A 115,343-nucleotide genomic window follows, 5' to 3' on the forward strand; every position below is an offset into this window, starting at 1 on the left:
GACCTGACCCTGATGTATGCCGCCGGGCAGGGCGACGGCGGTGAGCGGGGCCTGAACCACCTGGCCCACGAGGGGCTGCTGCGGCGCACCATCGGCGGCCACTGGGGCCTGGCCCCCAAGCTCGGTCGGCTTGCGACCGGCAACCGGATCGAGGCGTACAACCTGCCCCAGGGGGTGATCTCGCACTGGTTTCGAGACGTGGCGGCCGGGCGCCCGGGGGTCTTCTCGCGCATCGGGCTCGGTACCTTCGTGGACCCCCGCCACGGGGGCGGCAGGCTCAACGCCCGGACCACCGAGGAGATCGTGGAAGTGGTGACCCTCCAGGGCCAGGAGTATCTGTTCTACCCCAGCCGGCCGGTCGACGTGGCCCTGCTGCGCGGGACGACCGGGGACTCGGACGGCAACATCACGATGGAGAAGGAGGCCCTGTTCCTGGAGGCCCTGGCCATCGCCACCGCCGCCCACAATTCGGGGGGGCTGGTGATCGTGCAGGTGGAGCGCATCGCCGAGCGCGGCACCCTGCCGGCCAAGGCGGTGAAGATCCCCGGCGTGCTGGTGGACTGCGTGGTGGTTGCCGAGGCCCCGGAGCACCACTGGCAGACCTTCGCCACGCCCTACGATGCGGCCTTCAGCAGCGAGATGCGCGCGCCGATGCGCTCGGTCGCCCCCATGCCGCTCGACCCGCGCAAGATCATCGCGCGCCGCGCGGCCTGTGAGCTCAAGCCCAACAGCGTGGTGAATCTGGGGATCGGGATGCCGGAGGGGGTGGCCAACGTGGCCCATGAGGAGCGCATCCTGGAACTCCTGACGCTGACCACCGAGCCCGGGACCATCGGCGGACTGCCCGCCGGGGGGCTCAATTTCGGTGCCGCCCGCAACGCCCAGGCGATCATCGACCAGCCGGCCCAGTTCGATTTCTACGATGGCGGGGGCCTGGACCTGGCCTGCCTGGGGATGGCCCAGACGGACCGCGAGGGCAACGTCAATGTCAGCAAGTTCGGCAGCAAGCTGGCCGGGGCCGGGGGCTTCATCAATATCAGTCAGAGTGCCAAGACCCTGGTCTTCGTCGGTACCTTCACCGCCGGCAAGTGTCGGCTCGCGGTGGCGGACGGGCGCCTGGAGATCCATGAGGACGGGCCCGCGGCCAAGTTCGTGGAGGCGGTCGAACATCGGACCTACAGCGGCCGCTATGCCGTCGCCAAGGGTCAGCCGGTGCTCTATGTGACCGAGCGCTGTGTCTTTCGCCTGCGCCCGGACGGCCTGGAACTGATCGAGATCGCCCCCGGGGTGGACTTGGAGCGCGACATCCTGGCGCGCATGGCCTTCCGGCCGATCATGGACCGGCCCCCGCGCCTGATGGACGCGCGTATCTTCCGCCACCCCTCAATGGGACTGCGGGCGGATCTCTTGGAGATCCCGTTGGACGAACGCCTGACTTACGACCCGCGCTCGCAACGGTTCTTCGTCAACTTCGAGCGCCTGACCATCAAGACCGAGGAGGATATCGCCGCGGTGCGGGCGGCGGTCAGCGCCAAGCTTGGACCCCTGGGCCGCAAGGTGGACGTGATCCTCAATTATGACCACTTCAGCATTCGCCCGGACCTGGAGGAGGCCTACATCGCCATGGTGAAGGACCTGGCCGGGCGCTACTATGCGGGGGTAACCCGCTACACCACCAGCACCTTCCTACGCATGAAGCTCGGCCGCGCCCTGGCGGCACGACCCTTGGCCCCCCACATCTACGAAAGCGAGGAGGAGGCGCGCGCACCGCTGCACGAGGACGGGGCCGCAAATCCTCTCACGTGAGAGAATCTCTTGATCTTCGGGTGCCGGGCGGGTCGGGAAACCCGCCCGGCAAGGCCTCAGGTCTTGGTGACCTTTTTCACCATATCCTGGATCTCGGCGAGCCCCTCGTTCATCCGCGACTGGATGATTTCCAGCGAGTCGGTGTTGGATTTGGTCATGACCTCGGCCAGTTCCTTCACGTTGGCGAAGGCCTTCTCGAACGCCTGCTTGGCGAGATCCGCCTGCTTTTCAGTCAGTTCCTTGGGGTCCTTGACGGAGGACAGCTCGGAGGTCGCCACGCGCATCTGCTCCAAGGCGTCCTTGACGATCTCGGTCTGGCGCTTGATCAGGGCCTGAGCGCCATCGCTGGCCGCCTTGGTGGCCGCGGTGACCGCCTCGATGTTCTTGCGGTAGGCCGCCATCATCGCGTCCATGTCCAGGCCCGGGATCTGCATCTGCTTGAACATGGACTCGAAATCGGTAAAGGGGTTCTTGGTTTCGCTCATTTTCAGGTTCTCCTCTGGTCGTTTGACGGGCCGCGTACAATGGCGGCGAACCCGCACTTTATGTGAGCGGCGGGATCAGGGTCAAATCGGAATCGCCGGACGGCCGTCCCGGGACCCGCCCGTCACCCGTCCAGGGGGCGGGGGACGCCGCGGCGCTTGGCGGTTTCGGCCGCAGGCTTTACGATCGCCACCCCAGACAACAAACCCGGTCCCCCCGACCCGGGGCGGACTCACCACCACCACCAGTATCCAACACGAAACGAGGAGATATCCGCATGAGTAGAGATGTTGTCGTTCTGAGCGCCGTGCGCTCGCCCATTGGCGCCTTCGGTGGTTCCCTGGCCGATTTCGAGGCCAGCGAACTGGCCGGCATCGTGATGAAGGAGGCGGTCGCCCGCTCCGGGGTCGACCCCAAGCTGATCAGCTACGTGACCGTCGGCAATATCATCCCGACCGATTCGCGCTACGCCTATGTCTCGCGCGTGTCGGCCATCCAGGCCGGGCTGCCGATCGAGTCGGTCGCGATGGGCGTGTCGCGCCTGTGCGGCTCCGGCCTTCAGGGGATCGTGACCACCGCGCAGAACATCATGCTGGGCGATGCCGACTACGGCATCGGCGGCGGCGTGGAGGTCATGTCGAAGGGCACCTATATGCTCGGCGCCCTGCGCTCCGGCGCGCGCATGGGCGACACCGCGGCCGTCGATGCGATGGTCGCGGTTCTGACCGACCCCTTCGGCGTCGGCCACATGGGCATCACCGCCGAGAACCTCGCCATCAAATACGGCATCACCCGGGAGGCGCAGGACGCCTTCGCCGTGGAGTCGCAGCGCCGTGCCGCCGCCGCCATCGCCGGTGGTCATTTCAAGTCGCAGATCATGCCGATCGTCAAGCAGACCCGTAAGGGCGAGGTGGTGTTCGACACCGACGAGCATCCGCGGGCCGGCGTCACGCTGGAGGCCCTGGCCAAGATGAAGCCGGCCTTCAAGAAGGACGGCACCGTCACCGCCGGCAATGCCTCCGGCATCAACGACGGCGCCGCCTTCTTCGTCCTGGCCGCCGCCGATGTCGCCGCCAAGGCCGGCTACAAGCCCATGGCCCGGCTGGTCTCCTATGCCGTGGCCGGTGTACCGCATGAGACCATGGGCGAGGGTCCGATCCCGTCGACCCGCCTGGCCCTGAAGAAGGCCGGCCTGACGCTGGGTCAGATGGACGTCATCGAGTCCAACGAGGCCTTCGCCGCCCAGGCCCTCTCCGTCGCCAAGGAACTCGAGCTCGACCCGGCCAAGACCAACCCGAACGGCGGTGCCATCGCCCTGGGCCACCCGGTGAGCTGCACCGGCGCCTTTATCGCCACCAAGGCCATCTACGAGTTGCATCGCACCGGCGGCAAGTACGCCCTGGTGACCATGTGCATCGGCGGCGGTCAGGGTATCGCGGCGATCTTTGAGCGGATGGGCTGATTGTAGCCCCGCCGCGACCGGGGCCGGACGGGGCATTCGCCCCGTCCGATGCGTTTATTTCGGACTCGCAGGTCCACGGCAGGGATCAGTGACGGAATAAAGGTTCGGGACGGGGCGAATGCCCCGTCCCGCCCGGGGGGGACGACCGTGATGGAGGGATCAGCGCTTCATGAGTAGTTGCGCGGCGCGTTCTCTGATCATCCGCTCGATGGGGCGGCAGAGTTCGGGCCGGTCCGCGAGGAGCGCTTGCGCGATCGGCCACTCGGCAAGGACGCGATTCACCAGGGTGCGTGCGACGTCGGCGAGTTCGGCCTTGGCGCCCAGCCTGCGGTCGAGTGCGGCGAAGGTCCCGAGCCGAACGTCCTCGAACCGGTGCGAGCGTCCAAACCGCAGCCCCATATCCTCAGGGCCCTGTCCATCAGGGCGGTAGACGAAGGTGGCTACCAGGTCGTAGGCCGGCGCAAGGGTTGGGGTGCGCGGATCACGGTAGATCAGTGACCAGTGCCGCACATCCGGTACCTCGATGCCGACCGCCCCCGCAAGCACCATCATCGCTTGCTCATTGTGCGGACGATCTCCATCAGGCGTTGTTGCCGGGTGTTGAGGAAGGCGGTCTTGTCACCCTGGGCAAGGTTAGATACCAAGGCGTCGTCCAGGGCATGAGAGGCCAGGAATTCGGCCGCATTGTTTTCTCGCTCCAACGGCGGGGAGACCAGCAGGTCGGCCGGCGTCCCCGGCAGTTCTTGATCGAGGACCAAGATGCGATTCGCTGCCCAGGCGAGTTGGTCGTTTGGTGCGCGGTTCAGGATGCGCCGCGCGATGCCGGCGGGCGTCCCTTCGGGTCGCATGGATTCGGCAAGGTCGCTGCGATCGTAGGGCCGACCGGACAACAGGGAGCGGGGCCGCAGCGCCCACAGGGCGGATAGAACGATCCGGCTCGCAGCCGCACTAGTGCGAAATCCCGTAAGCGGTGGAAGCCGAAGCGTTGAGTCGAAAGGAGAGGCCAGGAGTCGCTGGACAGACCCGCTTTCGTCGTCCCTGCTGATGCGTGTCGCAAGGGTCCGCATGGCGTTGGTCCAACTTGAAGTGAATGGACCCGGACCAACCATGGCCGCACGCCAGAACCAGCGGCGCAGGAGAATGCGATTGCGTGGCTCGGGCTCCGGGAAGTGGGCAAAGAAGCGAGTCAGCACCACCAGGAGATAGCGATAGGGCAGGAAAGCGAAGTGCGGGACGCCCGCGTCCTCCTGCAGGAAGGCCACCGCTCGCGAGAGGGCTATTGCCCCTTCCCAATAGGTTGTTTCAGCCTGTTCCCGGCCGAAATCGCGTGCCGCCTGGGTACTTTCCAAGAATTCGACCCGGATATCGCGGGTCACATCGCCGCCACGTCTGGCGAGCACGGATCGCAACACCGTGTCATCGTCCACGAGCCCAAAACCACGCTCGGCGTCAATCGATTCGGCGATCTGCTGAAAGCGCGATGTAGGCTCCAGGCCGCTTCCCTGCGCGGGATGCAGGGCCGCGAATACCTCAGCGCGGCTCAGGCGCTTGCCGTAGTTGTTCATGCGATCGAAGATATCGCGCAGGACCGATTCCTCCTCCTGACTCACCAGGTAGGCCGGAACCTGGTACTCACGGATCGCCCGCGTGACCCGTGATGCCTCGTCCAAACGCTCACCGGCCTCCGGATGCTCCTTGGTGAACCAGCGAATCAGCCGCTGGAGGTCGAAGAGGACAGGCAGGGGGATGATGTGCCCGAGGTCCTCTCGGCTCGGATGGCAGAAGGTCTGCTGCTCCAAGTCATAGGCGAGGGCGAATCGATCATCGCGCGAGCCTTCCTCGGAGAGCGCGTTGGCGAGGCTGGTCAAACGCTGCTGGCCATCGACGACCCACCAGCCGTCGTCGAACTGCCGCGCGGGGATGCGCAGCCCGCCCAGGCGAATAGCCGCCTCCGGCGCCGGCCGAATCCACAACAGCACGCTGCCGATGGGATAACCCTTGACGATGCTGTCGAACAATCGGCGCACATCTTCCCACTGCCACCGCAGCGGTCTTTGAAACTCGGGGATGCGGATACGTCCTTTGAGTGTCTCCCCGACCAGATCGACGACGCTGAGGGTCTTGGCGACCGGCTGCGAGATGGACGTGCTTGCCATGGTTGCTGCTCATTCCCATCTGAATCGGCCTAGCGTAGCACGCGCGGCGTTCAGATCAGAAGGTTCGGATGGCCTGCATCGTCATCGGCCACCCTACACGCAGCGCAAGCGCTGCCGGCCAGGCAGCGGTGGGGGCGCCCCTTTGGCGCGCCGGGCGGACCGCCGCACGCGGTTGGGCCATTGCGCCAGTGGGCAAGATGTCGGATCGCCCTCGCGGGCATCCGCCGTACGGGCTCGATTGACCAACGCAAACCCGCCGCGGGCCTTGATCATAATTCCGGTCGTAGGGTGGACAGGCGATAGTGCAGTCCACCGAATCCCGCTGGTGGACTGCGCTGCGCTTGTCCACCCTACGCTCGCAATGGCTTCATCAGGTCGAAATCGCCACCGCTGCGCAGACCCCGGATCACGGGCCGGCCCCCGCGCTTGCCGGGTTCGATCGCGATTCTGTCAGACCAGTTCATCGGTTGTTGCCCTCCGGTCCAAACCACCATGATCCCCGGACTATCGGCCGTTTTGCCGGGACTGTCTGCCCAGCCGCGCGGGCTGGCGGGCGATCCTCAAGTGATGGCGGAACCGCTGCGCGTTCCGCCATCCCTTGAGGACCTACGGCCTGCCGGTCAGCACATAGCGCAGATCGAGCCGTTGCGGCAGGGCCGCGGTGAGGGCCGCCGGGGACCCGTCGAAAATGAGCCGCCCGCGCTCCAGCACCGCGACCTGGTCGCAGCCGTCGCCTAAGGCGTCCGCCCGGTTGTCGGTGGCGATCAGGGTCAGGGGGCGATTGCCCCGCTGCGCCCGCAGGACTTCCAGGGTGTCGCGCACGGCGGCCGGGTCCAGCCCGTCGCTGAGTCCGTCCCACACCAGCAGGTCCGGCCGGTGGATCAGGGCCCGGGCCAGTTCGACCTGGCGGCGTTGTCCCAATGAGAGCGAGCGGGGCGGGTGATTCTCCAGCCCGTCCAGGCGCAGCGTGGCGACGACCAGTCGGGCCGCCCGCGCCAGTTGCGCCCGCCCGCCGGGCCGGGCGCGCAGCGGCAGGACCAGGTTCTCGATGACGCTCAGCCCCTCCAGCAGCGCGCCGCCTTGCAGCACGGCACCCAGGCGCCCGCGCAGTGCTGTCAGGGCGCCCCGCGGCAGGCCCTGCAGGTCCTGGCCCAGGACGCGGACCCGGCCGGCGGACGGCGCGTCGAGTCCCAGGACGAGGCGCGCCAACAGGCTCTTGCCGGCCCCGTTGCGGCCGACGAGCAGCAGCCAGGACCCCTGCGGAACCACCAGATCGATGGCCTCCAGGGCGCAACGCCCCCCGACGTGCTGGAAGACCCCGGACAGTTCCAAGGCATTGGTCATGGTCACCGGCCCGTCAGTACAATGACCGCGAGATCCGCGAGCAGGATCGCGGCCACGGCCCCGATCATGGTGCGCGTGGCCGCCGCCCCGACCCCCTGCGGGTCACGCCCGGCGGCGGTGCCGTTGACCGTCGCGATCAGGCCGATCAGGAGCGCGAAGAGCAGCGGCTTGCCGATCGCCTCCAGCAGGTCCGCGGGCGCGATGACACTGGTGAAGGCATCCAGGAACAGGGCCGGCGGCACCGTCGTCTCCAGCGATAGCCACAGGAAGGCGGCGATGAAGGTCATGAGGCCCCCCCATACGGCAAAGGCGAAGCTCATGATCAGCATCGCCAGCAGGGTCGGACCCAGGGTATATGCGATGGGATCGATGCCGATGGCCAGGAGTCCATCCACCTCGCCGCTGACCGACAGGTTCGCCTGCCGTACCGCGAGATCCACCCCGGCGCGCCCGGCCACCAGGATGCCGACCAGGAGCGGCACCAGTTCCATCACCACCGCATAGGTGGTGGACAGCAGCAGCAACTCCGGCACGTCGAAGCGCCGCAGGAAGGAGCCGGCCTGCTGACCCAGGATGGCACCCACCGCCAGCGTGACCAGGGTGATGGCGGGCAGGATCGACAGCCCCGATTGGCGCAGCGCCGCGGCGAAGGCCGGCACGTCGAGCCGCGCCCGGCCGGCCAGGATGCGCAGATACAGCCCCAGCAGGCGCACCAGGGTGAGGGCCGCAAGACCAAGCCCTTCGACGGCGCCGACGAGTCCGGTAAAGGGCCGCCGCGGCGGCGGCGCCACGGCCAGCGGGCGGGGGTCGCTCACTGCAAGGACCGCCGGGCAATCAGTGCCAGGGCCGGACGGCGGGGGAGCAGCGGCAGCCCGGGGGCGGTCTCAATGCGAGGCATCAGGGTCTCCGTCTCGAGGTTGATTTGGCGCGATCTTACCAGCCGGGCGCGGGTTTCATGCGGCGGCAGTACCGGGGGGCAATTTCGCCTGCCGGTCCGGCCCGGGCCCGACCGGGGTTCCATAAGAAAATCAGTATATTTGGTTATTCATGGTGCAGTGGTGCCGCCGCTGCACCGAAAACGCCCGGACCCCTCACGTCACACCTGCACTGGCCTCGGATATCGGGTAACATCCGCCCGCCCCGCCAGCGCGCGGGGCCCTCATCTTCCTCTTTTCGCACTTGGGCATGACACAATGGCAGAACAAAAACTCGGTAACCCGGCGGTGGTTGGCCTCGCCGGCTTCGGTCTAACCACGCTGGTGCTGCAATTCCACAACGTGGGTTGGATGCCCAGCATCGGGCCGGTGGTCTGGCTTGGGCTGATCTTCGGCGGCCTGGCGCAACTCATCGCCGGGCTTCAGGAGCAGAAGACCGGCAACAACTTCGGTTATTGCGCCTTTACCTCGTACGGCGCCTTCTGGATCGCGCTGGCAGTGATGCTGATCGCGAACAAGTTCGATCTCTTCAAGGCGGGCACGGAAGATGTGGGTTGGTTTCTGGTCGCCTGGACCCTGTTCACCGCGATCCTCTGGGTCGGTTCGCTGCGCATCCACGGTGCCATGGCCCTGACCTTCACCTTGCTGTTGGCCGGCTTCATCCTGCTGGACCTGGCGCACTTCGGCTATCCGCAACTGACCGTGGTGGCGGGCTACACCCTGATCGCCTGTGCCCTGATGGCCTGGTACATGATGGCCCGCATCATCCTGAATGAGATCTACGGGCGCGAACTCCTGCCCGCGGGCAAGCCCTGGGCTTGAGTCCGGCGTCGCGCCGCTCCCGCCTGCCGTAACCCCGATCAAGAACATTCGACTCGAGAGGACTAGAAAATGGGAAAAACGCCGTTTGCACTGGCCGGTTTGGTACTGACCTTGGGGTTCGCCCCCGCCGCCGGCTGGGCCCAAGACTCCGCCGGTTCCGTCTCCACCGCCATCGCCGCCTCCGCCACTGAGGTCATGGCCAAGGTGCGCGAGGCCGCCCAGTACCTGAAGGAAAAGGGCCTGGCCGGCTTTGCCGATTTCAACAACAACAAGGACGCCCGCTGGGTGTGGAAAGACAGCTATGTGTTCGTCTATAGCTGCCGCGACGACGTGATGATCGCCCATCCCCTGCGCCCCGACCTGGTGGGCAAGCCCATCCTGCAGATGCGCGACGACAAGGGAACGGCACTGTTCCAGGAGATGTGCAAGGCGAGCGACAATCCGAACGGCGGCTGGGTCGAGTATTGGTGGCCCAAGCCGGGCGAGGCGAAGGCCTCACGCAAGATCTCCTATGTCCACAGCGCCCCGGTCTCCTTCAAGTCGGACATCCAGGTCGGCGCGGGGATCTATGACGAGAAGCTGACCGCGTCCGATCTGAGCAAGATCGTCGAGGATACCGCCAAGCCGCAGAAGGCCGTGCCCTAGCGAATCGGCGCGCCGCCCCTCCCGGGGCGGCGCGCCGCTTCGCTTCTGTTTTTTCCAGGGGAGCCCGCCGCGGCCGCCCCCGCTGGACGGCAGGTCGCTGGTCCGCACAGCGGACCCTACGGGAGCGGGGCCGTAGGGTCCGCTGTGCGGACCACAGACCTCGCAGTCGGCCGATTGGCCAGGATGACGATCAAGGCCAGGCTTTAGTATTCAAACCCCCACTCGGCGCGCCCGGTCTTGGGGTCGAGCCGCACCTGTTTGGCGGTGCCCGGCCGGTCGGCGCCAGGCTGGGTTTCCACTTCGGCCGGTCCGTCCCTCACGTACAGCCTGATCCCCGCCCGCTGCCGGACCCAGCGCTCCAGTTCACCGGGGCGCGGCAGCGCGATGCGCCGCTCGGCGCGGGTCGCGAGCCCCAGCAAGTCCAGTCGGGCGGCGGCGTCCGGTTGGTCGGCCAGGGTCTCGGTGAGGGGGCGTTCACAGAGCAGGAAGAGCCCGGCCCCGGCGCGGTCCAGGGCGAGGCGCGCGACCAGTCGGGAGGCCGGCTCGGCCAGCGTGGCGGCGATTACCAGCGAGCGGTCAGGGTAGCGCGCCACCAGACGCTCCAGCACCTGCACGGCGAGGCGGGCCAGGCGGGCGTCGGCGGGACAGTCTGCGGCGGGAGGGGGTATTGCGACGATCAGGATGCGGACCACCCCGAGCCCCGAGCGGGCGAGCAGGGTGGGTACGCCGCGCACGGCGAAGCGGTCCAGGTCCTTCATCGGCTCGCTCAGGTCCGGATAGGGGATGAGTTGGGGGTGATGGCGGCGTGCGTTGTCCCGCACCGGGGCATAGCGCCAGCCGTCCAGGTGGCGGTCGGCGGCCCAGCGCAGGTGCTCGATGATGGCCAGTTGTTCCGCCTCCAGCGGGGCGAAGGTGAAGGACTCCACCCGCTCCTCCTGGATCGCCCGGCAGTCCATCACCGCGAGTTTGGCCCACAGGTGGTCCGCCTGGTGCCGGTTGGCGTCGCGATAGGAGGCCGTGAGCCGCGACCAGGGGCGCCCGGCCGGCTCCCGGTCCGGGTCGCGGCCCTGGGCGGCGATGCTGTCGGTGTAATGCTCATGGATGGTGCGGGCTAGTTGGTCGCCCAGGCCGTCGAACAGGACCGCCGGCCGGCACGCCTCGTCCAGATAGGAGAAGGGGAAGGTCTGGCCGTCCCAGTCCGCCAGGGTGCCGCCCGGGGTCTCATCCCCGACCTCCAGCAGGATCGGCGGGGAAACGCCCTGGTCCGCGGCCAACCGCTGCGCCAGCGTGCGCGCCGTCGCGACGGCGTCGGCGACCGCGGGCTCGGGACAGACCAGGACCAGGGTGACGGGGGGCAACTGGGCCAGTCCGGCCAACTGCGGTCCGATCCAAGCGACCTCGGCGACCTGTCCCGCCTGCGGATAGGCCAGCGCGAAGTCGGCCGACACCCGCGCCTCGGCGCCGACGATGCTGACGCGGGGGCGCCCCTCGCCGTAGGCCATCAGGCGCAGGGCCTGGACCAACAGGGCGCGGGCCGGGGGGGCGAAACCGGCGACCAGCAGGTGCGGGACCTGACCGAACACCGGGTCCAGGCCGCAGTGCAGGGGCCAGCGCCCGAGCAGGGCGCGCGCGGCACGGTCCTCCAGCGCAAAGGTCTCCAGGCTGATCGGACCCTCCGGGTCCAGGTCCGGCAGGGGCGGCGCCGGGTCCGCCTGGTGCATCAGGATCAGCCGCAGCGGTGCGCCGCGCGGCGCGCGCAGTCCCGGCTGAGCGAGCAGGCTGGTGACCAACTCCATGGGCGCGGGCGGGTCGGCCAGGACCAGGGTCCGGCAGGCCCCCGGCCACCGCCCGGCGAGTTCAGCAAGGGTGACCACCTGGACCCGCTGGCGGCGTTGCTCAAGGCCCGCGACCACCCGCCGCACCAGTGGTGCTCTGCCTGCGACCCACAGCGGCGGCTGACCGAAGAATCCTGACACGGCGAATCTGATGGGCAGGCGTCGGTCAGGACGACTGATGCAGGACGGTGCCGGCCTGATCCAGGACCGTGACCTGCATCGGGATGCCCGCACGGATGCTGGCCGAGACCACGCAGAAGTCCTCGAACAGGTCCTTGCAGCGGTGGAAGCGCGGCGCCTCCTTCACCACATCGGCGACGATCAGCCGGATCTGGAGCCCGCTGACCCGCATGCGCTTCTTTTCGTTGCGCGCCACGATGCAGGTCGCCTCCACCCGCAGACAGTGGTCCGGGGGCTCCTCCTTGAAGACACAGTACAGCAGGCTGGCGGCGAGACAGTCGGCCGCCGCCGCCGTCAGCATCCGGGAGGGGTTGGGCCCGGCCTGCTCACCCAGGGGCGGGGGTTCGTCCATCAGCAGGTCGGGGACGCGCTTGACGCCGAACTGCGCGTTGATCTGGAACCCTTCGCGCTGCTCCAGGTGGATGGTGAAGCGGCCTTCTTCGGACATGATGATTCCCCTCTAAAATCAGTTTCTTGAACGCGGGCGGTTCTTGGGGTCGCGGGTGTGGCGCACCCCGGCCGCACGGCAGGAGTCCGGATCGGCGACCAGGGCGCGCCAGTCCCCGCCCGGGAGCACCGGGCGGTCACGCAGGCACCCGCGGTAGAGATAGATCCAGGCGCGGCCATAGGGAGAGGGGAGCGGTCGGCGGGCATAGAGCCTGGGATATTCCTCCAACCGGTCCAGCCGTTGGAGCCCAGCCGTGTCGAGCCGAAAGACCTCCCCGACGAGCGCCGCCGTACCCGTCCGCACCGCCCCCGGGTAGGCGCCCAGGAGGAACAGCGTGAAGCAGGGTGCCGTCCGGTGGGGGCCCAGCAAGCGCGCCCCGGACAGCAGGTGGTGGTTCACTTCACCCCGCAACAGGGTGCCATAGACGAAGACCTGGTGATACATGGGCGCGGAGTCGGCGGTGCGGCGAGGATGCGGTCGGTTCAGGAGGCGGACTATAGCATCGGCGGGCGGAATAATTCGGCGCCGTGCGGCCTGAGTTGGCGGAGTTGTCCGGGTATACTTGGCACCACCGCAAGCCGTGCGGTACAGCCCGGGCCTTAAGGTCCATCCCTGCCCATCGTCCAGAGCACAGTGATGTCAAGTTCCGACAGTTTCGAAGACCTCTTGCAGCAGTTCAATCAGTCCCAGCCCGTCAAGCAGGCCGAGCCCAAGGTGGGGGAGAAGGTGCGCGGCACCGTCATCTCCATCGGCGAGGACTGTGCCTTCATCGACTTAGGCGGCAAGACCGAGGGGCGGATGGAGTTGGCGGCCCTGCGCGACCCGGAGGGCGGGCTCAAGGTGGCGGTCGGCGACCCGATCGAGGCGGCGGTCACGGGCAAGGATATCGAGGGCGGCTTTCTCATGCTGGGCAGCCAGCATGGTCACAAGTATCACGGGCTGGAGGAGGTGCGCCAGGCCTACAGCCAGGGCCTGCCGGTCCAGGGCCAGGTCACCGGTGCCGTCAAGGGCGGGGTCGAGGTCCTGATCGCGGGGCTGCGGGCCTTCTGCCCGGCCTCCCAGGTCGATACCCGCTTCGTCGAGGACCTCTCGGAGTACGTCGGCCAGCGGCTCGACTTTCGCGTCACCAAGATCGAGGGCGGGCGGCGGCCCAACCTGGTGGTCTCGCGTCGCGTCATCCTGGAGGAGGAACAACGCCAACGCGCCGCCGAGACCCGCGCCCAACTCAAGGAGGGGGCCATCCTCCCCGGCGTCGTCACCAGCCTCAAGGACTACGGCGCCTTCGTCGACATCGGCGGCTGCGAGGGCATGATCCACATCAGCGAACTCGCCTTCGGCCATATCAAGCACCCGAGCGAGATCCTGCGCGCCGGTCAGGCGGTGGAGGTGGCGATCCTGCGCATCGAGCCGTCCAAGGACGGCAAGGGGCGCGACAAGATCGCACTCTCGATCCGCGCCCTGTCGCGCGACCCCTGGGCCGACGCGGTGGAGAGCTTCCCGGTGGGCGCGCGGGTCACGGGGACCGTGAGCCGTCTCCAGCCCTTCGGTGCCTTCGTGGAACTGGCCCCCGGGCTCGACGGCCTGGTCCATATCAGCGAGTTGGGCGTCGAGCGGCGGATCAACCACCCAAGCGAGGTGCTGACCATCGGCGACACGGTGGAGGCGACGGTACTGGGGGTCGACCTGGAGCGGCGCCGCATCGCCCTGACGCTCGATTCCTCCAAGCAGCCGTCGGATATCCCGGACGTGCGCAACTATGCCCCGCCCAAGCCGGCCGCCAAGGGCGCGGGTGCCGCCGCGGCCAAGGCCGCCGAACCGGTGCCGGAGAAGACCATGGGGAGCTTTGGCGCCTTGTTGCAGGAGAGTCTGAACAAAAAGCGGTAAGCAAGGTTTGAATGCAGCAATTGCTGGACGCGCAGTTCTATCCCGGCACCCAAGTCCCTTGAGGGCGCAAGCCGCAAGCGCCCCTATGATCAAGCATGCCCCTCTACTGCTCACCTTGCTGCGCGCGGGCCTGGCGCCGGTCGTGGTCCTGCTGGCGCTCTTTGCCCCGCTACCCGTGGCCTTCGCCGCCTGTCTGAGCCTCGCCGCCGTGTCCGACTATTTCGACGGGGCCATTGCGCGGCACCTGAAGATCGTCACGCCGGGCTTGCGGCGGCTCGATTCGCTGGCCGATCTGTTGTTCTTTCTGGCCGCCCTGTTCGCGCTCTGGTGGCTGTATCCGGGGGTGCTCGCCGACCATGCGGGGGCGCTGGCGGTGCTGATCGGGCTGGGCTTGATCCGCTATGCCGCAAGCTACGCCAAATTCGGCCGCGAGGCCAGCTATCACCTCTGGTCGTCGAAGCTCTGGGGGTTCGCACTCTTCCTCGGGTTCTATTCGCTGTTGGTACTTCAATCCGACGGGGTCTGGATCACGCTCCTCATTTACTCAGGCATCCTGGCGGCCCTCGAAGACCTGGCCGTCACGGTGGTCCTGCGCGAGTGGCGCACCGATGTGCCGACGCTCGTGCACGCCTGGCGGTGGAGACAGGCGGGTGCTGCGCCGGGTGCGATACCGCGCCGTTCGGCGAAACGGACAGATGGCACCTCTAAACCCTCCTCGCTGCGGTAGACATCATCAAGTTGTCCGTTCGCCGCCACGCACCCTAACCCGTGGCGTGCCGCCAGGAACTTTTTCAACTGAAAGGGCGCGCCGCACGGCCCCGCCGGCCGGCACTGACCCCGCGCGCGCCCTTTCAGAACTCAGCCGAGTTCGTCCGCCCCAATGATCTGCATCAGCCCGAAGCTCTTGACGAAGGGGTTGGCCATGCGCGGGTCCTTGAGGATGGCCTTGTAGTCGCCGACCTTGAACTTGAGCTTGCCGGTGGCGAAGGCGATGCCCATGCCGGCCATGCCGATGCCGTTCTCGACCCACTTGAGCCAGTCCTTGAGATCCGCACGCATGTCCCAGTTGGCGGGCGGCTCGGTGTTGGACCAGGAGCCCGCGCGTACGCACACGCCGTTTTCCACCACGAACAGGCCGCGGGGGTCCTCCTCGTTCTTGAATCCGCAGTAGATCACCGAGTTGAAGCCGATCTCGGCCAGTTTGTCGCGCACCTCCGGCTCATCGTTCCAGGCGTCTTTGAGTTCGTTCATCCAGTCGGCGGAAAAGAGTTCGGCCATGTTCGTTGTCCTCAAGTGTGGTGGTCGAGGCGACCGGGACCCTGCCGGCCCCGGTCGCAGTGCGCTGCTCGCGGCCTTCGGGAGGCACGGCCGCGATGGTGCGGATTCTATCAGGATGGGACAAAAAGGGTACGCGCCCAACGGTTGCTGCTGCGCCCGCGGGCCGGGGCGCCGGTGCGTCGCGGCGCCTGCCCGCACCACGAACCCTTTCAGCCAGCCGCGCCGCCGGTCTTCTCGACTTTCGGGGTCGCGGGAGGGGTCTGGTTGGCCTTGGGGGCCGGGGCGGGGGTCTTCTCGAGCTTCGGTGTGGGGGTCGGCGCGAGCATGGGCGGCGGCGCGGGGGTGATGGCGATCTCCGGGGGCGGTGCGGGCGCCGCGGCCGGGGTACCGGTCCCGACGTAAAGCGGCTGGGCGCCGCGTGCGCCGCAGGCGCTCAGGCACGGCTCGAATTCCTGTTGGCAGATCCCCAGGTCAGCCCCCAGGCAGGTGTAGGGCGCCCGGCAGTTGCGGTTACCGGCCTTGAGGCACAGACCATAGTCGGCCTTGGCGCTGGTGTAGTGCTGCGCGCACCCCTGTTCGCGGGTCTGCTGACGCTGTTGGCACTGGGTTTTCTGGAGGTCGCAGCGCGCGCGGCAGTCTTTGCTTGCGGGTCGGGCGGGGCCCGGCGACTGCTGCTCGAAGGGCCAGTGGCCGCAACCGACGAGGAGTGCGATCAGCGCGATCGCCCCCATCTTCTGGGCAACGGCCAAGGCGAGCGGTCGGGCCTGTCGGTGAGGGGCCAGGGCGGTCTGCGGCAAGGGCATCGGGATTCTCCGTTGGTGGACAGTCGAGGGCGGATCGGGGCGGACGGACTCAATGCCGGGCCGCGGGGCGACGGCCCCGACGCGCCGGGAGACCACTGGTGCCGGGGGTGCCGGCACCGGCCGGTTCGGCAACGGCGCCGGCCGCATATCAATCCGCGCCCGCGGACTTTACCATAGCCCGGACCGCGTTCAGACTGCCCGCTTGCGCCTTGGTACGGTGTGGGCGCGGCACCGCGTCCGGTCTCGACCTTTTACAGCGTGTGACAGCAATCCGAATGAAGCACTGGTGGCTCGCCCTCTTGATCGTCCTCTGGCCCGGGAGTGTCGGCGCCGCCCCCGCGGGGGTCCTGCGGCTACAGACACCGCTCCAGGCCGATGCAGTCTATGACCGGATTTACAAGGCTCTGGAGGCCGCGCGGTTCTGGGTGGTGCATGAGGCCAACCTGGGCGAGCGGATGGCCGGCAATGCCGATCAATGGGGAGCGGATTACAACCGCAGTCGGCTCGGCACGGTGCGCGCCCTGGCCTTCGGCAATCTGGAGTGGACCAACGCCATCGCCAACGCGGACCCGGACCTGTTGGCCCTGTACCCCCTGCATCTGACCGTGTTCGAGCGCGACGGGACCAGCTATATCGTGCTTCCACGTCTTTCGGTCATGGTCAAGGGCAGCCCCGGCGAGGGCCGTGCCATGGAACTGGAGGCCGAGGTCCGCCGCATCCTGGAACGGGCCTTGACGGACTAGCCCTGACGGAGTAGGGGTGGACGAGGCGATGCCGCGTCGTTACGGGTGTTGAAACCTGGCGAGCGAGTCGTATATTGAAAACCTAGTGAACTGCTGAGAAATTGGCACCTGATAAAGACGGAGCCCAAGTGTGATAGCCGCAAGTCCAGCCGTTGAAGCGCTCGTCGCCTCCGAGTACGAGCACGGGTTTGTCACCGAGATCGAGTCCGACACCCTCCCGCCCGGTCTGGACGAGGGGGTGGTGCGTGCCATCTCCGCGCGCAAGGGTGAGCCCGACTTTATGCTGGAGTACCGGCTGCGGGCCTTCCGGCACTGGCAGACCATGGCGACTCCCGCGTGGGCGCAGGTCCACTACCCGGCGATCGACTTCCAGGCGATATCGTACTTTTCGGCCCCCAAGTCGAACGACGGACCCAAGAGCCTGGACGAGATCGATCCGGCCTTGCTTGAGACCTACAACAAGCTCGGCATCCCGATCGAGGAGCAGATGGCCCTGTCCGGGATCGCCGTGGACGCCGTCTTCGACAGCGTCTCGGTGGCCACGACCTTCCGTGTCAAGCTCGCGGAGGCGGGTGTGATCTTCTGCGCCATCTCCGAGGCGGTCCACGACTACCCCGATCTGGTGCGGCAGTACCTGGGCTCGGTCGTCCCCCACACGGACAACTTCTATGCTGCGCTCAATGCCGCGGTCTTCAGCGACGGCACCTTTGTTTATATCCCCAAGGGGGTGCGCTGCCCCATGGAGCTCAGCACCTATTTCCGTATCAATGCCCGCAACACCGGGCAGTTCGAGCGCACCCTGATCATTGCGGAGGCCGGGAGCTACGTCAGCTACCTGGAGGGCTGCACCGCCCCGATGCGCGACGAGAACCAACTGCACGCGGCGGTGGTGGAGCTGATCGCCATGGATGACGCGCAGATCAAGTATTCCACGGTCCAGAACTGGTACCCGGGCGACGCGGCGGGCCGCGGCGGCATCTACAACTTCGTGACCAAGCGCGGGGACTGCCGCGGCGCCCGCTCCAAGATCTCCTGGACCCAGGTGGAGACCGGCTCCGCCATCACCTGGAAGTATCCCAGTTGCCTCCTGCGCGGGGACGACTCGGTGGGGGAGTTCTACTCGGTGGCCGTCACCAAGGGCCGCCAGCAGGCCGACACCGGCACCAAGATGATCCATCTCGGGCGCAACACCAGCTCCACCATCGTCTCCAAGGGGATCGCGGCCGGGGAGGGCGAGCAGACCTATCGCGGCCTGGTGCGCATCGCCGCCAGGGCGGCGGGGGCGCGTAACCATACCCAGTGCGATTCGCTCCTGATCGGGGCGCGCTGCGCGGCCCACACGGTCCCCTATATCGAGGTCAAGAACCCGACGGCGCAATTGGAGCACGAGGCGACGACCTCCAAGATCAGCGATGACCAGCTCTTCTACTGCCGCTCCCGGGGACTGACCGCGGAGGATGCCGTGGCGATGATCGTCAACGGTTTCTGCAAAGAGGTCTTCAAGCAACTGCCGATGGAATTCGCGGTCGAGGCGCAGAAGCTCCTGAGCATCAGCCTCGAGGGGGCGGTCGGTTAGCAGGAAAGAAGCAGAGGCCGCAAATGAAGGCAAATAAACGCAAATGAGGGGCTCGCGGTGCAGTTCGCGCCGCGGCCCGCTTTAAGGTTGATTCGGAGTATATTTGCGTCCATTTGCGTCATTTGCGGCTGAATTTATTCTGAGGCGGACCCTGGCGGCCGCTCTACGTGCAGGAGATTCCAGATGTTGTCTGTCAAGGGCCTGAGGGCCAAGGTCGGCGAGAAGGAGATCCTGAAGGGTCTCGACCTGGAGGTCGGCCGCGGGGAGGTGCACGCCATCATGGGCCCCAACGGCTCCGGCAAGAGCACCTTCGCCCATGTCCTGTCCGGTCGCGAAGGTTATACGGTCACCGGCGGCAGCGTGACCTTCGAGGACCAGGACCTGCTGGCCTTGACGCCCGAGGAGCGGGCCCACCTGGGCCTGTTCCTCGCCTTCCAATATCCGGTCGAACTGCCCGGGGTGAATAATACCTACTTCCTCAAGGCGGCCCTGAATGCCATTCGCAGCGCCCGCGGGCAGCCGGAGTTGGACGCGGTGGCCTTTATGCGTCTGATGAAGGAGCGGCTCAAGGTCCTGCACCTGGACGACTCACTGCTCAAGCGCCCGGTCAACTTCGGCTTCTCGGGCGGTGAGAAGAAGCGCAACGAGATCTTCCAGATGGCGCTCCTGGAACCCAAGCTCGCCATTCTCGACGAGACCGACTCGGGGCTGGATATCGATGCCCTGCGCATCGTCGCCGATGGGGTCAATACCCTGCGCAGCCCCGAGCGTTCGGTGATTCTGGTCACCCACTACCAACGCCTCCTGGACTATATCGAGCCGGACTATGTGCATGTGTTGGCACATGGCCGGATCATCCGCTCCGGCGGCAAGGAACTGGCCCTGGAACTGGAGGAAAAGGGTTACGGCTGGCTCGGTGAGGAGGCGGCATGAGTGCGGTACTCGACAAGGGCCTGCTCCCCTGGCTCGCGGCGGCCCCGGCCGCCGAAACAATCCCCTTGGGCTGGCTGGAGGCCCAGCGCGCCCAGGCGCGCGCCCGGGTAGAGACCCAGGGCATCCCCGGCAACAAGGCCGAGAACTGGCGCTATACCAGCCTGACGCGACTCCTGGCGCAGGGCTTCGTCCCCACCGCCGAGTCGCTCACCGCGGTGCAGCGCGAGGACCTCGAAGACCTGCTGATCCCGGGGCTTGAGAGCTACCGGGTGCTGATCGTCAACGGCCGCTTCATGCCGGGACTGTCCGAGTTGCACGACCTGCCGGCCGGGGTGCGGATCGCGGGACTGGCCGCGCTGCTCAAGTCGGACCCGGACGCATTGCGGGGGCGGCTCAACGGCGTGGTCGGGGAGGCGCAGCCACTCTTCGCGGCGCTCAATACCGCTGGCCTCGACGATGGCCTGGTCGTCCTCCTGGAGCGCGGCGCCCGCCTGGAGCGGCCGATTGAACTCATTCACCTGTCGGTCGGGATGGACGAGCCGCGGGTCGCCCAGCCCCGCCATCTCATCGCCCTGGGGGACGGTGCCCAGGCCAACCTGATCGAGCGCTATCTGAGCCTCGGTGACTCGCTTTACTGCACCAATGCGGTGGTGGAGATCGCGCTGGGCCGGGATGCAGTCCTCACCCACCAGCGCATCCAGGCGGAGAGTGCGCGCGCCTTCCACTTGAGTGGGCTTTATCTGCGTCTCGGCACCGCGAGCCGCTATCAGGGCATCAATGTGGGCCTGGGTGCCACCTGGGCGCGGACTGATTTGAGCGTGCGCTTTGCCGGGGAGCACGCCGAGTGTGACCTGCAGGGGCTCTATCTCGCCGGTGACGGCCAGTTGATGGACTTCCACCTGGACGTCGAGCATCAGTTGCCCCAGTGCACGAGCCGCGAGAACTTCAAGGGCATCCTCTACGGCAAGGGGCGGGCGGTGTTCGACGGTCTGGTGCGGGTCGCCCGGGACGCCCAACAGACCGATGCGGCCATGACCAACCGCAACCTGCTCCTGTGCGAGGGGGCGGAGGTCGACACCAAGCCCCAGCTTCAGATCAACGCCGACGATGTGAAATGCAGCCACGGCACCACGGTCGGCCAGATCGACCCGGAGCAGTTGTTTTATCTGCGCTCCCGCGGGATCAGTCGCGCGCGCGCCCGGCGCCTGCTGTGCCTGGGATTCGCCGGCGAGATCCTGGACGCGTTGGTGCCCGAGGCACTGCGCGAGCAGGTCACGGAGCAGGTCGGGCGGCTGCTTGAGCAGGCCCCGTTGGATTGAACCGCAATTGGCTAGGCACGCCGCAGCAGTAGCAGAAGAGGTCTCCCTATGAACCGTTTGGCTCGCTTCGCGGGTTTCGGGCGACACGAGGCACCGCCGGAAGAAGCCCCGCATCCCGTGGATGTGGTGGTCGAGCGGATGGACGCGCAGGAGTTGCGCGAACCCATCATCGCGGCCATCCGCGGCGTCTATGACCCCGAGATCCCGATCAACATCTATGACCTGGGTCTGATCTATACCATCGACATCAGCGATAACGGCGACGTGGCCATCGACATGACCCTCACCGCGCCGTCCTGCCCGGTGGCCGGCATGATGCCGCTGATGGTCAAGGACGCGGTGGCCGCCGTCGAAGGCGTCGGCGAGGTTGCGGTCGAACTGGTCTGGGACCCACCCTGGGGCCAGGATCAGATGAGCGACGAGGCCAAGCTCCAGCTCGGGATGCTGTGATGGGCTAATGGGCCTCGATCATAAGTCCGGCCAGCCCGTGAGCAGCGAGGTCGCCGGTCCGCACAGCGGACCCTCCGGGTTGGCTCCGCGCCCGTAGGGTCCGCTGTGCGGACCGCGGACCGCGGACCGCTCGCCGAGCGCCGGAACTGGCATGGTCAAGGCCCCATCATGCCATCGGCTGCCTGATGATGGTCTTCCATTCATAGTCAATGGCCGCGGGCCCCTTCTTGATCATGAACTTCACGGCATAGGAAACCATGAATAAGACTTCGACCGCAGCGGCGTAGGCCGGTGAGGTATTGGGATCGCCCGTGCCGTCCACCATCAGGTAGTTCATCTTTGGCACCTCAACCTCGACAACCTCTTTGGCCGATGGTTGATACAAGTGCTTCAAGTCCTTCTTGAAATCGACTTTCTCCATGGCTGCTCCCGATGATTGCTGAGGGTATGCCTGGAACGGCGCGTGCTCGCTTTCCAAGACGTGATCATAACTCCGGCCACGCGCCCTTGCGGCAACCCGTCGCGGCCGGGGGGCCGCTCCTACGGCGTAGGAGCGGCCCCCCGGCCGCGACGGCTATCACCCTCGAGGTAGCCGAAATAATGATCAAGGTCCGCCGCGGCTCCTGGCCGACTGGTCCTCGGCACTCCGTCGGCTCAAACCTCCCCGCGGTTATAGTCCGGCTGCGCGGTAATCTTATGGATGCTCAGATCCGCGCCCAGGTATTCGTCCTCCTGGCTCAGGCGCAGGCCCATCACGGACTTGACGGCGCCATAGATCAGGAAGCCGCCGCCGAAGGCGATCACGACACCGGTCAGGCTGCCGGCCAGTTGGCCGCCGAAGGTGACACCGCCGACCCCGCCCAGGGCCTGGAGGCCGAAGATGCCGGCCGCGATCCCGCCCCAGAGGCCGCAGAGACCGTGCAGGGGCCACACGCCCAGCACGTCGTCGATGCGCCATTTGTTCTGGGTCAGGGTGAAGGCATAGACGAAGAGGGCGCCGGCCACGGCGCCGGTCACCAGGGCACCGATCGGGTGCATCAGGTCGGAGCCCGCGCAGACCGCGACCAGGCCGGCCAGGGGGCCGTTGTGCAGGAAGCCCGGGTCGTTCTTGCCGACGACGAGCGCCGCCAGGATGCCGCCGACCATGGCCATCAATGAGTTCACCGCGACCAGCCCGCTGATCGCATCGAGCGTCTGGGCGGACATGACGTTGAAGCCGAACCAGCCCACGGTCAGGGTCCAGGCCCCGATGGAGAGGAAGGGGATGGAGGACGGCGGGTGCGCCGTCATGCCGCCGTCGGTACGATAACGCCCTTGCCGGGGGCCGAGCAGGAGCACGGCGGCGAGCCCGATCCAGCCGCCGACCGCATGGACCACGACGGAGCCGGCGAAGTCGTGGAAGGGCTTGCCGAAGATGCCCTCGATGAGCGCTTGCAGGCCGAAGTTGCCGTTCCAGACCATGCCCTCGAAGAAGGGGTAGAGCAGGCCGACGATGAGGAAGGATGCCAGCAATTGCGGGTTGAAGCGCGCGCGCTCGGCGATGCCGCCCGAGACGATGGCCGGGATCGCGGCGGCAAAGGTCAGGAGAAAGAAAAACTTGACCAGGGCGTAGCCGTGTTGGGCCTGGAGCGCCGCGGCGTCGGAGAAGAAGTGGACCCCGTAGGCGATCCAGTAGCCGACGAAGAAGTAGGCGATGGTCGAGACGGCAAAGTCGCTCATGATCTTCGCCAGGGCATTGACCTGATTCTTGGCCCGGACCGTCCCCAACTCCAGAAAGGCGAACCCCGCGTGCATGGCCAGGACCATGACGGCGCCGATCAGGATGAAGAGGACGTCGCTGCCGGTCTTCACTATCTCCATCGAAACTTACCTCTGTGCTGTTGGGTCGTGTCGCTCGTGCAAATTTGGTGCGAGGGCAAGCAGGAACCGTGCCGACCGGAGACGGTCAGGTTCGTGCGGGTGAGGACGGCGGCGGTACGGGGCAGTTCCACATCGGCGGGCGCGCATCCGGCGCGGTGAGTGCCGACGATGCACCAGCACAGCGCAGCGGGTCCGGGCTGACGCACCGGCTTGGATCGTTCCCCGGTGCTTGTCCCCACGCAAGGCATTCCTCTGCCCGAGTCGCCAGGCTTGGTTTCATGGGCTTGGTCCGGCGCTCGCGACCCGCGCGATCAGGGCCTGGTGCAGCTCCGCGGGTAATCCGGCATCCTCTTGACTGACCAGGCAATGGACGGTACGCGCTCGGGCGCAGGTGTGTCCCCGATCATCCAGAAAGCGATAGTCCAGCGCGAAGGAGCGCCGTCGCACCGCGGCGACCCGCAGTTCCACCCGGACCCGGTCGCCGAGCCGCAGCGGGCGCTCGTAGCGTGCCTGCGCCTGGGTGATGGGCAGTGGGAGCGCGCTGGCCCCGGTTCCGATCAGGTCCTTGAGCGGGAACCCCAGGTGCTCCATAAATGCCTCGTAGGCGTCGTGGGCGTGTCTGAAGAGGTGCCCGTAGAACAGCACCCCGGCCGCGTCGGTGTCGTGCAGCCGGATGCGCAGGGCGTAGGCGTAGGGTTCAAGCGGCATGGGCTGGTCCTGCGGATAATTTGAGCAATCCGGGTGACGGGGCTTCGCCAAGCACCGGTCTCCCGCGTTACAGTAGTCGCCTGTCGAGCGGCGTGCGGCGCTCTGTCGCGCGTCGGCGCCTGCCATGAGACCGGGTCCTGACCTCGGAGTCACAGCATGAACGCGGATGTCATCGTCATCGGTGCCGGGCTGTCCGGCTTGGCCTGCGCCCTGACCCTGCGGGAGAACGGGCTCGAACCCCTGGTGCTGGAGGCGGCCGAGGGGGTCGGCGGGCGCGTGCGTACCGATCAGCGCCAGGGGTTTCTGCTCGATCGCGGCTTTCAGGTGTTGCAGACCTGGTATCCGGAGGCCCGGCGCTGGCTCGATTACGGTCGCCTCGACCTGCGCCCATTCTATCCGGGCGCCCTGGTGCGGACCGGCGGGCGTTTCCACCGGGTCAGCGACGTGTGGCGCCGCCCGGCGCGGTTGCCGGAGATGCTGGCCTCCCCCATCGGCATCCTGGCGGACAAGCTGCGCCTCCTGGGGCTGCGCCGCCGCTGCCTGCGCGGGACCCTGGAAGACCTCTATGGGCGCCCCGAGACCCAGGCCCTGGGGCGCCTGCGGCAGTTGGGCTTTTCCGAGCAAATGATCGAGCGCTTCTTCAAGCCCTTCTTCAGCGGCGTCTTCTTCGAGCCGGAGTTGGCGGTCTCATCGCGCACCTTCGAGTTCATCTTCCGCGCCTTCGCCTTGGGCGACACGGCCCTGCCTGCCCGCGGTATGGGCGAGATCCCGGCGCAACTGGCCGCCCGTCTGCCCGCCGAGCAGATCCGCACCGGTTGCCGGGTGGAGCGGCTGGGCGACGGTGCGGTGCTGCTCGACTCCGGCGAGCGCCTGCGCGCCCGCACCCTGGTGATCGCCACCGCGCAGGCACAGACCGCGCGGCTGCTGGGGGTGCCGCTCGCGCCCGCGTTGGCGGCCGGGCGCGGCACCACCTGCGTCTATTTCGCGACGGGGCGGGCGCCCTACCGTGGTCCCTATCTGCTGCTCAATGGCGAGGGCCAGGGGCGGGTCAACAGCCTGCTGTGCCCAAGCAACCTGTCGGACCTCTATGCCCCGGCGGGCCAGTCCCTGATCGCGGTCAATTGTCACGGCGCCCAGCACAACCCGGATGCACTGGAGACGGCCCTGCGGCGTGAACTCGCCGCCTGGTTCGGCGATCGGGTACGGGGCTGGGAGCGGCTGGCTGTCTATCGGCTGCCCCAGGCGCTGCCGGTGCAGGCGCCGCCCGTCCCCTATCCGGGCGGGGGGGAGCAGCGGGTGGCCGACCGGCTCTGGGTCTGCGGCGACTACCAGTGCGCCCCGTCCATCCAGTGGGCGCTGCACTCCGGGCGCCGCGCCGGGGCTGGGGTCGCCCGCGCCCTGCTCGGGCGCGTGGCCGAGCACAGCGCGGCGGGGCTGCGATGGCCCGATGACCGGCCGGCGCTCGGTCCGATCGCCGGGGAGCGCTGAGGCGCAGACGGATGAACCGCTGTCCCCTGTCCCCGCGGGCGTCGTCGTCGGCACCTCGACCCGGGTGCCGCGGTTTCATCATTGCCGCGCTGGTCCTGGCGGGCGCCGCGACGGCCTTGGGCGCGGTCGCTGCCGATGCGATCTACAAGTCGGTGGACGCGCAGGGCCGCGTGAGCTATTCAACCACGGCCCCGGTCCCGGACAGCGCGGGCACTGTCGAGGCGATGCGGATTCGCATCGGCGCCGAGGCACCGCCGCCCGGGGGGGTGGGTCAGGGCGCAAACGCGGGCGCCGCTACGCTCCCTTCGCCCCAGCAGGCCCAGCAGGCCCTGATCCAGGCTAAGGCGGCGCTGGAACAGGCAAAGATCCACGGTGAGGACGATTGGCAGACCACGCCCGGCGGACAACAGGTTTCCACGCTGGAGTATGACCAGCGGGTCACGGCGGCCCAGGAGAAGGTGCGGGAACTGGAGGCGGCGCTGGGGCGTGCGCGCAAGCGCTGAATCGATGAGTCCAGTACCTCCGGCAAAAAAAGGGCAAAAAAAAGCCCGGCGGGGAGCCGGGCTTGAACGTCTCATGTTGAGAGAGACGAGGAGGACTCGGTTGAGACCTTCAGGCGACTTGGTTGTTGTTATCGGTCGCCCGACTCAATTGGTGACTAAACGGCGGGGACGGTCTTGCGAAGATCGGCGCTGACCTCGGCCAGGCTCTTCTCGAACCAGACGCGGTAGTCGTCGCGGGTCTGGCCAGCGAGCTGCAGGTTGAGCTTGGACTCACCCATCACGCGCTCACTGAAGTCCTTGACGGCCTCGGCCTGACCCTTGACGAACTCGTTCACACCCTTGGCCTCGGTGGCGAGCTTCGTCAGGCGCACGCTGTGCTCAACGGCGAGATTCATCGCATCGACCTGACGGGCGGCCAGACGCTCGAAGATGCGCAGATTGAGCTCGCCCAGGCTGGACATGCGCTCCACGCCCTTGGTGGTGATTTCGTTGACGGTATTGAAGGTGTCGTTTGCGTTCATTAGTCTGTCTCCAGAACTTTGTTGCGTTGCAACATTTGTTGCAGTGCACAATAGTCGGCGTTTTGGCCCCTGTCAAGGAAGAAAAACGAAATACTATGGATTAATTTTCTTTAGGTGCGCCGATCTTGGGGCTGGGGCCCGCTCACTGGTCGTCGTCGTCGTTGTCGTCCGGGCGCTCGCCGCCGACGGGGATCCCGGCCGCGCGCATGAACTCGTCCTGCAGCTCCGACCACAGGTCCATGTTGCGCTTGGTCATGCGGGTTACCGCGTCCAGGGGGCTGTCGCCCCAGGCGTCGGTCAGTTGTTTTTGCTGCTGGGCGAAGAGGTCGAGCGAACTCTCCAGGTAACGGGCAAAGACCCCCTGGACGGTGCCGCCGTAGAACCGGATGATCTGGGCCAGCATGGTCGCGCTGAACAGGGGCTCGCCCCCGGTTTCCTCCTCCAGCATGATCTGGAGCAGGATCGAACGGGTGATATCGGCGTCGTTGGCGGCATCGACGACCCGAAACCGGGCGCTGCCCATCACCAGGTTACGTACGTCGGCCAGGGTGATATAGCGGCTGACCTCGGTATCATACAGACGCCGGTTCGGGTATTTCTTGATGATGCGTTCGCTGCTCATGGCCATCGCCTGATTGGGGACCCTCGCGACCAAGTGTACCGCGCCGCCGCGCCGCGACGGTGCGCCCCCAGGGGGAGGCAAGGCCCCGGGCGCGGTCCCGCCGGGTGTTCCGGCGGCCGACGGCGCGCCGTTGCGGGCCGCGCCGACTGGTTTTCCTTTGCGCTCGGCGATGCCGCCCGGTAGGATCGCGTCGGCGGGGCGCCTGGAGCGACCGGTAACCACCGCCTTGGCGATCCGCACCGCGGCGCGGATCATGCTGGTGTCGCTCATTGCCCCTGGTGTGCTCCGTAACTATATCAGGTAGCGGACCGCCGGCCGGGGACGGCCGTCTCCGCGCCAGGCGCAGCAAAAAGGCGCCGGCGCGGCTGTCGGTTCACCGCCGCTGCTGCCCGCACGACTGCCGAAACGCTCACGGGGCTGCGCGCTTGGGGGCGTCTGGTGCCCCTCGTCAACATCCCCATGCCTGGTTCACCGACGGATCATAGCGGAGTTTGTTGCAGCGCACAATTTTCCGTGCTAGCTTTTTCCGACTTTACACCGAGGAGGTCACAACGTGAACGAAGATAGCTTCTTTTCAAACGACTGGATGGAAACCCAGCGTAAATACTGGGAGAGTTGGATCGCGATGAATCGCAAGGCCATGGGCCTGGAGGGGGGCAGTCAGACCGCGCCCTGGGAGTCCGCCCTGGAGCACTGGTGGAGTGCCGTGTCCCCGGCCGCGCCCGCTGCCTCCAAGCAGTTCATGGAGCGGATGATGGAGCAGGGTAAGTCCTTTTTCAAAATGGCCGAGACCTTCCTGCCCACCGCGGGCGGCGGCGGCGACGGTTGGAGCGCCTTCAGCAAGGCCCTGGAGGACATGCAGAAGGGCTTCATGGGCGGGCTCGGCGGGGGCGGTGACGACAAGAACGCCATGCACCGCATGCTGGCCTTCTGGGAGCTGCCGCTGGACAACTGGCAGCGCATGACGTCCTCCATGTCGCCGTTGATCCCCGGTGACGTCCTGCGCAACATGCCCCACGACGGCATGCAGGAGCATGTGGACCGGCTGCTGTCGGCCCCCGGGCTAGGTTACACCCGTGAGGAGCAGGGCGCCTACCAGGACCTGATCCGCCGCAGTATCGACTACCAGAAGGCCCTCCAGGAGTACTCGGCCTTCTACTCCAAGCTCGGGGTCAAGGCGGTCGAGCGCATGCGCGCCTACATGCAGGACCTGATCAGCAGCGGCAAGACCATCGACTCGGCCCGCGCCATCTATGACGACTGGGTCAACTGCTGCGAGGCGGTCTACGCCGAAGAGGTCAGCACCCCGGCCTATGCGCAACTGCACGGCAAGCTGATCAACTCCCAGATGGCGCTCAAGGCGCGCATGTCGGAGATGGTCGACGGGCAACTGGGCGCGCTGAACATGCCCACGCGCTCCGAAATCCGCACCCTCCAGGACCGTCTCCAGGAGACCCGGCGCGAAAACAAGAAGCTCAGCCATGGCCTGAAGGTCCTGCAGGCCCAGGTCGAGGCCCTGGCCAGCGGCCAGCCGCTCGCCCCGGGTGCCCGCGTCAAGACCCATAACGTCCCCCGCGCTGCCCTGATCGCCGGCCCGGCCGATAGCAAGGCCGCTGCACCCAAGAAGCCCGCCGTCAAGCCAACCACCAAATAACTGCCGCCCCCCCATAAGAAGGCGCGGCAGACACACCTAAAACGAGGAGAGATCACGTGATCCCAATCGACATTCGGCCCGACAAACTGACCCAGGAGATGCTCGACTACACCCGCAAGCTGGGCAAGGGCATGGAAAACCTGCTCAACGCGGACAAGATCGATACCGGCGTCAGCCCCAAGCAGGCGGTCTACAAGGAAGACAAGCTGGTCCTGTACCGCTACGACACCCCCGCGGGCGTCACCCCCCGGCCGGTGCCGGTGCTGGTCATCTACGCCCTGGTCAATCGGCCCTACATGACCGACATCCAGGAGGACCGCTCGACCATCAAGGGCCTGCTCGCCACCGGTCAGGACGTCTACCTGATCGACTGGGGCTACCCGGACGGCGCCGACCGCTGCCTGACCCTGGACGACTATCTCAACGGCTATGTGGACCGTTGCGTGGACTTCATCTGCGAGTCCCACGGGCTGGAGCAGATCAACATCCTGGGGATCTGCCAGGGTGGCGTCTTCAGCCTGATGTACACCTCCATGCACCAGGACAAGGTCAAGAACCTGGTCACCATGGTTACCCCGGTAGACTTCCAGACCCCCGGCAACCTGCTCTCCAGTTGGGTGCAGGCCATGGACATCGACCTGGCCGTCGACACCATGGGCAATGTCCCGGGTGAGCTGCTGAACTGGACCTTCCTGTCGCTCAAGCCCTTCGCCCTGGCCGGCCAGAAATACGTCAACATGGTCGACGTGCTGGAGGATGCCGACAAGGTCAAGAACTTCCTGCGCATGGAGAAGTGGATCTTCGACAGCCCCGACCAGGCGGGCGAGACCTTCCGGCAATTTTCCAAGGACTTCTACCAGAAGAACGGACTCATCAACGGCGGCGTCGTCATCGGCGACTACGAGATCGACCTGAAGAATCTCACCTGCCCGCTGCTCAACGTCTTCGCCCTGCAGGACCACCTGGTGCCCCCGGCCGCCTCCCAGGCGATGAAGGGCCTGGTCGGCAGCACGGACTATACCGAAAACCCCTTCCCCGGCGGCCATATCGGTATCTATGTCAGCGGCAAGGCCCAGAAGGAGGTCACCCCCGCCATCGGCAAGTGGCTGAACGATCGGTCCTAGGCCTGCCGACGGCCTAGCCCTCTAAGGCGCGGGCGCGGCCTGCGGGCCGCGACCCGACGCCGATCGGTCGGAAGGACCCGTCCGGGGGCACAGGCAAGGGGTGGCGCCGTCGGCGGCACCCCTGATGGAAAAAAAAGCCCGTGCGGCGGTAACGCCACACGGGCTTTTCATTGCCGTCAGTGATTGGCCTCCCAGACTAGAGGCGCGCCTCGCGCAGCAGGCCGATCTCGACCATCTTGGGCAACAGGACCAGTTCCTCACGATCGAGGCGCTGCGCGACGGAGGCGACGACGGCTTGGGTCTCGGCGAGAAATTCATCAGTGAAGTTGAAGTCGCAGTGCTTCAGCCAGCGCTGGTGGTAGTCCTCGAGGGTCTGGCGCATGGGCCGCTCCCCGATGATGAATCCCCAGGCCATGGACTTGACCTTCGGGTCTTCATGAATTAGCAGGGTGGGGTACAGGTCGTGATCCTCCAGGTCCAAATGCCTGCTCACCCGCTCGCCCAGGTCGCACAACAGATCATAGGCCGTCCTGGCGTTGCTGCGTAGACTCGGTTGCTGATCGGCGAGGATCGAGCGCAGGTCGCCGATGATCTGGCGCAGGTCCGAGTGAGTGCTGCGGTAGCCGTCTAAGGTTCGCATTGATTGTCTCTCCCGTTGTGAGTTTGGCGGGCCCGCCGGCAGGACCGAATCCTCCGGCAATGCCCCACGGCCGACCCGCTTGTGGCACCGCGACATCAGTCTTCGCGTGCCAAAGCCTCCGGGCAGCGGCCTCATCCAAAGCCGATCCGGCGTCACAACCCCTTTTTTTGTCTTATGATGACCCGCTGGCCCTGAGCACAAAGCGCCCCTGGCGCTAAACACACCGCGGCTGACGATACGCCTGTCCCCCCCGCCTGATCTGTTCGCCAACCCACATAGGTCCGATCGACATGGTCACGCGCCCATGCAGGCGAGCGCGTTAGAGCAGGCGCTGACCGGGTTGTTCGACCGGACGGCGGACTATGCCGCGTTGTCCCAGGCGATGGCGGGCTTAGCCGGTGAAATCCCCGGGCTCGATGAGGCCGGGGCGCGGCGCCGACAGCGCCAACTCGATCGATCGCTGGCCGAGATCGAGCGCCAGGATTGCTTTCCCGGCGTCGCCCAAGACCGGTGGGGGTCACGGGGCCTCGGGCCGGACCTATGGACCGGCCCTGATCGACGACCACAGCCCGCCGCCGGTCCACGCCGGCCTCTCCTGGCCACGCACCCTGGTCTACTGCCTGGTGGGTGTTGGGACTTGGGGCCGAGTGGAAGGGGCCTTGTTCTTAAGCTTCGGCTGGGCCGGACCGCTGACCCAGATGGGCTGGTTCTTCACCGCCCCTCTGACCGGCATCACCGCCGTGGTGGTCGGGGTGATCGTCAACCTGGCGGTCTTCTTTGCATGGCATGTGCTCTGGCCCCAAGCGACGCACGCGGCGCCCTTCGCGGGGCGCTTCGAGTGGTTCTCGCTCCTGGTCATGGGGCCGCGTTCCTCGCCCTGTGGCGCTATAAGATCGGCGTCATCTCGGTCATCGGGGCCTGCGCGCTGGCCGGGCTTGGCTACTCGATCAGTTGGTGATCACCGGCAGGCCAGCCCGCCGCCACTCCGGCCAGCCGTCGCGCAGACGACGAGCAGAGAATCCCGCCGCGCGTAGTCGGGTCACCGCCTCGAACGAGAGCACGCACCAAGGGCCGCGGCAGTAGGCGATCACTTCCCGGTCCGGCGTGAAGCGATCCAGATACTCCTGCAATCGCTCTAGCGGGATATTCAGCGCCCCGGCGACATGGCCCTGGGCAAATTCATCGGGGGGCCGCACGTCGATGACGGTCGCCAACCCGTCGCGCACCCGGACGAGCAGTTCATCGGCCGGGACCGGCTCCAGATCGTCGCGGCTCCCGAGATACTCGGCCAACAGTTCACCCACCGCCCTGCTGCGTGCCTGCGCGAGCGCGCGCAGCACCATGACCGCATCCAGCACCCGATCGTCCGCCAGCGTGTAGCGGATGTGTTTGCCGTCGCGCCGGGCCAGCACCAGGCCCGCGGCCTTGAGCTGTTGCAGATGCTTAGAGGTGTTGGCGATGGAGAGTCCGGCGACCCGAGCGAGATCCTCGACGGCTCGCTCGCCCTGGGCCAGAAAGTCCAGCAACTCCAACCGCGCCCCATGGCCGAGCGCACGGGCGATCACGGCCAAGTGCGCGAACAGTGCTTGCTTGTGATCCGGAGGTTCGGACATGGTTGGGGCTCGCAGTGGTTCGGCAACAGTCACCAACAGCCCTGAACGACGGCCGGGACTGTCAGTATAAGGGCTTCCCCGACTGGCAGGCAGGCGCTCGTCGACCTCGCTGGTCGGCTGCCCGGCCAGCGGGTGGCCGGCGTCCGAGGGACACCGCGGGCGGGCGCTCCGGCGACGCCGGAGCGCCCGAGAACATTCAACTGAAACGTTGATCGATGATTCCGGATCTGTCAGGATGGGTCGCACCGTCCCGACTGGATAACGCCCATGAAGATTCTGATCGTGCTGAACCGTGAGCCTTACGACAGCACCGATGTCACCTGGAACGCACTGCGCCTGGCCAACACCCTGGTCGACGGCGGACAGGAGGTGCGCTGCTTCTTGATGAACGATGCCGTCGATCTGGCCCGCGAGGTCTGCCGTCCGCCCGAGGGCTATGACCAGGATCTGTCGCAGATGCTCAAGTCTTTGATCGGGCGCGGCGTCGTGGTGAAGGTCTGCGGCACCTGCATGGCGCGCTGCGGCATTTACAAGAACCACCCCTATTTCGACGGCGCCGAGCATTCGACGATGAAAGCGCTAGCCGAGTGGGTCATCGACAGTGACCAGGTGCTGACGTTCTGACCCCATGACCCCGCCCATCTATCTCGACTACAACGCCACCACCCCCATCGCCCCCGAGGTGCGCGATGCCATGCTGCCCTGGCTGCGCGGTGCGGGTTACGGCAATCCGTCCTCCGACCACTGGTACGGTCGCCAGGCCCGGGCGGCGGTGGCCCAGGCGCGCTCCCAGGTGGCGGCCCTGATCGGCGCCGATCCTGGCGAGGTCCTGTTTACCGGTTCGGCCACCGAGGCGAACAACCTGGCCGTGCTCGGCGTCGCGGCGGCACTGCAGGGGCGGGGACGCCACCTCGTCACCAGCGCCATCGAGCACCCGGCGGTGAGCGCGCCCATGGCGCACCTGTACGCCCAAGGATGGGAGGTAACAACGCTGCCGGTGGACCCGACCGGTCAGGTCGCACCCGCGGACCTGTTCGCCGCCCTGCGCCCCGACACGGTGCTGGTCTCGATCATGCATTCCAACAACGAGGTCGGCACCCTGCAACCCGTTGCCGAGTTGGCGGCGCTGGCCCGTGCTCGTGGGGTCCTGTTTCACACCGACGCGGCCCAGTCGGTGGGCAAGGTGGCGGTGGATATGGTGACCCTCGGGGTCGATCTGCTGACGATCGCGGGCCATAAGTTCTATGCCCCCAAGGGCGTCGGGGCCCTGTTCGTCCGTGCCGGCACACCGCTCGCCCCCATTCTCTTCGGGGCCGGGCATGAAGGCGGCCTGCGGCCGGGAACGGAGAATGTCGCACACCTCGTTGGCCTCGGCGCCGCAGCAATCCTGGCCCAAGGGCGTTTGGCCGTCGGCGCGGCGCGCCAGCGCAACCTGCGCGACGCGCTGCATGAGCGGCTGGTCGCGGCGGTCCCCGGGCTTACCCTGAATGGCCACCCCGATGAGCGCCTGCCCAACACCCTGAATGTGTCCTTCCCGAGCGTGGGCGGCCGGGACCTGCTGGCCCGCACCACCACGGTTGCGGTCTCGCTCGGCGCCGCCTGCCATGGGTCCGGCGCGGCGGTCAGCGGCGTGCTCGGTGCCATGGGCATCCCGCGGGAGCGGGCACTGGGAGCGGTGCGGCTGAGCCTGGGCGAGCCGACCACCGAAGGGGAGATTGAGCGCGCTGCGGACGCCTTAGCGACTGCCTGGTGCGCACTGGCGGGGCGGTAAACGGCGCAGACCTGGCGAACCGGGCTAAACAGCCCGGGCCCGAACGACCGCGCCGACTGGTCCGGTTAAGGTTTTTCTCAACCGGACGCTGCGGCTGTTTCGTCATATGCAATCATCGGCGCCGGCCCGGATTAACTGCCAACATCCGCCCGGTCCCAGACGCCTTCGGACCGGCACCCTCGTCTGCCACTGGGCATACCGCGGCCAAGCCGCATCATGAACCGAGAACCAGGATGCAGATAACGACGAATTGGAAACACGGGTTGCGCCAACCCGGCGTACTGGCCGCCTTGGGTGCCGCGCTGTTGTTCGGCGGCAGCACCCCGCTCGCCAAGTGGCTGCTGGCGAGCGTCGACCCCTGGCTGCTGGCGGGTCTGCTCTACCTCGGGTCGGGCGGCGGGCTGTCGCTGTATCGCCTGGTAAGGCGCGCGCCCAAGGGGCGGCTGGCGCCCGGCGAATGGCCTTGGCTCGCGGGCGCCATTCTGGCCGGCGGGGTGGTCGCTCCGGTGCTGCTGATGTTCGGGCTGACCGGCATGCCGGCGGCCGGTGCCTCGCTGTTGCTCAACGCCGAAGGCGTGTTCACCGCCTTGTTGGCCTGGTTTGCGTTCCGCGAGAACTTCGACCGGCGCATCGCCTTGGGAATGGCCGCCATTGTGGCCGGTGCGCTGGTGCTCAGTTGGCCGCAGGAGGCCCGGCTCGGCAGTGTCTGGCCCGCGCTGGCGGTGCTGGGGGCCTGTTTCGCCTGGGGGATCGACAACAACCTGACCCGCAAGGTCGCGCTGGCGGATGCGACCTGGATTGCGGCAATCAAAGGCGTGGCGGCCGGCGGTGCGAACCTGGCGCTGGCACTCTGGCTTGGTGCAACCTGGCCGGCGGTACCGAATCTGGCCGCCGCCTTGTCGATCGGCGCGCTGGCCTATGGCGTCAGTCTGGCCCTGTTCGTCGTCGGGTTGCGTCACCTGGGAACGGCCAGGACTGGCGCCTATTTTTCCGTGGCCCCCTTCTTCGGCGCCCTGCTGGCGATCCCCCTCCTGGGCGAAGCGCTCGACCAACGGCTGCTGATCGCGGGCGCATTGATGGCGGTGGGCGTCTGGCTGCACCTGACCGAGCAGCATCGTCATGAACACACGCACGCAGCGCTAGAGCACGAGCACGCGCACGGCCACGACCCCCATCACCAGCACCAGCACCCGCACGATGAACCGATACCGTCCGGCCAGCCACATCGTCATAAGCATCGACATGCGCCTTTGTCCCATGCGCATGCCCATTTCCCCGACGCGCATCATCGTCACGATCATTGAGCCGACGGGTGCGCTCTATTCACCTGCACGAATCTGGAGTAAAGCGATGAGCAACGACTATTCCCGGCGCGACTTTCTGGCCACCGCGACCGCCGGCGCGATGCTGGCCGCCCTGTCACCCGAGGCCCTGGCGGCCCCGCCATCAGCAGAGCCGGCCCCGACCGCACCCATCCCGACGGCCTTCGCCCCGGGGCATGAGCCCAAACCCCTGCCGTTCGATCCCGCCAAGCTCGATGGCATTTCGGAGAAGCTGATCCGCTCCCACTGGGAGAACAAGTATGGTGGCCCTGCAATCTGAATGATAATTGCGAGGTAAGCTCATGATCCAGTAAGAAGAACGCCCCTCAGTTTGCAGCACTGCCGGCTGGATGCTCTCCAGGCACCTGAGGTGGATCAGCGGGGCTGGGCATGGATGTTCTCCTTTACCGGGGCCGCGTCGCGGGCATAGACCTCGAACTGCTCCGCCGGGAGCGGTCGGCTGAACAGGTAGCCCTGGGCGATCCGACACCCTTCGGCCTGGAGAAAGTCCGCCTGGGCCTGGGTCTCGACCCCCTCGGCGACCACGCGCAATCCCAGTGCCCGGCCCAGGGCGATCATCGCGCGGGCGATGGCGCGGTCGTCCGGGTCCTGCGCCAATCCGGCGACGAAGGACCGGTCGATCTTGATCTCGCTGACCCCCAGGCGCTTGAGCGCGGCCAGGGAGGAGTAACCGGTGCCGAAGTCGTCGATCCCGACCGCGATCCCCAGGGCTTGGAGGCGCCGGATATTCGTGGCCGCGAGGTCCGGGTTGCTCATGATCCAGGTCTCGGTGATCTCCACCGCCAGGCCGCCCGGGTGTACCCCGACCTCACCGCACAGGCCCGCAATGGTCGCGGCCAGATTCGGGTCTTGGGTGTCGCGGCCTGACAGGTTGACCCAGACCGCCGCATCGGTCAGCAGCGCCCGCTCCTGCCAGGCCTTCATCTGAGTGGCGGCGGTGCGCACGACCCAGGCGCCGATCGGGACTATGAGCCCGGTGGACTCCGCCAAGGGGATGAAGCGCCCCGGTTCGACCAGGCCGAACTCCGGGTGCTGCCAGCGGATCAGGGCCTCGCAGCCGACGATGAGCCCGGTCGCAAGCTCGATCTGGGGCTGGTAGTGGAGCACGAACTGCGCGCGCGCCAGGGCCAGGCGCAGGTCGGTCGCAAGCGTCACCTGGGCCAGGGCCTGCGCCGTCATGTCCTCGGTATAGAAGCAAAAGGTGTCGCGGCCCTGGTCCTTGGCGCGATACATGGCGGAATCGGCGTTGCGCAACAGGGTATCGAGCTCGATGCCGTCATCGGGGTAGAGGCTGACGCCGATGCTGGCGGTCACATAGAGTGGTCGGTCGGCGACCGCGAAGGGCTCCTGGAAGGCCGCGACCAGCTTGTTGGCGATCAGCCCGGCGTCGCTGCCCTGCGTCAAGCCTCCCAGGATCACGGTGAACTCATCGCCCCCCAGGCGGGCAACCGTATCGCCCTCCCGCACCAGGGTGCTCATGCGCCGGGCGGCCTGCTGCAGGATCAGGTCCCCGGTCGGGTGTCCCAGGCTGTCATTGATGGCCTTGAAGCGGTCGAGATCCAGGAACAGCAGTGCGACCTTGCGTTGTTCGCGATGGGCGTGGCGCATGGCCTGGTGCAGCCGGTCGGCGAACAGGAGCCGGTTGGGGAGCCCGGTCAGCGGGTCGTGCTGGGCCAGGTGCTCCAGTTGCAGTTCCCGCTCCTGGAGCCGTGCGGTCAGGTCCAGATGCTCGGTGATGTCGCGCAGGGACTCGACCACGCCCAGGATCTCGCCGCCGGGACCCAGCAGCGGCGCGCCGATTACCTCGATCCACTGGGTCTGTCCGTTCGCGCATCGCTTGCGATGGACCACCTTGACCGCGGTCCCGCCCGCCAGGACTTGCGGTACCGGGCAGGGATGCTCGGGGCTGTCACAGGGGGCGTCACGGCCATGGATTGCGCCGTAGCAGCTCAGCCCGCAGCGGCCCTCGGGCGGCACCCCCGTCGCCAGCCGTGCCGCCCGATTCATCAGCAGGAGCCGGTAATCGGTGCCGATGACGACGACGGGGTCGCCGATCCCGTCGATGACCGACTGGAGGAAGTGCCTCTGGGCGGCAATTTCGGCGCGTGCCCGCGTGATCTCGGTGATGTCGAACAGGATCACGCGGCAGGTGGGGGCCTCCCCGGTCGCGGGCCGATCATCGCGCCGGATCATCAGGTGCAGGTTGCGCCGGTTTGCCGTTGGGCGCCCCAGCCCGACCTCAATGGACTCCTGCTCGCCGCTCGCCAGGACCCGCCCGAGGCTGCTGAGCAGGTTGCGCCCGTCCCCAGGGGCCAGCCGCGTGCCCAGGAACAGTTCCAGCCCCCGCGCCCGCTCCACCCCCAACAAAGCGGCGGCGGCCAGGTTCATCCGGGTGATCCGACCCTCGCCGGTGAGCGTGGCGTAGGCGACCGGGGCGAAGTCGTAGAGGTCCACATAGTCGTCGCGCGCGTCCTCCAGCAGTTGCCGGGCCTCGAGCAACTCCCGGTTCTGGAGTTCCAGTTCGATCTGGTGAATCTGCAGCTCCAGCACCAGACGCTCGGGATCGGCGGCATCGACCCGCTCGCGCCGCAGCGCGGCGAGCAGATCGGTCAGGACAGGGTCAGGTTGGTTCCTGAAGGACGGCATCGTGGGTCCGGGGGGGCGGCATGGCTTGGGACGGCCAGCAACAGCGAACCGGGCAGGGGTATCAGGGATGGTTGCTACGGCGCCCGCAGAGGGAGCCGTCACTGTTACTGAATCTTAACGCTACGCCCGTCGTTTCCCGCTGTCTATCCGCTTTCCGCAGCCGAGTCGTCGCCCGCCGAAGCGCGTGCGGGGTCTATCCCTCAACCCAGCAGGCTGGCCCCGGTAAAGGTGCCGCGCCGCGTCAGGGTGACGGAGGGCAACTCGCCGAACAGCGCCCGGTACTGCGCCGCGAAGCGGCCGAGTTGGTAGAAGCCGAAGGTCATGGCGATCGACGCCACCGTGTCGTCCCCGCGGCTTGCCGCCAGCAGCGCACGGCGCACCCCATGCAGGCGCAGCCGCCGGATGAACTCCATGGGCGAGGTCCCCAGCCGTTCCCGGAAGGCGTACTCCAGGGTGCGCTGACTGACGCCGGCCTGGGTGCACAGGTCCGCGAAGTTGAGCTCGTCGAGGTCGGCGCAACGCATGATATCGATGGCCAGATCGAAGCCCCGTTGACGCCGGTGTGCCGCCTCCAGGGTGGCCCCGGGGCCGCCCAGGCACAGGGTGCGCAGCAGCCCGTCCAGCAGGTCCTGTTCCAGCGCGGTCACGACGCCGCGATGCTCCAAGAGCCGCGGCTCGGCGTGAACCCGGTTCAGCAGGTGCCGCAGCCATGTCCCCAGCGCACTCCGCTGCCGGGCGGCGGCCGGCAGCACCCGGCTCTCCGCGTTCCGCTCGATGGTCTGGGCCGTGACCGGATCGAGCTGGGCGCGCAGCCAGTCCAGCCGCGTCAGGGCGACCATGTGCTCCTGTCCGGCATCCAGCACGACATCCAGGGACCCCGGCAAGGAGGTGCGAAGCCCGTGCTCAGCAAGTGCGGCCCCCCAGTAGCGCGACCGCGCGCCCAGACGGATCGGCACCGTGAAGGCGAGCATCCCGGCCGGGGTCCAGCCCTGAACATGCAGGGCGCAGGCGAAGGACTCCCGATAGATGAGCCAGTTGGGGGTAACGAGGATCCGCTTGATGTTCCGGAAAGGGCCGCGCCCGATCGGTGAGGCGAGCACCTCCCACGGGGGTGATGCCGCCTCCCAGACGCAGGGGTCGTCGATGTCCTGAAGGACGACGAAGGAGCTTGGGGCCGCGGCCGTGCGCGCGGCGGCAGGCGTTTGTCTCGATGTCTGCAAGGGTTCTCCCCCGGTTGCGGAAAATGCATAGACCGCGCGTGACAGTTGGTCTAATTTCACGTCGAAGTTAGACAACCCTCGCCGCGGCGATACCGGTTCATCCACCGGCCCGCGCTGCGACGGGCCAGCCACAGCCGATCCCAACATTTTAGCCCTTCAGCAAATGACGGGGGCCCGAAAAGCGTGCCTGAGGATTGCTCGCGGTCGTCTCATCACAACGCTGCGGGTAACAAGTTTTCACCATTTCAAAATAAGCGCCAATCAATAGCTTGAGTGGTGCGACCGGTCAACCCAACCACCACGGCGGAGCGCAGAAAGCGATGGCGAACCTAAGCTCAAAGAGGCTGGGATGAGCGGGGATACGGAGGCCTGGATCATGAAGGAACTGCGGCAACCCCTGGACCTGGACGCCTTCGCCGCCGCCATCCCGAACCAGGAGGTGGCGGCCCAGGTCTATGCCGCCTCGCTCCTTGCAATCGAGGTCGACACCCCTCACGAACGGGCTTACCTGGCTGAGCTGGCCCAGAAGACGGGCCTCACTGCGACGGTCGTCCAGAACATCCAGCAGACCTTGGGGGTTAAGGTCTGACTTCGTCGCTGCCAGGTCGGCACATCGCGCGCCGAGCCGCGGCTCAGCGCGGTGGTTTCCATCGATTGCCGGCACCCCTGCCGTCCGCGGCAGGCCGTGCTGTGCAGCCGACGCGCCAGTCCTGCCGCCTGGTTCTCAGGAGGCGTTCGGTGCGCAGTCCGTAACAATTAAGCCCCGGGGGGGTTCATCATGGCGTTCAATCTCTTCAGCCTGCTGCAAAACGAGTTCTCCAGCGACGTGATCGACAAGATTGCGTCCTTCGTCGGCGAGACGCCGGCCAAGACACAGACCGCAATCACCGCCGCGGTCCCGGCCGTCATGTGCGCAGTCCACCAGAAGGTCGCAACCACGGGCGGGGCGGCCGACCTGCACGAGATGCTCCAGCACGGCGGATTCGACGGCAAGACGATCGGGACCCCGGCCGATGTGGCCGGCAGCCCGAGCGGGCTCGCGGATCTCGTCAAGCGCGGTGAGCCGTTCGTCGCGTCGCTCTTCGGATCGCGGGTTTCGGGTCTGGTCGACTGGTTGGCGGGCGCCGCCGGCATCGGTAAGTCGGCCTCGTCCTCGCTGTTCGGCCTCGTCGTGCCCTTCGCCCTCAACCTGATCGGTCGGCAGGCGGGCAGCACCGGCGGCCTCAACGCCGCGTCCATCGCCGAACTGACCACGGGACCGGGGTCCTTCCTGGACAGTGCCGCGCCGCAGGGTCGCGCGGCGGCGCTCGGTGTCGGCCAGTTTGGTGAGGCACCGGCACGGGCCTATGGTGCGGCAGCCCCGGCCGCCCCGGCGGCCCACGGCGCGGCGGCTCCGGCGGCCTATGGTGCGGCGGCCCCGGCGGCCTCCGGCGCGGCGGCCCCGGGTGCCTATGGTGCGGCGGCCCCGGCGGCCCGCGGCGTGGCGGCCCCGGGGGCCTATGGTGCCGCGGCGGCCGGCGGCGCGGCGGACGCGGACGGGGGTGCGTGGAAGTGGGTAGCCCCGGTGCTGGGGATGATCGCGCTCGGCGTCGGGTCCGTCTGGTGGCTCGCGCACCAGGCCAAGTCGGCTCCCGGGACGAGCGTTCCGCCGGTCGCGGCCACGACAGCGCCGCCGGCGGCGGCCGCCCGGGCTCCAGCACCCGCGCCGACACCCGCGCCGACACCCGGTCCCGCCGGGGCGGTGCTGGTCAAACAGACCATCTGTTCCGGCCAACTGCTCGAGGTCGGCGTGAACGGCGTCGAGTCGATGCTGATCGCGTTCCTCGACGACAAGACCTCGGTCATCGGCCCGAACACCAGTTTCTCCTTCGATCGGATGGAATTTGAAACCGATTCGGCCGCACTCAAACCGTCCTCGCGCGCCCAGCTCAAGAACATCGCCGAGATCATGAAGTGCTACCCGACCCTGGAGATGAAGATCGCCGGTCATACCGACAGCAAGGCCGACGACGCCTACAACCTGAAACTGTCGCAAGAGCGTGCTGACAGCGCCAAGGGCGAGCTCGTCGCGCTCGGCGTCGCCCCGTCGCGCCTGGCGGCGGAGGGCTACGGGGAGCAGTTCCCCATCGCCACTAACGATACCGAGGAAGGGCGCGCGCGCAATCGGCGCACCGTCGTCGTCGTCACGAAGAAATAGTCGCGCCGGGATCAGCGGCGGCCAGCGGCTGGCCCGCCTCGTCCGAGGCGGGCCGGCGCGGGGGTGACGGGGTTCCCCTGGTTGCGGAAAGTGCATAGACGCCGGAGGAGGATTGCCCTAGAGTGACTGTCAAGTTCTAACACTATTCGCCCAAGCGCGGGTGCTCCTCCGTCTACGTCTAAGTGTTGTGCTTGGATGACAGACCGCGGCTGCGAAGACCAGCCCCAACCGAATGCGAATCCGAGCAGGCTGATTTTCATGTGCAATCCGTCGATTCCGCCGCGTACTGCCATGGGTCTTCTTATCTTGACTACCGTGGCGGGGGCGGGCGCCGCCGCCACCGTCCCCACCAACCAGGCCCTGGACCAGGCCGCCAACGACCCCACCGCCTCGCTGATCGCGGTACAGATCCAGAACATCTACTCGGGCAACTACTACAACCTGCACGACGAGAGTGGCAACATGGTGCTGCTGCGCCCGGTGGTGCCGTTCACGACCGGGGCGCTGAGCCACATTGCCCGCGCCACCATCCCCTACGCCACCCTGAGCCCATCGGGCAAGACCGGCCTCGGCGATTCGGTGCTGTTCGACCTGATCGTGTTCAATCAGTCCTCCTCAACTATTCACTCCCGCACAAGTGGTCCATCGGCGCGTCCGAGATGAACATCACCTACGACTGGAATAAGGGCGTCTGGAGCAACCTCCCGCTGGGAGTCAAGGTCTCCAAGCTGCATAAGTTCAATGCATTGCCGGTGCAGTTCAGCGGTAGCTATGAGTACAATTTTGCGAACGCCGCGGTGGTTCCCGAGTGGTCCGTGAACCTGACCGTCAAGCTCCTATTCCCAATGTAACGACCCAATCCGGAGTCCAACCCATGAAGCGATCCCTGCTCGGCCTGCTCGCCGCCGCGGCGCTGCTGATCCACCTGCCCAGCCTTGCCGCGACACCGGCCGCAGCGGCGGCATCCGCATCGACACCGGCCAAGCCCAACATCCTCGTCATCATGGGCGACGACATCGGCTGGATGAATGTCTCATCCTACGGCGCCGACATCATGGGCGTGGCCACACCCAACATCGACCGCATCGGGCGCGAGGGGCTGCGGCTGGGCGCCTTCTACGCGCAGCCGAGCTGCACGGCAGGGCGGGCGGCCTTCATTACCGGTCAGTTGCCGGTGCGTACCGGGTTGACGACGGTCGGCACCCCGGGCTCCCCCGCCGGGCTCAAGGCCGAGGACATCACACTGGCCGAGATCCTCAAGACCCGCGGCTATGCGACGGCCCAGTTCGGCAAGAACCACCTGGGCGACCTGGACGAGCACCTGCCCTGCCGCCATGGCTTCGATGAGTTCTGGGGCAACCTCTATCACCTGAACGCCAACGAAGACCTGGAGGACCCGGATCGGCCCACCAATCCCGAGTTCGTGGCCAAGTTCAATCCGCGCGGCATCGTCTCCTGCACCGCCGGCGGGCCGGCCGCGGATGAGGGGCCGCTCACCATCGAGCGCATGAAGACCTTCGACGACGAGGTGGCCGCCAAGTCGGTCGCCTTTCTGGAGCATCGCGCCCAGGACGGCAAGCCATTCTTCCTGTGGCACAACAGCACCCGCCAGCACGTTTTCATTCACTTGAAGCCCGAATCCCAGGGGCAGTCCCGCGCCGGTCGCGAGGATGTCTACGGTCAAGGACTCAAAGAACACGACGGGCATGTAGGTCTATTGCTCGCCAAGCTCGACGAGACGGGACTCGCGAAGAACACCATCGTCATCTACACCAGCGACAACGGTGCCTACCAGTATATGTGGCCCGAGGGCGGTACCTCACCGTTCCGCGGCGACAAGGGCACCACCTGGGAGGGCGGCGTGCGCGTGCCCTTCCTGATGCGCTGGCCGGGGGCGCCGGCCGGGCGGGTGAGCGGCGAGATCGTCGACATGACCGACCTGCTGCCGACGCTTGCCGCCGCCGCGGGCGAGCCCGGCGCGGTGGATCGGCTCAAGGATGGCGCGACCTACGGGGAGCGCAGCTACAAGGTGCATCTGGACGGCTTCGACCAGAGCGCTTTGTTCACCGGCCAGAGCGACAAGTCGGCGCGCAACTTCGTCTTCTATTATGACGAGAGCACGCTGACCGCGATCCGTTACAACCAGTTCAAGGTCAGCTTCTCGGCTAAGCTCAACGGCCACTGGGACGACCCGCTCCAGAACCTGGGGCGCCCGGTGATCGACAACCTGCTGATGGACCCCTTTGAGCGTCAATGGGGCGATCTGAATCGCCAATACGCCGAGCACAAGGCCTGGGTGTTGACACCCATGGTCGGCGTCGTCGAGCAGCACTTCGCGAGCTTCAAGGACTTCCCCATCCGGCAGGTCGGTCTCTCCGCCCAGTTCGGCAAGACCATCGAGGGCATCCAATCGCAACTGCTGAAGATGCAGCAGGCAAACTAGGCAGGACCGGAGATACTTCAAGATGGCGAATCACCCGCCGCACGTCCGACCAAGCATCGCCCCGCCGTGGGCGCTCGCCCTGATACTCGCCCTGGGATGCCCGGGGGCGGCGCTCGCCGCGGAGGGCGGGGTCGGCCATTATCTGCCGGGCGGCATGGCGACCCTGATCGACCGGCCGCCGACCAAGCCCGGTTGGGTCGTGGAGCCGATTTACCTGCATTATGAGGGCAGTGCCGCGGCGTCCCGGGCAATCCCCATCGCCGGGACCCTGGCCGCCGGGCTGACCGCCGACAGTGACGCCCTCCTGCTCGGCGGGCTCTACACCTTTGCGCAGACCCCGCTCGGCGCCCACTACAGCCTCGGCGCCTATCTGCCCTATGTTTGGGCCACCGTCGAGGCCCAACTCGACACCCCGCTGGGCGCAGTGCGGCGCCGCGACCGCGCCGCCGGGGTCGGCGACCTGACACTGATCCCCGTCATGCTGGCCTGGGAGACGGGGTTCTGGCAGGTCAGCGCCACGCTCCCGGTCTATGCCCCCACCGGCGAGTACCGCAAGGGACGGCTGGCCAACCCGGGACTGAACTACTGGACCTTTGACCCAACGTTGGGCGTCTCCTACAACAACGACAAGAATGGGTTCAATGCCGCGCTCTACCTGGGGCTCGGCATGAATACCGAGAATCCCGATACCCGTTATCGCAGCGGTTCCACCCTGCACCTGGACGGCAGTATCCAGCAATTGCTGCCGGTCGGGACCGGCTTCCTTGGGATCGGTGCCGAGGCCTTCTACCTGGATCAGGTGACCGCGGACAGCGGGCAGGGCGCGCGGCTCGGCGATTTCCAGGGCCGCACCGCCGGTATCGGCCCGGTGCTCAGCTACGTCCTGCCGCGCGGCACCAAGACCTTCGTCGCGGAACTGCGCTGGCTGCCGGAATTGGACGTGAGCAATCGGCTGAAGGGCGATTACGTCTGGCTGAAGTTGGTCATGCAGTTCTGATCACTTCAATTCTGCATTGGCGACGGCGGGTTGCGGCCCGAACCGCCACCACGGGCAGCCGACCGACGACCCGCTATCAATAACCCGAGGACCAAGCCATGAGCATTCAGAAACCCGCTTCGACCACTGCACTGGTGTTGACACTGTTGGGCGCCGCCGCAATCGCTGGTGCCGGTGTACTGGACCCCGATTGCACCGCCCAAAAGGCCGCCAAGGGCGCCGCGGCCAAGGCGACCGTCGGGGTCGGCGGTCGCTGCTCGCCCGCCGAGGCCGCCAAGGACACCGCCAAGCGCGCGGCCGGCGGCGTGGGCAAGGGGGCGGTCAAACAGCCATCCTACAGTGCCCAAGGGGCGGCGAAAAAGGCCGTGAAATAGAGGGCTTAGGCCCTGTCGGGGCTCGACCTATCGACCCCGGGCAAGACCCTGGGGAACCGTTCGTAAAGATCATGAGCCCTTGACGCGCCTGACATCGGCGCACGGCATAAATTGGCCGACGCTCGCTACCCATCACCTTGCCCAATCTTCTGTATCACCGGAGCAACCCGCCCATGACGCCGCGTTCATTTGCCTTCTTATCTTTTTTCTGGCTCGGCCTGAGCGCGTTGCCGATCGGCCAGGCCGCCCCGCCCGAGTCGCCGGGCGCCGCCGCGGCCAAACCGAATATCATCGTCATCCTGGCCGATGACCTGGGCAATGCCGACCTGGGCTATCGCGGCAGCGATATCAAGACGCCGAACATCGACGCGCTCGCCCGCGACGGGGTGCGGCTGGAAAATTTCCACGGTATGCCGGTCTGTACCCCGGCGCGCGCCGCCTTGATGACCGGCCGCTATCCGATGCGCCAGGGCCTCCAGACGCTGGTGATCTTTCCCAACCACCGCTATGGCCTGCCCACCGACGAGCGGACCCTGCCGCAGGCGCTCAAGGCGGCCGGCTATGCGACCTATATGGTCGGCAAGTGGCACCTGGGCCATGCGGATAAGAAATTCTGGCCGCAGAACCGCGGCTTCGATCACTTCTACGGCAATACGGTCGGCGAGGTCGACTACTTCACCCACCAGCGCTCCGGCATCATCGACTGGCAGCGCGACGGCCAATTCATCGACGAGGAGGGCTATTACCTGGACCTCATCGGCAATGAGGCGGTCAAGATCATCGAGCAGCAGTCGAAGGACCAGCCGTTCTTCCTGTATTTCGCCTCGCTCGCCCCGCACGCGCCCTATCAGGCACCCAAGGCCGGGGAGGCCCGCTATGCCGACAGCATCGCGGACCCGACGCGCCGTACCTATGCTGCCATGATCTCCTCGCTGGACGAACAGGTGGGGCGGATCATCAAGGCATTGGATGACCGCGGGATGCGCGACAACACCCTGATCATTTTCTCCAGCGATAACGGCGGACCCCGCAGCGCGGTGGTTGCCAGCGGCGCGCATTCCCCGGCCGAGCGCGCGGCGAGCGGTGTCACCCAGGATGTGCTGCCGGCCAGCAACGGCGCACTGCGCGGCGGCAAGGGCAGCCTATATGAAGGCGGGGTGCGCGTTCCGACCATCTTCAACTGGCCGGCCCGGCTCCAGCCGCGGGTCGTTGATGCGCCGCTGCACATGGTCGATGTGATGCCCACCGCCCTGGCCCTGGCCGGCGCCCCCGCCAACCCAGCCGACAAGCCGCTCGACGGCAAGGACATCTGGGCGACCGTCGCCACCGGCCAGGCCTCGCCCCACGACGATATCCTGGTGAACGTCGAAGCCTTCCGCGGCGCCGTCATCAAGGGCCAGTGGAAGTTGGTAAAGGTCGCGCTGCTGCCGGGCAAGACTGAATTGTTTGACCTCAGCGCCGACCCGGGCGAGAAGACCAATCTGGCCGAGCAGAACCCGGAGGTCGTGCGCGACCTGGAGGCCCGGCTGCTCGCCTATGCCAAAGAGCAGAAGATGAGCGAGTGGCTCAAGGCGCAGCCTGACTACCTGGGCGCCCAGGGCCAGACCCTGTTCGACCCGGACTTCGACATCGACGACGGCGGGATGCCGCATCTGAAACCGGTTCTGCCGCAACCCTGAACGTGCCCTTTGCCACTGCCGGACGGGGCATTCGCCCCGTCCGAAACGATTTTTCCGGACCTGCCGGCTCGTATCAGCGGTCCGCAAGGCAATAGACGTTCGGGGCGAGGCGAATGCCCCGTCCCGCCCGAGCGGCGTAGGGTGCGCCGTGCGCACCGAGTGCGCGCAGCGACCTTGAGTCCGGGTCGCTGTGCCGTGGGGTCGATCGCTGGGCGGGGTGCCCGCCGCGCCCGCGATGTGCTAGCCTAGGCCACGGCACAGGTCAAACAGAGTGCAACATCATGCAGATCGAGCGCCGCGTCAGATTGTTCACCAAGGACCCGGTACCTGCCGAGGTCGACCTGTAGCGCCGACGTCATGACTGACTGGGTCTATCTGCTACCGTGTTGACCGACACTGACATCCGCGAAGCCGCCCGGCGCGTAACCGCCGCCGCTCACGCGCCCGTGAAGGTGATCCTCTTCGGTTCCTATGCCCGCGGCGATGCCGATGAAGGCTCCGACCTGGACCTGCTGTTGGTAGAGCGGGAGATCCCTGATTACGCGCAAGAATACCTACGCGTCCACAGAGCATTGGGCCAACTCGACATTGGAGTCGACCTGTTGCTCTTGTGCGAGGCCGACTTCGAGAGGCAGCGGGACTGGTGGACCACGCCGGTGTATTGGGCGACACGGGAAGGCAAGGTGCTCTATGAGTATGCATAGTGCGCAGGCGCAGTCGATGATGGCCGCGGGCTTACGTGATCGCCTCACATTACGCCTATTGCGCGACTCCGGTGAGGCACCTGTAGAAGTCATGGGCTTTCATGCCCAGCAGGCGTGCGAAAAGTTCATCAAAGCGGTGTTGGTGTTGCATGGCGTCATATTCGAGCGCACGCACGACCTGGCGCTGCTGTCATCGCTATGTGCCACCCATCGGATACTGGTCCCCGCCGATCTGGATGCATTGCGCATCCTCAATAGCTTCGCCGTCCGGTTCCGCTACGAGACCTGTTCCGTGCCGCTGTTTGACCAGTTACAGGCGACGGCCATGGTGGAAGAACTCAGAGAGTGGGCAGAACGGGAGCTTGCCGCTGCGCTGGACTAAGACCAGAAAGGCATATCAAGCCCGTGCGGGACGGGGGATTCCCCCCGTTCCAAACGCTTATTCCGTCGCGGACGGCCTTGATCAAGACCCCGGCCAAGCCGCACCGGCGAGCGCACGCGCGTAAGCCCGCTCCGGACGCTGGCAGCGCCGCACCCCAGTGTGGCGCGGCCTCGCGAGCGACCGCAGCGTGGCGTTCGGCGGATAGGCTGCGCCGCACTGGGGTGCGGCCCTCCCAGCGGCCGGAAATATGGTCAAGGCCGTCGCGGACCCTCGGCACGAGCCGGCGGGTCTGGGGAAAATGTTTCGGACGGGGCGAATGCCCCGTCCGGCCACAGAACAAAGAAGAATTTCACCATGTCAGATTCCCAGCATGAATGTGGCGGCGCTTAATCCTCACTGCCAACATCAAGCCCGGGGCGGACCAGTGAAGCCAGCCCGGGGTCAACTTAGAGAACGGAGAGACAAGCATGAAACTGAGCATACTGGCATTGATGTCGCTGCTGTCGGTCGTGGCGGGCGGGGCCATGGCGGCGGATGTGGGGCCGTCCGCGAAGGTGCCGGGCGTGGCGCCTCCCCCGCACGGCATGCCCGGCGCTGACCGCGATGCGCATGGGTGCATCGGTTCGGCGGGCTATTCGTGGTGCGCGCGCGAGAACAAGTGTGTCCGGCCATGGGAGCTGGCGAAAGACAAGGGGTTGGCCTCGACTGAGGCGGCCTTCGACGCCTACTGTACCGGGACCAGGTAGTAGCCCGCGTGAGGTGGAACGCGCAGCGGTACCGCCATCTTTGGCGTCGGCGCCATGGCGGATCGCCCTGCGGGCATCCGCCCTACCACCTTGTGGTTTGCGAGGCTTGCGCCAAGTGCATAGACAGATCCACGGGCACTGGGCTAGGTTGACCGTTACCCTGGGCCAAACGTGGCCGACCCCTCAGTTGCCGGAGATGCGCGAGTGTTGAAGATCAAGCCCCTGCTGTTGGCCGCCCTGTGCGGCCTCGTGCCCCCTGCGAGCCAGGCGGCAACCGCGACCCCGGACGACGGCTCGGTGCTGCCCTTCCCGCCGACCCCTTCGGCGAGCATCGCCGCCCCAACCCTTCAGGAATCGACGATGGTCCGTCGGGCGGCGCCGAACCACCTGCCCGCGGATGCGCCCAATATCCTGATCATCCTGCTCGATGACGTGGGTTTCGGCCTGCCTGATACCTACGGCGGCCCCATCCATACGCCGACCCTCTCGCGCATCGCCAATGCGGGTATCAGTTACAACGCCTTCCATACCACCGCGATCTGCTCACCAACCCGGGCGGCGCTGCTGACCGGACGCAACCACCAGCGGGTGGGCTCGGGGACCATTGCCGAACGCGCGGTGGATTGGGACGGCTATACGGGCGAGATCCCGCGGACCTCGGCCACGCTCGCCAAGGTGCTCGGCGACTATGGCTATGCGACCGCCGCCTTCGGCAAGTGGCACAACACCCCCGCCACCCAGACCACGGCCATGGGTCCCTTCACCCTCTGGCCGACCGGTGAGGGGATCGGCTTCGACTATTTCTATGGCTTCCTGGCCGGCGAGACCTCACAATGGGAGCCGCGGCTGGTCGAGAACCTCAATACGGTCGAGCCGCCCCACGATGTGCGCTATCACCTGAGCGAAGACCTGGCCGATCAGACGATCACGTGGCTGCGCAAGCACCGCGCCTTTGCCCCCGACAAGCCGTTCTTTGTGTATTGGGCGCCCGGTGCCGGACACGGCCCGCACCATATCTTCAAGGAGTGGGCGGACAAGTATAGGGGCCAATTCGACGCCGGCTGGGATCAACTGCGTGAGCGGACCTTCGCGCAACAAAAGGCGCTGGGCTGGATTCCCGCGGCAACGCAACTCACGCCGCGGACGGATAGCATGGCCGCCTGGGCAGACATTCCGGAGTCCGAGCGTCCATTCCAGCGGCGATTGATGGAGGTCTTCGCCGGGTTTGTGCAGCACGTCGACACCCAGGCGGGCCGGGTCATCGACGAGTTGGAGCGCCTGGGCCTGCGTGACAATACCATCGTCTTCTATGTCTTCGGTGACAACGGAGCGAGCGCGGAGGGCCAGCAGGGGAGCATCAGCGAGCTGTTGGCGCAGAACCAGATCCCCAATACTATTGCACAGCAGCTCGCCGCGCTGGATCAACTCGGCGGCCTGGACGCACTAGGCGGCCCCAAGGTGGACAACATCTATCACGCCGGCTGGGCCTGGGCGGGCGATACGCCGTTTCAGTACACCAAACTGATCGCCTCGCACTTCGGCGGCACCCGCAATCCGCTAGCCGTCTCCTGGCCGGCGCGCATCCAGCCCGATCGGACGCCGCGCCCTCAATTCCATCACGTCAATGACATAGTACCGACGATCTATGACCTCCTGCAGATAGTGCCGCCGCGGGTGGTCGACGGCTTCACGCAGGACCCGATCGACGGTACCAGCATGGTCTACACCTTCGCCGACCCCCAGGCCCCCGGCCGCAAGCTCACCCAGTATTTCGACAACAACGGCAGCCGCGGCCTCTATCAGGACGGCTGGTTTGCCTGTACCTTTGGTCCGCTCACACCCTGGCTCACCCTCAGTCCGGGGCTTGCGACCTGGGACGCGAACCAGGATCGCTGGGAGCTTTACAACCTCAAGACCGACTTTTCACAGGCCGCGAACCTGGCAGCGCAGGAGCCCGAGCGGCTGGGGGAGATGAAGGCGCTGTTCCTTGAGCAAGCGCGCGAGAACAAAGTATTTCCCATCGGCGCCGGTATCTGGTTGCGCCTGCATCCCGAGGACCGCATCACGACGCCCTATACCAGGTGGCAATTCGACGCGACCACGACCCGTATGCCGGAATTCACGGCGCCGGGCCTCGGCCGTGAGAGTAATCAGGTCAGCATCGAGGCCGTGCTGGGGCCGAACGCAACGGGTGTACTCTATGCCCTTGGCGGCGCCTCCGGCGGCTTGACGCTCTATATGGACCGGGGCCATTTGGTCTATGAGTACAACATGATGATCATCGAGCGCTATACGGCGCGTTCGGCGCAGAAGCTGGCGGCGGGCAGACACCGGATCGAGGTGGACACGACGATTGCCAAGCCCGGCGCCCCGGCGGAGGTGGTACTCAGCGTCGATGGCCAGGAGGTCGGTCGTACCACGGTCAAGCGCACAGTCCCGGCCGCCTTCACGGCGAGCGAAACCTTCGATGTGGGTACTGATCTGGGTTCACCGGTGTCGCTCGACTATTTCGATCGACGGCCCTTCGCCTTCGACGGGACCATCGACGCGGTCAAGGTCACCCTGAAGTAGCGAGCGTTGCTTCACCGTCTGCCGGAGCGGGATTGAACAGGTGCTCGCGGCGCGGCTGCCGTTGACCGTCCAGGAAGGCGTCGAAGACCTGGTCGAACTCACCGCGGGCCTGCTGCTGCCGGCTCAACAGGTTGCCGACCACCGCGCCGACCGCGAGCAGGGTGTTGCTCGCGGCCTGGTCCTCGTCGCGCATACGCTGCGCCAGGTCACGCAGGTGGGCGGCCTGCACCGCCCGGTCCTGAAAGCCGCCGAGGTTGTCGAGCAGGACCTTCAGTTGCTCGATCATGGTGCGCAGGGGTTCCAGGTCCGGGCGCAGGGCCGGGGGCAGCGCCCGTTGATAGGCATCGAATTCGAGCAGGTAGACATCCAGGTCACGGACGGGCCCGGTCACCTCCTGGAGCCAGGCGAATTCGGCCTTGAAGTGTGCCGCCAGCGGCGCCGGAAAGACCCCGCGGATCTGGCCCAGGGCGGAGCGGGTGCGGCGGGTCGCGACCCGCAGATCGTGCAGGAATTCGCAGTCCAGGTCGCCGTCGCCGCCGCGCGGGTCATGAAAGCGCGATTGCGCAAGTCGCAGCCGCGCGACCGTCTGGTGGTCCGCGTCTTGCATCAGGAGGCTGTGCGTCCGGGTCTCGATGCGCATCACGGGTAACAGGCGGCGGTGCTGCGTGATCCGCAGCAGCCGCTTGCGCACGGGTCCGGGCGGCAGGTCGGCCGCAAAGCCCGGCGCGGTGGGCGCGCGCTGCGCGAGGTCCCCATCCGGCGCGCTGAGGCCGTTCCAGATCAGCCGCGCGTGGCGCGGGGTGTGGCGCCATTGCAGGGTTGCGCCGGCGCGGTAGACGGCCCAGTCGAAGGTGTCGATGAAGGTCCGGCGCAGGTCCAGGACCGGCCCCGCCGCGAGGTGCCAACGGCCCTCTGCCAGGGAACTCAGGGCGATGGTTCGGGCCGGATCGGTAACCAGGTAGTCCAAGGTGGCGGTGCTCTTAAGCGCCTTTGGTTGCCCCGCGGTCGCGGGGGGCTTGCGGTGGCCCTGCGTTCGCGCGGGGTCAGGGTGCCTCGTCGGTCAGGGGCGCGGCGCCCATGGCGAACCGCTGGGCGTGCCGGTGCGGCCTGGCTGTCGAGGGCGGCATTATTACAAAAGCGCGGCGGCGGAGTAACCGCTGGCGAGGCGCCTCGTCTTGTTGGTACTCTCACTACTTTATTTGCGTACCTTGTCTGCGCAACCTGGGTTTGATCGGCCGCCTGGTCCCTGGCGCGGCCGGGCGCGCTGTCCCTGCGGTCAGGCTGAACCTGTCGGCGGGGTTGTGTTCTAACGCCGCCGTAGCCGCGGGCCCTGCCGGGCCGGGCTGATCGCCGCGCCGCGGTGGTCAGCCGCACGAACCTGGCGTGCGGCCCGGCGGCAGTGCGTCCCGTCGGCGGTCCGCGTTGCGGCTCGGCCAGTGCCGTCCCCCGCGGCCCCCGTAGTTCTGGCTTGGTTATTGCTTATTTTCCGGCAAGCCTTGTCTTTTCGCGGTGTGCCCCGAACAATTGAACAATCATGCCCCCGGTTGTCGGTGCGCCGGTCCGGTGGGCGAGAGCAGCATTCGAGAGAGGTTAAGCGTATGTCGATCTTCGAGCGTTACCAGGCCCGGTACGAGGCGTCCCGCGAGGAGGTCATGAGCCTGGATGACTATCTGCAACTGTGCAAATCCGATCGCAGCGCCTATGCCGGGGCGGCGGAGCGGCTGCTGCTGGCGATCGGTGAGCCGCGCCTGGTGGATACGCGCGACGACCCGCGTCTGAGCCGCATCTTTCAGAATAAGGTGCTGCGGCGCTATCCGGCCTTTCCGGAATTCTATGGGATGGAGGAGTCCATCGAGCAGCTCGTCTCCTATCTGCGGCATTCGGCCCAGGGGCTGGAGGAAAAGAAACAGATACTGTACCTGCTCGGTCCGGTGGGCGGCGGCAAGTCGTCGCTGGCGGAGAAGCTCAAGGAGTTGATGCAGGAGGTGCCTTTCTATGCCATCCAGGGCTCCCCGGTGTTCGAGTCGCCGTTGGGCCTGTTTTCGGCGGAAGAGGACGGCCCGATTCTGGAAGAGGACTACGGCATCCCCGCCCGCTATGTGCGCGGCATCATGTCCCCTTGGGCGGTGAAGCGTCTCCAGGAATACAAGGGCGACATCACCCAGTTCAAGGTGGTCAAGCTCTACCCCTCGATCCTGGAGCAGGTCGCCATCGCCAAGACCGAGCCGGGCGACGAGAACAACCAGGATATCTCATCCTTGGTGGGCAAGGTCGATATCCGTCAGTTGGAGCGCTTCGCCCAGCACGACGCGGATGCCTACAGCTATTCCGGGGCACTGTGCCGTTCCAACCAGGGCATTATGGAATTCGTGGAGATGTTCAAGGCGCCGATCAAGGTGCTGCATCCCTTGCTGACCGCCACCCAGGAGGGCAATTACAACGGCACCGAGGGCCTCTCGGCCCTGCCGTTTCAGGGCATCATCCTCGCCCATTCCAATGAATCGGAGTGGCAGACCTTTCGTAACAACAAGAACAACGAGGCCTTCCTCGACCGCGTCTTCATCGTCAAGGTGCCTTACTGCCTGCGGGTCAGCGATGAGGTGCAGATCTACGCCAAGCTGCTGCGCAACAGCTCGCTCGCCGCCGCCCCCTGCGCCCCCGGGACCCTGGAGATGATGGCCCAGTTCTCGACGCTGACCCGCATCAAGGAGCCCGAGAATTCAAATATCTTTTCCAAGATGCGGGTCTATGACGGCGAGAACCTCAAGGACACCGATCCCAAGGCCAAGTCGGTGCATGAGTATCGCGACTACGCGGGCGTGGACGAGGGCATGACCGGGATCTCGACCCGCTTCGCCTTCAAGATCCTGTCCCAGGTATTCAACTTCGACCACACCGAGGTGGCGGCCAACCCGGTCCATCTGCTGTATGTGCTGGAGAAGCAGATCGCCCGTGAGCAACTGCCCCCCGAGACCCAGGAGCGCTACTTCAGCTATCTCAAGCAGTACCTGGCACCGCGCTACGCGGAATTCATCGGCAAGGAGTTGCAGACCGCCTATCTGGAGTCCTACGCCGAGTATGGTCAGAACATCTTCGACCGCTACGTGACCTATGCCGACTACTGGATCCAGGATCAGGAATATCGCGATCCCGACACCGGCGAGATGATGAATCGCGGCGGCCTGAATGAGGAGCTGGAGAAGATCGAAAAGCCGGCCGGCATTTCCAACCCCAAGGACTTTCGCAACGAGATCGTCAACTTCGTGCTGCGGGCGCGCGCCAACAACGGTGGCGCCAATCCCCGCTGGACCAGCTACGAGAAACTGCGCGTGGTGATCGAAAAGAAGATGTTCTCCAATACCGAGGAACTGCTGCCGGTGATTTCCTTCAATGCCAAGGCCTCGGTGGATGACCAAAAGAAGCATGATCAGTTCGTCGACCGCATGACCGACAAGGGCTACACCGCCAAGCAGGTGCGTCTGCTGTCGGAGTGGTACCTGCGGGTGCGCAAGGCGCAATAGGTGCGGCGCGGTCGGCGGGCGGTCCGGGAGCGGCGCAGCCGGCGTCCCGGCCCCCGCCCCGCGCGGCGGTGCGGATGACGCGCCCGACCTCGTCGGGCCAGCAGGTGGCGGAGCGGAATCACCCCATGTCCCATTTCATCGACAGGCGTCTGAACGGCAAGAACAAGAGTGCGGTCAACCGCGCGCGCTTCATCAAGCGCTATAAGACGCAACTCAAACGCGCGGTGGCCGACGCGGTGAACAAGCGCAGCATCACCGACATCGACTCCGGTGAGCAGGTGGGGATCCCCTCACGCGACATCTCCGAGCCGGTCTTTCACCACGGCCCCGGCGGTACCCGGGATATGGTCCACCCCGGTAACCGTGATTTCATGAGCGGGGACCAGATCGAGCGGCCGCCGGGCGGGGCGGGCGGCGGGTCCGGCCAGGGCAAGGCCGGGAAGGGCGGCAAGGGGGAGGACGAGTTCATCTTCGACCTCTCCCGTGAGGAGTTCATGGATCTGCTCTTCGACGACCTGGAACTGCCCAATCTGGTGCGAAATCAATTGCTGGGCAGCACCGAGTTCAAGACCATCCGCGCCGGTTACCGCACCGATGGGGCGCCCGCCAACATCGACGTGGTCCGCTCGCTGAAGGGCGCCATTGCACGGCGCACGGCCCTGGGCGGTCCCTACCGCGCCCGCATCCGCGAGTTGGAAGAGGAACTGGCGGCGCTGCTCGCCGCGGGAGCGGCGTTGGATGACATTCGCGTCCTGGCCTTGGGCGAGGAGATCGAGCGGCAGCGCGCGCGCATCGCGGCACTGCCGTTCATCGATACCTTCGACCTGCGCTATCAGGGCTTCGTCAAGCAGCCCGAGCCGACCAGCAAGGCGGTGATGGTCTGCATCATGGACGTGTCCGGGTCCATGGACCAGGTGCGCAAGAACCTGGCCAAGCGGTTTTTCATCCTGCTGTACCTGTTCCTCAAGCGCAACTACGATCGCATCGAGGTGGTCTTCATCCGCCACCACACCGTGGCCCAGGAGGTCGACGAACAGGAGTTCTTCTACTCCCGCGAGACCGGCGGCACCGTGGTTTCGAGCGCCCTCGATCTGACCTATGAGGTACTGCGCGAGCGTTATGATTCCAGCGTCTGGAATATCTATGCCGCCCAGGCCTCGGACGGCGACAACTGGGACTCCGACTCCGCGGTGTGCCGTGACCTGCTGGGCGCCAAGCTCCTGCCGTTGATGCGCTACTTCGCCTATGTGGAGATCACCCCACGCCAGCACCAGAGCCTCTGGTATGCCTATCAGGAGGTGGCCGCGGCCCACCCGCATTTTGCGATGCGCGAGATCGCCGGGGCCGACGATATCTTTCCCGTGTTCCGGGATCTGTTCAAGAGGCAGGCGGCATGACCAGTCGAATCATCTCGGACTCCTCCGAATGGACCTTTGCGCTGTTGGAGCGCTTTGATCGCGAGCTGGGCACGCTCGCCCACAACGTCTACGGGCTCGACACCTACGCCAACCAGATCGAGGTGATCGGCTCCGAGCAGATGATCGACGCCTATTCCTCGGTCGGACTCCCCATCAACTACAATCACTGGTCGTTCGGCAAGCAGTTCGTCAGTACCGAGCAGACCTATCGCCGCGGCCAGATGGGGCTTGCCTATGAGATCGTGATCAACTCCGACCCCTGCATTGCCTATCTCATGGAAGAGAATACCCTGCCGATGCAGGCCCTGGTCATCGCGCACGCCTGTTACGGCCACAACAGTTTCTTCAAGGGCAACTACCTGTTCCGTGCCTGGACCAGCGCCGACGCGATCATCGATTACCTGGTGTTTGCCCGCAAGTATATCGCCAGTTGCGAGGAGCGTTATGGCGAGGCCGAGGTGGAGCTGCTGCTCGATTCCTGCCACGCCCTTATGAATCATGGAGTTGATCGCTACAAGCGGCCGGCCCCGCTCTCGCTCGCGGAGGAGCAGCGGCGCCAGGGCGAGCGCGCGGACTATCTCCAGTCCCAGGTCAACGACCTGTGGCGTACCATCCCGACCCATGACGCCGACGGGGTGACGCAGGGTGACTCCCGGTGGCCCCCGGAGCCGCAGGAGAATCTGCTCTATTTCATTGAAAAGAACGCCCCGCTGCTGGAACCCTGGCAGCGCGAGATCGTGCGGATCGTGCGCAAGGTTAGCCAGTATTTTTATCCGCAGCGCCAGACCCAGGTGATGAACGAGGGGTGGGCGACCTTCTGGCATTTCACCCTGATCAATCGTCTCTACGATGAGGGCTTCGTCAGCGACGGGTTCATGCTGGAGTTTCTCCAATCGCATACCGGGGTGGTGTTTCAGCCGCCGTTCGACGCCCCCTACTACAACGGCATCAATCCCTATGCCCTGGGCTTCGCGATGATGCGCGACCTCCGGCGCATCTGTGAGTCGCCGACCGCGGAGGACCGCGAGTGGTTTCCGGACATCGCCGGCGGGGATTGGCTCAAGGTGCTGGATTTCGCGATGCGCAACTTCAAGGACGAGAGCTTCATCGCCCAATACCTGTCCCCGCACCTGATCAGGGAATTGCACCTGTTTGCGGTCCGTGACGACGACCGGGAGGAGACCATCGCGGTCACCGCGATCCACGAGGAGCGCGGCTACCGGGCACTGCGTCAGTCGCTGGCGGAGCAGTACAATCTCGGCACCCGGGAGCCGAACATCCAGGTCTACAGTGTCGATCGGCGCGGTGATCGGTCGCTGCTGTTGCGCCATTTCCGGCACAACCGGCGTCCCCTGGCCGCGTCCGCCGACGAGGTGCTGCGCCATGTCCGGCGGCTGTGGGGGTTCACGGTGCGGATGGAGGCCGTCGACGAGCAGGGGCGCGTCCAATTGGTCGGCGAGGTATGACTTCACGGACCGGCCGAGATCCGGTTAGAATTGGGCGTTGGCGGACGCCAGAAATCGTGCTGCCTTTTTTGAGTCTGAAGTCTTTGCGGGAGACGGAGATGGCTTGGTTTCGCTTCTTCGGGCACCTGTTGCTCCCCCTGGCCCTGCTGTCCCTCGGCCTCCCCCTGCGGTCGGCGGCGGGCGAGGCGGCGGGCAGCGCTGCGGCCGCGGACCCCCTGCTGCGGGCGACGCTCGAGTCCATTCGCGAGCAGGGGCCCGTGACCATTGGCGGCGTGCCGCTTGAATCCGGACGCTTCTTGGCGGAATTCTATGGTGCCCGCGGCTTCCGTCCGGCCTGGGACAGCGCCCAGCGGGTCGGGGCCCTGCTGAGCGCGGTCGAGGAGTGCCCGGCCGATGGTCTCGACCCCGCCGATTACCACCTCGCCGTGCTGCGCCGACTCAGCAAGCCGGACGCGCTGCTGTCCTTGACGCCGGCGCAGCGCCTGGGTGCGGACCTCCAGTTGAGCGACGCCCTGCTGCGCTACAGTTTTCATATCCGCTTCGGACGCCTGGACCCGGTCGCCGTCAATCGCGCCTGGAATCACCGCGGGGCCGTCCCCGCGCAGACCCTGATCGACTCCATGGAGCGCGTGGTGGCGGCCGAAGATACGCGGTCCGCACTGGGTGAACTCGCCCATCAGCCCTTTTTCTACAACAATCTGAAGCGGGCACTACGCGAGCACGGAGGGTCCGCCGATCCGTTGCGCACCCTGGTGCCGATCCCCGCGGGGCGCAGACTGGTGCAGGGCAACCGCGATCCGCGGGTGGTTTCAGTGCGTGAGCACCTGCGTGCCCACGGCGAGTACGGGCCGACGGCGCCGGATGCCCCGGACCTGTTCGACGCGGAACTGCGTGAGGCCCTGATGAGGTTCCAGCGGCGCTTTGCCCTGCCCGCGGATGGGGCCCTGGGCGCGCGCACGGTGGCCGCGCTCAACCAACCACTCGGCGGCGGCAAGGTCGAGCAGATCCGGATGAACCTGGAGCGGATGCGTTGGCTCTACGACGAACTGCCCGGCGACTATGTGTTCGTGGACGTCGGGGGCTTCATGGCCCATGTGGTGCGCGCCGGTCAAGTTGATTGGAGTACGCGCGTCGTCGTCGGTACCCGGGAGGCGCAGACGCCGAGCTTTCGGGACGAGATGGAACATGTGGTGTTCAATCCGACCTGGACCGTGCCCCCGTCGATCCAGAAAAAGATGCGTGGCGTTTCATCGAAATTCAGGGTCTTGGACCGGCGCACCGGGCGGGCGGCGGGCGGCGCCAATGTCGCCGATTACCGGCGGGTCAGCATCGTCCAGCCGCCCGGTCCGAGCAACGCCCTGGGACGCGTCAAGTTCATCTTTCCGAACGACCAGGCGGTCTATCTGCACGACACCCAAAGCAAGGGACTCTTCAGCCAGTCGGTACGCGCCTACAGCCACGGTTGCGTGCGGGTGCAGAATCCCCTGAAACTGGCCGAGGTGATCCTGAATCTGAAGCGCCCGGCGTGGGACCAGCACGAAATCGGCCGCGTGGTGGCCTCCAACAAGACCCGCTACGTTCCGCTCGAGGATCGGCTCCCCGTGCTGCTTTATTATCTGACCGCCAAGGCGGATGAGAACGGCAGGCTCGAGTTCCGTCCCGACATCTATGGGCGGGACCCGGCCCTGCGTCGCGCCCTCAACGGCCCGCCGAGTGAACTGCGGATCGGCTTCGCCGCGCCATCGCCCCTGGTGGACCCGGAGGCGGTGCAGACCGCTGGTCCGCAGCAGCCCGCCGGGACCCAAGTGCCCGCGCCGGTCACCGGGAACCCGCCGGCACCGCCCGCGGGTCCTGGCCCGGGTGTCACCCTGACCCAGGGCGCGCCCGCCGCACGGGGCCTGTCCCTCGACCTGCCCCCCGCGCCCGTGTCGAGCATCCCTGAGATCGGTGCGCCGCCCACCCGCCTTTAGTACCGCGTGATGCAAGTGCCCGGACCATTGGCCGCGCCGCTGCCGTCGGGGGCACCCTGGCGCCCTCCGCGACCCTGACTGCACCGCTCGGGCGCACCCCCTCTCTCAAGGTGCGCGCGGCGCACCCTACGCCAATCTTCTGAGTCATTGCACCTGCTGTCCGGCCTCATCGGCGGCGGCCCGCGGCGCCGAGGCTTCTGCCTTCAGCCTCCTGACGGTATGGTGAAAACCTGATCCCGCTCACGGATCGCCCATCACTCCTGCCTTGACAATGCCTGGGCATCGATCCCGTCACACTGTCCGGCTGGCCGCCCTGGTATAGGTCTAGCGGTTCGTGTCGATTTCTTAACATCCCTCTGTGCCCGCGCTCCCCCGGGCTGGCGACACGACCCCGGGGTATGTCAAGCGCGGTTCGTCTCCGACCCGCGAAGGGGGCAAGACCATGAATCGGAACCGTACCATGACGCGCAAATTCGGCCATTTCTTCCTGCTGTTGTTACTGAAGCTCCTGATGCCCTTCGGCTGCGCCCAGGCCGACGACACCAATTCCAAGACCAGCGGTCCGCTTAAACAGGTGGTCCAGCCGGACCAGGACTTCGGCTTCAGCGCCGAACAGGACCTCTGGGTCGAGGTCAGCGTGAACGATCTGGAAGGGGCTCCCGCGGGGATGCGCACCGTCGAGGTCCTGGAGCCGGTTGAGGGCGTGGACGGCGAGTACCGGGTGATCGACCGCGGCCTGACCGACGACTGGGGCAATTTCGACCGCAAGATCCAGGTCCCAAGCTCGGTGAAGAACCTCATGATCCGGGTCGGCGTATTGGGGATCGACAATGCCGCCCTGGTGCCGGTCGACGCCACCCACACCCTTCACCACGAGTTCGGTTGATCGGCAGGTAACGAGTCAAGAACAAGTTAAACACGACACAATCGTTGTCGTTGTCGTAGTCGTAGTCGGGGAAGCGCTGCAATTTGGCGTGCGGGACAATCCGGGGCGCTACGATAACCTCGATTACGACAACGACAACGACAACGACAACGACGCGACAAGCAGTCCCTAATGGACGTGTTTGACTTATCAGTGAGCCATTCCTAAGCGGCAACGGTACACACCAAATGAAGAGCCTCTATCACGCACCTGCCCGCCCCGCCGTCCTCGCGGCGGTCTGCGCCGCGACCCTGGCCGCCGCCGCCCCGGCGGGGGCGGTCCAGTATCGCTTCCTGTTCGGCAACGGTGGCCCGGCCGCCTTTCAGGCCAATTACGATGGTCAGGGGATCCCGAAGAAAATGGACCTGACCCAACAGCCGGTCCGGGCCGAGTTGATGGATCGTATCAACCTGACGCTGCCCGAGCGCAAAGACGTCCGGGTCAGCGGGGCCACTGCCCTGATCGCCGACAGCGAGTCCTCCACCCTGAACCTCCTGAAGGACGCGGACATCTGGGTGACCTTCCTGCATGAGGGTGCCGGATACCGCAACGCCTTCGGCTTTTACCAGTACCCCGCCGCCGGCCCGCCCAGCGACCGCGATGCCGTCGACTATGTGGTGGTGTGGCCCAACGCCTCCTATTCCACCAGCGGCGGCAATGCCCGCGGGCTCAAGACGGGCCAGCAGGTTTTCCTCGGACGCTTCACGGCCGGGACCAAGATCGGGTTCTTCCTGATGGCCGACGGCTTCGATGGGACCAACGGGGTGTTCGAGCGTTATCCAGGCTGGGTCTGGCACAGTCTGCAGAACCTCAACATGGAAACCGACCCCCTGTTACGGCCTCACGTCATCATGCTGCGTGACGAGACCAATCAGCAGTTGATCCTGGGTTTCGAGGACATCAACCGGCAGAGCACCGGTTGCGATCAGGACTTCAACGACGTGCTGTTCAGTATCCAGGCCAATCCCTATGAGGCGATTGCCACGGAGAAGATCGGCGAGTTGGTCGACCCCAACGACAGCGACAAGGACGGGGTGATGAACTCGGACGACGACTACCCGCAGGACCCCTTGCGTGCTCTGCGGGTGACCTACCCCAGCGACAAGACCCGCGCCCAGTTGGCCTTCGAGGACCTCTGGCCCATGGAGGGCGACTACGATATGAATGACCTGGTGTTTGCCTACACCCTCACCGAAGTGCGCGATGCCGCCGGCAATATCAAGGATGTGGAGGGTAACTTCCAGGTCAAGGCGCGCGGGTCAGCCTATTCCCACGGTTTTGGGATCAACTTCCCCAAGCTACTGCCCGCGGACCTGGAGAGCGCCGCCTTGTGGGTCGATGGTCAGCCCAGCGTGCCGCTGGTGAGCGAGCCGGGCCAGCACGGCCTGACCCTGGTGCTGCTCGACGACAGCAAGAAGATCGCCAACAGCAACCCGGGCAGCCGTACCTGTTACACGGTCAAGTTCAACGCGGACCGCAACTGTCCCGAGGTCAAGGGGCCGACTATTCACTTCCGCGCCACCTTCAAGAACGCACTCACCCGCGAAACGCTCGGCTCCGCCCCCTACAACCCCTTCATCTACATCACTGGCGACCGGTTGCGGGAGACCCATCTGGCCGATCACCCGCCGACCGATAAGTACAAGGGCTGGCTCTTCGGCTGGGGGCAGGAGGGCAGCGACCCGGCCATCGGCCGCTTTTACAAGACCAAAGGCGGGCTGCCCTGGGCGATCAACCTGCCGTTGGAGTGGCAGCAACCCCTGGAGAAGCGCCCGGTCAATGCGTGTTATCCGGCCTTCGTGAGCTGGGTCAACAGCAGTGGCGCCGAGGATGCGGACTGGTACCGGCATCCGGTGGCTGGTTGCGTCTTCCCCGATCCTGCGCCGCAGTGACCTGGGCCCGTGCACAACCCCCGGCTGGTGCCCGGGGGTGAAGGATCGGGACCCGGCGGGGTTCGTCCACAAGCCTGTGGGCCTTTGCGCCTCCGGCCTCAGGGTTTAGGATGCAGGATTGCGCGCGGGGCCGGGCCACCGGTTCCGTCCGCCAATCCGGCGAGCCGAGTAACCCAATGACAGCGATACACCGCTGGCCCCGCGCGTCCCGCTGGGCCGCCTACGCTCTGGCACTGGCCGCGACCTTAGCGGTCCTGCTGGTGCGGGCGCAGTTGACCTCGTTGATGGCCCACCGTCCGCTCATCATCCTGTTCGTCCTGCCTATTACACTGAGTGCCGTCTTGGGGGGGGTCGGTCCCGGCCTCGTGGCGACCCTGGTGGCCGCCGTCGGGGCTGACCTGCTGATCTTTGAACCCATCGGCTTTGGGATCAGCGCCCCCATCGATACGGTCCAGTTGGGGCTGCTGGTCGCCGTCGGGGTGCTGATCAGCGTGCTGACCGAGGGTCTGCATCGCGCCCGGCGGCGGGCGGAGGACGCGCGAGCGCTGGCCGCCTACGGGTTACTGCTGCGCGTGCTGAGCGAACGACTGGAGCGCGCGCAGCGCCAGGTGCAGGAGGGGCAGGCACTCCAATCGGCGATCCTGACCAGCGTCGGCGACGCTGTCATCGCCACCGACCAGCAGGGCCGGGTGACCTCGCTCAACGCCCGGGCTGAACAATTGACGGGCTGGTGCGACGCGGAGGCGGTGGGACGCCCGCTCCCTGACGTCCTCCGGATTCTGCATGGGCAGACCCGTGCGCCTGTTCTTGACCCCGCACGGCAGGTGCTTGCCACCAGCGAGCGCGTGGGGCTTCCCGCGGATGCCGTCTTGATCGCAAGGGATTATCGGAAATTGCCTATCCAGGGCAGCGGCGCACCCGTGCGCTTGGGGGATGGCAGCCCCGTGGGCGTGGTGCTCGTGTTTCGTGACGATCCGGCGGCGAACCCGCGTTGAGCGCGCCGCGCGGCGAGCGCTCCCGTCCCCTCGGCCCACTGAGCCCGGGCGGCGGCTTGCTGCAACTGCGCCTGGGCGGTGGTGCCTTGAGGGTGTCGGCGAGCCGGGTCGCGGCGGGCCAGCGCGTGGCCGCCACGGCGGCGGTCATAGGTCGGGAACATCACGCTTGGACCGCTGCGGCCGATGTGGCGGCCACGGCGGCGCGCAGGGTCAGGAGTGCCCGTTCGTAGTCGAAGGTTTCGATCGCCTGCGCGAGGGTGGCCGTTGGGGCACCGAGCGCGGCCGCGAGCAGGGCGCGATGCTCATCAAGGACGGCCGCGCTGTCCAGGTCGTCGTTCGCCAGCAGGGTCTCGAGTCGCGTGGTGACCCGGCGCACGTGCACCCAGTCGAGCCCTGCGGTGCGCGTCGGCGGCGTCGCGGCGGTTTCTGACTCGGGTAGTGCGGCCCGCAGGCCCTCGCGCAGGGCCTTCAGGTCCGCCTCCAGGAGCGTGGCCCGGGCCGCCAATTCCTCCATCGGGATGCGCGGCGCGGTGCCGGTCAAGTCGGCCTCCAGGGCCGCGGCCAGGGCCCGTATCCGGGCGGCGCCGAAGGTGGCTGCCAGCCCTTTGAGTGTATGGGCGCAGCGGTGCGCCGTGGCAAAGTCAGCGGCGGCCAAGGCGCAACGCAGTTGCGCCGGCAGTTCGCTGTCGGCGAATTTGCCGAGCAGGCGGACGTGATGGTCCGGGCGCCCCCCTGTGGCGGCGGTGTCGGCAGTGGGGTCGAGGCCGTCGCTGGTCGCCGGACGCACCCGCGGGGTCTCCGCGACGGCCTCCCGGCTCCCCCCGTCGGGCGCGGCCGGTGCGGCTGTGGGTGCCGGGCCGGTGGCTACCCCAGGGGCGCGCGGCGGCGGTAGCCAGTCCAGCAAGGCGCGGTAGAGCGCTTCCGGTGCCACCGGCTTGGCGATGTGGCCGTTCATACCGGCCCGCAGACAGCGCTCGCGGTCCTCGTCGAAGGCATTGGCGGTCATTGCCAGGATCGGGGTCAGGGCCCGGCCCGGCAGTGCGCGGATCAGCCGCGTGGCCGTGAGGCCGTCCATCACCGGCATTTGAATATCCATCAGGATCAGGTCGTAGGGCGCGTCGGCGGCCTCGGCTGCGGCGACCCGGTCCAGCCCGGCCGCGCCGTCGGCGGCGGCGGTGACCTCGATACCGAACCCGGTCAGCATTGCGACCAGCGACTCGCGCGCCTCCGGGAGGTCATCGACCACCAGTGCGCGCAGGCCGCGCGTGGCTACTGCCGCGGCGCGCCGGGGCGGGGCTGCGGCCGTGCTGTAAGCGAGCGGTATCTCGATCCAGAAGGTGCTGCCGTGCTCCGGTGCGCTCTGTACACCGATATGCCCGCTCATCAACTCGGTCAGCCGCCGGGCAATGGCCAGTCCCAGACCGGTGCCGCCGTACTTGCGCGTGGTGGAATTATTTTCCTGCGCAAAGGGTTGGAACAGGCGCCCTTGCTGCTGCGACGTGAGACCGATGCCGCTGTCGCTGACCGCGAAGCGCACCAGCAGGCTGTCCGGCGTCTCGCCGACCCTGTCAGCGCTGAAGGTGATACGGCCCTGTTGCGTGAACTTGACGGCGTTACTCGCAAAGTTGAGCAGGATCTGCCCCAGGCGCAGGCCATCGCCGTGCAGCAGCGGCGGCAGGCCGCGCAGTTCGAGGTCGGGGCGCTCGGTGATCCGGAACACGTCGTAAAGGCAGGCCATCTCCTTCATGCGCTCGCCCAGGTCGTATTGGGCGGCCTCACGGGCGAGGATCGTCTGCCGGAAGGCGAGTACCGATTGCGCGATGTCTCGCAAGACGCTGCCCGCGTTGCGGCTGATGGTCTGGACCTCGGACAGTGCCATATAGCGGTTTGCGGCCTGGTCGGCCGACCGCGCTGCGCCTGCCGGATCGATGGCGGCGAGGTCGGTCGCCTGGGTGATGAGTTGGCGATATAGGCGTCAAAGTCCTCCGTGGCATCGGCAGTCGTGTCGCCGCGCTCCGGCTCAGTGTGCCGCAGGGTCGCCAAGCGTGGTTCGAGCGCCGCGAGCCGCTCGACCACCTCCGTATGGAGGCGGTAAATGCGACCAGCGCCGAGTTGGCCCGCGCCCGCCTGTTCCAGGGTTGTGCCGACCAGGTGCTGGATCTCGGTGAGGTCACGGTGGAACCGGGTGCCGGCCTCGATCCGCGTGAGATCGCGGTCCTCTTCCCGGCTGGCGGCATCTTGACTGGCGCTCAGACGGTAAAGGGACACACCGTTGATAGCGCCCACCGCCAATGCCACCAGAGCGACCGGCAGAAAATACAGCACCAGGAGGGGGGAGAGCTTGGATGGGCGCAGGCGCATGGCGGCGATGGGGTCAGTCCAGGAGGTCTGGCCAGCCGGTGGGCAGGATGCTGGCGACGTAGGTGAAGCCGGCGCTGCCCTGCGGGCGGAAGACCACGAGCGTTGCCTCCGGGGGGAAGTAGCCGATCAAATCCATGAGGTTGGGCGCGTGTCCGATCAGCAGACGGTTGGTCCCCGCGGCGACCGGCGCGGACAGCAGGCGCCGGGTGTGGGCGATGATCGGCGCCTTTTGCGCGGCGGTCAGGTTGGCGGTATACATCAGGTCGTTGTCGATGACGTAGGGTTGCCCCGTGCCAAGGGCCGCCGCCGCGCTGTCCTTGGCGCGGCACAGCGGGCTGACGTGGACCTCGCCGATGGGGATGCGCGCCTGGCGCAGCGCCGCGCCGATCCGGGCGGAGTCCGCGCGGCCCTGGGCGGTGAGGGGGCGCTGGGTGGTACAGTCGTTGAAGTCGACATGTGGCACCCGGTCCGGGCGGGAGTTGTCGGTCCTGCCATGGCGCAGGTAGAGCACGAAACCGCCGGCCCGCAATTGTTCGAGGGTGGCCCGGGTGGCGGTAATCTCGCTGAAGCTGGGTGTGGCGGCAGCGGCGGGCGCGGTGTTCGCGTCAGCGGCAAGTGTCGACGCCGGTGCCGCGGCGACTGCCGCGAGTATCAGGAACGCGGTGCAGACGCTCGGCTTGCTCATCTGGCCGGTTCCGGTCCCGGTTCGGGGTCGACATAGCGTGCGGCGATCTCGCTGAACTGCTCGCGACACGCCAGGAAGGCGTCGACCACCTCCGGGTCGAAATGGGTGCCGCGTCCGTCGCGGATGATCCGCGTGGTCTGCTCAAGGGTCAGCGGCGCCTTGTAGACGCGGCGTGTCAGCAATGCGTCAAAGACGTCGGCGAGCGCCATCAGCCGCGCCGACACCGGGATGGCGTCCCCGGCGAGTCCCGCCGGGTAGCCGCTGCCGTCCCATTTTTCGTGGCGGTTGAGTGAAATTTCGCGGGCGACCTCCATAAAGGCAAAGGCGCCGGACGCCAGTGCGGCGGCGTCATCATCCGCCGCGGCAAGCGCCTGGCACATCGCCTTGTCGATTGCGTTGGCGCCGATGCTCGGGTGCAGCTTCATGATCTCGAATTCCGCGCTGGTGAGGCGGCCTGGTTTCAGCAGCGTGGCGTCGGGTACCCCGACCTTGCCGATGTCGTGCAGCGGCGCGGCCTTTACGATCATCCCCCGCGCGCCCGAGTTGGCCGCGCGTACGCGGTACAGCGGCAGCAGTAACTCACCGAGCAGCGTCAGGTTTTGCGGTGTGTCATCAACGATCAGGATGGTCTGCCTCAGGGCCGGGACCGGCGCCGTCTCATCTGCATCGCGTGCGTTCATGGCCTGCCTGCTATGCTGGCGGGCACCGCCCGGGAGGCCTCGGCGTCCGGTGGATCGGTGGTCGATGGGGGCAGCGTGGCCCGGGATCTGTTCGGGTCCCGTGTGCGCCCGGAAATTTTTGGTGCAAGGTCGGTGCGACTGTTACATAGTGCCCGGCATACTTGCGTACCACAAACAAGACTAGAGGGGACACGATCATGATGTTTCAGGTCCGCATCCACGGCCGCGGGGGCCAAGGCTGCGTTACAGGCGCGGAGATGCTGTCCATCGCCGCCTTTCTCGAAGGTAAGCACGCCCAGGCGTTTCCGAGCTTCGGCTCCGAGCGCACCGGCGCGCCCGTGGTGGCATTCTGCCGCATCTCCGATCGGGAAATCCGGCTGCGTGAGCCCATCATGCAGCCCGACGGGCTCATCATCCAGGACCCCACCCTGCTCCACCAGGTGGATGTGTTCAGCGGGTTGCGCCCGGACGGCTTCGTCCTCATCAACTCCAAGAAAAATTTCGACGACCTCGACATCAGCGAGCGCTTTCCGGGCTGGCACCACGCGCACCTGTGCACGGTCCCGGCCACCGAGATCGCCATGGAGCACATCGGGCGCCCGCTGCCCAATGCCATCCTGCTCGCCGGCTTCGCGGCCATGAGCGGGGCCGTCTCGCTGGACTCCGTCCACGCGGCGATCAGGGACAAGTTCTCCGGCAAGGTGGCGTCCGGCAACATCTCCGCCGCCAGTGCGGCCTACGACTTCGTGAAAAAAGAGAAGGAGGATTACGACCGTGCTGACGCAATGTGAAGGCTCCCACGCGGTCGCCGCGACCGTGGCCCTGTGCCGCCCCGAGGTGATCTGCGCCTACCCGATCTCACCCCAGACCCACATTGTCGAGGGCCTGAGCGAGATGGTGCGTGACGGGACCCTGCAACACTGCGAGTTCATCAACGTCGAGTCGGAGTTCGCCGCCATGTCGGTCGCCATCGGCTCCTCGGCCACCGGCGCCCGCTCCTACACCGCCACCGCGAGCCAGGGCCTGCTGTTCATGGCCGAGGCGGTGTGGAATGCCTCCGGGCTCGGCCTGCCGATCGTGATGACGCTCGCCAACCGCGCCATCGGCGCCCCGATCAACATCTGGAACGACCACACCGACGCGATGTCCATGCGCGATGCGGGCTGGCTCCAGCTCTTTGCCGAGAACAACCAGGAGGCGGCCGACCTGCACATCCAGGCCTTCCGCCTGGCCGAGGAGCTCTCGCTGCCGATCATGGTGTGTATGGATGGCTTCATCCTCACCCATGCCTACGAGGGCGTGGATATCCCCACCCAGGCGCAGGTGGACGCCTATCTGCCGCCTTACGAGCCGCGGCAGGTGCTCGACCCGCGTGATCCGGTGTCCATCGGCGCCATGGTCGGCCCGGAGGCCTTCACCGAGGTGCGCTATCTGGCGCACGCCAAGCAGATGCAGGCCCTGGAACTGATCCCGCAGTTGGCCGAGGAGTTCCAGGCGCAGTTCGGGCGCGCTTCGGGCGGGCTCATCCGCACCTATCGCACCGAGGACGCGCAGACCGTGGTGGTGGCCCTGGGCTCGGTCCTGGGCACCATCAAGGACACCATCGACGACCTGCGCGAGGAGGGACACAAGATCGGCGTGCTCGGCATCACCTCCTTCCGCCCCTTCCCGACCGCCGCGATCGGTGAGGCGGTGAGGTACTGCGAGCGCGTGGTGGTCGTGGAGAAGAGCTTTGCGGTAGGCGTCGGCGGCATCGTCTCGCGCGACGTGCGCACCGCTATGCGCGAGCATCCGCATCCGATCTATGCGGTGATCGCCGGGCTCGGCGGGCGGGCCATCACCAAGGACTCGCTGCACCAGCTCTTCCTCACGGCGATGGACGACAAGCTCGAGGCACTGACCTTCCTCGATCTGGACTGGAACGCGGTGAACCGTGAGCTCGAGCGCGAGCGCACCACCCGCCGCTCCGGCCCGATCGCCGAAAACCTGCTGCGCGACCTGGGTGTCGTGGCAGCCCGCGTCGGTTGAGTGAGGCACCCATCATGACAGCGACCACCGTCAAGTTTTACCAGACCGGCACCCACACCGTCGGCAACCGTCTGCTCGACCCCGAACACCGCTCCGTGCAGGCGGACATGCGGCGCACCAACTCGCTCAACTCCGGCCATCGCGCCTGTCAGGGGTGCGGCGAGGCGCTCGGGGCGCGCTACGCGATCGACGCCGCCATGCAGGCGACCGACAACCAGTTGATCGCGGCCAACGCGACCGGCTGTCTGGAGGTCTTCTCGACCCCCTATCCCGAGACCTCCTGGCAGATCCCCTGGATCCACTCACTGTTCGGCAATACCGCGGCGGTCGCCACCGGGATCGCCGCGGCCCTGCGCGTGAAGGGGCGCACCGAGGTGCGCGTGGTCGCCCAGGGCGGCGACGGCGGCACCACCGACATCGGCTTCGGCTGTCTGTCCGGCATGTTCGAGCGCAACGACGACGTGCTCTACATCTGCTACGACAACGAGGCCTACATGAACACCGGGGTGCAGCGCTCCTCGGCCACGCCCGGTGCCGCACGGACCGCCACCACGCCCGCGGTCGGCGAGGCCCCCGGTAACGTCTTCGGCCAAGGCAAGAGCCTGCCGCTGATCGCCATGGCCCATGAGATCCCCTATGTGGCTACCGCCATCGTGTCCGAACTGCGCGACCTGGAGGCCAAGGTCAAGCGCGCCATGGAGATCCGCGGCGCCCGCTACATCCACATCTTCGTGCCCTGCCCGCTGGGCTGGGGCACCGCCTCCAATCAGACCATCCACATCGCGCGTCTGGCCAAGGAGACCGGCATCTTCCCGGTGATCGCGGCCGAGCACGGCGAACTGACCAAGGTGTCGAAGATCCGCAAGCAGTTGCCGGTCGAGGACTATCTGAAGCCGCAGCGGCGCTTTGCGCATCTGTTCTCCCCGACGCCCAATCTCGCGGCCATCGCGCACATTCAGGCGCTCGCGGACCGCAACATCCGGCGCTTCGGTCTCATCGATGCCGCCCCGGTCGGCGCCGTTGCCAGTGCCCCCACCGGCGCAGGAGACAATTGATGGAAAAGCCCTTTGCCATAACCCTCGACGTCGGGTCTTCGCTCGCCAACAAGACCGGGAGTTGGCGCACCTACCGCCCGCTCTACGTCGACCGGCTGCCCCCCTGCAACAACGCCTGCCCCGCCGGCGAGAACATCCAGGGCTGGCTCTATCACGCCGAGTCCGGCGACTACGAGCAGGCGTGGCGCGTCCTCACCCAGGACAACCCCATGCCCGCCGTGATGGGCCGGGTCTGCTATCACCCCTGCGAGACCTCCTGCAACCGCGGCCAGCTCGACGAGTCGGTCGGCATCAACTCGGTCGAGCGCTTCCTGGGCGACCAGGCGATCAAGCTGGGCTGGAAGTTCAACCCGCCGGAAACCGTGAGCGGCAAGCACGTCCTGGTGGTCGGCGCCGGCCCCTCCGGCCTCTCCGCCGCCTATCACCTGGCGCGCCTGGGGCACCGGGTGACCATCCACGAGGCCGGGCCCTTTGCCGGCGGCATGATGCGCTTCGGCATCCCCAAATACCGGCTGCCGCGCGACGTGCTGGAGGCCGAGGTCCAGCGGATTCTGGACCTGGGCGTCACGCTCGAGCTCAACACCAAGGTCGAGAACATCGAAGCGACGATGCAGGCCGGCAAGTTCGACGCCGCCTTCCTCGCCGTCGGTGCCCATATCGCCAAGCGCGCCTATATCCCGGCCGGCGAGGCGGCGCGCCTGCTCGACGCCATGCAGGTGCTGCGCGGCATGGAGGGCGAGGAAAAGCCCATGCTGGGGCGCCGCGTGGTGGTCTACGGCGGCGGCAATACCGCGCTCGACGTGGCCCGCACCGCCAAGCGCCTGGGCGCCACCGATGCCATCATCGTGTACCGGCGCACCCGCGAGAAGATGCCCGCCCACGACTTCGAGGTCGAGGAGGCGCTGCAGGAAGGCATCATGATCAAGTGGCTCTCCACCATCAAGAACATGTCCGACGAGGGCACCTTGACGGTCGAGAAGATGGAACTCGACGAGAAGGGCTTCCCGCAGCCCACCGGTGAACTGGAGACCCTGGAGACCGACTCGCTGGTCCTGGCCCTCGGGCAGGACGTGGATCTGTCACTCTTGGACGGCGTGCCGGGGCTGGAGATCAAGGACGGCGTGGTCCAGGTCAGCCCCAACATGATGACGGGGCGCGCCGGCATCTTCGCAGGCGGCGACATGGTGCCCTCGGAGCGCACCGTGACCATCGGCATCGGCCACGGCAAGAAGGCGGCGCGCAACATCGACGCCTGGCTGCGCGGGGAGGTCTACGAGCCCGCCCCCAAGCACGCCCTGGCCGAATTCAGGAAGATCAATCCCTGGTACTACGAGGACGCGCCCAAGACGGTGCAGCCGACGCTGGACCAGGCCCGGCGCCAATCCACGTTCGAGGAGGTGGTCGGCGGGCTCAACGAGACCAACGCACTGTTCGAGGCGCGGCGTTGTCTGTCCTGCGGCAACTGCTTCGAGTGCGACAACTGCTATGGCGTCTGCCCCGACAACGCAGTGATCAAACTCGGCCCCGGGATGCGCTTCGAGTTCAACTTCGACTACTGCAAGGGGTGCGGGATCTGCAGTGTGGAGTGTCCCTGCGGGGCCATTACCATGGTGCCTGAGAACGCCTGACCGGACTCCGGGCGGCCAGGGAGGGCCGCACCTGGGCCGCCGCAACAGTGCGTCAGGTCCCACCCGTTTCAGATGAACCGCGGGGTGAATCCCATGCCGAAGACGGTTCCGGCTTTCCAGGCCCCTGGTCCGTTCCGGGCCGACCAGATCAGACCCGGCGACCCCTACGAGTTGTCCAATGGTCACCCGATTCACTGCATGCCGACGGGCGGGCGCGGCTCGCGGGCCAACCTCGTGGGCGCCGCGCTGATCGACAGCGATCCCGCGGTCGAGTCGGCCGGTGTCGATACCGGTTTTGCCCTGACGCCGAACACCCTGAGGGCGCCGGACGTGGCGGTGGGTAATGTCACCGACGCGCCTGGCTGGGTGAAGGGCCAGGCCCCCCCGTTGGCGGTCGAGTATGCAGATTCGGGCCAGGACGAGGCCGAACTCAGGGCCCGGATTGCCGACCTGCTGGCCGGTGGGACACGCGTGCTCTGGGTCGTGCGGCTGGTCTGTCCCCCACGCGTCGAGATCCACACCCCGGGCCTGCCGCTGCGGGTCTGCCGCCCCGGTGAACTGCTCGAGGCCCCCGGTATCCTGCGCAACCCGGTCCCCGTGGCCGCCCTGTTCGACCGCACGGCCGCCCACGAGGCCACGCTGCGGAACCTGCTGCAGCGCAAGGGCTACGGCGATCTCGACGCCGTGCGTGAGGAGGGACAGGTGCAGGGGAGGGAAGAAGGCCAGACGCAAGGCGCACTCATTGCCCTGCGTGAGGCCCTGCTCCTGGTCCTGGCCCAGCGGGGACTGGACCCCGATCCCGCCCGGCGCGCGGCCGTCGCTGACTGCACCGACCCCGAGCGGCTGCGACGGTGGCTGGGCCAGGCGGCGGTCGCGGCGAGTCTGTCCGAGGTCTTTGTGTGATGTCCGCGCACTGCTGCAACAGGCCCCCACCGGAGATCCCACCATCCAAGCCTACATCGACCGCTACATCGAGCAAGGCAGACAACAGGGTGTCACGCAGGGTGTCGAGCAGGGCAGGCGGCAGGGCGAGGCCGCGATGCTGCTGCGTTTGATCGACCCCCCAGCCGGACGGGGCATTCGCCCCGTCCGAAACGTTTTCCTTTGACCTGCCGATTGGTGCCACCGTCCGGCGCAGCGTCAAACGTTTGGGGCAGGGCGAAGGCCCCGTCCGGCCTTGAAGGATCGCTTCCCTGACGGACCCCCGAGCAAAGCCGGATCGCAATGAAGACCGACAAACAGATCTACACCCTGTTGGGCGCTGACCCCGACTTCCTGCGCGTACTCACCGACGGCATCGCCGTGCGCGGGCCCTACCTGTTCGAGGCGCTCGACGTCAAAGGACTGGAGCGGCGCACCGACGGCGTCCTGATCCCGCGGGCGCAAGACGAAGACATCTGGGTCATGGAATTTCAGGCGCAGTCGGACCCGCTCATCTATCACCGCCTGTTGCTGGAAATGGCCCTGGTGGGGGAGCGCCATCCCCAGCGGGTGGTGCGCGGCTTCGTCCTATTCGCCGAGGCCGCCCTGGACCCCTGCACCGAGCCCTGGCACGGGCTGATGACGCGCGATCACCAGCCGCCGCTGCGCCGCGCCTATCTGCCCGAGGTGCTCAAGCGCCTGGCGCGCGAGGTTCCGGACCACCCGCTGCTCGGGGTCTTCCTGCCCTACCTGGAGGCCGACCTGGAGCGCTTGCGTCGGCAAGCCCCAACGGTCTATCGTCAATTGCAAGCAACCGCCCTGCCGGAAGCCTCGCGTCGCCACTGTGTCGCGGTGTTTCAATCCTGGCTGATGGCGCGGTTCAAATCGCTGAGCCTGGAGGAGATCCTGAAGATGTTAGGCGAACTCACCCCACTCGAAGAGACCCGGGCCTACAAGGAACTGGTGGCCAAGGGCGTGACCATTGGCCACCAAGAGGGCCGCCGACGCGAAGCACGCCGACTGGTGCTGCTGCAACTCCAACGGCGCATCGGCGTGGTGCCCGCTGCCCAGCAGCGGCGCATCGCCGCCTTATCGGTCGAGCAACTGGAGTCCCTGGGCACCGCCCTGCTGGACTTTCGCGACCTGTCGGAACTCAACGCCTGGTTGGCAGACCACTGAGCGACCCGAATGACGCGGCCGGGGCCTCGTCGCGGCTGAAGCCGCTGTCACTCGACCTTCGGTGGGGGGCGATGTCGTTGGCTGACATGGGCCTGCGACCGCCAAACGACCGGAGGTCGAGGCTTCAGCCGGTCGGCGCCCGGGTCGGGCACGGCGTCGGCTGGGGCCTTGGACCCTGGGGGCGCCGCACCCCAGTGCGGCGCGGTCTCGCGCAAGATAATGATTCTTGATCTGGCGGGCCGACCTTGGTTTCCGGGGAACGGGCCGGACGGGGTATGCCCCATCAACCGCGGCGGGACTGGGCAGTCACCCCGTCCCGGACAGTTATTCCGTGGCCGACCCTGGATATGGGCCGGCGGCCTCGGGGAAAACGTTTCGGACGGGGCGAATGCCCCGTCCGGCCCTAGCGCCCGCCCATCCAGCCCCAGGATCGAACGCAGATCGCGATGAAGACCGACAAACAGATCTACACCCTGCTGGGCGCTGACCCCGACTTCCTGCGCGTACTCACCGACGGCATCGCCGTGCGCGGGCCCTACCTGTTCGAGGCGCTCGACGTCAAAGGACTGGAGCGGCGCACCGACGGCGTCCTGATCCCGCGGGCGCAAGACGAAGACATCTGGGTCATGGAATTTCAGGCGCAGTCGGACCCGCTCATCTATCACCGCCTGTTGCTGGAAATGGCCCTGGTGGGGGAGCGCCATCCCCAGCGGGTGGTGCGCGGCTTCGTCCTATTCGCCGAGGCCGCCCTGGACCCCTGCACCGAGCCCTGGCACGGGCTGATGACGCGCGATCACCAGCCGCCGCTGCGCCGCGCCTATCTGCCCGAGGTGCTCAAGCGCCTGGCGCGCGAGGTTCCGGACCACCCGCTGCTCGGGGTCTTCCTGCCCTACCTGGAGGCCGACCTGGAGCGCTTGCGTCGGCAAGCCCCAACGGTCTATCGTCAATTGCAAGCAACCGCCCTGCCGGAAGCCTCGCGTCGCCACTGTGTCGAGGTGTTTCAATCCTGGCTGAACACCCGGGCCGGACGGGGCATTCGCCCCGTTCGCAAGGTTTTGGGTGGCGCGACGAGCCCTGGTTCCCACGCTGGCCTCGGATAGGGGGCGCCAAGGCTGAAGCCTTGGACTCCAGGCGCCCCGGCCGGCGGGGTCCGTGCTAGCCTATGTCCATGACCACCACCGCCCCGGGGGACGCCCATGTCGCAGACCGCCCTTGCCGAACCGCGTCGCACGCGGCCTGAACCGGCTGGTGCCGTGCCGCCTTCTCAAGCCGGCCGCCACGTCTCGGAGGAGGAGTACTGGCGCGACTACTACCTCGAGTCTGACGTCCACTATGAATGGAACAACGGGCGTCTGGAGGAAAAGCCGGTGTCCAACTACGAAACCTTCCTCGTCTACCACTGGTTCATGCTGCTGCTGGAGCACTTTCTAACCGCCCGGCCCATCGCCAGGATGGTCGCGCTGGAGATGGGCTTTCGGCTGCCGCTGCCGACCGGCACCGTCATCCGCAAGCCCGACTTCGGCGTGGTCTGCAATGACAACCCGCAGCCGCTGTTGCCGCTGGATGCGTCCTATCAGGGCGTCTTCGACCTTTGCGTCGAGGCCCTATCGGATCAGGAGCACCGCGACATCCTGCGCGATACCGTGCTCAAGAAGGCCGAGTATGCCGCCGGCGGCGTCCCGGAGTATTACATCCTGCACCGCGCGCCTGAGCAGCAGGCGTTCTTCACCCGCACGGCGGCGGGTATCTATGTCCCCATTGCGCCCGACGATGGCGTGATCCGCTCACGGGTCCTGCCCGGCCTGCAGTTTCGGCTGGCCGACCTCTGCCGCCGGCCCGAACATGGAACGCTACGCGATGATCCGGTCTATGCCGCCTTCGTGCTGCCTGGCTGGCGCGCGGCCGAGGAGCGTGCCGCAGCACTGGCGCAGGCCTTGCAGCAGGCCGAACAGCTCGCCGCCGCCGAAAAGGCCCAGGGCAAGGCCGAGGGCAAGGCCGACGGCCTGAAGCGGTTGCTGGCGCGCCGCTTCGGTGTCCTGCCCCGGTGGGCAGTCCAGCGTCTGGACACCGCCGCCATCGATCAATTGGACGGCTGGCTGGAGGGGATCTTCGAGGCCCAGAGCCTGGAGGGCCTGCTCGGCCCCAAGCCCCGGCGGGGCGTCCCGAAGGCGCGCTAGCGCAGCAAAGCCGGATCGCGATGAAGACCGACAAACAGATCTACACCCTGCTGGGCGCTGACCCCGACTTCCTGCGCGTACTCACCGACGGCATCGCCGTGCGCGGGCCCTATCTGTTCGAGGCGCTCGACGTCAAAGGACTGGAGCGGCGCACCGACGGCGTCCTGATCCCGCGGGCGCAAGACGAGGACATCTGGGTGATGGAATTTCAGGCGCAGTCGGACCCGCTGATCTATCACCGCCTGTTGCTGGAGATGGCCCTGGTGGGGGAGCGCCATCCGCGGCGGGTGGTGCGCGGCTTCGTCCTATTCGCCGAGGCCACACTGGACCCCTGCACCGAGCCCTGGCACGGGCTGATGACGCGCGATCCCCAGCCGCCGCTACGCCGCGCCTATCTGCCCGAGGTGCTCAAGCGCCTGGCGCGCGAGGCCCCGGACCACCCGCTGCTCGGGGTCTTCCTGCCCTACCTGGAGGCCGACCTGGAGCGCTTGCGTCGGCAAGCCCCAACGGTCTATCGTCAATTGCAAGCAACCGCCCTGCCGGAAGCCTCGCGTCGCCACTGTGTCGCGGTGTTTCAATCCTGGCTGATGGCGCGGTTCAAATCGCTGAGCCTGGAGGAGATCCTGAAGATGTTAGGCGAACTCACCCCACTCGAAGAGACCCGGGCCTACAAGGAACTGGTGGCCAAGGGCGTGACCATTGGCCACCAAGAGGGCCGCCGACGCGAAGCACGCCGACTGGTGCTGCTGCTGCTCCAGCGGCGCATCGGCGTGGTGCCCGCTGCCCAACAGCGGCGCATCGCCGCCTTATCGGTCGAGCAACTGGAGTCCCTGGGCACCGCCCTGCTGGACTTTCGCGACCTGTCGGAACTCAACGCCTGGTTGGCAGACCACTGAGCGACCCGAATGACGCGGCCGGGGCCTCGTCGCGGCTGAAGCCGCTGTCACTCGACCTTCGGTGGGGGGCGATGGCGTTGGCTGACATGGGCCTGCGACCGCCAAACGACCGGAGGTCGAGGCTTCAGCCGGTCGGCGCCCGGGTCGGGCACGGCGTCGGCTGGGGCCTTGGACCCTGGGGGCGCCGCACCCCAGTGCGGCGCGGTCTCGCGCAAGATAATGATTCTTGATCTGGCGGGCCGACCTTGGTTTCCGGGGAACGGGCCGGACGGGGTATGCCCCATCAACCGCGGCGGGACTGGGCAGTCACCCCGTCCCGGACAGTTATTCCGTGGCCGACCCTGGATATGGGCCGGCGGCCTCGGGGAAAACGTTTCGGACGGGGCGAATGCCCCGTCCGGCCCTAGCGCCCGCCCGTCCAGCCCCAGGATCAAACGCAGATCGCGATGAAGACCGACAAACAGATCTACACCCTGCTGGGCGCTGACCCCGACTTCCTGCGCGTGCTCACCGACGGCATCGCCGTGCGCGGGGCCTACCTGTTCGAGGCGCTCGACGTCAAAGGGCTGGAGCGGCGCACCGACGGCGTCCTGATCCCGCGGGCGGTCGACGAGGACATCTGGGTCATGGAATTTCAGGCGCAGGCAGACCCGCTCATCTATCACCGCCTGTTGCTGGAGATGGCCCTGGTGGGGGAGCGCCACCCCCAGCGGGTGGTGCGCGGCTTCGTGCTGTTCGCGGAGGCCACGCTGGACCCCTGCACGGAACCCTGGCACGGGCTGATGACGCGCGATCCCCAGCCGCCGCTACGCCGCGCCTATCTGCCCGAGGTGCTCAAGCGCCTGGCGCGCGAGGCCCCGGACCACCCGCTGCTCGGGGTCTTCCTGCCCTACCTGGAGGCCGACCTGGAGCGCTTGCGTCGGCAAGCCCCAACGGTCTATCGTCAATTGCAAGCCAGCGCCCTGCCGGAAGCCTCGCGTCGGCACTGTGTCGCGGTGTTTCAATCCTGGCTGATGGCGCGGTTCAAATCACTGAGCCTGGAGGAGATCCTGAAGATGTTAGGCGAACTCACCCCACTCGAAGAGACCCGGGCCTACAAGGAACTGGTGGCCAAGGGCGTAACCATTGGCCGCCAGGAGGGCCGCCAGGAGGGCCGCCAGGAGGGCCGCCAACAAGGCCGCCGGCGCGAAGCACGCCGACTGGTGCTGCTGTTACTCCAGCGGCGCATCGGCGTGGTGCCCGCCGCCCAACAGCGGTGCATCGCGGCCTTATCGGTCGAGCAACTGGAGTCCCTGGGTGCCGCCCTGCTGGACTTCCAGGACCGCTCGGAACTCGACGCCTGGCTGGCTGAACACTGATCGATACGGCTGACTGCCGGGTGTCCCGATTTTCGGGTAAGATCGACAACAGGCAGGGGGCGCCCCAGGCCGCCGGGGAGCGCGGCGCGTGATGGCCACCTTGGCGTGGCCAACTCCCGCGCTCCTACGGGTTCAAAACGGACGCGATTGAGCGCTAAAATACCGATCCGGCTGGACCAGCGCCCTCATAGACTGGCCTCGAACGTCCTCCAGCCACCTCTGAGGGTGACAGCCGTCGCGGCCCGGGGGCCCCTCCTACGCCGTAGGAGCGGCCCCCAGGCCGCGACGGGCAGTCGCAAGGGCGCGTGGCCTGAGGGATGATCAAGACCCACAGACAGGCCCGCGTAACCACAAGACGCCTTCCGACCAAGACCCCAGCCCGCGTCGCGAGTCGGCGCAAAATGAGACCCATGTCCCCGAGTCGATGACCGAACCACGCATCACCGTCTACACCCCGGAGTCGTCGCTCGCCAGTCCGGGCGTCATGATCCGCGACATGTTCCGCGACCTCGCCGCTGGCCGCGAGTTGGCCTGGCGCCTGGCGGTCCGCGACACCAGCGCCCAGTACCGCCAAGCCTACCTTGGCATCCTCTGGGCCTTCATCATGCCCCTGACCAACACCGTCACCTGGGTCTTCCTGAGCCAGGCCGGGATCGTCACGGTGGGCGATACCGCCCTGCCATACCCGGCCTACGTCTTCAGCGGCACCATCCTGTGGTCCATCCTGATGGACGCCCTGAACGCCCCGCTGGCGCAGACCAACGGCGCCCGCGCCATGCTGGCCAAGCTCAACTTCCCGCGCGAGGCGCTGCTGCTTGCCGGCATCTACAAGGTCCTGTTCAATGCCGCGATCAAGGTCAGCCTGCTGATCGCCGCGCTGCTCCTGTTCGGGATCAACCCCGGGTTCGGGCTCTTGTGGTTTCCGCTGGGCATCCTGTCGCTGATCCTGGTCGGCACCGCGATCGGCCTCCTGATTACGCCGGTCGGGATGCTCTATACCGATGTCGGGCGCGTCCTGTCGCTCCTGATGCAGTTTCTCATGTACCTAACGCCGGTCGTCTTTCCAATGCCGAAGGAGGGTTGGCCCGCACTGGTATTTCAGGTCAACCCGCTGACGCCGCTGATACTCACCAGCCGCGATTGGCTCACGGGTCTGAGCCCTGTGTACCTGGACTATTTCCTCGTGGTCAACGGTGCGGCCTTTCTCCTGTTGCTCCTGGTATGGGTGGCGTACCGGCTCGCGATGCCTATTCTGATCGAGAGGATGAGTGCGTGAGCGGCAACGTGGCAGTTGGATACGGGCTCGGGGGCCGTTCCACACACCTGCAGGGTCGTTGTCATGAGTGACACCCTGATCAGAGCCGAAGGCGTCTCCAAGAAATTTTGCCGCAGCTTGAAGAAATCGCTGTGGTACGGATTGCAGGACCTTGGCCAAGAACTGCGCGGTCATCGGCATGGCGGTCAGGGCGAGTTGCGGTCCGATGAGTTCTGGGCCGTGCATGACATCAACTTTGAGTTGAAGCGGGGCGAATGCCTGGGGCTGATCGGTCGCAACGGAGCCGGCAAGACCACCCTGCTACGCATGCTCAACGGACTGATCAAGCCCGATCAGGGACGCATTGAAATCCGCGGTCGTATCGCCGCATTGATTGCGCTCGGTGCGGGCTTTAATCCAATTTTGACCGGCCGCGAAAACATCTATGTCAACGCATCGGTGCTCGGCCTTTCCAAGCAAGAGATCGCGCGGCTTATCGATGATATCATTGAATTCTCCGAGATTGACGAATTCATCGATTCTCCGGTGCAGAATTACAGTTCCGGAATGCAGGTTCGCCTTGGGTTTGCCGTTGCGACGGCGCTGCGGCCGGATGTGCTGCTGCTGGATGAGATATTGGCCGTCGGTGACTCTGCGTTTCGCGCGAAGTGCTTTAATCGCATACAGGATACCATTCAAGACTGTGCAGTGATATTCGTATCGCATTCTATGCCCCAAGTGACTCGGATCTCCGACCAGCTTCTGCTTATGAACAAGGGTCGTCGTTTGGCTTCCGGCCCCGATCTCGGTGAGATTATTGCCAGGTACAACAGTCTCACCGCCGAGGAGGCTTACACCGCCAGAAGTGAGGGAAGTCACAAAGCCACGATCGAGTCCGTCAGCTTGTGCGACAGCCTAAGCAATGAAGTCGCCGAGTTGTCGCACGGCGATCCATTCGCAATCCTTTTGAACACTCACTTGCCAAAGGCTATTCAACACGCAGACCCGCGGATACTTATAACCATCGCCGACCAGGACGATTCACCTGTCGCACAGATTTCCGATCGCATTGATGTCCAAGACGGCATAGAACGTTACGCATTATACTTGCATTTCGAGTCGACGCCCTTTAATGCTGGGCGTTACTCGATTACGGCGAACCTGCTGTTGGGACCGCGCGGAGAATTGGCTCATCGCCTACCGCGATGTGTTGGGTTCACGGTTCGCCATACTTTTGTCGGCTATGCTCCTATATTGCTGCGACCATCTCATTATTCTGTGCGGCCTTTGGCCTGACCGTACTTCCCAGTCGCCACCGGCCAGCCGTCAAGGCCGGCATAACTCATTCGATGGTTGCGTATTATGTGTGGGATCGTGGGCACATGGGACAGTTCGGCACCGGTCAACGTTCAGATGTTCGACCGCATGACAGAGTCCCTTGCCGCCCGCGGCCCGGATGGCCAAGGCACTGTTTCCCTCGATGACGGCCGCCTAATGCTCGGCCATCGACGCCTGGCAATTATCGATCTGTCCGCCTCCGGCGATCAGCCGATGTGTAATGAGGATGCTTCACTCTGGCTCGTCTTTAATGGTGAAATCTACAATTATCAAGTGTTGAGAAAGGAGCTGGAACAACGCGGACATCGCTTCCGTTCTCATAGCGACTCCGAAACCATCATCCACGCCTACGAGGAATGGGGTAAGCAATGCGTGCTCCGGCTGAGAGGGATTTTCGCCTTCGCAATCTATGATTGCCGAAAGCATGCTCTATTTCTTGCCCGCGATCAGATCGGTGTAAAACCGCTCTATTTTCATCGCTCACATTGTTCGTTTGCATTCGCATCCCAGCCGCGAGCCATCCTTGCGGCAGAGACCTTCAGACCAACGGTCGACAGTTCGGCCTTCGCGCTATTCTTGGCGTACGGCAATGTGCCTCGCGAGTACTGTATTTTTCGCGGCATCGAGAAGCTGAGGCCGGGTTACTGGCTTTTTCTCAGGGACGGGAGAATTGATATCCAGCAATATTGGCAATTGCGTTACGACCCGGTCGTCTTCGACTCTCCTACAGCGGTAGAACTGGTGCGGGAGAAGATTGAAGAAGGCGTTCTGCTGCAGGCAATCAGTGATGTTCCGATCGGCACCTTGTTGAGTGGCGGCGTCGACTCGACAATCATCACGTCGATCCTCGCGCAGCAGTCCGAATCACCGTTGGCAAGTTTTTCTATCGGCTTTAACGAAGAGGAAAGCGACGAATCACCTTACGCTCGCTTGGTTGCGGACTACCTGCATACGGACCACCACCAACAGACACTGACCTATGAAGCTGCGTGCGCTTTGGTGCCGGATATTGTTGCAGCGATGGATGAGCCATTTCATCTTAATAGCCTGTTTCCGTACTTTGCAGTCTCTCGCCTTGCGCGGTCGCACGGAATTAAGGTGGTCCTCGGTGGCGATGGGGCCGACGAGCTGTTTGCCGGATACCTTTGGTACGATGCATTCCGTGACGCAATGAATCAAGGGTACGATAGGGACGGGTTACGGCACATCTATTGGCCCTTCGGACACCGCCGTAGACGGCGCGAGCGAGCGGTTAGGCTGTTCTTTCCCTACAACGGATCGTTCGGCTATCGTGAGCAACAGGGGCTGTTGGGAAAAGGGGTTGGAACCGACGATCCTGATTTCATCTACCTGCCCCTAAATAGCGCCTGGATGCCTAATGTGCCCCCTGTATTAACTGCTCAGATCTTTGATTTCCATTGCTTTCTTGTCGATCATTGCCTGACTAAAGTGGATCGCATGAGTATGGCGTGCGGTTTGGAAGTGCGGGTGCCATTGTTGGACGTCGAACTGGTCGAGGCCGCCTTCAGTATTGACCACAATCTTGTCTATCACCAGTCCGAGCGCAAGGCCCTCTTAAAGACCGCGATGAGCAGCCATTTCCCCCCGGCGATGAAGACAGCGAGAAAAAAGGGGTTCAGTAGCCCGTTGCCGACTTGGTTAAACACGGGCCTAAAAAAACTTGGGCTGAAATATCTGTTGTCTGGCAGCATGGTGTCGCGCGGCCTTATCGACCCGGGCTACCTCGAAGGGCATTTCGCCACAATGGACGCCGGAAGGCAATTGCTTTTGATTAGCGGTGAATTGTGGGCCAGGCGCTGGATCGAGGGGGACTCAGAGTCAATCACTTTGTTTGCGCATCAGTTGATAGCACGCTAGGAAAATATTTTGAATGACATCCACCTCGTCATCCGGACTACCGGAGAGCGTACGGCATCTGTTGCCAAGAAACTCGCCATCGTTTCCGGATTAGTTGAAAATGAAGTTACAGTGGTGAACGAGATTCCTTTCGAGGTGGCGCTCCGTGCCTGCTATGAAGAGGCAATACGTGTCGGCAGGAAATGGACCATGACTTTGGACGCTGATGTGCTTCTGGCGGACACTGCGGTTCGCCGGCTCCTGGGTCTCGCCGAGCAGATGCCATCCCATTTCTTCCAAATAGAGGGAAAAGTTTTCGACAAGATCACTGGTATCTATCGGCAAGCCGGGCACCGGATTTACCGTACTGAGTTGCTGCCGCTGGCCTTGGAACATATCCCCGCCGCGGGCGCACAAATCCGCCCGGAGTTTCATACGATCACGCAGATGGTGGAATTGGGGTATCCGTCTAGGGTGGTGCCTAGCCTCGTTGGGGTTCACGATTTCGAGCAATATTATGCGGACTTGTATCGTAAGTCACTCGTGCATGCAAGAAAGCACTCCGAGTTGTTGCCAAACGTGATCGCTCGGTGTTCACGGCTATTGCCGAGGGACGACGATTTCTTGGTCATCTTGAAAGGCATCTGGGATGGTCTGCTCATGCAGGAAGCGCTGACTATCGACGTTCGCCGCTACGAGGATCAAGCCGCTTGTGCGATGCAATCCTTGGGCCTTGCAGAGAAGCAGCCGATTGTTGACAGTGACGGGTTCGTGAAAATGTTCCCTCGTTTCTTTTCTGATATACGATCACTCTATCCCACACCTGATGGGGCGGTCTGGGACCATCTGCCCGCCTTATCGGAATCCGGTACCAAGCCGGAGAGGGTTCAGCGGTCATGGCTCGCGAAGACTGTTGGGCGCATCAGGGAACGCGGCGCTATTCGCGGCAGCGTCGCCGCATTTGGTGCATTGCTTCGGCTTGCGGGACAACGACTGGAGCGATGACGTGTCCATTTGCGTCGCGCGGCGATCCAGTCCGTGGCGCCTACCTTACTGCTGATCTGACGCTTGATTAGCGCTGCGATTTGTGTCGACGAATATGGAACATGGTATGAAAGAGCCCCAACACATCGCTGCCCCGTTTGCTTGGGGATTCGCTGCCATTGTGTGCCTGCTGCTCTCCTATCATGCCCACACCCACATTACGGGTCATCCAACCGACGGAGATAGTCGACAAAATCTCAAGATGGCCTACAATCTGTATGCTAACGGAATCCTTTCGCTGGATTCGCAGGCGCCGTTTAAGGCGTCGAACTTGCGGGAGCCGTTGCCGCCATTTGTGACCGCCTTGTTCATTGCGCTCTATCCCGATTTGGGTCCGCAGTTAGCGCGTGATGGCGTATTGGAAGACCACGGTATCGCGCATGGTGAGGGTGCCCGTTGCGTCAAGCAGGTCAATGTAATCTGGATCTTGCTCGGCCTGAGCGGTTGCTGGGTGCTAGCCTATAGCGTCTGTGGCAGCCACCGTGTGGCCATGCTTGTGGTGGTGGCGGCCTATTTGTTTTTCTTCAGTGTACGGACAACGAATGATCCACTGAATATTCGAGTATTCAATGACTCTCTGTACACGGAAGTGCCGGCGGCTGTCTTGATGCTCTGGACCGGGATGACAATGGTGTGGCTCACCCGCAGCAGTCGGGTCCTGCCGCCCGCGTTGTCGGGGCTTTTGCTCGGGTTGCTGGCGTTGACGAAAGCGGCGTTTCTTTTTGTGTTCGCCGCCTTGCTGCCGCTACTGATAGCCTACTATGTCGTGGTCCGCCGTGATTTGAAAGCTCCGACCCGTTGGGGATCTATCGCACTGTTCTGTATCGGCTTTATAATCGTTGTTCTGCCCTGGATGGCGCGAAACCAAGTGCAACTGGACCGTTTCGAGATCGCCGAGCGGGGCGGGCTTACCTTGTACGTTCGTGCCCTGAAGGATCAGATGACTTCGGACGAGGCTGTCGGGGCCAACTGGTATTGGGGTCCACGCCTGTATCAGCGACTGGTGCGCGGCACGCCGCTTGGTGCAAGCGACGGGGACTTTGCTGTTGGGGGAAGATTTGAACGGGTTAATCGGTACCGGCTGGGAGGGGACAAAGAAGCCGCCTTGGCCGGAAAGCCTGAAGGGGCGGTGTCTTTTTATTGGCACGCGCGAGCGGTGAACATCGCGTGGGTCAAACGCTTTGAAGCGATGGGATTGCCGGATCCCAAACACGCGGCGGACGGTGTCGTGCAGCGGCAGGCGGAGCGGATGATATTCGATGCACCGGGGCGACATCTGGCGATGACTCCCCTCTTTCTATGGCGCGGCATCTGGTGTTTCCGCGAGGACCCGCTTCCGTATCAACTCTGGGGCTATCAAGCTTACGCCGTAAATGTCATCAATGCATTTGCGTATCTGTCGCTTTTGTGCGTATTCGGCTACGCTGTGGCGCATCGACGCTACGATCTCCTGGCAATGACTGTGGTGCCGCTGGCTATGCTTGGATTCTATGCGCTGTTGTCGCACAACATTCCTAGATATGCAGCGCCCGCGATTCCAATCATGTTGGTTTCGTTGGCCCTGATCGTCTGCGGGGCGTTTTCCCATTGGACGAAGCAGCGCGGGTGAACTGAGGCGGGGCCTGGTGAGTCCGCCTGCGTGCGCGATACCGCGGCGCGTTTTCGATTGCGGGACGCCACCGTGATGACGTGGCAGCCGCGGAGCGCGGACCTGGGTGATCACATGGGTCGGGCGACGGTGAAGCGGGCCAATACATAGAAGAACAGGTCGCCCACCACGGTAACGATTCGCGCGAGCAGTACCGTCAGGGTCAAGTCCGCTTCGCTCACCAGACCCTTGAGCAAAAATAACAAGGTGAGTTCCCGCACGCCAATGCCGGCCGGTGCCCCCGGCGTCACCAGGCCGCTAAGCCAGGCAAGGACATAGGCTCCGCACACCGGCAGCCAGGGCACGGAACCGTCCATCGCTGTGTCCGCGACGATTGTTAGCAGGGCGGCGAATAGCAGTCCGGAAACCCCCAGAAATCCGGTGTACCAGGCGAATGCGCGTGCGACTCGTGGATCGATGAGGTGGTGGGCGAGGGCCGCCGCCAGACCGATCAGGGCGGCGAAGGCGCCCAGGCTCAGGGCCATTGAACACGCCGGATCGAGCAACGGGAGCGTCAAAAGCCCGAATCCTGCTGCCGCGGTGGCGATAAGGGCGAGTTCCCAGACCGCGGATTTGGCCAAGGTCCAGCCGGGTATGCCCGCCGCTATCCCCAATGCCTGCCGGCCAGCCAGATGCAGGACGTTGCCTGGAACGTATTTTGCGAGTTGCGCTACGCCATAGATGCCAACCGCCGCCTTGGGGGAAATGGTGGTGCCCAAGTGGCTGAGCAGGTTCCGCCAGCCATAGGCGAGCATGAGCCCCGCAAGGGCGTATGCCAGGCAAGACCCGGAGACGAAAAGCCAACTGGTTGCGCTGAAGCGGCTGAAGTCGGCCGCGGCTGCATAATGGCTGAGCCTTTGGGCGACGAACCCGACTCCCGCGAGCGCCAAGGCGCTGCCGACCCAATGCAGGTTGCGCCTCAGAGTCCGGTGCACGATGGCGGCGGGCTGGGAGATGATCGACGATGAGGATTCAGTCGACTTGCCGAAGCCGCTGGAATACGGCCAGTTGATTTGCCCCGAAGAGGAACCGCCGGTAACAAACGAGCGTCAAGCCGGCCTTGACGCCCGCCTGAGTGAGCGCTGCCCTATCCAACAGGCCCTCGTGCTCCTCGCTGGCGTGACGTGAGAACAATCCAACGGTTGCGCCTACATGATGAACCCAGTCGACGGATGGGTGCGGCGTGGTGAGAACCAAGCGTGCGGTCTGGGTCTCGGTCAGGTGGCCGGAGAGCAGACGAAGTAGGGCGACGGGGTCCCGGACGTGTTCGATTACCGCCAGGGTGATGACAGAGTCGAAGCGTTCGGCAGGCTCCGGCAGGGCGGCAAGGAACCGGTGTTGTGGAAACTCCGCGCGTGCTCGTTGCAGGGATTCGGCATCGATGTCGATGCCGACGTAGCGGCTGGGTGCGATCCAGGCGGCCAAGGCGCCGGCGCCGCAGCCGAAATCCAGGACCCTGCCCTCCAGATAGGGCCGTGCGGCAGCAATCCGCCGGTTTCTCAGGAAGGGCGATAATAGTCCTTCGGCTCCTTGGTCAGCCATTGTCATTGCCTTGTGGATCGCGGGTCTGGTCTTGCGTCAAGAGGGCGGTCTTGAAGCGGATGTCCTCCAACAGTTTGCGGTTGGCTGCCAATAGGTCGGCCACGAATGCGATCAACAGTGCCTGAAAGCCCATACCCAGCAGTAGGGCAGCCAGAATCAGGGACTGCACATGGCCTTCGCCGTCGCCGCCGAGGTACGCCCGGAGAAAACGCAACCCGATGACAAGGCCGATGCCGAACAGGACGGCGGCGGTGGTGCCGAAAAACCGGAATGGCCGGTAGATGATGAAGATGCGGGCGATCGTGGTGATGCTGTGCTTGATGTACGAGGGGATGCTCTTCATCAGGCGCGACGGTCGCAGGTCGGGGTTGACCCGGATCGGCACCGAGGCGATCGCCATATTCTTCTGCCCCGCCTGGATGATGGTCTCCAGGGTATAGGTATAGTCGTTGAAGACCATGAGACGCTGGGCGGCCGTGCGACTGATGGCACGAAAGCCGCTGGGCGCGTCTGGGATATCGGTGTTGCTCGCGGCACGCACGACCCAACTGCCGAGTCGTTGCAGCAGCTTCTTGAGCGGGGAGAAGTGGGCGATGGTCTCGATGGGGCGTGCGCCGACGACGAACTCGGCGCGGTGCTCCAGGATGGGCTGGGTCAGGCGCGGTATGTCCCCCGCGTGATATTGGTTGTCGGCATCGGTATTCACGATGACGTCGGCGCCCAGGCGCAGGCAGGCGTCGAGGCCGGTCATGAAGGCGCGGGCCAGACCTTGGTTGCGGGTATGCCGCACGACGTGATCCGCACCCAGTTGACGGGCGACGCGCGCCGTATCGTCCGTGCTGCCGTCGTCGATGATGAGCCATTCCACCGAGGTGAAGCCAGGCACCGTGCGCGGCAAGTCGGCGAGGGCGGCAACCAGCGTCTCGGCTTCATTAAAACAGGGTATCTGAATGATGAGTTTCACGACGCGATGATCGTCCTGGCAGGCCTGAGATACCGTCGTTGCCGAGTCGTCATTCGGCGCCTCCACCCGAACGGCCAACCCTGAGCAGACTGGTGGTGTCTGGGTAAGGCAAGCAGGCGGTCAACCCCCGGTAGTGGCGATGCTGTAGGCCCGAATTGCGGATGGCCTGCTGATAGTGGGAACGGCCCGAGTTGTCAAAGACGATCAGTCCATCCGGCTTCAAGCGCCTGGCGGCGGCTTCAAGGCAGGCGGGCCGGGAGCGGCCGTCGATCACGATGAGGTCGAACGGCCCTTGCTCGCGATCGATCGCATGGACATAGTCGTGGAAGGTTTGGTCGCGCCATCCGGCCTTGCGGGACCCGTAGCGCCCTTGCTCTGGGTGGGGATGGGCCTCGGGCGGGGCGAGGATAAGGCGTGCGTTGGCATAGTTTGCGAGCTGAGCGGCGACGACCTGGTGCCACGCCAGGTCGTGCTCGACGCTGACAAGGGTTGCCGCGCGCCGCGCGAGCCATACACTACTTGCGCCGCTGCCGTACTCAAAGACCCGCGCGTCCGGCCTGGCGGCCAGGAAGGCATCGACGCGTGCCACTGCCTTGAGGCACCACCATGGCAAGTCGATGGCCACCATATCGTCGATATCGTAAATGGCAAAGAGGCTGCGCCCCCAGCGGGCGATGCGCCGCGTTTGCTGCCGTTCCAACGCCGCGAGGAGACCGAGCCGCTGCGCCGGCCGGCGCAGCATCCGCACCAGTGTGATGTAGCCGTTCTTCAGTCTGTGCATCCTTATTGCGCCGTGACCTCGATGAAGAGCAGGCAGTTGTCCTTGGCATTGGCGCCGTTGCTCAGGGTCAAGCGGCCATCCGTAACCGTGACCGTGGCCGGGGCTTCCGAGAAACGCTGTTGTTCGCTGGGCACGCTGTCCATCACCGTAACGCCTTCGACCAGATAGTGGTAGCGGCGCGGGGCGACCTGTCCGTAATAGGACGGATCACCAGCGGCCACGCGCACCTGATAGACCCCGTTCGGTACCTCGAGTTCCCAACGTTCAGTACCGGTTCGCGCATAGTTGAGGGTGTCGTAACGTTGATCCGGGGCGACGGGGTTGTTGCGGTCGCGGGTGTTGACGGCGGTGTCCATGTTCCAGCCGTAGTTCGCCCCGTTGCCGCGATCTCCGTAAGGCGCCCCGGCGTCGACCAGATAGCCGGTCGGCAACGCCGCGGAGGCCGGCTGGAAGTTCACCTTGATCGCGAGCGGGGGTACGACGGGTACGACGGGTGCGATGACTTCGACCGTCACTGCCGCAGAGGTCGTGCTGGCCCCGGCGTTGTCTGTCGCTGCGGCCTGGATGGTGTGGGTGCCGGTCGCGGTCGCGGTCCAGATGAACTCATAGGGGGCGCCCGTATCCTCGCCGAGTGGTGTACCGTCGGCGAAGAATACCACCTTGGCGACCGTGCCATCGGCGTCGCCGGCATCCGCCGCGAGCGTGATCGTGGTGCCGCGCTCGAACGAGGCCCCGGCAGAGGGTGCCGTCAAGGTGACGCTTGGCGGTAGGTTGACCGCCGTATGCACGGCAACCTCGACGAAGAGCAGGCAGTTGTCCAGGGCATTGGCCCCGTTGCCGAGGGTCAACCGGCCGTCCGTGACGGTAACCGTGACCGTTCCCTCAGCGAAGCGCTGCGCTGCGTTGGGCACGGCGTCCAAGGCGGTAACGCCTTCGACCAGATAGTGGTAATGGCGCGGTAGAACCTGTCCGTAGTATTGGGGGTCGCCCGCTGCCACGCGCACGTCATAAACGCCGTTGGGCACCTGCAATTCCCACTTCTCGGTGCCGGTCCTGGCGTAGTTCAGGGTGTCGTAGCGCTGGTCCGGGGCATTGGCACTGTTGCGATCACGGGTGCTGGCCGTGGTGTCGAGGTTCCAGCCGTAGGTCAAGCCATTCGCACGGGTTCCGAAAGGTGCTCCGGTGTCGGCCAGATAGTCAGGCGGAACCGCTGCCGTTGCTGGTTGAAAATTGATCTTGGCGTAAAGGAAGGCGCCACGATCCGCGACGACCAGGTTGAATGCGGCGATTGATTCATTGCCGTCCGGATCGGCCAGCCTGACGCTGAAATGCGCGGTCACTGACTGGACAGCGATAGCCTGCGGAACCCCGCCGATGGTCCCGGTGGCGCTGTCCAGCGTAAGTCCAGCCGGCAGCGCGCCGGCGGCGATGCTCCAGGTCAAGGGCACGACGCCACCGCTGAACGCAAGCTGCGTGGAATAAGCTTCGCCCACGTAGGCGCCCGGGAGTTCCGTGACAGCGATACTCGGCGGTGCCGGGTTCCATACCCGCGTAAGCCGCACTGCATCCGCCAGCACGGCCAAGGCCCCGCCGGTGCCGGCGATCTCGACCAGGGGCGCCTGTGCCCCGCTGCCGAGGTGGAAGGTGCCCAGGTCATTCCAACGCGCGCCGAGTTGCTGCTGATCGAGTGCGACCTGCCAGGTTCCGCCGCTATGGCGGACGCTCAGTTGCGCTTGATCGGTATTACCGCTCAAGGCGGGCCACCAGACGGAGATCGCGTAGTGTCCCGGACTGAGGTCGGGCGTGAAGCGCAGGCCGTTGGCCTGACTGACGCTGGTCCCGCGCAGTGCGCTGCCACCATAGGCGTTGCTGTCGGTCACGCTGGCGAAGGTACCGCTGACAACGCTGACGGCCGACGGGGTCGTCTCGCTGTCCAGGATCAACTCCAACGGCAACTGGTCCGCCGTGATCAGGCCGAGCGCCTGGTCAAGTTGAATGCGCGGGGTGCTATAGGTGTTGGTGCCGTCGATGATGGGGGTGCCGGACAGGCGCAAGGCCGCAACCAGGTTGTCGACACTGGGAGTGAGCAGGGTCTGCGCGGCCTTTTCGCGCAGGACGGCGATGGCGCCGGCCACATGGGGAGTGGCCATGGAGGTGCCGCTGGCGCCGCCGACGGCGTTGGTCGGCACCGATGAGAAGACGCTATAGCCGGGAGCAAAGACGGTGAGTGCCGGGGCCAGGTTGGAGAAATAGGCGATGCCGTCGTCGTCATAGGTGGCGCCGACGCTGACGGCACTGGAGATGCACCCGGGGGTGGAGATGGCGGTTCGCACACCGCTGTTGCCGGCGGCGACGACGGTGGCGATGCCGCCGGCGCGCAGGGCGTCGATGGCGGTCTTGGTGGGGGCCGCGTAGAGGTTACACTCGCGGGCGCTGGTGTAGTTGTCACCGCCCAGACTCATGTTGACGGCGGCGATCGGGGTCCCGGCCTGACTGAGGCGCAGGACGTGCTCCAGCCCGGCGATGATGTCAGAGTCGTAGGCCCACAGGTTGCCACCCTCAATGACGAAGACCTGGATCGGGATCAGGTTCGCGCCGGGGGCGACCCCGCGGTAGGTGCTGTCGCCGCTCAGGACGATTCCGGAGACGTGGGTGCCGTGATAGCAGGAGCCGTGTCCGGTGCATTGGACCCCGGCGCCGGGGCCGCAGGCGGTGTGGCCCGGATACCCGCCGTTGCTGATCAGGACCTCCGGACAGTCCGCCGGCAGGTTGGGACACAGGGTCGTGAGGGAGGCCTGGTAGGCGCCGGAGTAGCAGGCCTCGGCGTCGTGGAGCACACGGTCGGCGAAGTAGGGGTGGCTGGTCTGCACGCCGGTGTCGATAACCGCGACGGCCTGGCCGGCGCCGGTCCAACCCTGGTTGTAGGCGAGGTTGCCGCCGATGTGCGGGACGCTGGTGTTGAGCAGGGGTGCGTGGGGGCGGTCTTCGGTGACGCTCAGGACGTCCGGCAGGGCACGCAGGCGGCGGATGGTGGCGCGGTCGGCCTGCATGGCGGCGAGCGGCAGGTAGCGGTAGCGATTGATGCGCACGGGGTGGCCGGCAACGGCGGCGGCGAGGCGGTCCTGGGCGCGGGCGATGAGCCGGGCGCGGTCGCCGAGCTTGCGCTGGGCGCGCGCCGGGTTGCCGCCGAGGTCGGTTGGCGGTTCAACCGCCGGCAGGGTCTCCGTGCGCAGTCGCACGATGACCGGGAGTGCGCCGCCGAGTTCGGCCTTGGCCTCGAGCCGGTCGAGCGCGGCCGCCTGGATGCCCGCGGTGCCTAAGGCATCCGCGGTCGCGGCGCCGCAGGCCGGTCCTCCGACCACGCAGAGAAGCCCGCACAGGAGGGTAAACGACAGGAAAATCAGCCGACTATTGAACTGGGGCATGGTGGATTTCGCCGCGGGGACCGGGGCGGGCTGCCGCCGGGCTACTGTCAATCTTAGCGTGCCAAAATCGCAAATACTGCGAAGAAGCCATCATGCTTGGACAGGCATTGATTGTCGATCCGCGTGACTGGTCGGCGCAGGCCTCGTCCGCTTTCCGGTGTGCTTGGTACAAGTAGCTCACCGGGGCAGTTCTCCAGGGGCATCCTCGCCCACCGGCGCGGTGGATTGTGTTGAACTTAATCCACGACCTCGCGCGTGAAACTGCGCATCGGCTGAGCCCGAAAGGGGCGCGACATACCCGCCCAGGGCAAGGCACCGGGAAAACGCATACGGACTGATACCTGCGTCGCGGCGGGATCGGGGCAAGGCGCCTGTTTCGACTCCCGGGGCAAGCGGTGGTAGGCTTGCCAGCCGGCCGCGGGGTCAGTACCGTTGCACGTCCCGATGTCCCCGGGGCCGATTGTAACGACGGGGCCAAGATCCCGTCCCGTGGTTTGCGCGTGCGTCAATTCAAAATTCCCGCGGGCTGGCGCTGAATGTCGACCGGCACCTGGACCTAAGGCCCCCTTCAGGCGGATCAATACCATTAATATTTGATGGTTTAAGGTCACTCACGTGTGTTGATCTGCGTGCCCGCCCGGGCCTCTACGGGCTTGCGACCGATTTGGGGGCGCGGGCTTTGGCAGCGCGCTAACGGCGTTGGGCGCGCTGCGGCCCTTGACGAGGCGCACGGTTATCTTGCGCGGGGCACCGTGTTCCGCTACAGTCTGATGGCGCAACACTGGGGCAGGCAGGGCAGCGAACCGACCCCACGGCCACGGTCAATATCTCGCACCTCGTGGCGCGCCTTGCGCCGCGGTGCCGACGGAGCCAGTGTCAGGAAATTTTACACTTTGATCCCGTTGGGTGCCTAGGACGGGCAGCACAAGACTCTAATGGTCTGATTTTTATGATGTTAGTCGTTTTAGGCACGCCGTTTGCATGATGTTTAAGGAAAGCGCCGGATAGGGCGTTAGCGGACGCGCCAGCCAAAATAGTCGCGATCTGTCGGCTGACCGCAACGACGACGTGGCGCCGCGCAAGTCCACAAATGTAAAGAACAACGTCGTCGACCTGACAACCCACGATTTCGGCCAATCACAGACCGGGAGTTACGAGAAATGAGCAGAGATCAAGAGCGAGCCGCACAAATGAAACTCAAATTTCTTCCGGTTGCCGCCTCCTTTGTTGCCCTTGCGGCAGCGCTGGCGGCGCCCGCGGTAGCCGCACTTGACCTCCAGTTATCCGACGCAACGCTCCCCAACAAGCTTTCATTCAGTGGTACGACGGCCGGTTCCACCAACTGGCCTGGCGGCAGCCCAGCGGCCCCTGGAAATGTTTACAGGGTTGCTACCAGCGGGTTTATCATTCGCGGTGCCGCCAGCGCAAACAACGCCACCGTCGCATTCCAAGGGGACTCGCTGACGCTGCTGGACAATACGACATTCCAAATGCGCGGTGGGTTTACCGGCGTCACCTTCGACGTCAAGAAACTGATCGTCGGCGACGGAACGAACGCAAGTACGGCTACGGCAATCGTTGCCGCCGCAGGTGCCACCTATACGCTGGCGGCCAGCACCAATATCGAAATCCTAACCAACGGAACCCTTAAGCTCGACGCGGGCACTTCGGGTCGCACCATGATTGTTTCCGCCCCTATAACGGGCAATGGGAACCTAACCGTGGCCGATATCGCTGGGGGCAATGTCATCTACAGCAACTCGGGTATGACCCTGGGGGGCGCCCTCACCGTTAACGGGGCATTGCAGGTGACCGGCGGCGGCAATCGTACCGTGGGAACACTCGCGAGGACGGCCAACGGCAGTCTCGCGCTGGACGGGGCGACCGACCAGGTCGTAGTCACCTCCGACTACACGAACACCGGCTTCGGCAGCGGCAACACCTTCAACGCCCGCGCCGGTATTTCGGGGTCTGGGGCCATCATTTCAGCGGACATGGCCGCTGGCCGGACCAACCAAGGCTTGAGTGTCAACGGGGGGACGGCGACCGCCGGCAACACGGCGTTGAACCTCAATGTCCATACCACCAGTTCCATCGCGGCCAATGGCCTGACGGGCACCAACACGTCCGACGTTGCGAACGGCGATTACCGGATACAAAATACAGGAACTGTCACCAAGATCCGCGGTGGCGCGACCAACAGCAGCGCGACCCCGGATGGACGCCTGAGCGGCGTCGGCATCTCCGGGGGCAGTGTTGAGACGGCCACCGGCTATGCGGCGACGGGTATCGCCGCGGGCGGAACCAGTCCTAACCTGGGCGTGACCTTTACTGGTAGCGGTGCGGCCGGGGCACTGTCGGGTCAGACCGTCACGGTTTCCGATAACTTCGGGGAGTCCCAAGAACTCGACATCACCGGTGGGGCCTACGACCTGGCGCAGGCCAATGCGCACGCCGGCCCGATCACCATCGCGGCGCAGCATGTCGGCGGCAGCAACACGGCGACGGTGACGGTCAGCAACGTGGCCCCGACGGATGCGACCTACACCGAGACGCTGAGCGGCGGTCTGGCACTGACCGGTGGCGCGACCGGGGGCAGCGGGACCTTCAGCGGGATCACGGCCGGCGACCCTGGTACCAATGTCAGCAGGCAGGTCGGCGTCAACACCGGCACCGCTGGCCACATCACCGGTACCGGGGTCCTGACGCTGAAGTCTGACGCGGTGAACAGTTCCGGGCTGGGTCAAACCGCACTGTTGGATCAAAGCTTCGACATCGCGGGCAATGTGTTCGCCTACGCGGCAGCGACCGTCAGCACTTCGGTGACGGTGGCCGCGCAGCATGTCAATGGCTCCGAGCGTGCGGCGATCTCGATTGCGAATACCGCTGCCGCATCAGGTGGTTATACTGAAACGCTGAGCGCCACGATGACGACCAGCCCCGCGGCCACCGGGAGCGGTTCCGTCGGCGGTCTGGTCGCCGGTGCCGGACCTGATACGACCAGCTTAATGGTCGGTGTCGACACCACGACCGCGGGTGCAAAGTCGGGTACCGCCACGGTGCTTCTGTCCTCCGATGAGGTCATGAGTTCCGGTTTGGGCAGCACTTCGCTGGGCAGCAGCAACGTCGGTGTCGTGGGCGATGTCTACAACTACGCCGTCGGTGACATGGCGAAGACCGGGGGTAGCGGGACCTTCTCCGGCACCGCGCAGGTCGGCTTCAACCTGGACTTCGGGACCATCCTCCAAAACACCGGGACCTATACCGCGAATCTGGGCGCGCTCAATACCGCCCCGGCGGCCTTCAGTGACCTACTCAGTGGTCTCTTTGCCATAACGGCTGGTTCGGGCTTTCTCCTGACCGGATTTGATCCGTTCTCCGGCCTGGCGGGTCAGGGGTCGCACGCGCTGACAGTGGCCCTGGCGAGCGCGGACCTGGGGAGTTGGAGCGAGACCATCAAGTTCACCTGGAACGGCAGCAACACAGCGATCCCCGTGACCGGCGGCGGCACCTACGTCGGTCCTACCTCGGACATCTTCCTCACCATCAGCGGAACTGTCACCGACACCCCGGAGCCGGGCATCCTGTGGCTGATGGCCAGCGCGGGTCTTCTGGGGTGGTACTCCGCGCGCCGGAAGGTCGCCAAGTGCGCATGATCGCCCTTGCAGGCTGACCGGCGGGCCGCGGTTAGCAAGCTCGGGTGAGGCAATCAAGAAACCGGACGCGGCGCAGGCCCCGTCCGGTTTTCTTTTGAAGGGAAAACGTTTCGGACGGGGCGAATGCCCCGTCCGGCCCTGGATCGCGACCACATCAGTCTGGATCGCCCCCCCGGCGCGTGCACTTGCCGCCCCCGGCCGCGGCTATTACACTGACCGCTTGAGGCAAACCGACTGACGGAGAGGCAATTCGTGGCAATCAAGCTACCCGGTCTTGGCGAGGACAGGAATATACCTTTACTGGGGGTGACGCTGGTGGCGGCACTCTCGGTGGTGTTGGCGGTGGTGAACATGGTGACGGCGCGCAGCAACACCCAACTCATCGGGGATGTGCGGGAGCGCCAGCAGACGATCAACCAGGGGATTCAGTTGAGCCCGCTCAACGTGCAACTGTCGCAACTCATCGGTACCCTGGCTTTTCAGTCCGGCGATAGCGACCTGCGCGCGGTGTTGGAGCGCTACGGGGTGACGGTCGGTGAAGGGCAGACGCCGCCGGGCGGCGACGCACCCAAGCCCTAAGCGGGAGGACGGAAAGAGCGAACGGTCAGATGTGACGGCCTTGATCATGACTCCGGCGGCCCGCCCTTGCGGCGACCCGTCGCGGCCTGGGGGCCGCTCCTACATGGGTAGGAGCGGGCCCCAGGCCGCGACGGGTAGCACCCGCGCAGTGGCTGGGATAATGGTCAGGTCCGACGCGACCAAGTACGTACGAGCGGAACCGATATGAAGCCTGAAACCCTGATCCTGCCCTTGATCCTGCTGGCGGCGGCCATCTTTTTGGAGGTCGTGACCCGGACCGTGGCGCTGGCGGACAATTACCGCGAACTGGCGGCCTTTTACGACTCGCAGCAGGCCCAATACAAGATCGCGGTCGACCTGCGCAACCAGTTCCAAGGTATCGCCACTGAGACCGCGAAGCTTGCGGAGGTCGGTAACCAGAATGCCATCACCGTGATGGAGCGTCTGAAGGCGGCCGGGATCAGCGTGCAACTGCCCGCGAGCGATGAGAAGACGCCGTAGCAAGGGGCGGCGCCTGAGCCTGGGGCGGGACTGGGCTTAGCCCCGTCCCGAACCTTTGATGCTACGCCGCGTCGGCACCCGTCGGCTGGTCCAAGGAAAACGTTTCGGACGGGGCGAATGCCCCGTCCGGTCTTGAGGGTGGGTTTCAAACCCGCCCTCAATGCCTTCGGCCGACGGGGTCCGTGCCAGGCTATGTTCATGACCGCCATTGCCCCGGGAGACGCCCATGTCGCCGACCGCCCTTGCCGAACCGCGCCGCACGCGGCCTGAACCGGCCCCTGTCCCGCCCCCTTCGGCGGCCGGTCGCTACGTCTCGGAGGAGGAGTACTGGCGCGACTACTACCTCGACTCCGACGTCCACTACGAATGGAACAACGGGCGTCTGGAGGAAAAGCCGGTGTCCAACTACGAAACCTTCCTCGTTTACGAATGGTTCATGCACTTGCTGCGGCTGTTTCTCGACTCCCGGCCCATCGCCAAGATGGTCGCGCTGGAGATGGGCTTTCGGCTGCCGCTGCCGACCGGCACCGTCATCCGCAAGCCCGATTTCGGCGTCGTCCGCAACGACAACCCGCACCCGCTGTTGCCGCTGGACGCGTCCTATCACGGCGTCTTCGACCTCTGCGTCGAGGCCCTCTCGGATCAGGAGCGCCGCGACATCCTGTGCGACACCGTGGTCAAGAAGGCCGAGTATGCCGCCGGCGGCGTCCCGGAGTATTACATCCTGCACCGTGAGCCCGAGCGGCAGGCGTTCTTCACCCGCACGGCGGCGGGTGTCTACGTCCCCATCCGACCGGATGACGGTGTGCTCCGCTCGCGGGTCTTGCCCGGCCTGCAGTTTCGGCTGGCTGACCTCTGCCGCCGGCCCGAACATGCCACCCTGCGCGATGATCCGGTCTATGCCGCCTTCGTGCTGCTCGGCTGGCGCGCGGCCGAGGAGCGTGCCGCGGCCGAATCGAACCGTGCCGACACCGAGGCACAGGCGCGTCGGCAGGCCGAGCGGCGAGCGCAAGAGGCCGAGCAGGCGCTTGCACGGCTGCACGCACAACTGGCCGGGCGCGATACTGCGCAGTGACCGGCGTCGGGCGTCTCGGCTGCGATTAGTCGCCTACCCGGGGTGGGACGGGGCATCGACCGGGGCGGGAGGTGGCATTCGCCCCGGCCCGATCCTTTGATTCGACGCCGAGCCTCGGCACGAACCCGTAGGTTTGAAGAAAACGTTGTGGACGGGGCGAATGGCCCGTCCGGCCCTGTGCGGTACCGGGCTATGCCCATGACCGCCACTGCCCTTGGAGACGCCCATGTCGCAGACCGCCATTGACGAACCGCGCCCTACGCCGCCCGAGCCCACCAGTGTCGCGCCACCCTCTGCGGCCGGCCGCTACGTCTCGGAGAGGGAGTATTGGCTTGACTACTACCTCGAGTCCAATGTCCGTTATGAATGGAACAACGGGCGTCTGGAGGAAAAGCCGGTGTCCAACGATGAGACCGGCCTCGTCTTCGACTGGTTCATGCACCTGCTGCGGCTGTTTCTCGATTCCCGGCCCATGGCCAAGATGGCGGCGCTGGACATGGGTTTTCGGCTGCCGCTGCGGACCGGCACCGTCATCCGCAAGCCCGACCTCGGCGTGGTCTGCAACGATAACCCCCAGCCGCTGTTGCCGGTGGACGTGTCCTATCACGGCGTCTTCGACCTCTGTGTCGAGGTGCTGTCGGATCAGGAGTCCCGCGACAGCGTGCGCGACACCTTGGTCAAGAAGGACGAGTATGCCGCCGGCGGCGTTCCGGAGTATTACATCCTGCACCGCGCGCCCGAGCAGCAGGCGTTCCTCACCCGCACGGCGGCGGGCGTCTATCTCCCCATCGCGCCGCAGGACGGCGTGATCCGTTCCCGGGTCTTGCCCGGCCTGCAGTTCCGCGTGGCCGACCTCTGCCGCCGGCCCGCACACGGCACACTGCGCGATGATCCGGTCTACGCCGCCTTCGTGCTGCCCGACTGGCGCGCGCTCGAGGAGCGCGCCGCGGCACAGGCGCAGGCCCTGCGGCAGGCCGAGGAGCTGGCGGCGGCGCTGGCGCTGGCCTTGCAGCAGGCCGAGCAGCGGGCGCAGGCGGCGGAACAGGCACTCGCCCGGCTCCAAGAGCGCTAGGGTGGGAGTGGCGCTAAACCGCGTCCAGAGCGGAACGTGTAGTTTTTGTGCTAAGGTTGAGCCCCGCACCCGGAATTTCGTCAGGCGGTGAGGCCACCTACAAAGCCAGGCGTTAAGTGTATGCTGAAATTGGATCTCGCCAAGTGGAATCAAACCCCTGAGGACCTGCGGGTTGAAGCGTTGATGGCGGCCCATGCGCGCACCCGTGAACGGTTCCTGGCCTTGTACGAACTGACCCAGCAGGGACATGGCATCACGGCAGTTGCGCGGGGCACGACGCACCATGCGCAAACGCTGATGCGTTGGGTGCACTGGTATAACGACGCCGGTCCCGAAGGGCTGGTCTTTCAACACACGGGTGGTCTCACCCCCTTTTTTTGCCAGGTGAAAGAGCAGGCGCTTGACGCGCTGCTCCGGGCGGGGCTCGCCGCCGCCGCCGCGCCCACGGTGGACAAGGACCTGGAGACCGGGCGACTGGCACCAAGCCGCGCGCTTGATCAACACACGGCGCCGCCGCGCTGGACCCTCAAGCGACTGGTGACGTGGATCGGGACGCAGTTTGGGCATCAAATCAGTCGGGAAACGCTCCGCCAGGCGCTCAAACGCCTCGGATTTTCCTGGAAAAAGGCCAAGGCGCTGCTCAACCGTGCCACGACCGCCGCGCGCGAGGCTTTCGTCGTGCAACTGCAAGCGCTGTTGGCACGCACCCTGAAGGACGAACCGCCGTTAATCGTCTATGTGGATGAAGCCCACATCCATCAAGAAGCCGATCTGGGGTATGGCTGGGCGCCGGTCGGGGAGCGTCTGTGGGTCGGCTCCCACACCCCTGGCCTGTCGGCCAAGGTGAGCTTCTACGGCCTGTATTTCTACAACCACGGCCAGGTGGCGATCTGGGATTTCCCCCGCGGCAACACCGATCACACGCTGACGGTCTTGCACCGGCTGCGTGAATGCGAGCCGACCCGCGAGATCGTCCTGAGCTGGGATGGGGCGTCTTATCACCGCGCTGGCGCCGTGGTGGCGCTGGCCGCGGAACTGGCCATCACGCTGCTGCCGCTACCCAGTTATAGCCCTGATTTCATGCCGGTCGAAGCCCTGTGGCGCTGGTTGCGCGAGGATGTCACCTATCATCACTGTCACGCCACCGCCGAGGAACTGATCACGCGCGTGCGCGACTTTGCGAAGACGATCAACCTCGAGCCGTTTGCGATCGCCGACCGGCTTTGGACCCGAACGAGCCTCGATCCGGAAGAGGAAAAACTACGCATCCCATGCTAGGCGGGGTTTAGTACCTCATTTCGCCTGATCGTGCGCCGCTCAAGCCCCGAAGGGGCGCGACATACCAGCCCAGGGCAACGCCCTGGGTATGACGGATAACAGACCCCAGCCCTGAAAGGGCGTGACATAAGGAACCCCGCCGTTTTGTCACGCCCTTTCAGGGCTAGACCGAAAAAAAACGCTAACCCAGGGCGTTGCCCTGGGCTGGTATGTTCGACCCCGTTGGGGTCGGTATGCAACATAAGGTGGAATGCGGCACCAGGGCGGCGGTGGGGCGAGGGCGCGACAGTTATCGACTATCGGTCTTGATCATCATAGCGATAGTCCCGGCCGCGCGATTGCGCTATTTTGTGCGGTGCAACATCGCCCCGCCGGACCCCGAAGACCATGACTGCCGAAACGCTGCCGCGCATCCGCGAGATCCCCTATAACTACACGTCCTTCTCCGATCGGGAGATCGCGATCCGCTTCCTGGGTGAGCCCTGTTGGCGCCTGATCGAGGCGTTGCGGGGGACGCGCCGCACCGGCCGCTCCGCCCGGATGCTCTTTGAAGTCTTGGGGGACATGTGGGTCATCACCCGCAACCCCTATCTCCAGGACGACCTGCTGGAGAACCTCAAGCGGCGCCGGCTCCTGCTCGGCGCCCTGGACCACCGGCTCGACCAGTTCGAGTTGCGCCTCAACGACAATGCCCGGGCGGCGGAACTGTTGCTCGCCGCACGGGCAGCGGTGCAGCGCTTCACGGACTGGTTCGCGACCGAGCACGCGGCGCGGGTGCAGTTGCGTCGGGCCCTGGCCGGTGTCACCCGCCGGGATAATCTGGACTTCGGCGGTCTGGCCCGGGTCTCCCACGCCACCGATGCCACGGACTGGCGCGTGGAACTGCCCTTCGTCGTCATCTCACCCGACAGCGAGGCCGAGGTGGCGCCCATCGTGCGCGCCTGCATCGACTGCGGTTTGACCCTGATCCCGCGGGGCGGCGGCACCGGCTACACCGGCTCCGCGGTGCCCCTGCACCCCATGACGGCCGTCATCAACACCGAGAAGTTGGAGACCCTCTCCGGCGTCGAGCGCATCGCGCTCCCCGGGGTGGCGGGGCTGATTGCGACCGTCCAGTGCGGTGCCGGGGTGGTGACGCGCCGGGTCTCGGACCTGGCCGACGCCCATGGGCTCGCCTTCGCGGTGGACCCGACCTCCCAGGACGCCTCCTGCATCGGCGGCAACGTGGCCATGAACGCGGGCGGCAAGCGGGCGGTCCTGTGGGGCACGGCGCTCGACAACCTCGCCTCCTGGCGCATGGTGACCCCGGACGCAGACTGGCTCCTGGTGGAGCGTCTGGACCACAATCTGGGCAAGATCCATGACCAGGCGCAGGTGCGTTTCCGCCTGTCCCGCTTCGCCCCGGACGGGACCACGCCCAGGGGTGAGCCCCAAGTCCTGACCATGCCCGGCAGTGCCTTCCGTCAGGCGGGCTTGGGCAAGGACGTGACCGACAAGTTCCTCTGCGGGCTGCCGGGCGTGCAGAAGGAGGGGTGCGACGGTCTCATCACCTCCGCCCGTTTCATTCTGCACCGGATGCCGGCCCAGGTGCGCACCCTCTGCCTGGAGTTCTTCGGGACCGACCTGGACCTGGCGGTACCGGCCATCGTGGAGATCAAGGACTTCATCGACGGCCTGTCGGACGTGCAGGTGGCGGGTCTGGAGCACCTGGACGAGCGCTATGTCCGGGCGGTCGGGTACACCACCAAGGCCAATCGCCGGGAACTGCCGAAGATGGTCCTGCTGGCGGACTTGGTGAGCGACGACGCCGCCGCCGTGGACCGGGCGGCGGCGCGCGTGGTGGAGTTGGCGCGGGCGCGCGACGCTGAGGGCTTCATCGCGCTGAGTGCCGAGGCGCAGAAGCGCTTCTGGCTGGACCGCGCCCGCACCGCCGCCATCTCCCGTCACACCAACGCCTTCAAGATCAATGAGGACGTGGTGATCCCGCTGCCCCGTCTGGCGGACTACAGCCGCGGTATCGAGCGCATCAACATCGAGCAGTCCATCCGCAACAAAGATGCCATCATGGCCGCGGTGCTCGACTATCTGGACGGCGACTTGGCGGAGAGTCGCCAGGATGGGGACTATCAGGACTCGGCCGAGGAGACCGCCATTCTGGCCGCCAAGCGCGCCGTCGCCCGGGACCTGGTGACCCGCGCCCGCGCCCGCTGGCAGATGGTCCTGAACCACCTGGACGAGCCGGCCGCTGCGCATCCGAACCTGTTGGATGCCGAGGCCCTGGCGCGGCTGCGCGACGGCGACACCCTGCTGGACCTGATGCTGCGCCGGGACCTGCGCCAGTCCTACCGGCGCGAGGTCGGGGCGCGACTCGACGAGACCTTCGCCGGCCAGGAACTGGCCGGGGTGCGGGAGCGGCTCGCCGCCTGTCACGCCAAGGTCCGGGATGCGCGTCTCTTCGTCGCCCTGCACATGCACGCCGGGGACGGCAACGTCCACACCAATATCCCGGTCCATTCCGCCGATTACGCCATGCTGCGGGAGGCGGAACTGGTAGTCGAGCGGATCATGGCGCTCGCCGTCGGCTTGGGCGGGGTCATCTCCGGGGAGCACGGGATCGGCATCACCAAGCTGCGCTATCTGGAGCCCGCCAAGCTCGCCGCCTTCGTCGCCTATAAGGAGCGGGTGGACCCGCACCAGCGTTTCAACCGCGGCAAGCTGATGCCCGGCAGCGGGCTGGACGGGGCCTATACGCCCTCACTGCGGCTGGTCCAGCAGGAGGCCATCATCCTGGAAGAGACGGAACTCGGCGGGGTCAATGACGACGTGAAGCACTGCCTGCGCTGCGGCAAGTGCAAGCCCAAGTGTATGACCCATGTCCCGCGGGCCAACCTGCTCTATTCACCGCGCAACAAGATCCTGGGGGCCGGGCTGATCCTGGAGGCCTTCCTCTATGAGGAGCAGACCCGCCGCGGGCTGTCGCACCGTCACATCGCCGCGCTGAACGACCTGGCGGACCACTGCACCATCTGCCACAAGTGCCTGAACCCGTGCCCGGTCGACATCGACTTCGGCGACGTGACCATGCGGATGCGCCGCATCCTGGTCAGCCGCGGCCAGAAGCGCTTCAATCCCGGCGCCTGGGCGGCCATGCAGTTCCTCAATACCACCAATCCCCGCACCATCCGGCTCCTGCGCAAGGGGTTGGTCGAATGGGGCTTCGCCGGGCTCAACCTGGCCCATGCCGCCGCGCGCGTCCTGGGACTCACGCGACGGCGCATCGCCCACCCCGCCGCCACTACCGGCCGACCGGCCCCGATCGGCCAATTGTTGGACCTGGTGAGCCGCCCTATCCGGGTGGACCTGCCCAAGCGCGGCTTCCGCCAGGTGCTCCGGCTGGAGGACCGCACCCAGGTGCCGATCCTGCGCGACCCGCGGGTCGCGCCGGAGGACGCGCCGCCGGTCTTCTATTTCCCCGGCTGTGGGGCCGAACGCCTGTTCTCGGACGTGGGTCTGGCCGCGCTCGCCATGCTCTACCGCCAGGGCGCCCAGACGGTGCTGCCTCCTGGTTATCTGTGTTGCGGCTATCCGCAGCGCGCCGCGGGCCAGGATGCGCGCGGCCGGCAGATCACCATGGACAACCGGGTACTCTTCCATCGGGTCGCCAATACGCTCAACTATCTCGATATTCGCACCGTGGTCGTGTCCTGCGGGACCTGCATGGATCAATTGCTCAAGTACCAGTTCGACCAGATCTTTCCCGGTTGTCGGCTCTTGGATATCCACGAGTGGCTGATGGAGCAGGGGGTGGGGCTCACGCCGGCCGCGGGGGTGCAATACCTTTACCACGATCCCTGCCACACCCCGATGAAGACCCATGCCCCGCTCAAGGTGGCCGCGAGTCTGATGGGGCAGGGGGTGCGCCTGTCGGAGCGCTGCTGCGGCGAGGCGGGCACCCTGGGCACCGCCCGCCCCGACATCGCCAACCAGTTGCGCCTGCGCAAACAGGAGGAGTTGACCGCCGGCATCCGCGCCCTGACCGGCCGGGACCGCACCGAGCGCGGCGCGGTCAAGCTGCTCACCGCCTGCCCCGCCTGCCAACAGGGCCTCGCAAAATATACTGATGAGACTGGGCTTGACGTTGACTACCTGGTAGTCGAACTGGCCCGCCGCCTGCTGGGCCAGGGGTGGCAGGAGGCCTTCCTGAAGGACGTCCGGAACGGCGGAATCGAGCGGGTGTTGTTGTAGGGTCCGCTGCGCGGACCGCTGCCCGCGCAAACGCTGGGTTTCGCGGTGCTCCTGCGCGGCGGGTTCTGAGTGGCGGCGGGGTTCAGCGTGTGCGCACGACGGATTGGGTTATGGCATCTGCGGGGCGGGACGGGGTATCCACCCCGTCCCGAACGTTTGATGCTACGCCGGGTATCGGCACCAGTCGGCAGGTCCAAGTAAAACGTTTCGGATGGGGCGAATGCCCCGTCCGGCCCTGTGGGGTCGTGCTAGGCTATGTCCATGACCGCCATTGCCCCGGGAGACGCCCATGTCGCAGACCGCCCTTGCCGAACCGCCCCGCACGCGGCCTGAACCGGCGCCTGTCCCGCCCCCTTCGGCGGCCGGCCGCTATGTCTCGGAGGAGGAGTACTGGCGCGACTACTACCTCGACTCCGACGTCCACTACGAATGGAACAACGGGCGTCTGGAGGAAAAGCCGGTGTCCAACTATGAGACCTTCCTCGTCTACCAGTGGTTCATGCTGCTGCTGGAGCACTTTCTGACCGTCCGGCCCATCGCCAGGATGGTCGCGCTGGAGATGGGCTTTCGGCTGCCGCTGCCGACCGGCACCGTCATCCGCAAGCCCGATTTCGGCGTCGTCTGCAACGACAACCCGCAGCCGTTGTTGCCGCTCGATGCGTCCTATCGCGGCGTTTTCGACCTCTGTGTCGAGGCCCTGTCGGATCAGGAGCGCCGCGACCTCCTGCGCGACACCGTGGTCAAGAAGGCCGAGTATGCCGCGGGCGGCGTCCCGGAGTATTACATCCTGCACCGCGCCCCCGAGCAGCAGGCGTTCTTTACCCGCACGGCGGCCGGTGTCTATGTCCCGATCACGCCGGACGAGGGCGTGATCCGCTCACGGGTCCTGCCCGGCCTGCAGTTTCGTGTGGCCGACCTCTGCCGTCGGCCCGCACACGGCACACTGCGCGATGATCCGGTCTATGCCGCCTTCGTGCTGCCCGGCTGGCGGGCGGCCGAGGAGCGCGCCGCCGCCGAATCGAATCGCGCCGACACCGAGGCACAGGCGCGTCGGCAGGCCGAGCGGCGAGCGCAGGAGGCGGAGCAGGCACTCGCCCGGCTCCAGGCACAACTGGCTGGCCGCGATACTGTGCAGTGACCGGCGCCGGGCGGCTCGGCAGCCACTTGTCCGATCGGGGCGGGACCGGGCGATGAGCAGCGGGCGCCTTGAGTTCCTCGCGCGGGCCACCGTGGCACGGGAACAGGCCGCGGCCATCGGTGCCACCCTGGCCGGGATGGACCCCTGGCGGACCCTGGGCTACCAGGCGGAGACCCTGGCGCGGGGCCTTGAGTCGACCCACCCGGACCTGACCCGCTACCTCGCCATGCGCGACGGCGAGCCGCAGGGACTGGTGGTGGTGCGTCACCCATGGTTGCGCGGGGCCTATATCGAACTTTTCGCCGTGCTCCCGCCGGCCCAGGGCCAGGGCGTGGGGCGCGCGGCCCTCGAATTCATCGAGTCGCACTACCGCCGGCGCACCGCGAACCTTTGGCTGCTGGTCTCCGGCTTCAATACCGGCGCCCGGTGCTTCTACGCGAAACAGGGCTTTCACCCGGTTGGTGTCATCGCCGACCTGGTGGTCGCAGGTCAGGACGAGGTGTTGATGCGAAAGGTCATCCGTCCCGCGGCCGGGCTGCCGTGATGGCCGTTGATGATCCTAGTACCATCGCGGGTTCAATCACGGCCGACGCCCCCATCTCCTTTTCCGACTCACTTCATCCAGCCCCCACGGGAGCCTTCATGGTCTTCGATCTTCCTCAACTCTGCGCGCGACTTGCGGTCCCGGTGCCGACGCTCGGCCCCGCCCTGGCATCCCCTGAATTTCGTGGGGTCAATACGCTGCAACTGGCGGGTGACACCGACCTGTGCTTCGCCGAGGGGGCGGATCAGGCGGACTCGGTGCACCGCTCGGGCGCCGCGGCGGTGCTGGTGCACGAGGGCTTTCCGGCGGTCGGCGGGCCCCTGTTGATCCGCGTGGCGGAACCGCGGACCAGTTTCTTCCTGCTCGCGGAGTCGTTTCGGCCGGACTCGGAGGTTCCGGGGATACACCCGAGCGCGGTGATCGACCCGGGGGCGGTGGTGGACGAGGGGGTGGCGGTGGGGGCCTGCGCGGTGCTTGCGGCCGGGGTCCGGGTGGGGCCGCGCTGTACCATCGGTGCGGGCGCCTACCTGGGTCCCGGGGTGACCCTGGGGGCGGACTGCGTGATCGAGGCCAATGCGACCCTGCACCGGGATACCCGTGTCGGCGAGCGCTGTATCGTGCACTCGGGGGCGGTACTCGGCGGGGATGGCTTCGGCTTCCGCTGGGACGGGCAGGGCCATCGCAAGGTCCCACAGCTCGGGTGGGTGGTGATCGAGGACGACGTGGACATCGGCTGCAACGCCTGCGTGGACCGGGCGACCCTGGGTGAGACCCGAATCCGCCGCGGGGCCAAGATCGACAATCTGGTGCAGATCGCCCATAACACGGACATCGGGGCCCATGTCATCATCGCCGGTCAGGCTGGGGTGGCGGGGAGCAGCCGGGTGGGTGCCGGTGCGGTGATCGGCGGCCAGGTGGCGGTCTCGGATCATGTGGAGGTGGGGGCGGGCGCCCGCCTGGGCGGCCAGTCGGGGGTGACCAAGGACGTGCCGCCGGGTGCCGCGGTGTTCGGCACCCCGGCCCGGCCACTCAAGGAGACGCTGCGGGAGCTGGGGGCCCTGGCCCAACTGCCGGGGTTGCTCAAGCAGTTCAAGCGCCAGCAGCAGGAGCTCGCGGACCTGCGGCGGCGGCTCGACGAACTGGAGGGCGGCGCTCCTGCTGATTAACCTGGTGGGCACTAGCCTCAAAACTCCAGCGTCGCTGAGAGCGGCCCTATGTCACGCCCCTTCAGGGCTAAGCGTCCTCTGTCGGATAACCCAGGGCGTTGCCCTGGGCTGGTATGTCACGCCCCTTCGGGGCTCTACTTCATGAAGGCAAACCCGGACAATCCTGCCTTAGTCCTTAGCGACGCCGAGCAGGCGCACGGCCTCCTGGCCGAGCGGATTGTCTGGCCCCAGGTCGCGTGCCCGCCCCAGGGCCTCGCGGGCCTTGGGTTTGTCGCCACTCTCCAGGGTCACATAGCCCAGGGTCAGCCAACCGCGCTGGAACCTCGGGTCGGCGGAGGTCGCCGTGCGCAATTGCTCCAGTGCCCCTGAGGCGTCACCGGTGTAATAGAGGGCGAGTCCCAGGTCGTTGCGGGTCTCCAGGTCCTCCGGGGCCAGTTCCAGGATGCGCCGATAGACCGGGAGCGTCTCGCGATAACGACCCTCACTGAAGAGCGCATCGGCGCGTCGGCGCAACAGGTCCGCATCGGTCTCGGTGAGCGGCGCCGGGACGGCGTCGCCGCCGCCGCGTGGGGCCGCGCCTGGGGCGCGGGTTGCCGGGTGCCCGGCAGGCACGGCGGCGGCGCCGCGGGCGGTCGGCGCGCGCACCGGATGGCGGACATAGTAGTCGCGGGTGACGGCGAAGACGGCGAAGCCGTAGAAGGCCAGGAAGACGGCGGCCAGGAGCCAGTGCAGGGGGGTGAGTTTGGGCATGGGGCTTAGGTCGCGCAGGGGTGGGGGGCGGATGCTAGGAACCTTGGGCCGCGGTGTCAATCGGCGGATCCGCGCACGGTGCGATCAGAACTGACGTGGTGACCGAGATCCCGGGTACGCTGCCTGGTCGTTGTCGTTGTCGTTGTCGTGATCGGATTGTTCGATTACGACAACGACAACGACAACGACGCCCGGCGTCAACACATCAGTTCTGACGGCACCCAGGCACGCACCGGGCGCGCCGACACGGGAAGACCGGGGGCGCGCCGTGGCCGTGCGGCGCGGCTCGGCGGTCGCCGCGGGCGCGCCGTTTGCGATGCCTTCTCGCTTCCGGCGGGGGTCTTGGCCTATCATGGCGCTAGAGAATTGACGTTCGGGACCGCGTTGAACCGCCCAGCTTCCACCGTCCCACCCTGCCATCCGGAGAGCACCCATGACGACCCCCATCAAAGACCTCGAGGGCGCGATCGACGAAGTTGTTGCCAAGCTGCACGAACGGGGCATCAGGGATAACGAGCAGCTGGTCAGGGCCGCGGCCACCCCCGCGCTGCGCAAGGAGTTGGCCGGCTTCTGCGGCTGCGAGAACGCGGACATACTGCACCTTGCCAATCGCTCGGACCTGGCGCGGGTGCGCGGCATCTCGGGTGTCTACTCGGACTTGCTGGAGATCGCCGGGGTGGATACGGTCAAGGAATTGGCCAGCCGCCGGGCCGACCATCTCTACGCCAAGATCAACGAGACCAACGAGCGCGACAAGCTCACCACCAAGCCGCCGACCCAGTCCATGGTCCAGAACTGGATTTCCCAGGCCAAGTCACTGCCCCCGGTCCTGACGTATTGAGTCGCGCGGCGGCGGCGACCCTCGTGGCGTCGCGGGGGCCTGCCTCAAAAAAAAGACCGCGACGACAGACATGCGACTGTTGTTGCGGTCTTAAGGGCTTGCTGCCTGCAAATCGTCACGTCGGCCGGGCGTTGCCTCTCGGGCGGCGGCGCCCCCGGCCGGGACCAGCGAGCGACGGACGTTTTGACTTGTTGTTAAGGGGCCGGTCAGCGGCCTCAGGGGTTGGTTCGGGCCTGATCGCGGTCCGGGCGCTCAGGGTTTGGTCGGGGTCGCGGGGATAGCGGTCAGCGGCCCTGCGCCGCCGCACGCTGGGTCTGGGTGCAATTCGTCGGCGTCGTTGCGGGACACGAGGGCGATCAGGAAACCGCCGCTCAGTATGCTGGTGAAGATGCCGATCATGGTCAGTGCGTCGAAGCTCATGGTTTCGCCTCCGGAAACTGCTGTTGCGAAAATTGCGACGCGCGGGGGCGTCGATCCGGCCGTCCAGCCTGATGCAGCGCGCGCCCGATGCTGTCGGATGGGGGTGATCCTGTACTTTAGTATACGCTAATACTTTAACATTGTATCCCTGCGCGATACGTTGCGAATGCGCAAGGACAGCCCGCGGCTGGCGGCTTGCGGGTGGGGCCTCGGTGCGCCGTGCACGGTGTGGCCATCGCCGGCGTTGGTGTCCGCTGCTCCCATGGGGATTGTGTGGGTGTCCAGGAAGGCCACGCCGCGCTTGCGGTTGACGACGGCGCCGGGGCTGCCTAAATTCGGGGAGCGCCCCCCCTACCACCGGAGTGAGACCCTATGCTTGAGCCTGGCGACAAGGCACCCGTCTTTTCACTGCCCGACGCGGACATGGAGCGGGTCAACCTGGAGGCCCTGATCGGCAGGCGTAACCTGGTGATCTATTTCTATCCCAAAGACGATACCCCGGGCTGCACCATGGAGGCGCTGGACTTCAGCGATCTGCAGCCGGAGTTCGAGGCGGCGGACACCGAGGTGCTGGGCATCAGCCGCGACACCTGCATCAGTCACGGGGCCTTTCGGGACAAGTACGGACTGACCCTGCGCCTGCTCGCCGACCCCGACGGTGAGGCCTGCGAGGCCTATGGCGTCTGGCAGGAGAAGGAGGCCCACGGCGAGAAGCGCATGGGCATCGTGCGCTCCACCTTCGTCATCGATAAGCAGGGCCTGATCCGGCACGCCCTCTCGGATGTCAAGCCGAAAGGCCATGCCGCGGTGGTCCTGGGCCTGGTGCAGGCCCTGTCGGTTTCTTGAGCGGCCGGACGGCCGGCCGCGGTTGCCGCCTTGCGCCCTGGTCTATCCGCGGGACGGCGGCCGACGGGCCGGTCTGGCTGACGCACTGCCGCACGGGTGATCGACTGCCAATGGCCACACCGCACGGCGCGGCCGTAGCGCGCCCGCCCCGCGACCGGGCAGTCACCTCACCGTGAAGCTGCGTGCCCTCATCCTGGTCTTCCTGCTGGTGTTCGGGCTCACGCCCCTGCTGCTGGCGGTGGCCATCAACCTGCCCCTGGTACTGGAGCGCACCGCGCTCTTCTATCAGCGTGCCTACCTGCTGAATCTGCGGGCGGACTTTCGCGATCTGGACCAGCACCTGGCGAGTTGTCACGAGATGATCCGGCTGCTGGCGAAGCTGCCGGAGCCCGGGCTGATCCTGGGTGCGCAGGGGGAGCGGGACCAGATCGACCTGGCACGCGCCCGCTACACCGGCTGGGTCAATCAAATCCTGGGCGACCAACGCGACATCATCGCGGTCCTGTTCCTCGACGACCACGGGGAGGAGCGCTTCTGGCTGGCCCGGGACTCGCGTACCCTGGAGTGGCAGCCGCCCGCGCAACCGCCGCCCGACAGTTCCCAGGCGCCGAGCGATGAGTTCGTCACCGCAGGACTCGCCCTGGCGCCCGGGGCGGTGCTGGTGAGCCGGATCCGCGTGGACCCGGCGGCCGGAGTCAAGGACCCGCGCCGCTTTATGACCCTGAGCCTGGTGAGCCCCATCGGCGGCGGTGCCCGTCAGCCGCAGGGGGTGGTGGTCATGGGGATCGACGTGGGCGGCCTGGCCCAGGCCTACCGCGATACCCTGTGGGTCAATCAGGACGGCAGCTACCTGCGCCCCGGCCAGCCGGTCGGGGGTGCGCCGGCGGCCTTTGCGGCCTTCCCGGGGCTCGCGGAGATCTTCAGCCAGCGCACCCTGGCACTGTGGCAGGGGGGCGGCCGCCAGTTCCTGTGGGTGCCGATGTTTGCCACCGAGGACGGCGAGCCCCTGTGGGTGGGGCGTGCCGTAGACCCCTCGCCGATCGAGAATTTCCGCAATGCCCTGATGGTGCGGGTGCTATCGATCATCTGCGTCCTGGTCCTGGTGGTCCTGGCGCTGGCGCGCTGGATCGCCCGGCGGCTCGAGCGCTTCGGCCAGGCCTTGACCGGCGTGGTTGGGCGCATCCTGCGCGACGGTCTACCCTTGCGTCTGCACTGGCGGGGACCCCGGGAGGTCCGGGAGCTGGGTGAGCAACTCACCGCCCTGTCGCAGACCCATGCCGAACACCTGCGCGCCGGGCGCGAGCACACCGCGGCCCTGGAGCGCTCCAACCGCTACAAGTCGGAGTTCCTGGCCAACGTCAGCCACGAGCTGCGCACCCCGCTCAACTCCATCCTGCTGCTGTCCAAGATGCTGGCCGCCGCGGGCGGCGGCCTGTCGGAGGCCCAGCGCCGTCAGGCGCAGGTGATCCACGCGGCCGGGACCGATCTGCGCACCCTGATCGACGACATCCTGGACATCTCGCGGATCGAAGCCGGCCATGTCCCGGTCAGCCTGGCCTGGGTGGACCTGCCCGCGGTGCTTGACGAGCTGATGGAACTGGTCGCACCGCTGACCGGGGACAAGCCGGTCGCACTGCACCTGCACTGCGACCCGGCGGCCCCGGCGCGCATCTTCACCGATCGGGAAAAGCTGCGGCAGATCCTCAAGAACTTCCTCGCCAACGCGATCAAGTTCACCGACCGGGGCAGTGTCACCTTGAGCCTGACGGCGAGCGAAGACCCGGCGCGTCCGCTCGCCATCAGCGTCACCGACACCGGGATCGGCATTGCCCAGGACAAGCAGGAGATCATCTTCGAGGCCTTCCAACAGGCCGATGGCTCCACCCGCCGCCGCTATGGCGGCACCGGGCTCGGGCTCTCCATCAGCCGTGAACTGGCCAAGCTCCTGGGCGCACGCATCGAGGTGCGCAGTGCCCCGGGGGCCGGTTCCTGCTTCACCCTGCGGCTGCCCCTGTCCGCGCAGGAGGATACCGCCGCGGCGGCAGCGCCGTGCCTACCCGCGGCGTCGGTCCCGGACGCTGCCCAGGAGGTGCCGAGCGCGCCGACGGCGGCGCAGGCCGGTCAGTGGGTCCTCATCATCGATCGGGACGTCCCGACCCTGGCCCACCTGGCGGGGCTCATCAGCGCCTATGGGCTCGCGGTGCAGAGCGCGGCGGACCTGGACGAGGCCTTGGAGACCTTGCGGGAGGAACCCTGGGGTTGCCTGCTGGTGCTTTTGGCCGCGCGGGTGTCGGCGCGCGAGACCTGTGATACGATCGTCCGCCTTTTGAAGGAAAATCAAGCCCAGGCAATCGCCGTCGCGGTCATTGGGGACGCCCTCGCCGCGGCCCAGGCCGACGCCTGTCGCGCGGCCGGCGCGCTCGCCTTCCTGCCCACACCGGTGGCGGCGGCCGGGCTCCGGGCGCTCCTGCGTGCGTTGCCGTCCGGCGGTGGTTCCGGTCAGTCCCCGGACTGAGCGCAGTTGCCTTGGCGCGCGGCGGGGCGGCGCCGATGGACCTTAGCTCCAGAAAGAACTTTGTCCGCAAATGAACGCAAATGAACGCAAATAGGACCAGCCCTTGATTCCTGGCTCAGCGTTGCCCCGGGGGCCGGGGTCTGCTTGTCAAGTCACTGATTCTACTTTGCGTTATCTGCGCGTCCGCGGTTCATCTACGCTTTCTCGGTTAATTCCTTGAGCGGCGCACGTCGTCGCAGGTGACATCCATTATTTGCGTTCATTTGCGTTCATTTGCGGACATATGGTTTTCTTAGGATGAACGGTTACGCCGGATTCAAGCTGCTGATCGTCGATGATCACGCGCACAACCTGTTCACGCTGCGCACCCTGATCGCGGCGCACCTGGACGCGCTCGTACTCGAGGCCACCTCCGGGGCGCAGGCGATCGACCTCACCCACCGCCACCCGGACATCGACCTCATCATCCTGGACGTGCAGATGCCGGAGATGGACGGCTTTCAGACCGCCACGCTGCTGAAGCTGCGCAAGCGCACGCGCGACATCCCGATCATCTTCCTCACCGCCGCCTTCAAGTCGGAGGAGTTCCAGCAGCGCGGATTCGCCGTCGGGGCCGTGGACTACCTCCTGAAACCGATCGATGACAGCCTCCTCATCAACAAGATCAGCACCTATTTCCGGCTGATCGAGAAGGAGCGCGGGCTCAACCGCGTGCTGGAGCAGCGAGTCGCTGAGCGCACCGCGGAGCTGGCGCAGGCGCGGGACTACCTGGAGAACATCATTACCCACATGGGCGAGGCGCTCCTGGTCCTGGAGCCCGGCGGCGCCATCAAACTCACCAACCCGGCCGCCTGCCGGATGCTTGGCTATGCCCCCGCGGACCTGATCGGAATGGGCATCGGCGACGTCTTCGAAGAGGACGGCGACGAGGCGGCCGGGGCCTTCTGGGGCACCTGGCTCGAGGCCCTGATCCGCACTGGAGCGCTCAGCAAGATCGAGGCGCGCTTCATCGCCCGCGACGGGCGGCGGGTGCCGATCCTGTTTGCGCGCACCGCGGTTACCGACACCGCCGGGGAGATCAGCGATATCATTTGCATCGCCAAGGATATGACCGGCTATGTCCGGGTCGCGACGGACCCCGACCCCGCGACAACCCAAGAGCGCGGTGAGCGCGAACTGCCACAGGAGGCCTCATGATGAACGACCAGACCGACCCCGACCTGCCGCAAGATGCGCACACCGACCTCACCGCCAACGCGCTCAAGGCGATGGCCCACCCCCTGCGGTGGAAAATCCTGTGCTCGCTGGGGGATAAAGAACTCTCGGTGGGCGAGATCGTGGAGCGCACCGGCACCTCGCAAAGCAACATCTCCCAGCACCTGGAGCAACTGCGCAACAAGAACATCGTGGTCGCGCGCAAGGAGGCCAACCGCATCTTTTACCGCATCCGCAACGGCCAACTGCTGGATCTGATCGGCATCATGCGCGAGGTCCTGTGCCCCGCCAATCTGGACGACCGCTTCCCGCGTTAGTGCCGCGATGCAGCACCGTTGTCGTTGTCGTTGTCGTAATTGAGGTTATCGTAGCGCCCAGGATTCTCTCGCACCCCAAAGTGCATCGCTTCTCCGATTACGACAACGACAACGACAACGACAACGACAACCATAGCGATTGTGTTTAACTTGTTCTAGACTCGTTACTTAGCCGCTTCACCCACCCGTTTCACTCCGAGGGAGTGTGCCATGCTCGAACCCAACGAATGGTTTACCGAGATCGTCGAGGACGAGGGCTCCGCCTTTTCGCTCAAGGTGACCGAAAAGCTCCATGAGGAGCAGACCCCGTACCAGTTGATCCAGGTCTACGCCACCACCGGGTTCGGCAACCTCATGGTGATCGACGGGTTCGTCATGCTCACCAGCCGGGAGAACTTCCTCTACCACGAGATGATGTCCCACCCGGCGCTCTTCACCCACTCCGACCCGCAGCGCGTCTGCATCATCGGCGGCGGCGACTGTGGGACCCTGCGCGAGGTCCTGAAGCACCCCGGGGTCGCGTCGGTGGTCCAGATCGACATCGACGAGGGCGTCACCCGCGCCGCCGAGTGCTTCTTCCCCGAACTCACCAATGCCAACCGCGACCCGCGTGCCCGGCTCCTGTTCGCCGACGGCATCCGCTGGGTCCAGGAGGCACCGGCGGCCGGCCTGGATCTCATCATCGTCGACAGCACCGACCCCGTGGGCCCCGCGCTCGGACTCTTCAGCGGCGACTTCTACCAGGACTGCGCCCGGGCGCTCGCCCCCGGCGGCATCCTGGTCCAGCAGAGCGAGTCGCCCCTGTACCACATGCAGATCCTCACCGATATGCACGCCGCCATGCGCCGCGCCGGCTTCGACACCACCCGCAGCCTGTTCTTTCCCCAGGCCGTTTACCCCTCCGGTTGGATGACCGCCACCATGGCCCGCCAGGGCGCCTCCCTGGAGGCGTTCCGCACCGCCGACGCGCGCGACAAGCCCTTCGAGACCCAGTACTACAACGCCGAGATCCATCAGGCGGCTTTGGCTCAGCCCGAGTTCTTCCGCCGCGCCTTGGCGCAGGCGCTGGCGGTTTGAGACCGCGGGCGGGGTTCTCTTTCGGAGTCCAAGGCTTCAGCCTTGGCGGCCCGGTGTACCGTGCATGATCATTGACCGATAGTGCCCGAAGTGGGCTTGGGCATCCACCGCAGTACGATGATAAAATGGCGAACCGTCCGCGTCATCCCGACGCTTGCGGCTGTGTCGACGCGCAACCCAAGCAACGGCAG

General features: G+C 66.1%; 100 protein-coding genes (2 of these 100 running past the window's edge). 70 read left to right on the forward strand and 30 right to left on the reverse strand.

The features are described from left to right. Positions 1-1,806: the 3' portion of an acyl CoA:acetate/3-ketoacid CoA transferase gene (locus THSYN_RS06830; protein ID WP_100918471.1), read on the forward strand. The gene continues 201 nt to the left of window position 1, outside the view; 1,806 of the gene's 2,007 nt are visible here — the last part of the coding sequence; its start codon lies beyond the left edge, outside the window; the stop codon is at positions 1,804-1,806. A gap of 56 nt (positions 1,807-1,862) precedes the next feature. Here THSYN_RS06830 and THSYN_RS06835 read toward each other — a convergent pair whose 3' ends face one another. Next, positions 1,863-2,291, reverse strand: coding sequence for a phasin family protein (locus THSYN_RS06835; RefSeq protein ID WP_100918472.1), 429 nt, complete (start codon positions 2,289-2,291; stop codon positions 1,863-1,865). 275 nt (positions 2,292-2,566) lie between these two features. Here THSYN_RS06835 and THSYN_RS06840 point away from each other — a divergent pair, with 275 nt between their 5' ends. Further along, positions 2,567-3,751 carry an acetyl-CoA C-acyltransferase family protein gene (locus THSYN_RS06840; RefSeq protein ID WP_100918473.1) on the forward strand — a complete coding sequence of 395 codons (1,185 nt, stop codon included), beginning with the start codon at positions 2,567-2,569 and terminating at the stop codon, positions 3,749-3,751. Positions 3,752-3,910: 159 nt separating this feature from the next. Here THSYN_RS06840 and THSYN_RS06845 read toward each other — a convergent pair whose 3' ends face one another. The 4 genes from THSYN_RS06845 to THSYN_RS06860 form a co-directional block, all read right to left on the reverse strand. Next, a complete protein-coding gene (locus THSYN_RS06845) occupies positions 3,911-4,303 on the reverse strand; it encodes a HipA domain-containing protein (protein ID WP_100918474.1) in 393 nt (130 codons plus the stop codon). Next, positions 4,300-5,907, reverse strand: coding sequence for a DUF262 domain-containing protein (locus THSYN_RS06850; RefSeq protein WP_100918475.1), 1,608 nt, complete (start codon positions 5,905-5,907; stop codon positions 4,300-4,302). The genes THSYN_RS06845 and THSYN_RS06850 overlap by 4 nt, the downstream gene beginning before the upstream one ends. Before the next feature lie 606 nt (positions 5,908-6,513). Further along, positions 6,514-7,251, reverse strand: a complete 738-nt coding sequence (locus THSYN_RS06855; protein WP_100918476.1) for an ATP-binding cassette domain-containing protein — start codon at positions 7,249-7,251, stop codon at positions 6,514-6,516. Positions 7,252-7,253: 2 nt separating this feature from the next. Further along, positions 7,254-8,066 (reverse strand): MlaE family ABC transporter permease, encoded by an 813-nt coding sequence (locus THSYN_RS06860; RefSeq protein WP_100918477.1) that lies wholly within the window; start codon positions 8,064-8,066, stop codon positions 7,254-7,256. A gap of 378 nt (positions 8,067-8,444) precedes the next feature. Here THSYN_RS06860 and THSYN_RS06870 point away from each other — a divergent pair, with 378 nt between their 5' ends. Both THSYN_RS06870 and THSYN_RS06875 read left to right on the forward strand, forming a co-directional pair. Next, entirely contained in the window at positions 8,445-9,008 is a 564-nt protein-coding gene (locus tag THSYN_RS06870; RefSeq protein ID WP_100918479.1) for an acetate uptake transporter, read from the forward strand. 69 nt (positions 9,009-9,077) lie between these two features. After that, on the forward strand, positions 9,078-9,653 hold the full coding sequence (locus tag THSYN_RS06875; protein WP_100918480.1) for a cache domain-containing protein: 576 nt from the start codon (positions 9,078-9,080) through the stop codon (positions 9,651-9,653). A 203-nt stretch (positions 9,654-9,856) separates the two neighbouring features. Here the strand turns inward: THSYN_RS06875 and THSYN_RS06880 are convergent, their stop codons facing one another. The 3 genes from THSYN_RS06880 to THSYN_RS06890 are packed head-to-tail and all read right to left on the reverse strand — an operon-like array spanning position 9,857 to position 12,560. Further along, positions 9,857-11,629, reverse strand: a complete 1,773-nt coding sequence (locus tag THSYN_RS06880; protein ID WP_100918481.1) for a RyR domain-containing protein — start codon at positions 11,627-11,629, stop codon at positions 9,857-9,859. A 25-nt stretch (positions 11,630-11,654) separates the two neighbouring features. Further along, positions 11,655-12,116 (reverse strand): OsmC family protein, encoded by a 462-nt coding sequence (locus THSYN_RS06885; protein WP_100918482.1) that lies wholly within the window; start codon positions 12,114-12,116, stop codon positions 11,655-11,657. An 18-nt stretch (positions 12,117-12,134) separates the two neighbouring features. Then, positions 12,135-12,560 carry a gamma-glutamylcyclotransferase family protein gene (locus tag THSYN_RS06890; protein ID WP_100918483.1) on the reverse strand — a complete coding sequence of 142 codons (426 nt, stop codon included), beginning with the start codon at positions 12,558-12,560 and terminating at the stop codon, positions 12,135-12,137. Positions 12,561-12,752: 192 nt separating this feature from the next. Here THSYN_RS06890 and THSYN_RS06895 point away from each other — a divergent pair, with 192 nt between their 5' ends. Then, entirely contained in the window at positions 12,753-14,000 is a 1,248-nt protein-coding gene (locus THSYN_RS06895; RefSeq protein ID WP_100918484.1) for a 30S ribosomal protein S1, read from the forward strand. 85 nt (positions 14,001-14,085) lie between these two features. Continuing rightward, positions 14,086-14,727 carry a CDP-alcohol phosphatidyltransferase family protein gene (locus THSYN_RS06900; protein ID WP_100918485.1) on the forward strand — a complete coding sequence of 214 codons (642 nt, stop codon included), beginning with the start codon at positions 14,086-14,088 and terminating at the stop codon, positions 14,725-14,727. 131 nt (positions 14,728-14,858) lie between these two features. Here the strand turns inward: THSYN_RS06900 and THSYN_RS06905 are convergent, their stop codons facing one another. Together THSYN_RS06905 and THSYN_RS06910 are read right to left on the reverse strand one after the other, a co-directional pair. Then, a complete protein-coding gene (locus THSYN_RS06905; RefSeq protein ID WP_100918486.1) occupies positions 14,859-15,278 on the reverse strand; it encodes an SCP2 sterol-binding domain-containing protein in 420 nt (139 codons plus the stop codon). Between the two features lie 209 nt (positions 15,279-15,487). Next, positions 15,488-16,081 (reverse strand): hypothetical protein, encoded by a 594-nt coding sequence (locus tag THSYN_RS06910; RefSeq protein WP_100918487.1) that lies wholly within the window; start codon positions 16,079-16,081, stop codon positions 15,488-15,490. 275 nt (positions 16,082-16,356) lie between these two features. Here THSYN_RS06910 and THSYN_RS06915 point away from each other — a divergent pair, with 275 nt between their 5' ends. From THSYN_RS06915 to THSYN_RS06935, 5 genes are all read left to right on the forward strand, one after another. Beyond that, on the forward strand, positions 16,357-16,824 hold the full coding sequence (locus THSYN_RS06915; protein WP_100918488.1) for a hypothetical protein: 468 nt from the start codon (positions 16,357-16,359) through the stop codon (positions 16,822-16,824). A gap of 133 nt (positions 16,825-16,957) precedes the next feature. After that, positions 16,958-18,400: a Fe-S cluster assembly protein SufB gene (gene sufB / locus THSYN_RS06920; protein ID WP_100922326.1), complete on the forward strand. Its 1,443-nt coding sequence runs from the start codon at positions 16,958-16,960 to the stop codon at positions 18,398-18,400. A 183-nt stretch (positions 18,401-18,583) separates the two neighbouring features. Then, positions 18,584-19,333, forward strand: a complete 750-nt coding sequence (sufC, locus tag THSYN_RS06925; protein WP_100918489.1) for a Fe-S cluster assembly ATPase SufC — start codon at positions 18,584-18,586, stop codon at positions 19,331-19,333. Then, on the forward strand, positions 19,330-20,652 hold the full coding sequence (sufD, locus tag THSYN_RS06930; protein WP_100918490.1) for a Fe-S cluster assembly protein SufD: 1,323 nt from the start codon (positions 19,330-19,332) through the stop codon (positions 20,650-20,652). The genes sufC and sufD overlap by 4 nt, the downstream gene beginning before the upstream one ends. A gap of 48 nt (positions 20,653-20,700) precedes the next feature. Further along, positions 20,701-21,102, forward strand: a complete 402-nt coding sequence (locus tag THSYN_RS06935) for an SUF system Fe-S cluster assembly protein (protein ID WP_100918491.1) — start codon at positions 20,701-20,703, stop codon at positions 21,100-21,102. A gap of 166 nt (positions 21,103-21,268) precedes the next feature. Here THSYN_RS06935 and THSYN_RS06940 read toward each other — a convergent pair whose 3' ends face one another. From THSYN_RS06940 to THSYN_RS06950, 3 genes are all read right to left on the reverse strand, one after another. Beyond that, positions 21,269-21,523, reverse strand: coding sequence for a hypothetical protein (locus THSYN_RS06940; protein ID WP_216644704.1), 255 nt, complete (start codon positions 21,521-21,523; stop codon positions 21,269-21,271). Positions 21,524-21,756: 233 nt separating this feature from the next. Further along, positions 21,757-22,962, reverse strand: coding sequence for an ammonium transporter (locus THSYN_RS06945; RefSeq protein WP_100918492.1), 1,206 nt, complete (start codon positions 22,960-22,962; stop codon positions 21,757-21,759). A gap of 276 nt (positions 22,963-23,238) precedes the next feature. Further along, positions 23,239-23,721 (reverse strand): acyl-CoA thioesterase, encoded by a 483-nt coding sequence (locus tag THSYN_RS06950; RefSeq protein WP_236848808.1) that lies wholly within the window; start codon positions 23,719-23,721, stop codon positions 23,239-23,241. 105 nt (positions 23,722-23,826) lie between these two features. Here THSYN_RS06950 and THSYN_RS06955 point away from each other — a divergent pair, with 105 nt between their 5' ends. Further along, a complete protein-coding gene (locus THSYN_RS06955) occupies positions 23,827-25,158 on the forward strand; it encodes a protoporphyrinogen/coproporphyrinogen oxidase (RefSeq protein WP_100918494.1) in 1,332 nt (443 codons plus the stop codon). Positions 25,159-25,169: 11 nt separating this feature from the next. Beyond that, a complete protein-coding gene (locus THSYN_RS06960; RefSeq protein ID WP_100918495.1) occupies positions 25,170-25,661 on the forward strand; it encodes a DUF4124 domain-containing protein in 492 nt (163 codons plus the stop codon). A 155-nt stretch (positions 25,662-25,816) separates the two neighbouring features. On the opposite strand, the gene THSYN_RS06965 is transcribed toward THSYN_RS06960, so the two are convergent. Together THSYN_RS06965 and phaR are read right to left on the reverse strand one after the other, a co-directional pair. Further along, entirely contained in the window at positions 25,817-26,182 is a 366-nt protein-coding gene (locus THSYN_RS06965) for a phasin family protein (RefSeq protein WP_100918496.1), read from the reverse strand. A gap of 142 nt (positions 26,183-26,324) precedes the next feature. Continuing rightward, a complete protein-coding gene (gene phaR / locus THSYN_RS37205; RefSeq protein WP_418219907.1) occupies positions 26,325-27,074 on the reverse strand; it encodes a polyhydroxyalkanoate synthesis repressor PhaR in 750 nt (249 codons plus the stop codon). Between the two features lie 283 nt (positions 27,075-27,357). On the opposite strand from phaR, the gene phaE reads away from it, so the two are divergent. Further along, a complete protein-coding gene (gene phaE, locus THSYN_RS06975) occupies positions 27,358-28,458 on the forward strand; it encodes a class III poly(R)-hydroxyalkanoic acid synthase subunit PhaE (RefSeq protein ID WP_172965244.1) in 1,101 nt (366 codons plus the stop codon). Between the two features lie 56 nt (positions 28,459-28,514). Then, entirely contained in the window at positions 28,515-29,582 is a 1,068-nt protein-coding gene (locus THSYN_RS06980; RefSeq protein ID WP_100918497.1) for a class III poly(R)-hydroxyalkanoic acid synthase subunit PhaC, read from the forward strand. 196 nt (positions 29,583-29,778) lie between these two features. On the opposite strand, the gene THSYN_RS06985 is transcribed toward THSYN_RS06980, so the two are convergent. Then, complete coding sequence (locus THSYN_RS06985) at positions 29,779-30,222, reverse strand: hemerythrin domain-containing protein (protein ID WP_100918498.1); 444 nt, start codon at positions 30,220-30,222, stop codon at positions 29,779-29,781. A gap of 947 nt (positions 30,223-31,169) precedes the next feature. Beyond that, positions 31,170-31,835, reverse strand: coding sequence for an ArsR/SmtB family transcription factor (locus tag THSYN_RS06995; RefSeq protein WP_100918500.1), 666 nt, complete (start codon positions 31,833-31,835; stop codon positions 31,170-31,172). Positions 31,836-32,102: 267 nt separating this feature from the next. Here THSYN_RS06995 and THSYN_RS07000 point away from each other — a divergent pair, with 267 nt between their 5' ends. From THSYN_RS07000 to THSYN_RS07015, 4 genes are all read left to right on the forward strand, one after another. Continuing rightward, a complete protein-coding gene (locus tag THSYN_RS07000) occupies positions 32,103-32,459 on the forward strand; it encodes a DsrE/DsrF/TusD sulfur relay family protein (RefSeq protein ID WP_100918501.1) in 357 nt (118 codons plus the stop codon). 4 nt (positions 32,460-32,463) lie between these two features. Continuing rightward, on the forward strand, positions 32,464-33,606 hold the full coding sequence (locus THSYN_RS07005) for a cysteine desulfurase family protein (RefSeq protein WP_100918502.1): 1,143 nt from the start codon (positions 32,464-32,466) through the stop codon (positions 33,604-33,606). A gap of 233 nt (positions 33,607-33,839) precedes the next feature. Then, the gene (locus THSYN_RS07010) at positions 33,840-34,910 is read left to right on the forward strand and encodes a DMT family transporter (protein WP_100918503.1); all 1,071 of its coding nucleotides are present in this window, start codon (positions 33,840-33,842) and stop codon (positions 34,908-34,910) included. Between the two features lie 46 nt (positions 34,911-34,956). Further along, on the forward strand, positions 34,957-35,208 hold the full coding sequence (locus THSYN_RS07015) for a twin-arginine translocation signal domain-containing protein (RefSeq protein WP_216644705.1): 252 nt from the start codon (positions 34,957-34,959) through the stop codon (positions 35,206-35,208). A gap of 95 nt (positions 35,209-35,303) precedes the next feature. On the opposite strand, the gene THSYN_RS07020 is transcribed toward THSYN_RS07015, so the two are convergent. Both THSYN_RS07020 and THSYN_RS07025 read right to left on the reverse strand, forming a co-directional pair. Further along, positions 35,304-37,595: a putative bifunctional diguanylate cyclase/phosphodiesterase gene (locus THSYN_RS07020; RefSeq protein WP_100918504.1), complete on the reverse strand. Its 2,292-nt coding sequence runs from the start codon at positions 37,593-37,595 to the stop codon at positions 35,304-35,306. A gap of 200 nt (positions 37,596-37,795) precedes the next feature. Beyond that, complete coding sequence (locus THSYN_RS07025; RefSeq protein ID WP_157817505.1) at positions 37,796-38,815, reverse strand: AraC family transcriptional regulator; 1,020 nt, start codon at positions 38,813-38,815, stop codon at positions 37,796-37,798. A gap of 349 nt (positions 38,816-39,164) precedes the next feature. On the opposite strand from THSYN_RS07025, the gene THSYN_RS07030 reads away from it, so the two are divergent. The 12 genes from THSYN_RS07030 (at position 39,165) to THSYN_RS07085 (ending at position 50,908) form a co-directional block, all read left to right on the forward strand. After that, positions 39,165-39,404, forward strand: coding sequence for a DUF533 domain-containing protein (locus tag THSYN_RS07030; RefSeq protein WP_236848809.1), 240 nt, complete (start codon positions 39,165-39,167; stop codon positions 39,402-39,404). A gap of 189 nt (positions 39,405-39,593) precedes the next feature. Next, the gene (locus tag THSYN_RS07035) at positions 39,594-41,012 is read left to right on the forward strand and encodes an OmpA family protein (protein WP_100918506.1); all 1,419 of its coding nucleotides are present in this window, start codon (positions 39,594-39,596) and stop codon (positions 41,010-41,012) included. A 291-nt stretch (positions 41,013-41,303) separates the two neighbouring features. Continuing rightward, entirely contained in the window at positions 41,304-41,675 is a 372-nt protein-coding gene (locus THSYN_RS07040) for a hypothetical protein (RefSeq protein ID WP_100918507.1), read from the forward strand. After that, positions 41,672-41,863, forward strand: a complete 192-nt coding sequence (locus tag THSYN_RS07045; RefSeq protein WP_100918508.1) for a hypothetical protein — start codon at positions 41,672-41,674, stop codon at positions 41,861-41,863. Before THSYN_RS07040 ends, THSYN_RS07045 begins: the two co-directional genes overlap by 4 nt. 23 nt (positions 41,864-41,886) lie before the next feature. Beyond that, complete coding sequence (locus THSYN_RS07050; RefSeq protein WP_100918509.1) at positions 41,887-43,455, forward strand: arylsulfatase; 1,569 nt, start codon at positions 41,887-41,889, stop codon at positions 43,453-43,455. 22 nt (positions 43,456-43,477) lie between these two features. Continuing rightward, positions 43,478-44,452 carry a SphA family protein gene (locus tag THSYN_RS07055; protein ID WP_100918510.1) on the forward strand — a complete coding sequence of 325 codons (975 nt, stop codon included), beginning with the start codon at positions 43,478-43,480 and terminating at the stop codon, positions 44,450-44,452. Between the two features lie 98 nt (positions 44,453-44,550). Continuing rightward, entirely contained in the window at positions 44,551-44,826 is a 276-nt protein-coding gene (locus THSYN_RS07060) for a hypothetical protein (protein ID WP_216644706.1), read from the forward strand. A gap of 173 nt (positions 44,827-44,999) precedes the next feature. Beyond that, complete coding sequence (locus tag THSYN_RS07065; protein WP_100918511.1) at positions 45,000-46,505, forward strand: arylsulfatase B; 1,506 nt, start codon at positions 45,000-45,002, stop codon at positions 46,503-46,505. Between the two features lie 386 nt (positions 46,506-46,891). Further along, positions 46,892-47,209 carry a nucleotidyltransferase domain-containing protein gene (locus tag THSYN_RS07070; protein WP_216644707.1) on the forward strand — a complete coding sequence of 106 codons (318 nt, stop codon included), beginning with the start codon at positions 46,892-46,894 and terminating at the stop codon, positions 47,207-47,209. Then, positions 47,202-47,591 (forward strand): HEPN domain-containing protein, encoded by a 390-nt coding sequence (locus THSYN_RS07075; protein ID WP_157817506.1) that lies wholly within the window; start codon positions 47,202-47,204, stop codon positions 47,589-47,591. Before THSYN_RS07070 ends, THSYN_RS07075 begins: the two co-directional genes overlap by 8 nt. 467 nt (positions 47,592-48,058) lie before the next feature. Beyond that, positions 48,059-48,337, forward strand: a complete 279-nt coding sequence (locus THSYN_RS07080) for a peptidase (RefSeq protein ID WP_100918514.1) — start codon at positions 48,059-48,061, stop codon at positions 48,335-48,337. Positions 48,338-48,541: 204 nt separating this feature from the next. Next, on the forward strand, positions 48,542-50,908 hold the full coding sequence (locus THSYN_RS07085) for an arylsulfatase (RefSeq protein WP_216644708.1): 2,367 nt from the start codon (positions 48,542-48,544) through the stop codon (positions 50,906-50,908). Here the strand turns inward: THSYN_RS07085 and THSYN_RS36815 are convergent. Beyond that, positions 50,895-51,875, reverse strand: a complete 981-nt coding sequence (locus tag THSYN_RS36815; RefSeq protein ID WP_261341378.1) for a CHAD domain-containing protein — start codon at positions 51,873-51,875, stop codon at positions 50,895-50,897. The two genes, THSYN_RS07085 and THSYN_RS36815, sit on opposite strands and share 14 nt — an antisense overlap. Positions 51,876-52,506: 631 nt before the next feature. Here THSYN_RS36815 and THSYN_RS07095 point away from each other — a divergent pair. From THSYN_RS07095 to THSYN_RS07125, 7 genes are all read left to right on the forward strand, one after another. Further along, complete coding sequence (locus THSYN_RS07095; protein WP_100918515.1) at positions 52,507-54,429, forward strand: PrkA family serine protein kinase; 1,923 nt, start codon at positions 52,507-52,509, stop codon at positions 54,427-54,429. A 125-nt stretch (positions 54,430-54,554) separates the two neighbouring features. After that, positions 54,555-55,826 (forward strand): YeaH/YhbH family protein, encoded by a 1,272-nt coding sequence (locus tag THSYN_RS07100; RefSeq protein WP_100922331.1) that lies wholly within the window; start codon positions 54,555-54,557, stop codon positions 55,824-55,826. Then, positions 55,823-57,313, forward strand: coding sequence for a SpoVR family protein (locus THSYN_RS07105; protein ID WP_100918516.1), 1,491 nt, complete (start codon positions 55,823-55,825; stop codon positions 57,311-57,313). Before THSYN_RS07100 ends, THSYN_RS07105 begins: the two co-directional genes overlap by 4 nt. Before the next feature lie 98 nt (positions 57,314-57,411). Continuing rightward, entirely contained in the window at positions 57,412-59,283 is a 1,872-nt protein-coding gene (locus THSYN_RS07110) for a L,D-transpeptidase family protein (RefSeq protein WP_100918517.1), read from the forward strand. Positions 59,284-59,743: 460 nt separating this feature from the next. Beyond that, positions 59,744-60,169 (forward strand): hypothetical protein, encoded by a 426-nt coding sequence (locus tag THSYN_RS07115; protein WP_100918518.1) that lies wholly within the window; start codon positions 59,744-59,746, stop codon positions 60,167-60,169. Between the two features lie 227 nt (positions 60,170-60,396). Then, a complete protein-coding gene (locus tag THSYN_RS07120; protein ID WP_100918519.1) occupies positions 60,397-62,100 on the forward strand; it encodes an LruC domain-containing protein in 1,704 nt (567 codons plus the stop codon). A 176-nt stretch (positions 62,101-62,276) separates the two neighbouring features. Continuing rightward, entirely contained in the window at positions 62,277-63,095 is an 819-nt protein-coding gene (locus THSYN_RS07125; protein ID WP_172965245.1) for a DUF4118 domain-containing protein, read from the forward strand. 160 nt (positions 63,096-63,255) lie between these two features. On the opposite strand, the gene THSYN_RS07130 is transcribed toward THSYN_RS07125, so the two are convergent. The 3 genes from THSYN_RS07130 to THSYN_RS07140 all read right to left on the reverse strand — a co-directional run bounded on the left by THSYN_RS07130 (position 63,256) and on the right by THSYN_RS07140 (position 66,821). Next, positions 63,256-64,974 carry an ATP-binding protein gene (locus tag THSYN_RS07130; protein WP_100918521.1) on the reverse strand — a complete coding sequence of 573 codons (1,719 nt, stop codon included), beginning with the start codon at positions 64,972-64,974 and terminating at the stop codon, positions 63,256-63,258. Between the two features lie 495 nt (positions 64,975-65,469). Further along, positions 65,470-66,141, reverse strand: a complete 672-nt coding sequence (locus tag THSYN_RS07135; protein ID WP_100918522.1) for a histidine phosphatase family protein — start codon at positions 66,139-66,141, stop codon at positions 65,470-65,472. Continuing rightward, the gene (locus THSYN_RS07140) at positions 66,138-66,821 is read right to left on the reverse strand and encodes an HD-GYP domain-containing protein (protein ID WP_100918523.1); all 684 of its coding nucleotides are present in this window, start codon (positions 66,819-66,821) and stop codon (positions 66,138-66,140) included. Before THSYN_RS07140 ends, THSYN_RS07135 begins: the two co-directional genes overlap by 4 nt. 197 nt (positions 66,822-67,018) lie before the next feature. Here THSYN_RS07140 and THSYN_RS07145 point away from each other — a divergent pair, with 197 nt between their 5' ends. The 15 genes from THSYN_RS07145 to THSYN_RS07220 all read left to right on the forward strand — a co-directional run bounded on the left by THSYN_RS07145 (position 67,019) and on the right by THSYN_RS07220 (position 85,166). After that, positions 67,019-67,612 (forward strand): 2-oxoacid:acceptor oxidoreductase family protein, encoded by a 594-nt coding sequence (locus THSYN_RS07145; protein WP_236848810.1) that lies wholly within the window; start codon positions 67,019-67,021, stop codon positions 67,610-67,612. Next, positions 67,596-68,849 carry a transketolase C-terminal domain-containing protein gene (locus THSYN_RS07150; RefSeq protein ID WP_100918524.1) on the forward strand — a complete coding sequence of 418 codons (1,254 nt, stop codon included), beginning with the start codon at positions 67,596-67,598 and terminating at the stop codon, positions 68,847-68,849. The genes THSYN_RS07145 and THSYN_RS07150 overlap by 17 nt, the downstream gene beginning before the upstream one ends. 14 nt (positions 68,850-68,863) lie before the next feature. Next, positions 68,864-69,904 (forward strand): thiamine pyrophosphate-dependent enzyme, encoded by a 1,041-nt coding sequence (locus tag THSYN_RS07155; RefSeq protein WP_100918525.1) that lies wholly within the window; start codon positions 68,864-68,866, stop codon positions 69,902-69,904. Then, positions 69,904-71,532 carry an NAD(P)-binding protein gene (locus THSYN_RS07160; RefSeq protein WP_100918526.1) on the forward strand — a complete coding sequence of 543 codons (1,629 nt, stop codon included), beginning with the start codon at positions 69,904-69,906 and terminating at the stop codon, positions 71,530-71,532. Before THSYN_RS07155 ends, THSYN_RS07160 begins: the two co-directional genes overlap by 1 nt. Before the next feature lie 93 nt (positions 71,533-71,625). After that, positions 71,626-72,435 (forward strand): Uma2 family endonuclease, encoded by an 810-nt coding sequence (locus THSYN_RS07165; protein WP_100918527.1) that lies wholly within the window; start codon positions 71,626-71,628, stop codon positions 72,433-72,435. A 321-nt stretch (positions 72,436-72,756) separates the two neighbouring features. Next, entirely contained in the window at positions 72,757-73,632 is an 876-nt protein-coding gene (locus THSYN_RS07175) for a DUF2887 domain-containing protein (RefSeq protein ID WP_100918529.1), read from the forward strand. Between the two features lie 446 nt (positions 73,633-74,078). Continuing rightward, on the forward strand, positions 74,079-74,732 hold the full coding sequence (locus THSYN_RS07180; RefSeq protein ID WP_100918530.1) for a DUF2887 domain-containing protein: 654 nt from the start codon (positions 74,079-74,081) through the stop codon (positions 74,730-74,732). Between the two features lie 96 nt (positions 74,733-74,828). Then, positions 74,829-75,809, forward strand: a complete 981-nt coding sequence (locus THSYN_RS07185) for a Uma2 family endonuclease (protein WP_100918531.1) — start codon at positions 74,829-74,831, stop codon at positions 75,807-75,809. Positions 75,810-75,829: 20 nt separating this feature from the next. Further along, on the forward strand, positions 75,830-76,705 hold the full coding sequence (locus THSYN_RS07190; RefSeq protein ID WP_100918532.1) for a DUF2887 domain-containing protein: 876 nt from the start codon (positions 75,830-75,832) through the stop codon (positions 76,703-76,705). A gap of 446 nt (positions 76,706-77,151) precedes the next feature. Then, positions 77,152-78,063 (forward strand): DUF2887 domain-containing protein, encoded by a 912-nt coding sequence (locus THSYN_RS07195; RefSeq protein WP_100918533.1) that lies wholly within the window; start codon positions 77,152-77,154, stop codon positions 78,061-78,063. Between the two features lie 424 nt (positions 78,064-78,487). Then, complete coding sequence (locus THSYN_RS07200; protein ID WP_100918534.1) at positions 78,488-79,339, forward strand: ABC transporter permease; 852 nt, start codon at positions 78,488-78,490, stop codon at positions 79,337-79,339. Between the two features lie 63 nt (positions 79,340-79,402). Then, positions 79,403-80,614, forward strand: a complete 1,212-nt coding sequence (locus THSYN_RS33510) for an ABC transporter ATP-binding protein (RefSeq protein ID WP_157817507.1) — start codon at positions 79,403-79,405, stop codon at positions 80,612-80,614. 117 nt (positions 80,615-80,731) lie between these two features. Continuing rightward, a complete protein-coding gene (gene asnB, locus THSYN_RS07210; protein WP_236848811.1) occupies positions 80,732-82,534 on the forward strand; it encodes an asparagine synthase (glutamine-hydrolyzing) in 1,803 nt (600 codons plus the stop codon). A gap of 9 nt (positions 82,535-82,543) precedes the next feature. Next, complete coding sequence (locus THSYN_RS07215; RefSeq protein ID WP_100918536.1) at positions 82,544-83,518, forward strand: hypothetical protein; 975 nt, start codon at positions 82,544-82,546, stop codon at positions 83,516-83,518. Positions 83,519-83,624: 106 nt separating this feature from the next. After that, positions 83,625-85,166 (forward strand): hypothetical protein, encoded by a 1,542-nt coding sequence (locus THSYN_RS07220; RefSeq protein ID WP_157817509.1) that lies wholly within the window; start codon positions 83,625-83,627, stop codon positions 85,164-85,166. Between the two features lie 110 nt (positions 85,167-85,276). Here the strand turns inward: THSYN_RS07220 and THSYN_RS07225 are convergent, their stop codons facing one another. The 5 genes from THSYN_RS07225 to THSYN_RS07245 form a co-directional block, all read right to left on the reverse strand. Then, positions 85,277-85,960, reverse strand: coding sequence for a hypothetical protein (locus tag THSYN_RS07225; protein ID WP_157817510.1), 684 nt, complete (start codon positions 85,958-85,960; stop codon positions 85,277-85,279). A gap of 217 nt (positions 85,961-86,177) precedes the next feature. After that, positions 86,178-86,747, reverse strand: coding sequence for a class I SAM-dependent methyltransferase (locus tag THSYN_RS07230; protein WP_100918539.1), 570 nt, complete (start codon positions 86,745-86,747; stop codon positions 86,178-86,180). Beyond that, the gene (locus tag THSYN_RS07235) at positions 86,740-87,711 is read right to left on the reverse strand and encodes a glycosyltransferase family 2 protein (RefSeq protein WP_100918540.1); all 972 of its coding nucleotides are present in this window, start codon (positions 87,709-87,711) and stop codon (positions 86,740-86,742) included. The genes THSYN_RS07230 and THSYN_RS07235 overlap by 8 nt, the downstream gene beginning before the upstream one ends. Positions 87,712-87,760: 49 nt before the next feature. Beyond that, positions 87,761-88,492, reverse strand: a complete 732-nt coding sequence (locus THSYN_RS07240) for a class I SAM-dependent methyltransferase (RefSeq protein WP_100918541.1) — start codon at positions 88,490-88,492, stop codon at positions 87,761-87,763. A 2-nt stretch (positions 88,493-88,494) separates the two neighbouring features. Beyond that, positions 88,495-91,917 (reverse strand): S8 family serine peptidase, encoded by a 3,423-nt coding sequence (locus THSYN_RS07245; RefSeq protein WP_100918542.1) that lies wholly within the window; start codon positions 91,915-91,917, stop codon positions 88,495-88,497. A 1,490-nt stretch (positions 91,918-93,407) separates the two neighbouring features. Between THSYN_RS07245 and THSYN_RS07250 the strand changes: the two genes are divergently transcribed. The 10 genes from THSYN_RS07250 (at position 93,408) to lpxD (ending at position 107,171) form a co-directional block, all read left to right on the forward strand. After that, positions 93,408-95,573 carry a beta strand repeat-containing protein gene (locus THSYN_RS07250; RefSeq protein ID WP_172965246.1) on the forward strand — a complete coding sequence of 722 codons (2,166 nt, stop codon included), beginning with the start codon at positions 93,408-93,410 and terminating at the stop codon, positions 95,571-95,573. 252 nt (positions 95,574-95,825) lie between these two features. Beyond that, positions 95,826-96,152: a hypothetical protein gene (locus THSYN_RS07255; RefSeq protein ID WP_157817511.1), complete on the forward strand. Its 327-nt coding sequence runs from the start codon at positions 95,826-95,828 to the stop codon at positions 96,150-96,152. Between the two features lie 204 nt (positions 96,153-96,356). Further along, the gene (locus tag THSYN_RS07260; RefSeq protein WP_100918545.1) at positions 96,357-96,653 is read left to right on the forward strand and encodes a hypothetical protein; all 297 of its coding nucleotides are present in this window, start codon (positions 96,357-96,359) and stop codon (positions 96,651-96,653) included. 226 nt (positions 96,654-96,879) lie between these two features. Continuing rightward, the gene (locus tag THSYN_RS07265) at positions 96,880-97,728 is read left to right on the forward strand and encodes a Uma2 family endonuclease (RefSeq protein WP_100918546.1); all 849 of its coding nucleotides are present in this window, start codon (positions 96,880-96,882) and stop codon (positions 97,726-97,728) included. Positions 97,729-97,954: 226 nt separating this feature from the next. Beyond that, the gene (locus THSYN_RS07270; RefSeq protein WP_100918547.1) at positions 97,955-98,800 is read left to right on the forward strand and encodes a Uma2 family endonuclease; all 846 of its coding nucleotides are present in this window, start codon (positions 97,955-97,957) and stop codon (positions 98,798-98,800) included. Positions 98,801-98,920: 120 nt separating this feature from the next. After that, positions 98,921-100,078, forward strand: coding sequence for an IS630 family transposase (locus tag THSYN_RS07275; protein ID WP_100918548.1), 1,158 nt, complete (start codon positions 98,921-98,923; stop codon positions 100,076-100,078). A gap of 387 nt (positions 100,079-100,465) precedes the next feature. Beyond that, positions 100,466-104,323, forward strand: a complete 3,858-nt coding sequence (locus tag THSYN_RS07280; RefSeq protein WP_100918549.1) for a DUF3683 domain-containing protein — start codon at positions 100,466-100,468, stop codon at positions 104,321-104,323. A 289-nt stretch (positions 104,324-104,612) separates the two neighbouring features. Further along, on the forward strand, positions 104,613-105,461 hold the full coding sequence (locus THSYN_RS07285; protein ID WP_100918550.1) for a Uma2 family endonuclease: 849 nt from the start codon (positions 104,613-104,615) through the stop codon (positions 105,459-105,461). Positions 105,462-105,513: 52 nt separating this feature from the next. Next, entirely contained in the window at positions 105,514-106,005 is a 492-nt protein-coding gene (locus THSYN_RS07290) for a GNAT family N-acetyltransferase (RefSeq protein ID WP_100918551.1), read from the forward strand. Positions 106,006-106,103: 98 nt separating this feature from the next. Beyond that, on the forward strand, positions 106,104-107,171 hold the full coding sequence (gene lpxD / locus THSYN_RS07295) for a UDP-3-O-(3-hydroxymyristoyl)glucosamine N-acyltransferase (RefSeq protein WP_100918552.1): 1,068 nt from the start codon (positions 106,104-106,106) through the stop codon (positions 107,169-107,171). 168 nt (positions 107,172-107,339) lie between these two features. Here the strand turns inward: lpxD and THSYN_RS07300 are convergent, their stop codons facing one another. Continuing rightward, positions 107,340-107,921, reverse strand: coding sequence for a tetratricopeptide repeat protein (locus THSYN_RS07300; protein WP_100918553.1), 582 nt, complete (start codon positions 107,919-107,921; stop codon positions 107,340-107,342). 433 nt (positions 107,922-108,354) lie between these two features. On the opposite strand from THSYN_RS07300, the gene THSYN_RS07305 reads away from it, so the two are divergent. Further along, positions 108,355-108,762 (forward strand): DUF4332 domain-containing protein, encoded by a 408-nt coding sequence (locus THSYN_RS07305; RefSeq protein ID WP_100918554.1) that lies wholly within the window; start codon positions 108,355-108,357, stop codon positions 108,760-108,762. 252 nt (positions 108,763-109,014) lie between these two features. Here the strand turns inward: THSYN_RS07305 and THSYN_RS33515 are convergent, their stop codons facing one another. Then, the gene (locus tag THSYN_RS33515) at positions 109,015-109,182 is read right to left on the reverse strand and encodes a hypothetical protein (RefSeq protein WP_157817513.1); all 168 of its coding nucleotides are present in this window, start codon (positions 109,180-109,182) and stop codon (positions 109,015-109,017) included. 372 nt (positions 109,183-109,554) lie between these two features. On the opposite strand from THSYN_RS33515, the gene THSYN_RS07310 reads away from it, so the two are divergent. From THSYN_RS07310 to THSYN_RS07335, 6 genes are all read left to right on the forward strand, one after another. Further along, positions 109,555-110,028: a peroxiredoxin gene (locus tag THSYN_RS07310; protein WP_100918555.1), complete on the forward strand. Its 474-nt coding sequence runs from the start codon at positions 109,555-109,557 to the stop codon at positions 110,026-110,028. 172 nt (positions 110,029-110,200) lie between these two features. Continuing rightward, positions 110,201-112,543, forward strand: coding sequence for an ATP-binding response regulator (locus THSYN_RS07315; protein ID WP_100918556.1), 2,343 nt, complete (start codon positions 110,201-110,203; stop codon positions 112,541-112,543). Positions 112,544-112,840: 297 nt separating this feature from the next. After that, positions 112,841-113,740, forward strand: coding sequence for a response regulator (locus THSYN_RS07320; protein WP_100918557.1), 900 nt, complete (start codon positions 112,841-112,843; stop codon positions 113,738-113,740). Continuing rightward, a complete protein-coding gene (locus THSYN_RS07325) occupies positions 113,740-114,075 on the forward strand; it encodes an ArsR/SmtB family transcription factor (protein ID WP_100918558.1) in 336 nt (111 codons plus the stop codon). Before THSYN_RS07320 ends, THSYN_RS07325 begins: the two co-directional genes overlap by 1 nt. A 210-nt stretch (positions 114,076-114,285) precedes the next feature. Next, positions 114,286-115,152, forward strand: a complete 867-nt coding sequence (speE, locus tag THSYN_RS07330; RefSeq protein ID WP_100918559.1) for a polyamine aminopropyltransferase — start codon at positions 114,286-114,288, stop codon at positions 115,150-115,152. Between the two features lie 96 nt (positions 115,153-115,248). Continuing rightward, positions 115,249-115,343: the start of an ATP-binding protein gene (locus tag THSYN_RS07335; protein ID WP_100918560.1), read on the forward strand. It continues 1,324 nt past the right edge of the window; 95 of the gene's 1,419 nt are visible here — the first part of the coding sequence; its start codon is at positions 115,249-115,251; the stop codon falls past the right edge of the window.

This window comes from Candidatus Thiodictyon syntrophicum, from assembly GCF_002813775.1.
Taxonomy (GTDB): Bacteria; Pseudomonadota; Gammaproteobacteria; order Chromatiales; family Chromatiaceae; genus Thiodictyon; species Thiodictyon syntrophicum.

Excerpts from the sequence above, each read along its gene's own strand:
- THSYN_RS06985 (WP_100918498.1), bottom strand. The coding sequence starts at position 30,222 with ATGCGAACCTTAGACGGCTACCGCAGCACTCACTCGGACCTGCGCCAG.
- phaR (WP_418219907.1), bottom strand. The coding sequence starts at position 27,074 with ATGAGCGACACCAGCATGATCCGCGCCGCGGTGCGGATCGCCAAGGCG.
- THSYN_RS07300 (WP_100918553.1), bottom strand. The coding sequence starts at position 107,921 with ATGCCCAAACTCACCCCCCTGCACTGGCTCCTGGCCGCCGTCTTCCTG.
- THSYN_RS07155 (WP_100918525.1), top strand. The coding sequence starts at position 68,864 with ATGACAGCGACCACCGTCAAGTTTTACCAGACCGGCACCCACACCGTC.
- THSYN_RS07245 (WP_100918542.1), bottom strand. The coding sequence starts at position 91,917 with ATGCCCCAGTTCAATAGTCGGCTGATTTTCCTGTCGTTTACCCTCCTG.
- THSYN_RS06965 (WP_100918496.1), bottom strand. The coding sequence starts at position 26,182 with ATGAACGCAAACGACACCTTCAATACCGTCAACGAAATCACCACCAAG.
- THSYN_RS07280 (WP_100918549.1), top strand. The coding sequence starts at position 100,466 with ATGACTGCCGAAACGCTGCCGCGCATCCGCGAGATCCCCTATAACTAC.
- THSYN_RS06900 (WP_100918485.1), top strand. The coding sequence starts at position 14,086 with ATGATCAAGCATGCCCCTCTACTGCTCACCTTGCTGCGCGCGGGCCTG.
- THSYN_RS07000 (WP_100918501.1), top strand. The coding sequence starts at position 32,103 with ATGAAGATTCTGATCGTGCTGAACCGTGAGCCTTACGACAGCACCGAT.
- THSYN_RS06840 (WP_100918473.1), top strand. The coding sequence starts at position 2,567 with ATGAGTAGAGATGTTGTCGTTCTGAGCGCCGTGCGCTCGCCCATTGGC.
- THSYN_RS07050 (WP_100918509.1), top strand. The coding sequence starts at position 41,887 with ATGAAGCGATCCCTGCTCGGCCTGCTCGCCGCCGCGGCGCTGCTGATC.
- THSYN_RS07115 (WP_100918518.1), top strand. The coding sequence starts at position 59,744 with ATGACGCGCAAATTCGGCCATTTCTTCCTGCTGTTGTTACTGAAGCTC.
- THSYN_RS07045 (WP_100918508.1), top strand. The coding sequence starts at position 41,672 with ATGAACATCACCTACGACTGGAATAAGGGCGTCTGGAGCAACCTCCCG.
- THSYN_RS07005 (WP_100918502.1), top strand. The coding sequence starts at position 32,464 with ATGACCCCGCCCATCTATCTCGACTACAACGCCACCACCCCCATCGCC.
- THSYN_RS07015 (WP_216644705.1), top strand. The coding sequence starts at position 34,957 with ATGAGCAACGACTATTCCCGGCGCGACTTTCTGGCCACCGCGACCGCC.
- THSYN_RS07120 (WP_100918519.1), top strand. The coding sequence starts at position 60,397 with ATGAAGAGCCTCTATCACGCACCTGCCCGCCCCGCCGTCCTCGCGGCG.
- THSYN_RS06945 (WP_100918492.1), bottom strand. The coding sequence starts at position 22,962 with ATGGAGATAGTGAAGACCGGCAGCGACGTCCTCTTCATCCTGATCGGC.
- sufD (WP_100918490.1), top strand. The coding sequence starts at position 19,330 with ATGAGTGCGGTACTCGACAAGGGCCTGCTCCCCTGGCTCGCGGCGGCC.
- THSYN_RS07105 (WP_100918516.1), top strand. The coding sequence starts at position 55,823 with ATGACCAGTCGAATCATCTCGGACTCCTCCGAATGGACCTTTGCGCTG.
- THSYN_RS06890 (WP_100918483.1), bottom strand. The coding sequence starts at position 12,560 with ATGTATCACCAGGTCTTCGTCTATGGCACCCTGTTGCGGGGTGAAGTG.
- THSYN_RS06870 (WP_100918479.1), top strand. The coding sequence starts at position 8,445 with ATGGCAGAACAAAAACTCGGTAACCCGGCGGTGGTTGGCCTCGCCGGC.
- THSYN_RS07145 (WP_236848810.1), top strand. The coding sequence starts at position 67,019 with ATGATGTTTCAGGTCCGCATCCACGGCCGCGGGGGCCAAGGCTGCGTT.
- THSYN_RS07220 (WP_157817509.1), top strand. The coding sequence starts at position 83,625 with ATGAAAGAGCCCCAACACATCGCTGCCCCGTTTGCTTGGGGATTCGCT.
- THSYN_RS07180 (WP_100918530.1), top strand. The coding sequence starts at position 74,079 with ATGAAGACCGACAAACAGATCTACACCCTGCTGGGCGCTGACCCCGAC.
- THSYN_RS06915 (WP_100918488.1), top strand. The coding sequence starts at position 16,357 with ATGAAGCACTGGTGGCTCGCCCTCTTGATCGTCCTCTGGCCCGGGAGT.
- THSYN_RS07035 (WP_100918506.1), top strand. The coding sequence starts at position 39,594 with ATGGCGTTCAATCTCTTCAGCCTGCTGCAAAACGAGTTCTCCAGCGAC.
- THSYN_RS07270 (WP_100918547.1), top strand. The coding sequence starts at position 97,955 with ATGTCGCAGACCGCCATTGACGAACCGCGCCCTACGCCGCCCGAGCCC.
- THSYN_RS06940 (WP_216644704.1), bottom strand. The coding sequence starts at position 21,523 with ATGGAGAAAGTCGATTTCAAGAAGGACTTGAAGCACTTGTATCAACCA.
- THSYN_RS06895 (WP_100918484.1), top strand. The coding sequence starts at position 12,753 with ATGTCAAGTTCCGACAGTTTCGAAGACCTCTTGCAGCAGTTCAATCAG.
- THSYN_RS07275 (WP_100918548.1), top strand. The coding sequence starts at position 98,921 with ATGCTGAAATTGGATCTCGCCAAGTGGAATCAAACCCCTGAGGACCTG.
- THSYN_RS07040 (WP_100918507.1), top strand. The coding sequence starts at position 41,304 with ATGGGTCTTCTTATCTTGACTACCGTGGCGGGGGCGGGCGCCGCCGCC.
- THSYN_RS07285 (WP_100918550.1), top strand. The coding sequence starts at position 104,613 with ATGTCGCAGACCGCCCTTGCCGAACCGCCCCGCACGCGGCCTGAACCG.
- THSYN_RS07010 (WP_100918503.1), top strand. The coding sequence starts at position 33,840 with ATGCAGATAACGACGAATTGGAAACACGGGTTGCGCCAACCCGGCGTA.
- THSYN_RS07200 (WP_100918534.1), top strand. The coding sequence starts at position 78,488 with ATGACCGAACCACGCATCACCGTCTACACCCCGGAGTCGTCGCTCGCC.
- sufC (WP_100918489.1), top strand. The coding sequence starts at position 18,584 with ATGTTGTCTGTCAAGGGCCTGAGGGCCAAGGTCGGCGAGAAGGAGATC.
- THSYN_RS07140 (WP_100918523.1), bottom strand. The coding sequence starts at position 66,821 with ATGAACGCACGCGATGCAGATGAGACGGCGCCGGTCCCGGCCCTGAGG.
- THSYN_RS06910 (WP_100918487.1), bottom strand. The coding sequence starts at position 16,081 with ATGCCCTTGCCGCAGACCGCCCTGGCCCCTCACCGACAGGCCCGACCG.
- THSYN_RS07290 (WP_100918551.1), top strand. The coding sequence starts at position 105,514 with ATGAGCAGCGGGCGCCTTGAGTTCCTCGCGCGGGCCACCGTGGCACGG.
- THSYN_RS06960 (WP_100918495.1), top strand. The coding sequence starts at position 25,170 with ATGAACCGCTGTCCCCTGTCCCCGCGGGCGTCGTCGTCGGCACCTCGA.
- THSYN_RS07175 (WP_100918529.1), top strand. The coding sequence starts at position 72,757 with ATGAAGACCGACAAACAGATCTACACCCTGTTGGGCGCTGACCCCGAC.
- THSYN_RS07185 (WP_100918531.1), top strand. The coding sequence starts at position 74,829 with ATGTCGCAGACCGCCCTTGCCGAACCGCGTCGCACGCGGCCTGAACCG.
- THSYN_RS06855 (WP_100918476.1), bottom strand. The coding sequence starts at position 7,251 with ATGACCAATGCCTTGGAACTGTCCGGGGTCTTCCAGCACGTCGGGGGG.
- THSYN_RS06875 (WP_100918480.1), top strand. The coding sequence starts at position 9,078 with ATGGGAAAAACGCCGTTTGCACTGGCCGGTTTGGTACTGACCTTGGGG.
- THSYN_RS07095 (WP_100918515.1), top strand. The coding sequence starts at position 52,507 with ATGTCGATCTTCGAGCGTTACCAGGCCCGGTACGAGGCGTCCCGCGAG.
- THSYN_RS06850 (WP_100918475.1), bottom strand. The coding sequence starts at position 5,907 with ATGGCAAGCACGTCCATCTCGCAGCCGGTCGCCAAGACCCTCAGCGTC.
- THSYN_RS07020 (WP_100918504.1), bottom strand. The coding sequence starts at position 37,595 with ATGCCGTCCTTCAGGAACCAACCTGACCCTGTCCTGACCGATCTGCTC.
- THSYN_RS33510 (WP_157817507.1), top strand. The coding sequence starts at position 79,403 with ATGAGTGACACCCTGATCAGAGCCGAAGGCGTCTCCAAGAAATTTTGC.
- THSYN_RS07305 (WP_100918554.1), top strand. The coding sequence starts at position 108,355 with ATGACGACCCCCATCAAAGACCTCGAGGGCGCGATCGACGAAGTTGTT.
- THSYN_RS06885 (WP_100918482.1), bottom strand. The coding sequence starts at position 12,116 with ATGTCCGAAGAAGGCCGCTTCACCATCCACCTGGAGCAGCGCGAAGGG.
- THSYN_RS06935 (WP_100918491.1), top strand. The coding sequence starts at position 20,701 with ATGAACCGTTTGGCTCGCTTCGCGGGTTTCGGGCGACACGAGGCACCG.
- THSYN_RS06995 (WP_100918500.1), bottom strand. The coding sequence starts at position 31,835 with ATGTCCGAACCTCCGGATCACAAGCAAGCACTGTTCGCGCACTTGGCC.
- THSYN_RS07240 (WP_100918541.1), bottom strand. The coding sequence starts at position 88,492 with ATGCACAGACTGAAGAACGGCTACATCACACTGGTGCGGATGCTGCGC.
- THSYN_RS06955 (WP_100918494.1), top strand. The coding sequence starts at position 23,827 with ATGAACGCGGATGTCATCGTCATCGGTGCCGGGCTGTCCGGCTTGGCC.
- THSYN_RS07260 (WP_100918545.1), top strand. The coding sequence starts at position 96,357 with ATGAAGCCTGAAACCCTGATCCTGCCCTTGATCCTGCTGGCGGCGGCC.
- THSYN_RS06845 (WP_100918474.1), bottom strand. The coding sequence starts at position 4,303 with ATGATGGTGCTTGCGGGGGCGGTCGGCATCGAGGTACCGGATGTGCGG.
- THSYN_RS07080 (WP_100918514.1), top strand. The coding sequence starts at position 48,059 with ATGAAACTGAGCATACTGGCATTGATGTCGCTGCTGTCGGTCGTGGCG.
- THSYN_RS06905 (WP_100918486.1), bottom strand. The coding sequence starts at position 15,278 with ATGGCCGAACTCTTTTCCGCCGACTGGATGAACGAACTCAAAGACGCC.
- THSYN_RS07055 (WP_100918510.1), top strand. The coding sequence starts at position 43,478 with ATGGCGAATCACCCGCCGCACGTCCGACCAAGCATCGCCCCGCCGTGG.
- THSYN_RS07310 (WP_100918555.1), top strand. The coding sequence starts at position 109,555 with ATGCTTGAGCCTGGCGACAAGGCACCCGTCTTTTCACTGCCCGACGCG.
- THSYN_RS07065 (WP_100918511.1), top strand. The coding sequence starts at position 45,000 with ATGACGCCGCGTTCATTTGCCTTCTTATCTTTTTTCTGGCTCGGCCTG.
- THSYN_RS07030 (WP_236848809.1), top strand. The coding sequence starts at position 39,165 with ATGAGCGGGGATACGGAGGCCTGGATCATGAAGGAACTGCGGCAACCC.
- THSYN_RS07225 (WP_157817510.1), bottom strand. The coding sequence starts at position 85,960 with ATGCTCGCCTATGGCTGGCGGAACCTGCTCAGCCACTTGGGCACCACC.
- THSYN_RS07060 (WP_216644706.1), top strand. The coding sequence starts at position 44,551 with ATGAGCATTCAGAAACCCGCTTCGACCACTGCACTGGTGTTGACACTG.
- THSYN_RS06835 (WP_100918472.1), bottom strand. The coding sequence starts at position 2,291 with ATGAGCGAAACCAAGAACCCCTTTACCGATTTCGAGTCCATGTTCAAG.
- THSYN_RS07160 (WP_100918526.1), top strand. The coding sequence starts at position 69,904 with ATGGAAAAGCCCTTTGCCATAACCCTCGACGTCGGGTCTTCGCTCGCC.
- THSYN_RS07135 (WP_100918522.1), bottom strand. The coding sequence starts at position 66,141 with ATGAGCAAGCCGAGCGTCTGCACCGCGTTCCTGATACTCGCGGCAGTC.
- THSYN_RS07230 (WP_100918539.1), bottom strand. The coding sequence starts at position 86,747 with ATGGCTGACCAAGGAGCCGAAGGACTATTATCGCCCTTCCTGAGAAAC.
- THSYN_RS07125 (WP_172965245.1), top strand. The coding sequence starts at position 62,277 with ATGACAGCGATACACCGCTGGCCCCGCGCGTCCCGCTGGGCCGCCTAC.
- THSYN_RS07190 (WP_100918532.1), top strand. The coding sequence starts at position 75,830 with ATGAAGACCGACAAACAGATCTACACCCTGCTGGGCGCTGACCCCGAC.
- THSYN_RS33515 (WP_157817513.1), bottom strand. The coding sequence starts at position 109,182 with ATGAGCTTCGACGCACTGACCATGATCGGCATCTTCACCAGCATACTG.
- THSYN_RS07265 (WP_100918546.1), top strand. The coding sequence starts at position 96,880 with ATGTCGCCGACCGCCCTTGCCGAACCGCGCCGCACGCGGCCTGAACCG.
- lpxD (WP_100918552.1), top strand. The coding sequence starts at position 106,104 with ATGGTCTTCGATCTTCCTCAACTCTGCGCGCGACTTGCGGTCCCGGTG.
- THSYN_RS07250 (WP_172965246.1), top strand. The coding sequence starts at position 93,408 with ATGCGCGGTGGGTTTACCGGCGTCACCTTCGACGTCAAGAAACTGATC.
- asnB (WP_236848811.1), top strand. The coding sequence starts at position 80,732 with ATGTTCGACCGCATGACAGAGTCCCTTGCCGCCCGCGGCCCGGATGGC.
- THSYN_RS07130 (WP_100918521.1), bottom strand. The coding sequence starts at position 64,974 with ATGGCACTGTCCGAGGTCCAGACCATCAGCCGCAACGCGGGCAGCGTC.
- THSYN_RS07165 (WP_100918527.1), top strand. The coding sequence starts at position 71,626 with ATGCCGAAGACGGTTCCGGCTTTCCAGGCCCCTGGTCCGTTCCGGGCC.
- speE (WP_100918559.1), top strand. The coding sequence starts at position 114,286 with ATGCTCGAACCCAACGAATGGTTTACCGAGATCGTCGAGGACGAGGGC.
- THSYN_RS07075 (WP_157817506.1), top strand. The coding sequence starts at position 47,202 with ATGCATAGTGCGCAGGCGCAGTCGATGATGGCCGCGGGCTTACGTGAT.
- THSYN_RS07110 (WP_100918517.1), top strand. The coding sequence starts at position 57,412 with ATGGCTTGGTTTCGCTTCTTCGGGCACCTGTTGCTCCCCCTGGCCCTG.
- THSYN_RS07195 (WP_100918533.1), top strand. The coding sequence starts at position 77,152 with ATGAAGACCGACAAACAGATCTACACCCTGCTGGGCGCTGACCCCGAC.
- THSYN_RS07320 (WP_100918557.1), top strand. The coding sequence starts at position 112,841 with ATGAACGGTTACGCCGGATTCAAGCTGCTGATCGTCGATGATCACGCG.
- THSYN_RS07100 (WP_100922331.1), top strand. The coding sequence starts at position 54,555 with ATGTCCCATTTCATCGACAGGCGTCTGAACGGCAAGAACAAGAGTGCG.
- THSYN_RS07325 (WP_100918558.1), top strand. The coding sequence starts at position 113,740 with ATGAACGACCAGACCGACCCCGACCTGCCGCAAGATGCGCACACCGAC.